This is a genomic window from Streptococcus sp. HMSC34B10, assembly GCF_001839505.1.
GTDB classification, from domain to species: domain Bacteria; phylum Bacillota; class Bacilli; order Lactobacillales; family Streptococcaceae; genus Streptococcus; species Streptococcus peroris.
The window spans coordinates 511,068-625,753 of the sequence record NZ_KV841556.1; the positions used below are offsets into that span (position 1 = coordinate 511,068).

114 protein-coding genes, 1 tRNA gene and 1 other annotated feature are annotated in these 114,686 nt (G+C 36.6%); of the genes, 98 read left to right on the top strand and 17 right to left on the bottom strand.

Annotation, left to right across the window (positions count from 1 at the left end):
- Positions 1 to 31: 31 nt before the first annotated feature.
- The 12 genes from HMPREF3237_RS08095 to HMPREF3237_RS08155 all read left to right on the top strand — a co-directional run bounded on the left by HMPREF3237_RS08095 (position 32) and on the right by HMPREF3237_RS08155 (position 10,834).
- Positions 32 to 766: an ABC transporter ATP-binding protein gene (locus HMPREF3237_RS08095; protein ID WP_070482337.1), complete on the top strand. Its 735-nt coding sequence runs from the start codon at positions 32 to 34 to the stop codon at positions 764 to 766.
- A 10-nt stretch (positions 767 to 776) separates the two neighbouring features.
- Complete coding sequence (locus HMPREF3237_RS08100) at positions 777 to 2,795, top strand: FtsX-like permease family protein (protein WP_070889463.1); 2,019 nt, start codon at positions 777 to 779, stop codon at positions 2,793 to 2,795.
- A gap of 78 nt (positions 2,796 to 2,873) precedes the next feature.
- Positions 2,874 to 4,451 carry a sensor histidine kinase gene (locus tag HMPREF3237_RS08105; protein WP_070889551.1) on the top strand — a complete coding sequence of 526 codons (1,578 nt, stop codon included), beginning with the start codon at positions 2,874 to 2,876 and terminating at the stop codon, positions 4,449 to 4,451.
- A complete protein-coding gene (locus tag HMPREF3237_RS08110) occupies positions 4,432 to 5,028 on the top strand; it encodes a response regulator transcription factor (protein ID WP_070846366.1) in 597 nt (198 codons plus the stop codon). The genes HMPREF3237_RS08105 and HMPREF3237_RS08110 overlap by 20 nt, the downstream gene beginning before the upstream one ends.
- 202 nt (positions 5,029 to 5,230) lie before the next feature.
- Entirely contained in the window at positions 5,231 to 5,653 is a 423-nt protein-coding gene (locus tag HMPREF3237_RS08115) for a GNAT family N-acetyltransferase (RefSeq protein WP_070846364.1), read from the top strand.
- Between the two features lie 724 nt (positions 5,654 to 6,377).
- Positions 6,378 to 6,758 carry a GntR family transcriptional regulator gene (locus tag HMPREF3237_RS08125; RefSeq protein ID WP_070846358.1) on the top strand — a complete coding sequence of 127 codons (381 nt, stop codon included), beginning with the start codon at positions 6,378 to 6,380 and terminating at the stop codon, positions 6,756 to 6,758.
- Positions 6,751 to 7,599, top strand: a complete 849-nt coding sequence (locus HMPREF3237_RS08130; RefSeq protein WP_070846356.1) for an ABC transporter ATP-binding protein — start codon at positions 6,751 to 6,753, stop codon at positions 7,597 to 7,599. Before HMPREF3237_RS08125 ends, HMPREF3237_RS08130 begins: the two co-directional genes overlap by 8 nt.
- Positions 7,599 to 8,228, top strand: a complete 630-nt coding sequence (locus tag HMPREF3237_RS08135; protein WP_070889465.1) for an ABC-2 transporter permease — start codon at positions 7,599 to 7,601, stop codon at positions 8,226 to 8,228. The genes HMPREF3237_RS08130 and HMPREF3237_RS08135 overlap by 1 nt, the downstream gene beginning before the upstream one ends.
- Before the next feature lie 237 nt (positions 8,229 to 8,465).
- A complete protein-coding gene (locus HMPREF3237_RS08140; protein WP_070846352.1) occupies positions 8,466 to 8,978 on the top strand; it encodes a GrpB family protein in 513 nt (170 codons plus the stop codon).
- A 150-nt stretch (positions 8,979 to 9,128) separates the two neighbouring features.
- Complete coding sequence (locus HMPREF3237_RS08145; RefSeq protein WP_070889466.1) at positions 9,129 to 9,371, top strand: DNA methyltransferase; 243 nt, start codon at positions 9,129 to 9,131, stop codon at positions 9,369 to 9,371.
- A 77-nt stretch (positions 9,372 to 9,448) separates the two neighbouring features.
- Positions 9,449 to 10,066 carry an SAP domain-containing protein gene (locus tag HMPREF3237_RS08150; protein WP_070889467.1) on the top strand — a complete coding sequence of 206 codons (618 nt, stop codon included), beginning with the start codon at positions 9,449 to 9,451 and terminating at the stop codon, positions 10,064 to 10,066.
- A gap of 159 nt (positions 10,067 to 10,225) precedes the next feature.
- Entirely contained in the window at positions 10,226 to 10,834 is a 609-nt protein-coding gene (locus HMPREF3237_RS08155; protein WP_070889468.1) for a class I SAM-dependent methyltransferase, read from the top strand.
- 308 nt (positions 10,835 to 11,142) lie between these two features.
- Here the strand turns inward: HMPREF3237_RS08155 and HMPREF3237_RS08160 are convergent, their stop codons facing one another.
- Positions 11,143 to 12,429 (bottom strand): DUF6161 domain-containing protein, encoded by a 1,287-nt coding sequence (locus HMPREF3237_RS08160; protein ID WP_070889469.1) that lies wholly within the window; start codon positions 12,427 to 12,429, stop codon positions 11,143 to 11,145.
- A gap of 368 nt (positions 12,430 to 12,797) precedes the next feature.
- On the opposite strand from HMPREF3237_RS08160, the gene HMPREF3237_RS08165 reads away from it, so the two are divergent.
- The 7 genes from HMPREF3237_RS08165 to HMPREF3237_RS08195 all read left to right on the top strand — a co-directional run bounded on the left by HMPREF3237_RS08165 (position 12,798) and on the right by HMPREF3237_RS08195 (position 18,425).
- Complete coding sequence (locus tag HMPREF3237_RS08165; RefSeq protein ID WP_070846350.1) at positions 12,798 to 13,481, top strand: LexA family transcriptional regulator; 684 nt, start codon at positions 12,798 to 12,800, stop codon at positions 13,479 to 13,481.
- 2 nt (positions 13,482 to 13,483) lie between these two features.
- The gene (locus HMPREF3237_RS08170; protein WP_070889470.1) at positions 13,484 to 14,899 is read left to right on the top strand and encodes a Y-family DNA polymerase; all 1,416 of its coding nucleotides are present in this window, start codon (positions 13,484 to 13,486) and stop codon (positions 14,897 to 14,899) included.
- Positions 14,896 to 15,261 (top strand): hypothetical protein, encoded by a 366-nt coding sequence (locus tag HMPREF3237_RS08175; RefSeq protein WP_070889471.1) that lies wholly within the window; start codon positions 14,896 to 14,898, stop codon positions 15,259 to 15,261. Before HMPREF3237_RS08170 ends, HMPREF3237_RS08175 begins: the two co-directional genes overlap by 4 nt.
- On the top strand, positions 15,251 to 15,541 hold the full coding sequence (locus HMPREF3237_RS08180; RefSeq protein ID WP_001080188.1) for a DUF5960 family protein: 291 nt from the start codon (positions 15,251 to 15,253) through the stop codon (positions 15,539 to 15,541). The genes HMPREF3237_RS08175 and HMPREF3237_RS08180 overlap by 11 nt, the downstream gene beginning before the upstream one ends.
- A 294-nt stretch (positions 15,542 to 15,835) precedes the next feature.
- On the top strand, positions 15,836 to 16,195 hold the full coding sequence (locus HMPREF3237_RS08185) for an SAG1252 family conjugative relaxosome accessory protein (RefSeq protein ID WP_014713360.1): 360 nt from the start codon (positions 15,836 to 15,838) through the stop codon (positions 16,193 to 16,195).
- Positions 16,196 to 16,204: 9 nt separating this feature from the next.
- Positions 16,205 to 16,570, top strand: a complete 366-nt coding sequence (mobC, locus tag HMPREF3237_RS08190) for a plasmid mobilization relaxosome protein MobC (RefSeq protein ID WP_000263039.1) — start codon at positions 16,205 to 16,207, stop codon at positions 16,568 to 16,570.
- Positions 16,557 to 18,425, top strand: coding sequence for an SAG1250 family conjugative relaxase (locus HMPREF3237_RS08195; RefSeq protein WP_070889472.1), 1,869 nt, complete (start codon positions 16,557 to 16,559; stop codon positions 18,423 to 18,425). Before mobC ends, HMPREF3237_RS08195 begins: the two co-directional genes overlap by 14 nt.
- Positions 18,426 to 18,470: 45 nt before the next feature.
- Here HMPREF3237_RS08195 and HMPREF3237_RS08200 read toward each other — a convergent pair whose 3' ends face one another.
- On the bottom strand, positions 18,471 to 19,547 hold the full coding sequence (locus HMPREF3237_RS08200) for a sensor histidine kinase (protein ID WP_070889473.1): 1,077 nt from the start codon (positions 19,545 to 19,547) through the stop codon (positions 18,471 to 18,473).
- Positions 19,532 to 20,203: a response regulator transcription factor gene (locus HMPREF3237_RS08205; RefSeq protein WP_070889474.1), complete on the bottom strand. Its 672-nt coding sequence runs from the start codon at positions 20,201 to 20,203 to the stop codon at positions 19,532 to 19,534. Before HMPREF3237_RS08205 ends, HMPREF3237_RS08200 begins: the two co-directional genes overlap by 16 nt.
- 415 nt (positions 20,204 to 20,618) lie before the next feature.
- Between HMPREF3237_RS08205 and HMPREF3237_RS09115 the strand changes: the two genes are divergently transcribed.
- The 10 genes from HMPREF3237_RS09115 to HMPREF3237_RS08250 all read left to right on the top strand — a co-directional run bounded on the left by HMPREF3237_RS09115 (position 20,619) and on the right by HMPREF3237_RS08250 (position 30,601).
- Positions 20,619 to 20,750: a hypothetical protein gene (locus HMPREF3237_RS09115; protein ID WP_257365329.1), complete on the top strand. Its 132-nt coding sequence runs from the start codon at positions 20,619 to 20,621 to the stop codon at positions 20,748 to 20,750.
- Positions 20,751 to 20,901: 151 nt separating this feature from the next.
- Positions 20,902 to 21,600 (top strand): ABC transporter ATP-binding protein, encoded by a 699-nt coding sequence (locus HMPREF3237_RS08210; protein ID WP_070889475.1) that lies wholly within the window; start codon positions 20,902 to 20,904, stop codon positions 21,598 to 21,600.
- A 16-nt stretch (positions 21,601 to 21,616) separates the two neighbouring features.
- Positions 21,617 to 22,408, top strand: a complete 792-nt coding sequence (locus tag HMPREF3237_RS08215) for a hypothetical protein (RefSeq protein WP_070889476.1) — start codon at positions 21,617 to 21,619, stop codon at positions 22,406 to 22,408.
- A 1-nt stretch (position 22,409) separates the two neighbouring features.
- Positions 22,410 to 23,099 carry a hypothetical protein gene (locus HMPREF3237_RS08220; RefSeq protein ID WP_070889477.1) on the top strand — a complete coding sequence of 230 codons (690 nt, stop codon included), beginning with the start codon at positions 22,410 to 22,412 and terminating at the stop codon, positions 23,097 to 23,099.
- Positions 23,100 to 24,710: 1,611 nt separating this feature from the next.
- Positions 24,711 to 24,941, top strand: a complete 231-nt coding sequence (locus HMPREF3237_RS08225; RefSeq protein WP_014713353.1) for a helix-turn-helix domain-containing protein — start codon at positions 24,711 to 24,713, stop codon at positions 24,939 to 24,941.
- A gap of 297 nt (positions 24,942 to 25,238) precedes the next feature.
- Positions 25,239 to 25,508: a DUF3173 family protein gene (locus tag HMPREF3237_RS08230; RefSeq protein ID WP_000450956.1), complete on the top strand. Its 270-nt coding sequence runs from the start codon at positions 25,239 to 25,241 to the stop codon at positions 25,506 to 25,508.
- Entirely contained in the window at positions 25,480 to 26,667 is a 1,188-nt protein-coding gene (locus tag HMPREF3237_RS08235; protein WP_070889478.1) for a tyrosine-type recombinase/integrase, read from the top strand. The genes HMPREF3237_RS08230 and HMPREF3237_RS08235 overlap by 29 nt, the downstream gene beginning before the upstream one ends.
- A 476-nt stretch (positions 26,668 to 27,143) precedes the next feature.
- Positions 27,144 to 28,061 (top strand): glycine--tRNA ligase subunit alpha, encoded by a 918-nt coding sequence (gene glyQ, locus HMPREF3237_RS08240; protein WP_002886077.1) that lies wholly within the window; start codon positions 27,144 to 27,146, stop codon positions 28,059 to 28,061.
- A gap of 216 nt (positions 28,062 to 28,277) precedes the next feature.
- Positions 28,278 to 30,314, top strand: a complete 2,037-nt coding sequence (gene glyS, locus HMPREF3237_RS08245; RefSeq protein ID WP_070889479.1) for a glycine--tRNA ligase subunit beta — start codon at positions 28,278 to 28,280, stop codon at positions 30,312 to 30,314.
- Positions 30,315 to 30,343: 29 nt separating this feature from the next.
- The gene (locus tag HMPREF3237_RS08250; RefSeq protein WP_070889480.1) at positions 30,344 to 30,601 is read left to right on the top strand and encodes a DUF896 family protein; all 258 of its coding nucleotides are present in this window, start codon (positions 30,344 to 30,346) and stop codon (positions 30,599 to 30,601) included.
- An 81-nt stretch (positions 30,602 to 30,682) separates the two neighbouring features.
- Here the strand turns inward: HMPREF3237_RS08250 and HMPREF3237_RS08255 are convergent, their stop codons facing one another.
- Genes HMPREF3237_RS08255 through HMPREF3237_RS08265 form a run of 3 tightly spaced genes read right to left on the bottom strand, consistent with a single transcriptional unit; the run spans position 30,683 to position 33,502 of the window.
- Positions 30,683 to 31,924, bottom strand: coding sequence for an NAD(P)H-dependent oxidoreductase (locus HMPREF3237_RS08255; protein WP_070889481.1), 1,242 nt, complete (start codon positions 31,922 to 31,924; stop codon positions 30,683 to 30,685).
- Between the two features lie 17 nt (positions 31,925 to 31,941).
- The gene (locus HMPREF3237_RS08260) at positions 31,942 to 32,547 is read right to left on the bottom strand and encodes an NADPH-dependent FMN reductase (protein WP_049495091.1); all 606 of its coding nucleotides are present in this window, start codon (positions 32,545 to 32,547) and stop codon (positions 31,942 to 31,944) included.
- Positions 32,548 to 32,581: 34 nt separating this feature from the next.
- On the bottom strand, positions 32,582 to 33,502 hold the full coding sequence (locus tag HMPREF3237_RS08265; protein ID WP_070889482.1) for an FAD:protein FMN transferase: 921 nt from the start codon (positions 33,500 to 33,502) through the stop codon (positions 32,582 to 32,584).
- A gap of 318 nt (positions 33,503 to 33,820) precedes the next feature.
- Between HMPREF3237_RS08265 and nox the strand changes: the two genes are divergently transcribed.
- Positions 33,821 to 35,200: a H2O-forming NADH oxidase gene (nox, locus tag HMPREF3237_RS08270; protein ID WP_070889483.1), complete on the top strand. Its 1,380-nt coding sequence runs from the start codon at positions 33,821 to 33,823 to the stop codon at positions 35,198 to 35,200.
- Between the two features lie 65 nt (positions 35,201 to 35,265).
- Here the strand turns inward: nox and HMPREF3237_RS08275 are convergent, their stop codons facing one another.
- Both HMPREF3237_RS08275 and HMPREF3237_RS08280 read right to left on the bottom strand, forming a co-directional pair.
- Positions 35,266 to 36,126, bottom strand: a complete 861-nt coding sequence (locus HMPREF3237_RS08275) for a YitT family protein (RefSeq protein WP_070889484.1) — start codon at positions 36,124 to 36,126, stop codon at positions 35,266 to 35,268.
- A 61-nt stretch (positions 36,127 to 36,187) separates the two neighbouring features.
- On the bottom strand, positions 36,188 to 37,840 hold the full coding sequence (locus HMPREF3237_RS08280; RefSeq protein WP_070889485.1) for an Rqc2 family fibronectin-binding protein: 1,653 nt from the start codon (positions 37,838 to 37,840) through the stop codon (positions 36,188 to 36,190).
- Positions 37,841 to 37,944: 104 nt separating this feature from the next.
- On the opposite strand from HMPREF3237_RS08280, the gene ybeY reads away from it, so the two are divergent.
- The 31 genes from ybeY (at position 37,945) to HMPREF3237_RS08435 (ending at position 67,784) form a co-directional block, all read left to right on the top strand.
- On the top strand, positions 37,945 to 38,442 hold the full coding sequence (gene ybeY, locus HMPREF3237_RS08285) for an rRNA maturation RNase YbeY (RefSeq protein WP_070889486.1): 498 nt from the start codon (positions 37,945 to 37,947) through the stop codon (positions 38,440 to 38,442).
- Positions 38,423 to 38,824 (top strand): diacylglycerol kinase family protein, encoded by a 402-nt coding sequence (locus tag HMPREF3237_RS08290; RefSeq protein WP_070889487.1) that lies wholly within the window; start codon positions 38,423 to 38,425, stop codon positions 38,822 to 38,824. Before ybeY ends, HMPREF3237_RS08290 begins: the two co-directional genes overlap by 20 nt.
- A gap of 10 nt (positions 38,825 to 38,834) precedes the next feature.
- Positions 38,835 to 39,734 (top strand): GTPase Era, encoded by a 900-nt coding sequence (gene era, locus HMPREF3237_RS08295; RefSeq protein WP_006145429.1) that lies wholly within the window; start codon positions 38,835 to 38,837, stop codon positions 39,732 to 39,734.
- A 48-nt stretch (positions 39,735 to 39,782) separates the two neighbouring features.
- Positions 39,783 to 40,607 (top strand): DNA-formamidopyrimidine glycosylase, encoded by an 825-nt coding sequence (gene mutM / locus HMPREF3237_RS08300; RefSeq protein WP_070889552.1) that lies wholly within the window; start codon positions 39,783 to 39,785, stop codon positions 40,605 to 40,607.
- The gene (gene coaE / locus HMPREF3237_RS08305; RefSeq protein WP_070889488.1) at positions 40,607 to 41,224 is read left to right on the top strand and encodes a dephospho-CoA kinase; all 618 of its coding nucleotides are present in this window, start codon (positions 40,607 to 40,609) and stop codon (positions 41,222 to 41,224) included. Before mutM ends, coaE begins: the two co-directional genes overlap by 1 nt.
- On the top strand, positions 41,199 to 42,398 hold the full coding sequence (locus HMPREF3237_RS08310; protein ID WP_070889489.1) for a multidrug efflux MFS transporter: 1,200 nt from the start codon (positions 41,199 to 41,201) through the stop codon (positions 42,396 to 42,398). Before coaE ends, HMPREF3237_RS08310 begins: the two co-directional genes overlap by 26 nt.
- The gene (rpmG, locus tag HMPREF3237_RS08315; protein ID WP_070889490.1) at positions 42,398 to 42,547 is read left to right on the top strand and encodes a 50S ribosomal protein L33; all 150 of its coding nucleotides are present in this window, start codon (positions 42,398 to 42,400) and stop codon (positions 42,545 to 42,547) included. The genes HMPREF3237_RS08310 and rpmG overlap by 1 nt, the downstream gene beginning before the upstream one ends.
- Positions 42,548 to 42,586: 39 nt before the next feature.
- Entirely contained in the window at positions 42,587 to 42,820 is a 234-nt protein-coding gene (gene secG, locus HMPREF3237_RS08320; protein ID WP_000282517.1) for a preprotein translocase subunit SecG, read from the top strand.
- Positions 42,821 to 43,034: 214 nt separating this feature from the next.
- Positions 43,035 to 45,377, top strand: a complete 2,343-nt coding sequence (rnr, locus tag HMPREF3237_RS08325) for a ribonuclease R (protein WP_070889491.1) — start codon at positions 43,035 to 43,037, stop codon at positions 45,375 to 45,377.
- Positions 45,340 to 45,807: an SsrA-binding protein SmpB gene (gene smpB / locus HMPREF3237_RS08330; RefSeq protein WP_001051741.1), complete on the top strand. Its 468-nt coding sequence runs from the start codon at positions 45,340 to 45,342 to the stop codon at positions 45,805 to 45,807. Before rnr ends, smpB begins: the two co-directional genes overlap by 38 nt.
- Positions 45,808 to 45,821: 14 nt before the next feature.
- Positions 45,822 to 46,682, top strand: coding sequence for an SAM-dependent methyltransferase TehB (gene tehB / locus HMPREF3237_RS08335; protein WP_070889492.1), 861 nt, complete (start codon positions 45,822 to 45,824; stop codon positions 46,680 to 46,682).
- Positions 46,683 to 46,751: 69 nt separating this feature from the next.
- Positions 46,752 to 47,708 (top strand): competence protein CoiA, encoded by a 957-nt coding sequence (locus HMPREF3237_RS08340; protein ID WP_070889493.1) that lies wholly within the window; start codon positions 46,752 to 46,754, stop codon positions 47,706 to 47,708.
- A gap of 18 nt (positions 47,709 to 47,726) precedes the next feature.
- Positions 47,727 to 49,529 carry an oligoendopeptidase F gene (gene pepF, locus HMPREF3237_RS08345; RefSeq protein ID WP_070889494.1) on the top strand — a complete coding sequence of 601 codons (1,803 nt, stop codon included), beginning with the start codon at positions 47,727 to 47,729 and terminating at the stop codon, positions 49,527 to 49,529.
- 1 nt (position 49,530) lies between these two features.
- A complete protein-coding gene (locus HMPREF3237_RS08350) occupies positions 49,531 to 50,244 on the top strand; it encodes an O-methyltransferase (RefSeq protein ID WP_006145438.1) in 714 nt (237 codons plus the stop codon).
- Positions 50,245 to 50,318: 74 nt separating this feature from the next.
- Positions 50,319 to 51,260: a peptidylprolyl isomerase PrsA gene (gene prsA, locus HMPREF3237_RS08355; RefSeq protein WP_070889495.1), complete on the top strand. Its 942-nt coding sequence runs from the start codon at positions 50,319 to 50,321 to the stop codon at positions 51,258 to 51,260.
- A 230-nt stretch (positions 51,261 to 51,490) separates the two neighbouring features.
- Positions 51,491 to 52,702, top strand: coding sequence for a cell division peptidoglycan polymerase FtsW (gene ftsW / locus HMPREF3237_RS08360; RefSeq protein ID WP_006145440.1), 1,212 nt, complete (start codon positions 51,491 to 51,493; stop codon positions 52,700 to 52,702).
- Between the two features lie 22 nt (positions 52,703 to 52,724).
- Positions 52,725 to 55,550, top strand: a complete 2,826-nt coding sequence (ppc, locus tag HMPREF3237_RS08365) for a phosphoenolpyruvate carboxylase (protein WP_070889496.1) — start codon at positions 52,725 to 52,727, stop codon at positions 55,548 to 55,550.
- A gap of 97 nt (positions 55,551 to 55,647) precedes the next feature.
- Positions 55,648 to 55,864 (top strand) — a binding site (T-box leader).
- Positions 55,865 to 55,987: 123 nt separating this feature from the next.
- The gene (gene trpX, locus HMPREF3237_RS08370; protein WP_070889497.1) at positions 55,988 to 56,989 is read left to right on the top strand and encodes a tryptophan ABC transporter substrate-binding protein; all 1,002 of its coding nucleotides are present in this window, start codon (positions 55,988 to 55,990) and stop codon (positions 56,987 to 56,989) included.
- 61 nt (positions 56,990 to 57,050) lie between these two features.
- Complete coding sequence (locus tag HMPREF3237_RS08375; protein WP_070889498.1) at positions 57,051 to 57,917, top strand: ABC transporter permease; 867 nt, start codon at positions 57,051 to 57,053, stop codon at positions 57,915 to 57,917.
- On the top strand, positions 57,914 to 58,672 hold the full coding sequence (locus tag HMPREF3237_RS08380; protein WP_070889499.1) for an ABC transporter ATP-binding protein: 759 nt from the start codon (positions 57,914 to 57,916) through the stop codon (positions 58,670 to 58,672). Before HMPREF3237_RS08375 ends, HMPREF3237_RS08380 begins: the two co-directional genes overlap by 4 nt.
- Before the next feature lie 253 nt (positions 58,673 to 58,925).
- Complete coding sequence (dnaG, locus tag HMPREF3237_RS08385) at positions 58,926 to 60,686, top strand: DNA primase (protein WP_070889500.1); 1,761 nt, start codon at positions 58,926 to 58,928, stop codon at positions 60,684 to 60,686.
- Positions 60,687 to 60,688: 2 nt separating this feature from the next.
- The gene (gene rpoD / locus HMPREF3237_RS08390; RefSeq protein WP_004252673.1) at positions 60,689 to 61,798 is read left to right on the top strand and encodes an RNA polymerase sigma factor RpoD; all 1,110 of its coding nucleotides are present in this window, start codon (positions 60,689 to 60,691) and stop codon (positions 61,796 to 61,798) included.
- A gap of 17 nt (positions 61,799 to 61,815) precedes the next feature.
- Positions 61,816 to 62,145 carry a metal-sulfur cluster assembly factor gene (locus HMPREF3237_RS08395; protein ID WP_006145447.1) on the top strand — a complete coding sequence of 110 codons (330 nt, stop codon included), beginning with the start codon at positions 61,816 to 61,818 and terminating at the stop codon, positions 62,143 to 62,145.
- Positions 62,146 to 62,245: 100 nt separating this feature from the next.
- Complete coding sequence (locus HMPREF3237_RS08400; RefSeq protein WP_257365428.1) at positions 62,246 to 63,298, top strand: glycosyltransferase family 4 protein; 1,053 nt, start codon at positions 62,246 to 62,248, stop codon at positions 63,296 to 63,298.
- 8 nt (positions 63,299 to 63,306) lie between these two features.
- Positions 63,307 to 64,623: a glycosyltransferase family 4 protein gene (locus HMPREF3237_RS08405; protein ID WP_070889501.1), complete on the top strand. Its 1,317-nt coding sequence runs from the start codon at positions 63,307 to 63,309 to the stop codon at positions 64,621 to 64,623.
- A gap of 26 nt (positions 64,624 to 64,649) precedes the next feature.
- Positions 64,650 to 64,841: a PspC domain-containing protein gene (locus HMPREF3237_RS08410; RefSeq protein WP_006145450.1), complete on the top strand. Its 192-nt coding sequence runs from the start codon at positions 64,650 to 64,652 to the stop codon at positions 64,839 to 64,841.
- A 144-nt stretch (positions 64,842 to 64,985) separates the two neighbouring features.
- Positions 64,986 to 65,435, top strand: coding sequence for a hypothetical protein (locus HMPREF3237_RS08415; protein ID WP_070889502.1), 450 nt, complete (start codon positions 64,986 to 64,988; stop codon positions 65,433 to 65,435).
- Between the two features lie 19 nt (positions 65,436 to 65,454).
- Entirely contained in the window at positions 65,455 to 65,916 is a 462-nt protein-coding gene (locus HMPREF3237_RS08420; RefSeq protein ID WP_006145452.1) for a hypothetical protein, read from the top strand.
- Positions 65,917 to 66,087: 171 nt separating this feature from the next.
- Positions 66,088 to 66,222 carry a DUF4044 domain-containing protein gene (locus HMPREF3237_RS08425; RefSeq protein WP_025168662.1) on the top strand — a complete coding sequence of 45 codons (135 nt, stop codon included), beginning with the start codon at positions 66,088 to 66,090 and terminating at the stop codon, positions 66,220 to 66,222.
- A gap of 74 nt (positions 66,223 to 66,296) precedes the next feature.
- Positions 66,297 to 67,607, top strand: a complete 1,311-nt coding sequence (obgE, locus tag HMPREF3237_RS08430; RefSeq protein ID WP_070889503.1) for a GTPase ObgE — start codon at positions 66,297 to 66,299, stop codon at positions 67,605 to 67,607.
- A gap of 9 nt (positions 67,608 to 67,616) precedes the next feature.
- Positions 67,617 to 67,784, top strand: a complete 168-nt coding sequence (locus tag HMPREF3237_RS08435) for a hypothetical protein (protein WP_006145455.1) — start codon at positions 67,617 to 67,619, stop codon at positions 67,782 to 67,784.
- A gap of 43 nt (positions 67,785 to 67,827) precedes the next feature.
- Here HMPREF3237_RS08435 and HMPREF3237_RS08440 read toward each other — a convergent pair whose 3' ends face one another.
- Entirely contained in the window at positions 67,828 to 70,107 is a 2,280-nt protein-coding gene (locus HMPREF3237_RS08440) for a Xaa-Pro dipeptidyl-peptidase (RefSeq protein ID WP_070889504.1), read from the bottom strand.
- 168 nt (positions 70,108 to 70,275) lie between these two features.
- Here HMPREF3237_RS08440 and mutY point away from each other — a divergent pair, with 168 nt between their 5' ends.
- The 4 genes from mutY to HMPREF3237_RS08460 all read left to right on the top strand — a co-directional run bounded on the left by mutY (position 70,276) and on the right by HMPREF3237_RS08460 (position 74,361).
- Positions 70,276 to 71,436: an A/G-specific adenine glycosylase gene (gene mutY / locus HMPREF3237_RS08445; protein WP_070889505.1), complete on the top strand. Its 1,161-nt coding sequence runs from the start codon at positions 70,276 to 70,278 to the stop codon at positions 71,434 to 71,436.
- 67 nt (positions 71,437 to 71,503) lie between these two features.
- Positions 71,504 to 72,208, top strand: a complete 705-nt coding sequence (gene yycF, locus HMPREF3237_RS08450; RefSeq protein ID WP_006145458.1) for a response regulator YycF — start codon at positions 71,504 to 71,506, stop codon at positions 72,206 to 72,208.
- Positions 72,201 to 73,550 carry a cell wall metabolism sensor histidine kinase VicK gene (gene vicK, locus HMPREF3237_RS08455; RefSeq protein WP_070889506.1) on the top strand — a complete coding sequence of 450 codons (1,350 nt, stop codon included), beginning with the start codon at positions 72,201 to 72,203 and terminating at the stop codon, positions 73,548 to 73,550. The genes yycF and vicK overlap by 8 nt, the downstream gene beginning before the upstream one ends.
- A 1-nt stretch (position 73,551) precedes the next feature.
- A complete protein-coding gene (locus HMPREF3237_RS08460; protein ID WP_006145460.1) occupies positions 73,552 to 74,361 on the top strand; it encodes an MBL fold metallo-hydrolase in 810 nt (269 codons plus the stop codon).
- A gap of 35 nt (positions 74,362 to 74,396) precedes the next feature.
- On the opposite strand, the gene HMPREF3237_RS08465 is transcribed toward HMPREF3237_RS08460, so the two are convergent.
- Together HMPREF3237_RS08465 and HMPREF3237_RS08470 are read right to left on the bottom strand one after the other, a co-directional pair.
- The gene (locus HMPREF3237_RS08465; RefSeq protein WP_006145461.1) at positions 74,397 to 74,744 is read right to left on the bottom strand and encodes a DUF6568 family protein; all 348 of its coding nucleotides are present in this window, start codon (positions 74,742 to 74,744) and stop codon (positions 74,397 to 74,399) included.
- A 109-nt stretch (positions 74,745 to 74,853) separates the two neighbouring features.
- Entirely contained in the window at positions 74,854 to 76,572 is a 1,719-nt protein-coding gene (locus HMPREF3237_RS08470; RefSeq protein ID WP_006145462.1) for a phospho-sugar mutase, read from the bottom strand.
- A gap of 149 nt (positions 76,573 to 76,721) precedes the next feature.
- Between HMPREF3237_RS08470 and HMPREF3237_RS08475 the strand changes: the two genes are divergently transcribed.
- The 4 genes from HMPREF3237_RS08475 to HMPREF3237_RS08490 all read left to right on the top strand — a co-directional run bounded on the left by HMPREF3237_RS08475 (position 76,722) and on the right by HMPREF3237_RS08490 (position 81,000).
- Positions 76,722 to 76,910, top strand: coding sequence for a hypothetical protein (locus HMPREF3237_RS08475; RefSeq protein ID WP_006145463.1), 189 nt, complete (start codon positions 76,722 to 76,724; stop codon positions 76,908 to 76,910).
- 78 nt (positions 76,911 to 76,988) lie between these two features.
- Complete coding sequence (locus HMPREF3237_RS08480; RefSeq protein WP_070889507.1) at positions 76,989 to 78,890, top strand: ABC transporter ATP-binding protein; 1,902 nt, start codon at positions 76,989 to 76,991, stop codon at positions 78,888 to 78,890.
- 1 nt (position 78,891) lies between these two features.
- A complete protein-coding gene (locus HMPREF3237_RS08485; RefSeq protein ID WP_070889508.1) occupies positions 78,892 to 79,755 on the top strand; it encodes an XRE/MutR family transcriptional regulator in 864 nt (287 codons plus the stop codon).
- A gap of 78 nt (positions 79,756 to 79,833) precedes the next feature.
- The gene (locus HMPREF3237_RS08490) at positions 79,834 to 81,000 is read left to right on the top strand and encodes an MFS transporter (protein WP_070889509.1); all 1,167 of its coding nucleotides are present in this window, start codon (positions 79,834 to 79,836) and stop codon (positions 80,998 to 81,000) included.
- Between the two features lie 44 nt (positions 81,001 to 81,044).
- On the opposite strand, the gene HMPREF3237_RS08495 is transcribed toward HMPREF3237_RS08490, so the two are convergent.
- Positions 81,045 to 81,116: transfer RNA gene (locus HMPREF3237_RS08495), tRNA-Arg, on the bottom strand.
- A 105-nt stretch (positions 81,117 to 81,221) separates the two neighbouring features.
- Positions 81,222 to 81,599 (bottom strand): large conductance mechanosensitive channel protein MscL, encoded by a 378-nt coding sequence (gene mscL, locus HMPREF3237_RS08500; protein ID WP_070889510.1) that lies wholly within the window; start codon positions 81,597 to 81,599, stop codon positions 81,222 to 81,224.
- Between the two features lie 239 nt (positions 81,600 to 81,838).
- Between mscL and HMPREF3237_RS08505 the strand changes: the two genes are divergently transcribed.
- From HMPREF3237_RS08505 to HMPREF3237_RS08550, 10 genes are all read left to right on the top strand, one after another.
- Positions 81,839 to 82,255: a hypothetical protein gene (locus tag HMPREF3237_RS08505; RefSeq protein ID WP_070889511.1), complete on the top strand. Its 417-nt coding sequence runs from the start codon at positions 81,839 to 81,841 to the stop codon at positions 82,253 to 82,255.
- Positions 82,256 to 82,280: 25 nt separating this feature from the next.
- Entirely contained in the window at positions 82,281 to 82,940 is a 660-nt protein-coding gene (locus HMPREF3237_RS08510) for a hypothetical protein (RefSeq protein WP_070889512.1), read from the top strand.
- 385 nt (positions 82,941 to 83,325) lie between these two features.
- Positions 83,326 to 84,843 (top strand): ATP-binding cassette domain-containing protein, encoded by a 1,518-nt coding sequence (locus tag HMPREF3237_RS08515; RefSeq protein WP_070889513.1) that lies wholly within the window; start codon positions 83,326 to 83,328, stop codon positions 84,841 to 84,843.
- 300 nt (positions 84,844 to 85,143) lie between these two features.
- Complete coding sequence (locus tag HMPREF3237_RS08520; protein ID WP_070889514.1) at positions 85,144 to 85,941, top strand: formate/nitrite transporter family protein; 798 nt, start codon at positions 85,144 to 85,146, stop codon at positions 85,939 to 85,941.
- A gap of 80 nt (positions 85,942 to 86,021) precedes the next feature.
- On the top strand, positions 86,022 to 87,296 hold the full coding sequence (locus tag HMPREF3237_RS08525) for a DUF2130 domain-containing protein (RefSeq protein ID WP_070889515.1): 1,275 nt from the start codon (positions 86,022 to 86,024) through the stop codon (positions 87,294 to 87,296).
- Between the two features lie 3 nt (positions 87,297 to 87,299).
- Complete coding sequence (locus HMPREF3237_RS08530; protein ID WP_070889516.1) at positions 87,300 to 88,103, top strand: alpha/beta fold hydrolase; 804 nt, start codon at positions 87,300 to 87,302, stop codon at positions 88,101 to 88,103.
- A gap of 3 nt (positions 88,104 to 88,106) precedes the next feature.
- Positions 88,107 to 88,985, top strand: a complete 879-nt coding sequence (truB, locus tag HMPREF3237_RS08535; protein WP_070889517.1) for a tRNA pseudouridine(55) synthase TruB — start codon at positions 88,107 to 88,109, stop codon at positions 88,983 to 88,985.
- Between the two features lie 193 nt (positions 88,986 to 89,178).
- Positions 89,179 to 89,670 carry a DUF536 domain-containing protein gene (locus HMPREF3237_RS08540; protein ID WP_004252719.1) on the top strand — a complete coding sequence of 164 codons (492 nt, stop codon included), beginning with the start codon at positions 89,179 to 89,181 and terminating at the stop codon, positions 89,668 to 89,670.
- A 69-nt stretch (positions 89,671 to 89,739) separates the two neighbouring features.
- Positions 89,740 to 90,330, top strand: coding sequence for a 3'-5' exonuclease (locus tag HMPREF3237_RS08545; RefSeq protein WP_070889518.1), 591 nt, complete (start codon positions 89,740 to 89,742; stop codon positions 90,328 to 90,330).
- A gap of 8 nt (positions 90,331 to 90,338) precedes the next feature.
- Entirely contained in the window at positions 90,339 to 92,102 is a 1,764-nt protein-coding gene (locus tag HMPREF3237_RS08550; RefSeq protein ID WP_070889519.1) for a glycerophosphoryl diester phosphodiesterase membrane domain-containing protein, read from the top strand.
- 40 nt (positions 92,103 to 92,142) lie between these two features.
- Here the strand turns inward: HMPREF3237_RS08550 and HMPREF3237_RS08555 are convergent, their stop codons facing one another.
- Positions 92,143 to 92,442: a YbaB/EbfC family nucleoid-associated protein gene (locus HMPREF3237_RS08555; RefSeq protein ID WP_006145479.1), complete on the bottom strand. Its 300-nt coding sequence runs from the start codon at positions 92,440 to 92,442 to the stop codon at positions 92,143 to 92,145.
- Between the two features lie 307 nt (positions 92,443 to 92,749).
- On the opposite strand from HMPREF3237_RS08555, the gene HMPREF3237_RS08560 reads away from it, so the two are divergent.
- The 10 genes from HMPREF3237_RS08560 (at position 92,750) to HMPREF3237_RS08885 (ending at position 104,255) form a co-directional block, all read left to right on the top strand.
- The gene (locus HMPREF3237_RS08560) at positions 92,750 to 93,457 is read left to right on the top strand and encodes an IspD/TarI family cytidylyltransferase (RefSeq protein ID WP_006145480.1); all 708 of its coding nucleotides are present in this window, start codon (positions 92,750 to 92,752) and stop codon (positions 93,455 to 93,457) included.
- Between the two features lie 4 nt (positions 93,458 to 93,461).
- Positions 93,462 to 94,484, top strand: coding sequence for a ribitol-5-phosphate dehydrogenase (locus tag HMPREF3237_RS08565; RefSeq protein ID WP_070889520.1), 1,023 nt, complete (start codon positions 93,462 to 93,464; stop codon positions 94,482 to 94,484).
- A 12-nt stretch (positions 94,485 to 94,496) separates the two neighbouring features.
- Entirely contained in the window at positions 94,497 to 95,366 is an 870-nt protein-coding gene (locus HMPREF3237_RS08570; protein ID WP_070889521.1) for a phosphotransferase family protein, read from the top strand.
- On the top strand, positions 95,356 to 96,234 hold the full coding sequence (locus HMPREF3237_RS08575; RefSeq protein ID WP_070889522.1) for a DMT family transporter: 879 nt from the start codon (positions 95,356 to 95,358) through the stop codon (positions 96,232 to 96,234). The genes HMPREF3237_RS08570 and HMPREF3237_RS08575 overlap by 11 nt, the downstream gene beginning before the upstream one ends.
- A 12-nt stretch (positions 96,235 to 96,246) precedes the next feature.
- Positions 96,247 to 96,936 carry a sugar phosphate nucleotidyltransferase gene (locus HMPREF3237_RS08580; protein WP_070889523.1) on the top strand — a complete coding sequence of 230 codons (690 nt, stop codon included), beginning with the start codon at positions 96,247 to 96,249 and terminating at the stop codon, positions 96,934 to 96,936.
- 248 nt (positions 96,937 to 97,184) lie between these two features.
- Positions 97,185 to 97,985, top strand: coding sequence for a dihydroorotate dehydrogenase electron transfer subunit (locus HMPREF3237_RS08585; protein WP_070889524.1), 801 nt, complete (start codon positions 97,185 to 97,187; stop codon positions 97,983 to 97,985).
- Positions 97,948 to 98,931: a dihydroorotate dehydrogenase gene (locus tag HMPREF3237_RS08590; protein ID WP_142350571.1), complete on the top strand. Its 984-nt coding sequence runs from the start codon at positions 97,948 to 97,950 to the stop codon at positions 98,929 to 98,931. The genes HMPREF3237_RS08585 and HMPREF3237_RS08590 overlap by 38 nt, the downstream gene beginning before the upstream one ends.
- A 55-nt stretch (positions 98,932 to 98,986) precedes the next feature.
- Entirely contained in the window at positions 98,987 to 99,898 is a 912-nt protein-coding gene (locus HMPREF3237_RS08595; protein ID WP_070889554.1) for a bifunctional riboflavin kinase/FAD synthetase, read from the top strand.
- 159 nt (positions 99,899 to 100,057) lie between these two features.
- Positions 100,058 to 100,984: a metal ABC transporter solute-binding protein, Zn/Mn family gene (locus HMPREF3237_RS08600; RefSeq protein ID WP_070889526.1), complete on the top strand. Its 927-nt coding sequence runs from the start codon at positions 100,058 to 100,060 to the stop codon at positions 100,982 to 100,984.
- A 7-nt stretch (positions 100,985 to 100,991) separates the two neighbouring features.
- Entirely contained in the window at positions 100,992 to 104,255 is a 3,264-nt protein-coding gene (locus HMPREF3237_RS08885; RefSeq protein WP_083327700.1) for a pneumococcal-type histidine triad protein, read from the top strand.
- Positions 104,256 to 104,291: 36 nt separating this feature from the next.
- Here the strand turns inward: HMPREF3237_RS08885 and pepT are convergent, their stop codons facing one another.
- The gene (gene pepT / locus HMPREF3237_RS08620) at positions 104,292 to 105,515 is read right to left on the bottom strand and encodes a peptidase T (RefSeq protein ID WP_070889527.1); all 1,224 of its coding nucleotides are present in this window, start codon (positions 105,513 to 105,515) and stop codon (positions 104,292 to 104,294) included.
- Between the two features lie 154 nt (positions 105,516 to 105,669).
- On the opposite strand from pepT, the gene hemH reads away from it, so the two are divergent.
- Positions 105,670 to 106,764, top strand: a complete 1,095-nt coding sequence (hemH, locus tag HMPREF3237_RS08625) for a ferrochelatase (protein ID WP_070889528.1) — start codon at positions 105,670 to 105,672, stop codon at positions 106,762 to 106,764.
- Positions 106,765 to 107,156: 392 nt separating this feature from the next.
- Here hemH and mnmE read toward each other — a convergent pair whose 3' ends face one another.
- Both mnmE and HMPREF3237_RS08635 read right to left on the bottom strand, forming a co-directional pair.
- On the bottom strand, positions 107,157 to 108,530 hold the full coding sequence (gene mnmE, locus HMPREF3237_RS08630; RefSeq protein ID WP_070889529.1) for a tRNA uridine-5-carboxymethylaminomethyl(34) synthesis GTPase MnmE: 1,374 nt from the start codon (positions 108,528 to 108,530) through the stop codon (positions 107,157 to 107,159).
- 113 nt (positions 108,531 to 108,643) lie between these two features.
- Entirely contained in the window at positions 108,644 to 108,826 is a 183-nt protein-coding gene (locus HMPREF3237_RS08635) for a 4-oxalocrotonate tautomerase (protein WP_001117401.1), read from the bottom strand.
- A gap of 114 nt (positions 108,827 to 108,940) precedes the next feature.
- On the opposite strand from HMPREF3237_RS08635, the gene HMPREF3237_RS08640 reads away from it, so the two are divergent.
- From HMPREF3237_RS08640 to HMPREF3237_RS08675, 8 genes are all read left to right on the top strand, one after another.
- A complete protein-coding gene (locus tag HMPREF3237_RS08640) occupies positions 108,941 to 109,525 on the top strand; it encodes a thymidine kinase (RefSeq protein ID WP_070889530.1) in 585 nt (194 codons plus the stop codon).
- A 21-nt stretch (positions 109,526 to 109,546) separates the two neighbouring features.
- Positions 109,547 to 110,026 (top strand): GNAT family N-acetyltransferase, encoded by a 480-nt coding sequence (locus tag HMPREF3237_RS08645; RefSeq protein ID WP_070889531.1) that lies wholly within the window; start codon positions 109,547 to 109,549, stop codon positions 110,024 to 110,026.
- A gap of 9 nt (positions 110,027 to 110,035) precedes the next feature.
- Positions 110,036 to 111,115: a peptide chain release factor 1 gene (gene prfA, locus HMPREF3237_RS08650; protein WP_070889532.1), complete on the top strand. Its 1,080-nt coding sequence runs from the start codon at positions 110,036 to 110,038 to the stop codon at positions 111,113 to 111,115.
- The gene (gene prmC / locus HMPREF3237_RS08655) at positions 111,115 to 111,945 is read left to right on the top strand and encodes a peptide chain release factor N(5)-glutamine methyltransferase (protein WP_070889533.1); all 831 of its coding nucleotides are present in this window, start codon (positions 111,115 to 111,117) and stop codon (positions 111,943 to 111,945) included. The genes prfA and prmC overlap by 1 nt, the downstream gene beginning before the upstream one ends.
- Positions 111,935 to 112,537 (top strand): L-threonylcarbamoyladenylate synthase, encoded by a 603-nt coding sequence (locus HMPREF3237_RS08660; RefSeq protein ID WP_070889534.1) that lies wholly within the window; start codon positions 111,935 to 111,937, stop codon positions 112,535 to 112,537. The genes prmC and HMPREF3237_RS08660 overlap by 11 nt, the downstream gene beginning before the upstream one ends.
- 1 nt (position 112,538) lies before the next feature.
- Positions 112,539 to 112,970, top strand: a complete 432-nt coding sequence (locus HMPREF3237_RS08665) for a GNAT family N-acetyltransferase (protein ID WP_070889535.1) — start codon at positions 112,539 to 112,541, stop codon at positions 112,968 to 112,970.
- 95 nt (positions 112,971 to 113,065) lie between these two features.
- On the top strand, positions 113,066 to 114,040 hold the full coding sequence (locus tag HMPREF3237_RS08670) for a nucleoid-associated protein (protein ID WP_070889536.1): 975 nt from the start codon (positions 113,066 to 113,068) through the stop codon (positions 114,038 to 114,040).
- Positions 114,040 to 114,642 (top strand): lysozyme family protein, encoded by a 603-nt coding sequence (locus HMPREF3237_RS08675; protein WP_006145499.1) that lies wholly within the window; start codon positions 114,040 to 114,042, stop codon positions 114,640 to 114,642. The genes HMPREF3237_RS08670 and HMPREF3237_RS08675 overlap by 1 nt, the downstream gene beginning before the upstream one ends.
- Positions 114,643 to 114,686: the final 44 nt, after the last annotated feature.

The window sequence follows — 114,686 nt, forward strand, 5'->3', positions numbered from 1 at the left end:
TAATTATATAAAAGAAATGGAGGAAACGATAATGCCACAACTAGTAGTAACAGGATTAAATAAGACATTTGGAGAAGGCGAAAGTTTAGTCCATGCCTTATCTGATATTTACCTTTCAGTAAATAAGGGTGAATTTTTAGCCATTATGGGGGCTAGTGGTAGTGGAAAGACAACTCTATTGAATTGTATATCCACTATTGATAAACCAGATTCGGGCAGTATTGTCTTTGAAGATTTTGATATGATTCAAGCAAAAGAAAGCCAATTAGCCGATTATCGCGCTAAGAATATCTCTTATATTTTTCAATCTTATAATCTGGTAGAGACCTTAACAGTTTATGAAAACGTAATTTTACCACTTCAAATTCAAGGAAAATCCATTAGAAAATATCAAAAGAAAATTAATGATGTTTTGGGTAAATTAGCTATTCAAAATTTAAAAAACAAATTTCCAAATCAATTATCAGGTGGACAACGTCAACGTGTCGCAACAGCTAGAGCGTTAATAGATGATTCCAAACTCTTGATTGCAGATGAACCGACAGGAGCTCTTGACTCTGCTAACTCAGAAAATCTCATGTCCCTCTTACAAGAAATTAATCGAATGTTTGAAATAACTATTCTACTTGTTACTCACGATCCTGCTGCTGCTAAATATTCGTCTCGAATGGTTCTTCTCAGTGATGGACAGATTATCGATGATATTGAGCGGAATGGACTGTCAAACGACTTATACCTAGAAGAAATATACAGACGAACAAGATAGGAGGGGAGCTATGTATCCAAAGTTAATTTTACGCAATGTGTTTAGAAACTTACAAACCTATACGATTTATTTTTTTAGTCTTGCTTTGATTTATAGTCTTTTGTATGCCTTTAATGCTCTTCCAAGTCATCCTGTCATGCAGAGCTTATCAGGTGCGAAAGAAATGCTGACGACAGTTATGACCCAGTATATGGGGCTGTTATCTTATTTGATACTAGGAGCTATTGCCTTTCTCATCGTTTACTCAACGAATTTTGTTTTAGGGAGACGGAAAAAAGAGCTTGGACTCTATGCAACGCTTGGAATGAAAAAGCACCAGATTATTGGAACACTCTTCTTTGAAACCATGTTAGTAAACATCTTTGCTTTACTTCTGGGCTTTACTTTTGGTCTAGTCTTGCTTGTTTTACTTGCTCATATTGCCTCTGAGTTTTTCATGGCAAATTATTTTGGAAATTTGTTCTTTTTGGATTCTAAATCAATTTCTCTCCTTGGATACTCCTATCTAGTAACAAGTTTGATTGTTGGTGTTATGGAGGTTTCAACATTTAGAAAAAAACAAATCATTAGCTTAATTCAAGAAAATGGTGTTAAAAAATCTCGACTCATCAAAGAGAACTCTATTATTCAACTGTTTATTTTCATTATTTCAAGTGTTGTGATTATCTCTGCAAGTCTGTACTTTTCTGATTACCATCATTTATCTATTTTGAAAAATTGGGGCGTATTACTTGTCTCTGTTTTAGTTGTCTTTGTTATTCTTTTTTACAACACCTTGAGTTATTTCTTACTTAGAGTTGTTAAGAGAGTATCTGCTGTCTATTATAATAAATTAAACTCATTTAAAATCCGCCAATTTTCCAAACAAGCGGACAGCAACTCTGTAACGCTAGCAGTACTATCTATGACCTTGACTTTGGCTCTTAGTTTACTAGTGTTTGGTGGTAGTTCATACACAACCATGAACCATGAGTTGAATCGTTATGCCCCTTATGACTTGCAAGTCAGTTTATATAGAGGTAGTGAGTTTCATTATGGAAACGAGAGTGTAAAAGATAGATTAAAAGCGGATGGTTTTGATTTTGATGTTGTAAAAGATGAATATGCTTATTCAACTTATACGAGTGATCTGACTTATAAGGATATAATAGATACTAGTCAGTTATGGGAATATGATAAAGGATTACCTAATACAAAAGTTCATATTTTAGGGATTTCAGCTTATAATCATCTAAGAAAACTACAAGGCAAAAAAGATATTGACTTAGCTGATGATGCCTATCTAGTAAATGCCAATTACAAAGGAACCATTAAACAAATCCAAGAATTTTTACTACAAAAGAAAGAGTTATCGATTGGCGGTTATTCTTTAAAATTAGCATCGCCCCAACCATTAGATACTGTTTATTTTCTTTCTTCAGTAGGATTAAATGATTCGGGGACTCTTATTGTACCAGATAAAGTTATTAAAGAATTGAACGAAGATTTTACAACTTATGTGGTTAAATATAAAGAAAATATTGATAAAAGAAAAATTGAAACATTTTTGAAGGAGTGGGTTGATAAGTATTACTTTACGGTGGATGGTACAGAAGTAAATGACTTCACTTATCAAACTAAGGTGAGATTATCTGAGATTTATATAGGATTTATGGGAGTCATTGTACTAGTATTGCTATTTATTAGTGTTGTATTTATTATTATTTCACTTAGCATTTTATCTCTACAAATCTCAACTAGTGCACTAGACAGCATTAATGATTATCGTATCTTATATCTATTGGGAAATAAGAAAAAACAAAATAAGAAAATACTTATTCAGCAAATTATAAGTTACTTCTTTGTTCCCTTGCTACTTGCTGTTCCATTAGCGGTTTCTCTAAGCAAGTCCTTATTAGGTTACTTTGAAAATTTTGCCAATACAACTATCACAATTGATGTGACCTATCTAGGAGTGGCAGCTCTTCTCTTTCTAATTTATTTAGTTATAACCTATAAAGTAAGTTGGTATATTCTTGATAGAAATTAGCATAAAACTAGGATACTGTTAAATAGTATTCTAGTTTTATGCTATACTATACTTATAAAATAGAGGGATATGATTATGATGAAAAAAATTGTAAAAGTTATTTCAAATCATCCACTGTGGTTGTGGCAATTAACGTTGTTGAATCACTTAGGGTTGATGGTATATATATATTATAAAGTTCCTAATGATTATTCTAGTGCTTACACGCAAAAACTTTCGTTAATATTAGTGGTTTTGTTGGTTATTTTCAGTTATATTTGTAATTTTATCAAATTTCGATATAGTGAACTAAAATTATGGATAATACTTTTATTATCTTTAGTTAGTTGGCAAGCAATTTTTCAACAAGAAACAAATAATACTATCCTTCATTTTTTTGACATATTGAATCCAATTAATTCTTTTTTATTGGTTTATAGTTCTCTTTCGATTATTTTATTAGGTGAGAGGATTGGGGAAGAATTGGTAAATGTTTCACTAGTTTTAACTATCATAACAATTTTTTCTTACTGGATGTATTTTCCACTATTTTTGTTTTTATCAATATTCACTACTTTTTTTCTCACAGCTCTTCCTTTGCTTTTGTTGATTTTGTATAGAAAAGAGTTGAGAAATGTATTAGCTTCTCAAAGGAGAAATATCGTGATTCTTTCGGTAGTGTTACCTGTTTCCTACATTGTAGTATATGGTAATACTGTGGAGTCAGGTGTTTTAAATTTAGTGTGGTATATTGAGGTATTATCTATACTGACTTTTTTACATTTTAAAACAATTTTTACATCACTAAAAATGAAAATTGATGAATTGAAATCATCATACTTAAAAGCTTTTACTCGCTTATTTTTTTTAGTGGGAGGATTGTTACTACTTTCGTTTATCGGGTTTCAACTAGAGTTGAAAGTGAGTTTTTTAATTTTTAATATAGTTCTGCTTATTATAGCAATTGTTGCCGAAGAATGTATTCGATTGTTTCACGTATCGGATATGAGAAATGCGAAAGAGTACCTGGAAATTCTTTTTTTGAAGCGAAATAAAATGGTTAATCAGCTTCTTTCTAATGAAGTTGTAGAACAGCAATTTTCAGAATTTCTCCATAATGAAATTTTACAAAGTGTGATGGCTATTAAGAATTTCAATGCTTATAGTCAAAATGAGATGTTTGGAAATCAAATAAATCTTGTTACTGAAGAACTAGTGCAACGAATTAGAGAACGAATGGATTATTACCAGCCTATGAGTGAGGTAGATGAACCTCTTTCAAAAAAATATCAGGCACTCATTGAAAGGATCGAGAAAAGATATAATAAAGAAAGTTCAGTAGTGGTATATTTTCCACCTAAATTTTCTTTAATGACTCCCTATGATAAAATTGTCTACCGTTTTGTTGAGGAGTTAATTACTAATGCGGTTAAATATTCACAAGAAGGAGAGATTTCTTTAGAAATCGAGATAAAACAGGATGTTATTTTTATAGTTGCTGAAAATAAATCGATTTCTACCCAAGAACATTCTCTGGGATATGGATTGAAAAATATGGCAAATAAATTAAGTGTTCTAGGTGGTAAGATGAATACTTTAGATAAGAATGGTGTTTTTCGTATTGTTATTGAACTACCGATTGATAAGGAGCTATGCTATGAAAATTTTATTGATTGATGATCATAAATTATTTAGTCAGAGTATTAAACTGATTTTGGAATTATCAGAGGATATTGAAAGAGTGGATTTGATAGATGATTTTTCTTCTGTCTTGGATTTCCCTTATGATGACTATGATATTGTGCTGATTGACATAAACTTAACTAGCTTGTATCAGGAGGATGGGCTATCTTTGGCTCAAACGATTATTAAAAATGGATCTTCTGCTAAAATTGTTATCTTAACAGGATATAGCAAAAAAATGTATGAGTATCGTGCTAAGATAATGGGGGCCTGGGGATTTTTGGATAAGAGCATTGCCCCAGGAGAATTGATTCAAAATTTGATAGAAATTTATCAGGGTAGAAAGATTTTTTCAGATGAAGTAGTGGTAGATATCTTAACTTCACGTGAAATAGAAATATTAGAATTAGTTCGAAATGGTCTAAGTATAGATGATATTTGTGAAAAAGTTTATGTAAGCAAGCGAACTGTTTCAAATCATCTTGCAAACATCTTTTCAAAATTAGGAGTATCCAGTAGACAGGAAGCTATTCATGTCGCGGAACAATTAGGTTACTTTTCCCCCGAATAATTGATAAGTTATTGTCCTATTGTTTAGAAATCTTTAATCAAATTTGAGTGAGGATGGTTGCAAAAGCAATTACTCTTACTCTAAAAAAAGAGCATTACGTTCTAATAGTAAACAATCTCTTTGAAAATATGATGTAGAAAAAATGCCTAAAAAATGCTATAATATCAAGCAACATATACGAATAAATTTAGAAAGGTTTGCTATGATTAATATTACGAAAGAAACATCTGTTTCAATCAATGACATTTTGCCCCTCTATCAGGCAGTTGGCTGGACAAACTATACCAATCAACCACAGATGTTGGAGCAATCTTTCGCTCACTCATTGGCTATTTATTTTGCCCGTGATGGCGAGGAAATCGTTGGTTTAGTGCGTCTGGTTGGAGATGGTTTTTCATCGGTCTTTATCCAGGATTTGATTGTTTTGCCTAGCTATCAGCGCCAAGGGATTGGTAGCACCTTGATGAAAGAGTCTTTAGGGGATTACAAAGATGCCTATCAAGTCCAACTAGCGACCGACCAGACAGAAAAAACCTTGGGTTTCTACCGTTCACTGGGGTTTGAAACATTATCTACTTATGACTGCACAGGAATGATTTGGGTGGATCGAAAAAAATTACAATAATTCTTTTATCTTAAGTTAATTTTAAGTCTTCTCTTGTATCATACAGTTATTAAGTAAAGACCTCCTAACTTTATTTAATAGAAGTCCTAAACTTTTCTTTTTCATAATAATCTCCCTTAACTCCACCGGAACTGGTGGAGTTTTTTGGCTCTATTTCAGACTTTTGGGGACTATTCTTAAAATCATTTTTCGATATATCCCGGTATTTTTCGGGTCTTGGTCGGGGAATTGGCGGGGGACTTTTTTAGCGAATATGACTAAGAAATAGGTCTGTTGTCGCTTTATATGCCAGATCGCTCTTCTAATATTTTCTTCTTTTAATTTATTCATGAATACATTGTATAATAAAATATAATCCAATCTCTTTGATTAAACTAATTTGCATGAAATATAAACGATTCGGTTAAGAATAAGATTAAAAGTTTTTTGAAGTAATCTATTCAGCACAAAAAAACACCTATTCGGGAAAATAGGTGTGAATGATGTTACTTATATCCATATTGTTTTAGAGCTTTTTTATACGCTTCACTACCTTTAAGATAGTAGTCATGCTTAACTCCACTAATATCAACAGAAAAGACCCCATCTTAGATGCAGGATTTACTCAATTAGAAGAAGCGAGCAAAGAAAATTTTGTCTGCTTCTTTTTTAGATATTGAAATGTTTTAACTGTTATGCTACAATAATAACAGTTAAAACACAAATAACAGTAGGGGAGTTGAGGATGAATATACAGATAAATAATTCCAGTGATGAACCAATATATCTGCAAATAAAAAATCAAATTAAAGCACAAATCATTTCTGGAGATTTGAAAGTGGGAGAACAACTACCTTCGATAAGATTCTTAGCGAAAGAAATCAGAGTAAGTATGTTAACTGCAAAAAGAGCTTTTGATGAATTAGAGTTAGACGGGTTTATAAATTCGGTACAAGGAAAAGGTAATTTTGTTGCAGCACAAAATAAAGAACTAATTCGAGAAGAATACTTAAAGAAAATTGAATCGAAGCTTCAAGAAGTAGTTGAACTTTCAGAAATTGCAGATGTATCCAGTGATGAATTGATAGAAATGTTAAAGAGTTATGTGGAGGGTGAATATGAGTAAATATGCTATTGAAATTAAAGATTTAGTAAAAACATTTGACAGTTTTAAACTAGGACCGGTAAATCTTACTATTCCGAAAGGAACAATAGTTGGATATATCGGACAGAATGGAGCTGGTAAAAGTACAACTATAAAATTGTTACTTGGGCTTTTAAGAAAAGACTCTGGCGATATAAGACTTTTAGATGAGGAAAATCCTAATAGTGTTGAACTGAAAGATAAACTTGGAGTGGTATTTGATGATTTGTTAGTGCCGGAAGAAATGACATTAATCGATGTTGAGAAGTTTTGTCATAGAGTTTATTCAAAATGGGATAAAAAGCAGTTTTATGGATTCATTGAAAAATTCAATTTACCACATAAAAAGATGATTAAAAATTATTCTCGTGGTATGAAAATGAAACTTTCAATAGCTGTTGCTTTATCTCACAATGCTGAACTTTTGATTTTAGATGAAGCAACAAGTGGGCTTGATCCAATTGTAAGAGAGGAAATCTTGGATTTGTTATTAGATTTTATGCAAGATGAAAATCATACAATTCTTATTTCTTCCCATATTTTATCTGACTTAGAAAAAGTGGCAGATTACATTGCTTTTATTCACAATGGAAAAATCTTATTTATGGAAACAAAAGATGAGTTAAAAGAAAACTACGGTATATGTACTTTATCCAATGAAGAAGTAAATAACATTGATGAAGAAGCCATTGTAGGAAGAAGAATACATTCTTTTGGGCAAGAGTTACTTGTTAAAAAGAGTCTTGTACCTGATGGTATCAAGTTACAAAAACCGTCAATTGAGGATATTATGATTTACTTTGTGAAAGGAGTGAGACAATAATGACAGCATTAATTTTGAAAGATATAGCTACTTTAAAAAAGACATTATTATTAACGGTTACTATCAGTATTGCACTGGCTGTATATGGAATTTATGAAAATGAATTGTTTATGGTTCCGTTAATATGTGTAATGATTCCGCTCATACTTTCTGCAATCGCCTTTGGTTATGATACAAAATCAAATTTCGAACAGTTTGCATTTTCGATGCCAATAAAAAAGAGCAGTTATGTGTTGAGCAAGCTTTTCTTTGCATTTGCCTTTGGTTTGGTCGGTTCAATCTGCATTTTTGTACTGTTGATGACAAAAAATCAAATGTCATTGGATAATATAGTGTTTATTGCTTTAATTACACTAGCTGCTAGTATACTTATGACTGCAATTCAATTACCATTTATTCTTAAATATGGTGCTGAAAAGGGTAGACTCATTATGGTAATCACTTATTTCTTAATATTTGCTTTATCAACATTGCTAAAAGAAAAGTCAGATTTTCTTGCAAAATTAATGGAGATTTTTAGTAAGAATTCTATGTCAATGATTTGCTTAGGAATTTTAGTTGTAAGCGTATTAATCATAGGGGGTGCAGTAAAATTGTCCGTTATGATTATGGAGAAAAAAGAATACTAGTTTATTTCAAATGTAATCTCGGAATTACATTCTTTGACCCAGCTTGTGGGTTTCGTGTCATAATAATGGCAAAGGCAAATAGTCAAGTAAATACAAGGGTTTTAGAGCTTCTACCAAAGTTTAAAATCAAAAAAATGAATCGATGGTGTTTTGTAGAATTTTATGAAAATAAGTATTATAATTACATTATTATAAAGGATTGAATAGAGGAAAAAGGGTTATATAGGTAAATAGATTATGAGGACACAAAATGTTGTAGTTGAAAAATGGAATCCAAAATGGAAAGAAGAATTTGAAAAAATAGTAGAATCACTTGGAAAAGAAATCATTCAGAATGTAATTAAGATTGAACACGTAGGTAGTACATCGGTTGAAGGGATGTCAGCAAAGCCAATAATTGATTTGGATATTGTTATTGAAAATGATAAGTTTCTAATTTTAAAAAAATTGCTTGAAGATAAAGGGTATGTACATGAAGGCGATTTAGGTATTAGAGATAGGGAGGCTTTTTCATATATTAATAAAAATGATTTAATGACACATCATTTATATGTATGTCCTAAAGACTCTGAAGAATTATTTAAACATATTACTTTTAGAAATTATTTAAGGCAACATTCTGAGTTAGTGGATGAATATTCAAAAGTTAAAGAAAAAGCTGCTGTTTTATTTCCGGATAATATAGATAAATATATAGAATATAAATCAGGTGTTATTGAAAAAATTTATAAGCAATGCGGTCTATTGTAAGTTTTTTTACCGTTCTAATTTTTTGGTTTCAATATATCACATAAATATGAAAAAAATTATATCTGTAGTCATTGAAATTACTTCATGATTTCACACCTGGTTCAGGTAACGTCCTTACAGAGACCTATATATCTTTAAGACGTTTAGAAAATGAAGCCATTATGCTATGCAGTCGCATTCGACGTTGGACAAGAACTTGTTAAAGTCCAACTGAGCCAATTCTATGGAATTGAGATTAACGACTTTGCAGTTTCTGTTTCGAGAACTGCCCTTTGGATTGCTAAAAATCAGATGCTAGAAGAAACAAAGGACATTGTGTTTGATATTGAAGACTATATCAAGAGAAAAGGCAAAGTTAAGCTTAATAGAAATACAGTAATTACAAGATTGTAATATTTTCTGTTATAGCTTTATGTGGTATGGGTATTTTTGATATAATAAGATAAATTTGGAGTTGTAGAGGTGAGCATTTGGAAGAAAATAGACCTGATTTTAGAGATATAAAATCATTTGAAGAATTTAACAGCTATTACTGGTATCGAGAAGAACTTTCACAAATTTGTAAGTACCTTGGATTAGAATACAGATGTACAAAAAAAGAATTAAATCATATTATAGAACAATATTTTAAGGGAAATAGAGTAGAAAAATTTTTGAGGAAAAGAAACAAAAATCAAGCCGAAATAATAACCCTAAATACATCATTACTTGAATGTGGGTTTTCCTTTAATCAGAAATTTCGTGATTATTTTTCAGCTGTAACAGGTGTTAATCCGTTTAAATTTAATGCTGATATGGCAACAGCTTGGCGAAAAGTAAAACGGGACAACAACATAAATTTCACAATCCAAGATATGATTAAAATATACTATGGAGAGTCAGACTACGCCAAGTATGATAATTCAGCTTGCCAATGGAATCAATTTCTAAAAGACTTTTGTGCAGATGAATTTAGCAATCATTACTCCAACAAGTTAAAAGTTGCAGCTATCCTTTGGAAAGAAGTTAGAGATTCAAAAAATAAAAAAATTTATTCACGGAGACTTCTAAAAGAATATAGCTACAAAATAGAGGAGTACTGTAAGTAAACAACTTCAAGTTTGTCGAACGGAATATAATGTATTAAAGACGATAGTCATTAGAATAAATCCTAATGACTAATCAAACCATACAAGAAGTACTATCTACATATTTTGAATTTTATCTAATATTCTTTCAAAAATCCCCCTAAACGAGAGGTATCTAAAATGTTCATTCAATATCTTATTAATCAATCTAAAAAACCTAGTGGTATTGTAGGCCAGGTGATTGCGAAAATTTGGACTTCCTATTTTAAAAAGCTTAGCCTTTGGACAATAAAACAAACCACAATTATAGATAATAGTCGAGTTTTAGAAATCGGCTATGGAGGTGGCAGCACCATCAAAAATCTCCTTGCTTTGAATAAGCATCTTGAAATTCATGGCATTGATATTTCTAAGGAATCTTATCAAGTTGCAAAACGAATTAATTCAGATGCTATACAAAATGGTGATGTTCATCTTAGGATTGGAAATGTAGACGCGCTACCTTATCAAAATGACTACTTTGACCTTGTATTTGCCATTCAAACACATATTTTCTGGGATGATTTAAAAAAAGGCTTTCTGGAGACCTATCGGGTCATGTCTAGCCACTCCACTTTAATTATTGCTTGTGAAAAAGAAAAAATAAATTATCATATGCCAGAATATACTGCAACTCATGCGTTGGAAAATATTTTAAAAAATGTTGGCTTTGCAAAAATTGAAGTGAGGCAGAATCAAAATTGGGTTTTATATATTGTGTATAAAGCTATCAGCGTTGATGCTGACTAATTTATAATTATTTAATAGAGCTATTTTCTTCCATTTGTCAAGTCTATCTATGGTAACGTCATTACTCGCAAAGTCTAATTTAATTTACTAATCTAGTAAATTTATTCTTTTAGATAACTAGGTATTTAAATATAGTATTACTAATTTATTTTTTAAAAAATCCAAATCTATTGGTAGCTTTTTGGTTGCTAAACAGACAAATTTTATAATGTTTATCAAAGAGAACATAAAAAGAATGTTGATTTCTCAGCATTCTTTTTTTAATGTATTCCAGTAATAGAGCATTTATAGAATTTAAATTAGTGTTTTTATTTTAGATTCTTTGATAAAAGAGCTAAAATTGCATCACTATCATTTGAGGTATCTGTTTTTACTAGTCCAGTTTCAACTTTACTAAATAATGAGTTAATAATTATTAGTCGTTCTTCTTTTTCAATGTTAGTTCCAGCTTTTGTAAGAGCTTGATAGAATCTTGTCAAAGCAGCTTTTTGTTTATATTCAGTAGCTAAATGATGATTTGACATAACGATTTTTATCAATATTCTAATAATATAGATAAAAAATGAAATAATCGAAATAAGTATAAATGATTTAGATATAAATGGGAGCTCATTTTGGATAGTATTTAAATAAGAATGTATTACGACAACTAACCCTGCTAGAGCAGCTATTAAAGCAAGAGCTGCAAAAATGAGAAAATATGTCCATTTTTTTGCTAGCTTTTGATGCTCTTCGGAGCGTTCTCTCCAAAGAGTTTCTGGTGCTTCTAAAGAAAGTTTGTTTTCGTAGGTATCCTCTAAAGCTTTAATTTTTTCATGTTTTTCTCTCTGCCAGTCGTCGAGAGATTGTTGAAATGCGGCAAACTCAGAAACATTTTTATCATATTGCATCTGAATTTGATTATGCTTATCTTCTAAGAAAGTTGTAATTTGTTTAAACTGTACGTCAGAGTCAGCTGATATATCTTTTAACTTGCTAGTTAAAGGAATTACTATATTTGCTTCAAAATCAGAAATATTTTCTTTAATATTTGAAAATTCTTCTCTAAGTAGATAGAATGCTGGATAACTTTTATATTGGTAATTGCTTGAAAAATGGCTACCGATATAATTATTGTTTTTTGAGAGATAGATAAAATTTTCGATAGCATCATCAAGGCTATTTTGAGTCTGTTGGATATAGAATGAAACAAATTTTCTTATTTTCCAAAACTCTATATCTTCATCAATAGGAGAGTCTAATGATAATAAGTGAACTCTTATGCCTGATTCTTTTGATTCATGACTATTTGTTAGATAATGGTAGATTTGGTTATTTATGCTGTCAATATTCAATTCTTCAAGCTCGGAAATAAAAGTTTTTATTGTGTTGTATCGGTTTTTTAAATTCTCCCATTCTGTCTTAAAATCATTTGGAGCGACATCATAGATTGAATTCCAATAGCCAAAGTTATTTGCTATTATTTTTCCAAGCTCTTCAAATGTAAAAAGCTCTTCGTTTACATTAAATTCAATTATAAAATCGCTAGGAATTACGAATCTAAATAGAATCTTATCATCTAGAAAATTTGATACTTGACTTTTGGTATAATTCATAAATTCCACCTTTTATAGATTAATTATATTATTATCTATTATATCATAGAAATGTAAGATAAAATGAGTCATATATATGTAAAATTATTGACAGTATTAGTTAGTTTATCAGAAACTCAGTAATAAGGTATATTACTAAAGACTTATTAAAAATAATTCCAAATTTATTGGTAGCTTTTTGGTAGCTAAACAGACAAATTTTATAATGTTTATCAAAGTGAATATAAAAAGAATGTTGATTTGTCAGCATTCTTTTTTATTTCAAATAGTTTCTCAGAATTAGAAATTGGGGGTTATTAAACTCTTGATTTTTTCAGCAAGCTATGGTATTCTTTTGTTAGTTAATAAACTAACAAAAAGGAGAACAAATGTTTTCACCTACTAAATTAAAAGAAAAAAGAGAAAGTCAAGGATTGTCTCAATCTCAACTTGCATCCAGGTTGGGAATCAGTAGAGCCTCATATTTTAATTGGGAAGCGGGTAAAACAAAGCCTAATCAACATAATTTGAGTAAATTGAGTCAGATTTTGAATGTTGATACTCGATATTTTGAATCAGAGTATGAAATAGTTGAAACTTATCTCAAGCTAACTGAAAAGAATAAAGAAGCGACACTTCATTATGCTACAGAACTGTTGAACAAACAGAATGTAAAGGTTGTAGACATTCCTCAGCGTTTTGCTTATAAAGTTTACGAAAAATTATCAGCTGGCACGGGAACAGCATACTTTGATGATGGTAATTACGATACAGTTTATTTTAATCATCAATTTGATTATGACTTTGCATCGTGGGTGTTTGGTAATTCAATGGAACCAACATATGAAAATGGTTCTGTAGCCCTAATTAAGCAAACAGGATTTGATTATGATGGAGCTATCTATGCCATAGATTGGGATGGTCAAACTTATATCAAGAAAGTCTATCGTGAAGAAAATGGACTTCGTTTAGTTTCACTCAATCGGAACTATTCAGATAAGTTTGCGCCTTATGATGAGAATCCTCGTATCATAGGGAAAATCGTTGGAAACTTTATGCCTTTAGAGGACTGAGTATGACTTGGTTTGATTATAGTCTCGAACCGAAGAGTGACATTGCCTTTATTGATATGAAATCTTTTTACGCAAGTGTAGAGTGTGTCGATAGAGGCCTGCATCCACTTAAGACTTCACTTTGTGTTATGAGTCGAGCAGATAATTCTGCTGGGTTAATCCTTGCTTCCTCTCCTATGTTTAAGAAGGTATTTGGGAAATCAAATGTTGGACGTTCCTATGATTTACCATTTGATGTAAAGACTAGAAAGTTTTCTTACTATAATGCTGGAAAACAAGGTTTACCGACAACGATAGACTATGTCCGTTATATAGAGGAATGGGCAAAAACAACTGTGATTGTTCCTCCGAGAATGGATACTTATATTGCAGTCAATATGGAGATTCAAAAAATTTTTCAAGATTTTGCAGCATCAGACGATATCTATCCATACTCAATTGACGAAGGATTTATCGATTTAACTAGTTCATTAAATTTTTTTGTGCCTGATAAAAGTATTAGTCGAAAAGATAAGTTAGATATTATCTCAGCTGCTATTCAAAAAAAGATTTGGAGAAAAACAGGAATCTATTCAACGGTAGGTATGTCTAATGCTAATCCCTTATTAGCGAAGTTAGCACTTGATAATGAGGCTAAAAAAACTCCGACAATGAGAGCCAATTGGTCCTATGAGGATGTAGAAAAGAAAGTATGGTCTATCCCTAAAATGACAGATTTCTGGGGAATTGGGAATCGGATGGAGAAGAGATTACATAGTTTAGGCATCTTTTCGATTAAAGAATTGGCACAAGCTAATCCTGACTTGATTAAAAAAGAGCTTGGTATCATGGGCTTAGAGTTATGGTTTCATGCTAATGGGATTGATGAAAGTAATGTTCATAAACCTTATAAGCCAAAGTCAAAAGGGATAGGGAACTCTCAAGTTTTACCTAGAGATTATGTCCAACAAAGAGATATTGAGATCATACTTCGTGAGATGGCAGAACAAGTTGCTGTTAGATTGAGAAGAGTTGGTAAGAAAGCAACTGTAGTTTCTATACACTTAGGGTATTCTAAAGTGGAACAGAAACGATCTATTCATACTCAAATGAAGATTGAACCAACTAATCAAACAGCACTACTGACAAACTATGTTTTAAGGTTATTTCACACTAAATATACTTCAGGAGCTATCAGAAGTGTTGCAGTGAGCTATTCAGGTTTAGTAGATGAATCATTTGGATTGATTTCATTATTTGATGATGTTGAGAAAATAGAAAAAGAAGAAAGGCTCCAGTCCGCAATCGATGCTATTCGAACAGAATTTGGTTTTACTTCACTATTGAAAGGGAATGCCCTGGATCAGGCTTCTAGAACAATTGCAAGAAGTAAACTCATTGGTGGTCATTCAGCTGGAGGATTAGATGGACTAAAATGATGAATCGTTCTTATTTACCTTTTTTGTCTGCAAGAGAGTATCAAGACCGTGGGATGGCTAAGTGGATGGGATTCTTTTTGTCAGAACATTCAAGTTCTCTTTGGGAAGAAAATAATAGAGAAGACATCTCCATTTCTCTATCAATGGAAGAGAAAGTTCGATTTGTTCGTCAACTTTATACGAATGCATTCCCAGCAACTTTTGTTTGTAAGCTCTCAAATAGAAGAAAAGTAGTATCGGGTATTGTTAAAGAGATGGGGAGAGAATCTATATCCATTAAATCAGACTTTGGTTTTTTTCGCTTAAAATGGGAAGATATACTCGATATACAGATAGAAGGGGTAGATTTATATGAATCGTAAAGAATTATATGATGATAAATTGCAGCTAGATTATTTTTCTGATTCTTATTTACGGTTTGAGTCAGATTTTTACAAGTATTCTGCTTTAGACATACCATTAACATTTATCACTGATGATATTTTACGTACAATGGCTATGTCTCAAAAACATTATTTTAAACTTAACAAAAGTAAATCTTTAGATAATCGTGATCATTACTTTGTTTTTTCTATCAAGATGAACAAAGATAGTAGTGGGATTAGGCAGTATGAATATCAGAGACATTGTTTTAGTTTGTAAGAGTCCGATAGGGCTCTTTTTTCTGTGATAATTTTATCAAAAAGTATTTGTTATACTTTTTTTAATTTAGATTTATCTTGGGGGTTTGGGGGCGTGCCACCACATTTTCATATCGTTTGTTTTTTGAACCGTGAAGTTTGAAATGGCAGGCGATATGATTTTTGAGATATTGTGGACACAATATCTGAGCTCGCAAAGACCGAACAAGAAGCAAGTGAGGTCTTTAGGAAGCGTACTGACAATGTGAGGTAGACTTACACTGTCATACAAGTAGAATGTTGAAGGGATATCAGAATGGGACAAGAAATTAAGTCAATCCGAAAGCAATTTAGAATCACGAGACAAGAAGAAAAACAGATAAAAGAAATGATGAGGGAACAAAAAATGGAAAGTTTCTCAGAATTTCTTCGTCAGAATTTATTGAAAAAGAATTATCAGGATAGAATTTTTGAAAGTTGGTTCTCTCTTTGGAACTCTCAGAAGTTAGAACAGATTAGTCGAGATGTGTATGAAGTTCTGGTTGTTGCAAGAGAAAATCATCAAGTGACTCAAGAGCACGTCTCAATCTTATTGACTTGTGTTCAAGAATTAATTGTAGAAATCAATCAAGCTCAGCCACTCAGTCGTGAATTCTGTGAAAAATATATGGGATAGGAGACTGCTATGGTTTATCGCTATCGTACCAATCTCAAAAAAGTATTTCTAACTGATCCAGAATTACACCAATTGAATGAACGGATTGCTAAGAGCAATTGTCAAAATTTCTCAGTCTATGCCAGAAAAGTTTTACTTAATCCCAATATGTCATTTGTCACGATTAACACTGATACTTATGACCAGTTAGTTTTTGAATTGAGACGGATTGGAAATAACATCAATCAAATTGCGCGTGCGATTAATCAAAGCCATCTGATTTCTCAGGACCAATTACAAGAATTGAGTAAAGGAGTTGGAGAGTTAATTAAGGAAGTGGACAAAGAATTTCAAGTTGAGGTGAAAAGACTGAAGGAGTTTCATGGTAGTTACTAAACACTTTGCGACGCACGGGAAAAAATATCGTAGGCGTTTAATCAAGTATATTCTCAACCCTGATAAAACGGACAATTTGAAATTGGTATCTGATTTTGGCATGAGCAATTACTTGGACTTCCCTAGTCATGCAGAAATGGTAGAGATGTACAATGTCAACTTCAGCAATAATGACAAGTTGTACGAATCCAGAAACGACCGACAAGAAAAACACCAACAAACTATTCATGCTCATCACCTCATTCAATCATTTTCTCCTGAAGATAGTCTGACACCTGAAAAAATTAACCGCATTGGTTATGAGACCATGATGGAATTGACAGGAGGTCGTTTTAAGTTTATCGTAGCAACTCACACAGACAAAGATCATGTTCATAATCACATCCTAATCAACGCTATTGACCGCAATTCAGATAAAAAGTTGATATGGAACTATGCCTTGGAACGAAACCTCCGTATGATTTCAGACCGTATTTCTAAAGTGGCTGGTGCAAAAATTATTGAGAAACGTTATTCCTATCGAGATTATAAAAAATATAGGGAATCTAGTCATAAGTTTGAATTGAAACAACGTCTTTATTTTTTGCTGCAGCAATCTAAATCGTTTGATGATTTTTTAGAGAAAGCAAAGCAGTTGCATGTTCAGATTGATTTTAGTCAAAAGCATAGCCGTTTTTTGATGACAGATAGAACGATGATAAAACCAATTCGAGGACGCCAACTCAGCAAACGAGATCTATATGATGAAGAATTTTTTAGAACGCATTTTGCTAAGCAAGAGATTGAAAGTCGTTTAGAATTTTTGTTGAACCGTGTCAATTCTTTAGAAGAGTTAAAAACAAAAGTAAAAGAATTGAATCTAACCATTAACTTAAAACAAAAAAATGTAACTTTTATTCTGGAAGAAGATAATCAAAAGATAAGTTTGGGTCATCAAAAAATAAGTGATAAGAAATTATATGATGTCAAATTTTTTCAAGATTATTTTAAAAATAAGGAAGTCGGTGCTTCAGAAGAATTAGAGAATTTACAGGAACAGTACCATGCTTTCCAAAAAGAGCGAGATAAGGATAAAGTATCCACTGAAGAGATTGAGGAAGTCTTTGAGACATTTAAGGAAAAACGAGATACCGTTCATGAATTTGAAGTGGAACTTGCAGAGAACCAAATAGATGAGCTAGTTGATGAGGGTATTTATATCAAAGTGTCTTTTGGTATTAAGCAGAGTGGTCTCATTTTCATTCCCAATTATCAGCTAGATATTATCGAAGAAGACAATCAGAAAAAATATAAAGTCTATATCCGAGAGTCAACCTCATATTTTGTCTATAACAAAGAACATTCGGATAAGAATCAGTATATTAAAGGGCGAACCTTGATTAGACAGTTAACCAACGATAATCGAGTAATACCATACAGAAGACCGACTGTTGATCGACTTCAAGAAAAGATTTCTGAGATTAACCTCTTGATTGAGTTAACAGAGAGAGACAAAAAATACCAGGACATCAAAGACGAACTGGTTGCAGAAATAGCAGAGCTAGACATCAAACTGACTCAAACAAATGAAAAAATCGCCACCTTAAACAAGATGGCGGAAGTGCTTATCAATTTGAAGAGTGAAGATGTGAGCAGTCGAAAGCTTGCAAGATATGACTTTTCAAAATTAAATTTGCCAGAATCAATTACAGTCGAACAAGTAACCGAAGAAATAAGAGTGTTTCAAGAGGAGCTAGGTCATTATCTTTATGAGTATGAAAGACTGATTAGAATATTGGAAGAATTTGTAAAAATGTTAAATATTACTACTAATAATCCTAATCCAAAATTTCAAGAGAATATTTTGATGGACTAATCTCTCTAATTGACATAGTGGTATAAAATATTTGATAACTAAAGACTAGACTGGTATATAAATAGTGACAAGAGCACCGTTCTCAAAATTACTCAAATTTACTTCTCCGCCATGAATTTTCGCTACCCGATTAACAAATGCTAATCCAATTCCGAAATGACTTCCTTGCTCTGAATTTGTTGCCTGTTTGTCTTGATAGTATAGTAACCCATATTTCTCGAGTATATTCTCAGAAAATGAAGAATCGCTATTCCATATGGAAATATAAAATTTATTATCTATTAACTTATAGTCTACTCTTATTAATGGATAATTACTTTTGGAATGGTCAATTGCATTATTAATAATATTTAGGATTGCTCGTAGGAATAAGTTTAAATTAAGTGTTAAATTAATAGTGATTGGTAGATTATTTGAAAATTGGATTTTAGCCTTTTTATCAGTAATTAACTTAATTTCTTGTTCAAATAATTCAAGTAAGTAATCCGAAGAGAAACTCTCCCAATTAGAACTATCATTATAGAATGTTTTAGAGTAATTAATTAGCTGATTAAAGTATCTATTAAGTTGTTGGCTAGCAATTTCGATATCTCCTAAACATTGACCAATATTTCCAGTAATATCTATAGATTGTAAAAATTGAGTATTTCCTTGAATAATTGTTAAAGGTGTCTTCAAATCATGTGCTGCAGCTGAGACTTGAAACATCAATTCCTTTTTTTGCTGTTTTTCAGATTGAATCATTTTTTTAATCGTTGACTGCATTTCCTGAATTTTTTGTCTTGTTTCAATCAGTTCAATCAAAGTTAATTTAGCTGGGGCTTGTTCATTTATATCAACCAATAGACTTTGATTATAAACAATATTTGTTTCTTGCTTTATCTTTTCTAGAAGGTTGCTAATATTTTTAGCAATAATAGAAAATAAAATTAGACTAATATAAATCCAAGAAATTGTGCTGAAATAGATAGTAAATGCACCTGCATTTTTTTCAGTAATATTAGTAAAAGCAGTAAATAACAATGGTAGCAAATAAAATAGAAAAAGACTAATAAGAAATTGTCTTAAAATCTTAAAATATGTTTGTTTAATCAGTTGGTTAAAAGTCAGAGCGTTATCCACTGATAACCACCTCCCCAGATTGTTTTAATTGGATTAATTTCATAAGGTTTTAATTTTTGCCTGATTTGGTATACATACTCTGTAATAGACCTTCCCAGTGTTTCAGAATCATGAGGGTAAAGATAATCAAAGAGTTCGTCATTTGAAAATATTCTATTTGGATTGCTGGAAAGCAACAAAATTAATTGGAATTCTCTTTTTGTAGTTGGAATATGTATATCCGAAATTCTAAGTTCTTCTTTAGTTTTATCAATTGCCAGAGGTCCAAATTGTAGAATCTCACTAGAATGATTATTGCGCACTTCTCGACGGATATGCATCTGTACTCTAGCTACTAGTTCAGGTATGCTAAATGGTTTTGTAATATAGTCATCTGCACCGGACTGTATACCATACACAATATCCTCTTCTAAATTTTTGGCTGTTAAAAATATGATTGGAACAGAAATAAATTCTCGGATGTACTTACAGATTTCAATTCCACTGTGAGGCATCATGATATCTAAAATAATTAAATCATAGCCAATAAAATGACAGATATCAATTTCTGGAATAGCAGTCAGTGTATCTACTACAAAGTTTTTATTCTCTAGCACATTTTTAATAAGTCTTAAAATGGCAATATCATCATCTATGACTAGGATTTTATATTGCATAGTTGCCTCTCCTTTTAAAATATATTCTAATTATATTATACCATATTTACCCTCAAGTAATGATATAGGGTAATAATAATCTAAATAATTGAGATTTCTTATGGAAATGAGTATATAGTCTGTTACTCTATCACTAGTATATGACAATACGATAATCTGGAATCAAAAAAATTACATAGAAATCAGAAATTCTGATATTTTTCCGATATTCGTTTTGTAGAATATGAAATGTAGATGACAACTTATCATCTGCCCTAATAGTCACTATTATGGATTGGGAATTATTCTATAGCATGTTTTTCTGAGAGTAGTTCAAAACTCCAAATCAGCAATATATGTGGTAAGTTAAATCAATTTGCTCAGAATTTAGCAGGTAAACATAGTTGTTACTCTATTGAAATTGCTGTAGGGTAATATGAATAATAGGAAGGAGAATGTTATGTACCAAAAACTAACTATTACAAAAACGGTAGCTATCGAACTTCGACAAATGGTGCAGGTAATGGGTGCTTACAAAGGGCAGTTGCAGTCATGCTACGAGGAATAATAGATAGCAAACTTCAGTTCGGGTTTCAGCTTTCCATGTAGTACAATTTATAGTTCATGTATGGCTAGAAATTGATGGAATACCAATTGGTGAAGAAATGGATTTATCTAAATTACAAATAATTATATTTGTAAAAGGAGGACAAAGGTAAATGATTAAAATAGAAAATGTTAGTAAAGCTTTTAGCGATAAGGTTGTTCTTTCAAAAATTTCGTTTACAGCAAACGAAGGGGAGGTAACAGCACTAATTGGACCAAATGGATCTGGTAAATCAACTTTAATAAAAATATTGCTTGGCTTGATTTCTAAAGATGAAGGTAAAGCGACTTTTGATGGAAAAAATTATGAAGAATTAGGAAAATACCCCTTCAGATATGTAGGTGCATTTCTAGATAGTTTTCAACCCAATCCAACAAGGACGGCCTATAATCACTTGAGGTGGATTGCTTTAACTAGTGGTATAGATAAGCAGAGATGTTTAGAATGTTTAAAAATAGTTGGCCTTCAGGATGTTGGTAATAAAAGGATAAAAGACTACTCTCTTGGAATGAAACAAAGACTGGGGTTGGCTACGGCTATTTTAGGGAATCCTAAAATACTTATTTTGGATGAACCAATTAATGGACTTGATCCAGATGGAATTAGATGGGTTAGAGAGTTTCTAAGAGAATTTGTGAGAAACGGTAAAATAGTTTTAATCACAAGCCATTATATGAATGAGTTAGAACTTACGGTTGATAAAATTGTAGGATTATCTAATGGTAAGGTAGTCATTGATGGTAGCAGCAAAGATGTTCTTGAAGAATATGGCTCTTTTGAGGAAGCATATTTTAAATCTGTTACAAGTTAGATGGGGGTAATGCTTTATGAAAAATACTCGTAGTGAACTATACAAAATACTATCATTGCCACTTTTTTGGATGGGTGTAGCAATTGTGATTGCAATCAGTGTATTCTTTACCTTTCAAAATATTCAAGTTATTAATGCGATAGCAAATGGTCATACAGAGATTCTTATACTTGAAGATACGACTAGTCAATTAACAGAGTTTCAAACAGTAAGGGATGCGATATTATCTTCCCCTTACCAATCTAGTATTCTATTTTCTCCAATCTTATTTGCACTGATTCTATCTACGGAGTACAAATTTGGTCAGGAATCATTAACTAAATTGTTAACACCAAAATGGCAGACCGTTTTAACAGGTCAGATTTGTTCTGGAATGATTGTAGCCAGTACGTTGACGATAGCTCTATCTCTTATAAATAGTGCAATGCTCTATGTGATGTTAGATGAAACATTACAAAAATATCTTAGCCTAGGTCTTGTTTTAGAAGTAACGTTAAGAATCATTATCTTTGCCATAACATTGACATTGCTTTCAATGTTTTTAGTAAAAATAACAAGAAAGCCTATTCCATCTGTCATTGTTATTGTAAGTATTCTTATTATAACTTTATCAGGTATATTGAGAGTCCTTTCTCCGACACTTGAACATTTACTCCCTCTAATAGGTGCAAAGTCATTTGTATTCGGAAGAGTAGAAAATAACAATCCTTCGGAAATGTATGGTTTGTTATTATTGTTATCTCAAGCATCAATAGTAACTATTTTGATGTATATTAAAGCTTGGTTTGAGAATCAGAAGGACAAGTAATATGGATGAAATAGTATATGCTCTTATTTATAAAAAATATAGTTTGAATGCAGTGAAAATACAAATTCTAAGTCAGTTATTGCTTGTTTTATTTATCTGTATTCTTAGTTTGATAACATTTGAAATCAATGGTAATAATATTGTATTATCAAACAATCAAATTTTGTTAATTGCATCTTATTTATTTATGATTGGCGGACTGATAAATGGCTCTATAGAAGTCGAGAATCCAGAATCTAAAATAGTCTATTTATTAACTGGAAACAAAAATAGTAGTACACAAAAAATTATGATTGTTGAGTTAATAGATTGTGTATTACAAGCTATTCTATCATTCTTAGTCATCATTATTTTCTTCATTTTTAAAGGAAGTATTAAAGAAGTTAGCGTAATACAGTTTTTTTCTTATCTATTTAGTAGCGTTTTGTGTTTCTTCATTGCATATTATTTAACTTTATTTTTTAAGAGTTCGATGACAGCGATAGCTACTTTGCTACTATTTCCAATATTAGTTATACCCTATATCGAACGTGTATTTCCTGAAGCATTACCATATATTTATTATGAAACAATTTCTGAAAGTTTTAAAATATCAGCAATGTCTGCTAGTCATATCATACTATTATTGTGGAATTTGATGTTGCTCCTATTAATCTATTTGAAAGTCAAAAAGAGGTTGAAAAATGATTAGTAAAATCATTCAGAAGTCATGTTCGGGGAATTTTTAATATTACTAAAACAATATAAAAAAGGTATAAGTATTGATTTCAGTAAACCAATTAGGGGTTAAGAAAATCTCAAAAATCAATAGGGTGAATCAATATTTTCGACATGTTTTATATAGGAAAAAAGATAGCAGTACCTAAAATGATATATAAATCAACAATCGGCATTTAAGATAGTAAAAACTATTAAATAGAAAACGAACGGATTAATAATGTACCTTATTAGAAAATTAATCTTGTTCGTTTTTATGTTTTACACTATTAATCATTAACAATAGTTAATAATATATTTATTTAATTTATAAGTGTGTTTTAAATATTTTTATGACAATTTGGCATAAAATACAAGTCTCGTTCAGATCTTAACTATAATTTTATTAGAAGTGAACGAGTGTATATGCGCGTCAGAGATTTGATTTACGCAAGAGTATATTGCACAGTACTTGTTCTGGAGTCAATTTCATACTCTAAGATTGAGGGTGGTCAACGAACGCTAGCTATCTATTGACTATTTAATAATGCTCTCTTCCCTCTATAAAGTATATATTAGGGCTGGCAGATTATCCTTATTACCTGAAAAATAAAAATAGTCCCTCCTGATTTGTTCATTGATAATTGAATAATCTTGGGTGGGGCTTTATTTGTTGAGCAATAGAATGTAATATTCTAGGAAATGAGCGAGAATCATTTATTCAAAAATAGTATGCTAACCTATCTGCCATGACACAAATAATGATACTTCTGACCGTTCAGGCCGCCATCGTAAAAAGATAGTGGGTGAAACTCCCATGAGTGATAATACCAATCATTCCCACTGAGAGCAACTTAGAGTAACATGTTATCAGGAGGGAAAGTTCTGGAATAATCAGTAGTAAAATATAGTATGCAATTTTCATTCCTTAAATTTTTATACTCCCGAAATATGCTAACTAATAGTCACATAATCAAAAGGTTGGAATTTATAAGTGTGGACGAAAGTTTTCATACTATGTCCCCTTGTTTTGTCTTTCATCACTTCTGTGAACTCTGTCAGAAAGTCAGGCTAAATCTTATTTAGTTATAAGTAATAGCTAGCTTCTATAGAATGATAATGAAAATTCTAGATTGGATTTGCATAATACTGTTATCAGTAGATCTTCTATCCATTGATTTGTTTCGCCTGTGTTACAAAATTTCTATTAGTTTTACAAGAAAAAATAGAACGGTTTTTATCCTAATTACGAGCAGTCTAAGCAGCTTTTTCCTTTGTTTAAATAAAACTAAAATTTAGTATTGTTCAGCTTCAGAGAAGTGCTTGAATGACTGATTTGTGAACATTTTCCTATAATTTTGAAATATTTTTGAGACTATAATATATCAGATAAACATGTCTTTTGTGTTTTACTTTATTTTACAATAAGACTAATTTTTGAATGTCAGTAATTTTAAACAGTTGATAAAATCTTTGTTCTCAGACGGTTAATAGAAATGCTTATGAGAAGTGTTTAATAAATTAATTTTAGTTCAAAATGTCCAATTTGGACACTTTGAATGATTTCTTAGTTTTATATATTATACTTTTCTCAGGAGAAAGCTAGATGTACAGACGTTTGAGAGATTTGAGGGAAGATCACGATTTGACTCAAAAACAAATAGCTAAAATACTTTCGTTTACAAACTCAGCTTATGCTAAAATTGAACGGGGTGAGCATGCCTTAACGGCAGATGTATTGGTAACACTCTCAAAATTTTACGATGTCAGTACAGACTATCTATTGGGATTGACAGATTTTCCTGATAAAATTCGCTTTAGAAAAAAAACTCCTTAATTTCATTTAGTTTGAAAATAAGGAAATTTTTTTATTTGTTCTTTGACAATTGAATAGTCCAAAATGGTACTTTCCTCATTTGTGGAGCAGTTTTGAATGGCTCGCCATGATAAGAGCGACATTAAAACCATCAATAAAATAGAGCGATACTTTATATGCCATGATACAAATGATATACAATGATACTTCTGACCGTTCAGGCTGCCACCGTAAAAGAGCAGCAAGTGTAATTCTTATGATGACTTCATCAGTCATGCCATGGAGGTGAACAAATCTAAGAAAGGAAGTAGTAAAATCATGGAAACAGTAAACTATAAAGATTTAGTTGCGATTGGTTTTCCAGAGCACACATCGAGAAATATTATTAGACAAGCAAAAAAGATTGCTGTAAAAAAGTTTGAAGAAGCTAGAAAAAATGATAAGAATGCGGTACAATTAGGATGTTCACCTTTCGATAATAAAAGGTTAGGCATTGCTCCTAAAAATATTGTAGAAAATTTAATTGGTATTTCTTTTTCAGATATAGAAGGTGAGAAAAATGGTTATATCAAAGACAAAGAAATATAAAGGTGTATACAAAGATTCAAAAGGAAAAATTTATTTTCAAATTGAATTAGGAGTTGATCCAATAACTGGGAAAAGAATTCAAAAGAAAGGAAGGAAAAATCAACAGGGACTACCGTTTAATTCTTTTAAGGAAGCATATGAAGAGATACTTCGTTTAAAACATGAATTTGTGAACTCTACTATTAATAATAGTTTTCTAACTTTTAGAGAGTTTATGGAAGAGATTTATTTAAAATATTATCAACAAAAAGTTCAATTTGTAACTTATCAGACCGCTTTACCACATCATCAGTTATTTATTAAGCAATTTGGTAGAAAAAAATTATCAGATATTAGTACTATTGACTGTGAAAGATTTCGCTTAGCTATTATAGACAAGTATTCTAGTAACTATGCTAAAAATATGTGGTCTAGATTTAAAGCATGTCTGGGCTATGCAGAAAGATTGGGTTATATTGATAGAGTTCCTTTTAAAGGATTAGATAATCCTAGAGGAAAGCACCCTGATACAAAATTTTGGACATTTGATGAATTTAAGAAGGTAATAAACTCTTTTGATATTAGTGAGTATGAGGGACTCCATAATTACATGACGATCTGGTTATATTTTATGACTGGTTTAAGAGTTAGTGAGGGTATTGCTCTTAAATGGGAAGATATTGATTTTAAACGTAAATGGATTCATGTTCATTCGACGATTGAGAAAGATAAAAACGGTGTATGGTATGCTAAACAACAAACAAAGACAGTAGCAGGGAATCGTAAAATTGATTTAGATGATTTTACGATTACAATACTTAAAAAATGGCGAGAAGTTCAAATCAAGAATGATGATAAAGATTATGTAATATCACGTTTTGGTGCCCCCTTGTGTAAGTCTACAATTTCTAGGATAATAAAAAGGCATGCTAAGATTACTGGTGTACCAGAAATTACGGGGAAAGGATTAAGACATAGTCATGCATCTTATCTTATAAATGTGTTACATAAGGATACTTTATATGTTTCATATCGATTAGGACACGCTGATAAGTCAACCACGTTGAATACATATAGTCATTGGTATTATTCAGGTGATTCAACAATTTCAGAAGAGATTACAAACAGTTTAGATAATCTTGGATTATCAATTTACCTACCAAATTCCTGCCAGAGTTGAAAATTGAGGAATTAACCCACTAATACTGGGAGAAAATAGGATTTGCAAATTGTTACTCTTAAATAATAGAGCGACTACATTTGTAGCTTAAAAACATGATTAAACCGCTATTCTTAGAACTAGCGGTTTTTCTTTTTGTTTGAGAAGGGGCAAAAAAGGGGCAAAAATAGTAATGCTTTTCAAACTTTGAATCATTTATTTATGATTCCTTATGAAAAAATTTACTTTTTAATCTCATTTTGTTATAATAGAAATCAAGAAAGAATATCTTATCAGTAAATCCTAAGCGAGCCTGTGGGAGTGGAAGTCAGGTGATTGAGAGATAAGTGTGGCGCTTTTGGTTTTTTAATAAAGATAATGAAGTAATAAATTAGGGTGGAACCGCGTTTTTGACGCCCCTAGGTCACTTGACTTAGGAGCAAAAACACGGTTCTTTTTGTATCCAAAGTCGCAAGAATTAAAAAAAGGAGTAAAACATGTCTAAAAAACTAACCTTCCAAGAGATTATTTTGACTTTGCAACAATACTGGAATGACCAGGGTTGTATGCTGATGCAGGCTTATGATAATGAAAAGGGTGCAGGAACCATGAGTCCTTATACTTTCCTTCGTGCCATTGGTCCTGAACCATGGAACGCAGCCTATGTAGAGCCATCACGTCGTCCAGCGGACGGTCGTTACGGAGAAAACCCAAACCGCCTCTACCAACACCACCAATTCCAAGTGGTTATGAAACCATCACCATCAAACATTCAAGAACTCTACCTTGAGTCATTGGAAAAATTGGGTATCAATCCTTTGGAACACGATATTCGTTTTGTTGAAGACAACTGGGAAAACCCATCAACTGGTTCAGCTGGCCTTGGTTGGGAAGTTTGGTTGGACGGTATGGAAATCACTCAGTTCACCTATTTCCAACAAGTCGGTGGTTTGGCAACTGGTCCGGTAACTTCTGAGGTCACTTACGGTTTGGAACGTTTGGCTTCTTACATCCAAGAAGTAGATTCAGTTTATGATATCGAGTGGGCTCCAGGAGTTAAATACGGAGAAATCTTCCTTCAGCCAGAATATGAGCATTCAAAATACAGCTTTGAAGTTTCTGATCAAGATATGCTTCTTGAAAACTTCGAAAAATTTGAAAAAGAAGCTGGACGTGCCTTGGAATTAGGCCTTGTGCACCCAGCCTATGACTACGTTTTGAAATGTTCACACACCTTCAACTTGCTTGATGCTCGTGGAGCGGTATCCGTTACAGAACGTGCCGGTTACATTGCCCGCATCCGTAACTTGGCCCGTGTAGTAGCTAAAACTTTCGTTGCAGAACGCAAGAAACTTGGTTACCCACTTCTCGACGAAGCTACACGCGCTAAACTCCTAGCAGAAGAGGAAGAATAGACAGAATTACGGGAATAAATGACTGAAAGTCGACCGTAGGTCGCTAAATAAAACAAGACCGCTGTAGTGAAAGTCGGATAAGAAGTTTCTTATCCGATTGGGGAACTGACGAGACTTAAGGCTTGGCAGTTAGCAATGAAACCGAAGGTTTGCTTGCGTCCCCCACTACTAAAGGTCTTGTTGAAGAAAATTAATTGATTGTGTAAAGGAAGAAACATGACAAAAAACTTATTAGTAGAATTAGGACTTGAAGAGTTACCAGCCTACGTTGTCACACCAAGTGAAAAACAACTAGGTGAAAAAATGGCAGCCTTTTTGGACGAAAACCGCCTTTCATACGAAGGAATTCAAACTTTCTCAACTCCACGACGTTTGGCTGTTCGTGTACTTGGTTTGGCAGAGCAGCAAACAGATTTGACTGAAGATTTTAAAGGACCTTCTAAAAAAATCGCCTTGGATGTAGAAGGAAACTTTTCTAAAGCAGCTCAAGGATTTGTCCGCGGAAAAGGCTTGACAGTTGATGATATTGAATTCCGTGAAATTAAAGGTGAAGAATATGTCTACGTGACAAAACATGAAGCTGGGAAACCTGCTGAGGAAGTATTGACAGGAATTCCAGAAGTGTTGGCAAGCCTAAGCTTCCCGGTTAGCATGCACTGGGCAAACAATACCTTTGAATACATTCGTCCAGTCCACACTTTAATAGTCCTTTTGGATGATGAAGCTCTTGACCTAGATTTCTTAGATATTCATTCAGGCAGAGTCAGCCGTGGACATCGTTTCCTTGGACATGAAGTTGAGATTCGTCATGCTGATAGTTATGAAGAAGACCTGCGTAAAGTCTATGTAATTGCTGACAGTATTGAACGCGAAAACATGATTCGTGAACAAATCAAGGCTATTGAAGCTAGAGAGGGTGTCCAAGTACAGATTGATGATGGACTTTTGAATGAAGTTCTGAATCTGGTTGAATATCCAACCGCCTTTATTGGCAATTTTGATCCTAAGTACCTAGAAGTTCCAGAAGAAGTTTTGGTTACTTCAATGGAAACTCATCAACGCTATTTTGTAGTCCGTGATCTTGAAGGAAATCTAAAACCAAACTTTATTTCTGTCCGTAATGGAAACGCTGAACACTTGGAAAATGTCATTCGAGGAAATGAGAAAGTTTTGGTTGCTCGTTTGGAAGATGGAGAATTCTTCTGGCGTGAAGACCAAAAACTTAAAATTGAAGATTTAGTTGCTAAACTTTCACACGTTACCTTCCATGAAAAGATTGGTTCACTTCGTGAACACATGATTCGTACAGGACAAATTGCTATCCTGCTAGCTGAAAAAGCTGGTCTATCAGTTGATGAATCTATTGATCTTGCTCGTGCTGCAGCCATTTATAAATTTGACCTCTTAACCGGTATGGTTGGTGAATTTGATGAGCTTCAAGGGATCATGGGTGAGAAGTATGCGCTTCTTGCAGGTGAAAATGCTGCAGTGGCACAAGCAATCCGTGAACACTACCTTCCAGACTCAGCAGACGGAGCTCTTCCTGAATCTAAAGTTGGAGCAATACTTGCACTAGCCGATAAATTAGATACTCTCTTATCTTTCTTCTCTGTTGGTTTGATTCCATCTGGTTCAAACGACCCTTATGCCCTTCGTCGTGCAACACAAGGGATTGTTCGAATCTTAGAAGACTTCGGTTGGAATATTTCAATGGACGAGTTGATTGCGAGTCTTTATGCTTTATCGTTTGATAGTTTAACTTACGATAACCAAGAAGAAGTGCTTAACTTCATCAAAGCTCGTGTTGATAAGATGATGGGTTCTACTGCAAAAGATATTAAAGAAGCAGTTCTCGCAAGTTCAAACTTTGTTGTCTCTGATATGATTGAAGCGGCAGAAGCTCTTTCAGAAGCTGCGAAAACTGAAGATTACAAATCATCAGTTGAGTCATTATCTCGTGCCTTTAACCTAGCAGAAAAGGCAGAAGGTTCAGTCAAAGTTGATGGTAGCCTCTTTGAAAATGAGCAGGAAAAAGAACTAGCTCAAGCGGTAGAAAACCTAGAATTGAAAGGTTCAGCAAGCGATAAATTAACACAACTATTTGCTCTTAGTCCAGTTATTGATGCATTCTTTGACAATACCATGGTTATGGCAGAGGATATTGATGTTAAGAATAATCGTTTGGCTATTCTAGCTGAACTTGTCAATAAAGCAAAAACAGTGGCTGCTTTTAACCTTCTTAATACAAAATAGTAATTGAAAAGTAGATTGGAGCTCCAAATATGAAACCAGAAAAAATCGCTCGTATTAATGAACTTGCTAAAAAGAAAAAAACAGAAGGCTTGACTGCGGAAGAAAAAGTAGAACAAGCTAAACTTCGTGAAGAATATATCGAAGGCTATCGTCGTTCAGTACGTCACCACATTGAAGGAATCAAAATCGTAGATGAAGATGGTAATGATGTGACTCCTGAAAAACTTCGTCAAGTGCAACGAGAAAAAGGTTTACACGGCCGTAGTCTTGATGATCCGAATTCATAAATAAAAAAATTCTCGGTTTGTGTGCGAACCGAGATTTCTATTATTAAAAAGGAACCCAAAATGGTTCCTTTTTGTTAGTTATTAGTTACTAGCACCAGAAGTAGCATCTGCGCCACCACCGTGGCCGCCATCGGCTGAGTCAGAAGCGCCAGAAGTAGCATCGGCATCTCCGTGACCTCCAGCAGCAGGAGCAAAAGGTCCGCTACCGCCTACCAAACGTTGACCAGTTTCTTTCAAGTACCAGTCAAGCCATGGTTGGAAGTTAAAGACAATTTCATTGATACCAGCATATGATCCATCAGGATAGTACATAGCTTGGTAGTTGTGAGTATTGATAACACCTGCAGGTGAACCAGGAACAATTGTACGTACGTATTCTTGGTTTCCGTTACGAAGAGTTCCGATTACCCACTCAACGTTTTTCATACGTGCTGGTGGAAGTGATCCGTGAACTGTTGACATACGGCTACCAGATTGAGATGGGACACGTTTTGCAAACATTGTGTCAGGATCCTGGTGAGCATTGTTGTAGTAAAGGAATTGGTTGTTATCGTCAGCGTATGTTAGTTCAAAAGGCATAGCTTTCAAGAACATATCAATCTGGTTAACTGTCAAGATACCATGGTCAAGTTTAACATATGTATCACCTGAAACAGCACCTGTAATTTCTGCTACTTTTTCAACCCATTCTGGATCATCAGGGTCGACCTCTGTAATAGTTGTGGCAATTGGTTTTCCACAATCCAAATCTTCTGGTTCAATTGGTTTTGGTTTTTTCAATTTAGAAACGACTCCTACGTATTTGACAAAGTTATCTAAGCAAGACTCAAGGAATTTAACAGTTCCTTCGTTAATAATGTTTCCATTTGCGTCAAAAGCTTCTTTAGCTTTTCCAAGAAGGAACTCATTACCTGGCAATGTGTAGGCATTAACACCTGGTGCGTCAAGAATCTTACGAAGGTGAACTTGAGCACGTGAAGTTCCTTGGTCATAGTATGAAGCACCCACAATCATGACTGGTTTGTTTTCAAATGGATGAACTTCGAATGAAAGCCATTCAAGGACTGACTTAAGTGAAGCAGAAATAGTGTGGTTGTGCTCAGGAGTAGCAATAATCACACCATCAGCGCGAGTAATTTTGTTGTAAAGAAGGCGCAACTGGAAACTGTCATCCCATTTTTCGTCTTGGTTAAACATTGGAACTTCATCGATTTCCAAAACTTCTAGTTCAAATTTAAATTTAAACTGACGGCGGATGAACTCCAAGAGTTTGCGGTTATATGATTGATCGTAGTTTGATCCAACAAGTCCAACAAATTTCATTCTTTCGATCTCCTATCTTACAAATTTTCCCAGTCAAAGTCTTCAGCATCTTTGCGAAGAAGCTCTTGTGCGTTACGCAATTTCTCAGTAACTTTAACAAAGACACGGAAGTCATCAAAGATGGCATCCAATTTCTTGATGACATCAAGATCTACCAAGTCACCATTTTGATCAAATGCTTGAAGAGAATGTGAAAGCAAGAATTCATCTGGGAGAACATTTGCTTTGATCTCAGGAGCATTAAGAATTTGACGAAGTTGCAATTGAGCACGTGATGAACCGAGTGTACCATATGAAGCACCTGTAATCATGACAGGTTTGTTCAAAAGCGGGAATACACCATATGAAATCCAAGCAAGAGCGCTCATAAGAACAGCTGGGATTGAGTGGTCGTATTCTGGAGTACCGATAATAACTCCATCAGCGGCTTCAATTTTAGCAGCGATTTCCGTAGCTTCAGCTGGGATTTGTTTGTCAGCTGGTTTGTTAAATACAGGTAGATCTTTAATTTCTACCAATTCGATTTCTGCTTTATCAGCAAAGTGTTTCTGCATATATTGAAGCAGTTGGCGGTTTGTGGAACGTTTTGAGTTAGTTCCTACAATAGCAATAAGTTTAAGCATGGGCTTTCCTTTCTCTTTTTGCATTATTAATGATTTATCGTTGGATACCAGATGAACAAGCTAAGCGTCCATCTTTGTCAATGAGGATGGCTTCGATACCATCAATATTTTCGACTTGCCACATAATAGATGCGCTACGTTCGCCAAATAATCGTGTGGTCCATATCTCGCCGTCAACAGAGCGGTCAGATATTATGGTTAAACTAGCTAAATCCGTTTCAATAGGATAGCCTGTTTCACTATCGAAAATGTGATGATAATCCTTGCCATTGATTTCAAGATGCCGTTCATAAATCCCAGATGTAACCACTGATTTTCCAGTAATGGATAAGGTCATCAGGTGATTACCGCGTGGATTATTTGGATCTTGAATGCCGATTTGCCACGGACGTCCATCTTTTGATTGGTTGTTCCCAATTGTGAGGATGTTTCCTCCAAGATTGATAAGAGCAGAAGTGACGCCGTTTTCTTTTAAGAAAGCTGCAACCTTATCTGCACTGTACCCCTTTGCTAAACACCCTAAGTCAATTTTCATTCCCTTTTTTTCTAGGAAAACTGTAGAATTGACTGAATCAAGTTTAATAAAATGAGGGTCTATTAGTGGTAAGACTGAAGCAATTTCTTCAGGGCTTGCAACCTTTGCATCGGAAAAACCAATACGCCAGGTTTGAACCAAAGGTCCTATACTAATATTGAGATGACTTTTAGGTGCTAGACTGTGTTCTAGACCTAATGAAATCAGTTCAAACAAATCAGGGTGGACTTTAACTGGGGCAATACCTGCCTGATAGTTAATTTCCATTAATTCAGATTCAGTACTGTTAGCATTGAAGCGGAATTCAAGTTCCTTGAGCAAATCAAAAGCTTGACGGAGAAGATTATCCGCTTGTTCATGTACTAAGGAAATAGTAATCGTAGTTCCCATTAATCGCTCAGATGATGAACTAAGAGACAAAGAATCAACTCCCTTCGAATCACTGGGAAATAGCTACAAATCTTGAATTAATAAGAAATTTAAAATTTATAATCTATTTCCATATAAATAGAATATCATAAAGTCAGCGTTTTCACAAATCATTTTTTACAAAAAGTCAAGAAATATGCTTAAAAAAATAAAAACAGCTCCAAATCAATAAGAACTCTTTGAAAACTAGTTAGTATATCTTTCAAGAACTTTCTTAAATAAGATCAAACTGGTCAAAAGTCTTGAAAACGTTCACAGATAATGGTATACTTGAGAGGTAAATAAAAAAATAAAGGTAGGATTTATCTTATGAGTAAAATCGTAGTCGTGGGTGCTAACCACGCTGGAACTGCATGTATCAACACTATGTTGGACAACTTTGGAAACGAAAACGAAATCGTTGTATTTGACCAAAACTCAAACATTTCATTCCTTGGATGTGGAATGGCTCTTTGGATTGGTGAACAAATCGACGGTCCTGAAGGATTGTTCTACTCTGATAAAGAAAAATTGGAAGCAAAAGGTGCTAAAGTTTATATGAACTCACCAGTTCTTTCAATTGACTATGATAATAAAGTTGTTACTGCAGAAGTTGACGGTAAAGAGCACAAAGAATCATATGAAAAATTGATTTTTGCTACTGGTTCAACTCCAATCTTGCCACCAATCGAAGGCGTTGAAATCGTTAAAGGTAACCGTGAGTTCAAAGCAACTCTTGAAAACGTACAATTCGTTAAATTGTACCAAAACGCAGAAGAAGTTATCAACAAACTTGCTGACAAGAGCAAACACCTTGAGCGTATCGCTGTTGTAGGTGGTGGTTACATCGGTGTTGAGCTTGCTGAAGCTTTCGAACGTCTTGGAAAAGAAGTTGTCCTTGTTGATATCGTTGACACTGTATTGAACGGATACTATGACAAAGACCTCACACAAATGATGGCTAAAAACTTGGAAGACCACAACATCCGTTTGGCACTTGGTCAAACTGTTAAAGCTATCGAAGGTGAAGGAAAAGTTGAACGCTTGATCACTGACAAAGAAACATTTGATGTGGATATGGTTATTCTTGCAGTTGGTTTCCGTCCAAACACTGCACTTGCTGATGGTAAGATCGAACTCTTCCGTAACGGTGCTTTCCTTGTTGACAAGAAACAAGAAACATCTATCCCAGGTGTATATGCTGTTGGTGACTGTGCGACTGTTTATGACAATGCTCGTAAAGACACTAGCTACATTGCTCTTGCATCAAACGCGGTACGTACTGGTATCGTAGGTGCTTATAACGCTTGCGGACATGAGCTTGAAGGAATCGGTGTTCAAGGATCAAACGGTATCTCAATCTATGGTCTTCACATGGTTTCAACTGGTTTGACACTTGAAAAAGCAAAAGCTGCTGGTTACAACGCAACTGAAACTGGATTTAACGACCTTCAAAAACCAGAATTTATGAAGCATGATAACTATGAAGTAGCTATCAAGATCGTCTTTGATAAAGACAGCCGTGAAATCCTTGGTGCTCAAATGGTATCTCGTGATTCAGCAATTAGCATGGGAATTCACATGTTCTCACTTGCAATTCAAGAACACGTTACAATTGACAAATTAGCATTGACTGACCTATTCTTCTTGCCACACTTCAATAAACCATACAACTACATCACAATGGCAGCTCTTACAGCTGAAAAATAATTTGACAATTAGTCAAAAAAAAGTAACTTCGAAGATGAAGTTACTTTTTTTATATTTTTAAAGGTTTAAGAAGTCTCATCTCTTACTGGGAATGTGAAACCTTCTCCAAGTATTTCATGGGCTTCTGTAATAGTGATAAAGGCCATTGGATCGATTTTGTGAATCATATCCTTCATTTTGACCATTTCGTTTCGGGCTACAATACAGTAGATAATCTTTAGGTCATTTTTACTGTAGTATCCTTGACCAGAAATAAAAGTAACACCTCGCCCAAGTTCTTCATTGATTTTATCAGCTAATTCTAAGGGCTTTTGGGTTATAATCATAAATCCTTTACCCGCATAACCGCCTTCACCAATTAAGTCAATGACTCTTGATATGATAAAGTCAAATAAGAGAGTGTAGGTTACGAGTCTTAAGTCTTGGAAAATGATTAGAATCAACATCAAAATGAAGAAGTCGAGTCCAAAAAGCAATTTTCCAATAGAGATATGGGTGTATTTGTTAAGGATACGAGCGACAATATCCGTTCCACCTGTTGTTCCACCAGCATTGAAAATGATACCGAGACCAATTCCCAAAAGGACGCCAGCGACTAAAGCTACGACAACCAAATCGCCTTGTAGGTTGAACTGGAGAGGAATCTTTTCAAAGATGGCTAGCCAAATAGATAATGAAATAGTTCCAAGGAGACTAGAATAGAGTGATTTTAGCCCGAATATTTTCCAAGCGAGTAGGAAGAGTGGGATATTAATCAAGATATTCATCACTGAAATAGGGATATTGAAGAGATAGTAGGTAATCAAAGTTATCCCGGTTGCTCCACCCTCAAACAAGTGATGTGGAACAACAAAATACGTGAGTCCAAAGGCGAAGATAGCAGCTCCGAATATAATAGTTAAAGTGGATTGAATATGCCGTAGCATTGAGTTCCCCCTTTAATTTTTTTAAAAGTAAAGTAGTAATTGTTTGAAAGCAGTAGTTATATTACAGTTTCATAGATTGGATTTTCTTAGAATCAGGTGTGACACGAAGAGTTTTTTGACCTGTATAAGTCACAAATCCAGGTTTTCCGCCCGTTGGTTTGTTGAGCTTTTTAATCTGAATCATATCTACTTGAACGAGGTTTGAGAGGCGACCTTTTGAAAAGTAGGCAGCAAGCTCTGCAGCATCTGTTTTGACTTCATCTGAAGGGTTAAGATTTCCCGTGATGACGACATGGCTTCCAGGGATATCTTTAGCGTGAAACCAAAGTTCGTCTTTGCGTGCAATTTTAAAGGTTAGCTCTTCGTTTTGAAGATTGTTTCGCCCAACAAGGATGATGGTTTTTCCATCGCTTGCTAAATATTTCTCAGGTTTTTTGCGTTTCTGAATTTTCTCGCGTTGACGTCTTCTGATGAATCCAGTTTGAATCAATTCTTCACGAATTTCAGCAATTTCATCTAGCCCAGCCTGGTTGAGGACTGTTTCGACACTTTCCAGATAGAGAATAGTAGATTTTGTTTCTTCGATTAATTCAGTTAGATATTTAACAGCCTCTTTTAACTTCTGATAACGTTTGAAGTATTTTTGAGCATTTTGATTTGGTGTTAAAGCCTTATCAAGTGCGATTGTAATTGGCTGATTGGTGTAGTAGTTATCTAATACGACTCGGTCTTGGTCATTTGGAACTTGATGAAGGAAAGTCGTTAGTAATTCACCTTTTTGTCGGAACTCCTCTGCATTTTCGGTAGCTTGCAACTCTTTTTCTTGTTTCTTCAATTTTTGGCGATTCTTTTGTAGTTCATTTTCAACTCGGCGAATGAGTTCGCTGGCCTGTTGTTTGACGCGGTCACGTTCTGCCTTATCTTTGTAAAAAACATCAAGAAGTTGAGACAAGCTTAAAAAATGTGCTTCAATTTTAGTTGAAAAAGGGACACAAGCAAAAGACTTATCTGTTAAGCAAGGTTTAGTTTCTTGACTAAAAAAGTTACGAAAACTAGCTAGTTTCTCACTAACCAATAATCTTTCCAATTCATTTGCTGTATCACGACCTAAACCTTGAAAGAGAGTCTGAATATTTTTGGCTGTTAATTCCTGTGTTTGTAGGATTTCAAACAATTTTTCATCCTTAATAGTAAAAGGATTCAGAGCTTCTGTACTAGGTGGAGCTATGTAGGTAGCACCAGGTAGAAGAGTACGGTAACTATTTTGAGAGAAACCAATATGCTTGATAACTTCAAGAATCTTATGACTACTTTTATCGACAAGGAATATATTGCTATGTTTTCCCATAATTTCGATGATCAGAGTAGCTTGAATATCGTCTCCAATCTCATTTTTGTTAGAAACAGTGATTTCCACGATTCGATCGTTTTCAATCTGCTCGATAGACTCGATAACAGCGCCCTGTAGATATTTTCTTAAAACCATGATAAAGGTAGATGGTTGAGCAGGGTTTTCAAAGGTTGTTTCTGTCAATTGGATGCGTCCGAAGACAGGATGTGCAGAAAGGAGCAGACGATGACTTTGACGATTGCTACGGATTTGTAGGACCAATTCTTGGTCAAAGGGTTGATTAATTTTTTGAATGCGTCCATTTAGTAATTCTGCCCGCAATTCCTCAACCATGTGGTGTAAAAAAAATCCATCAAATGACATGGTGCTCTCCTTATGAATGTATTCCATAGTATTATATCAAAAAGGTAGAATAAAATCATAGAAATATGGTATAATAAAGCCAAGTAAAGAGAATCGAGAAACACATGTATATTGAAATGGTTGATGAAACAGGAACGGTTTCACAGAAAATATTGCAACAAACTCAGGATTTGTTGGAGTTTGCTGCTAAAAAAATAGGAAAAGAAGACAAGGAGATGGCTGTCACTTTTGTAACCAATGAACGCAGCCATGAACTGAATCTTGAGTATCGCGATACAGATCGTCCAACCGATGTTATCAGCTTGGAATATAAGCCAGAACTTGATATTACTTTTGAGGATGAAGAGTTAGCTGAAAATCCTGAATTGGCTGAGATGATATCGGAATTCGATGCTTACATAGGTGAGTTGTTCATCTCCATCGATAAAGCACATGAGCAAGCTAAGGAGTACGGTCATAGTTTTGAACGTGAGATGGGCTTCCTAGCGGTTCATGGTTTTTTACACATTAACGGTTATGATCACTACACTCCGGAAGAAGAAGCGGAGATGTTCGGTTTACAAGAAGAAATTTTGACAGCCTATGGACTCACAAGACAATAAACGAAAATGGAAAAATCGTGATCTTATAGCGAGTTTAGAATTCGCTATGACTGGTATTTTCACCGCTATCTTAGAAGAGCGAAATATGAGAAAGCATGTAGTTACAGCTATTGCTGTTATTCTTGCAGGCCTTCTATTTCAAGTATCAAGAATAGAATGGCTCTTCTTACTTTTAAGCATCTTTTTAGTGATAGCATTTGAATTGTTAAATTCTGCTGTTGAGAATGTGGTAGATTTAGCCTGTAATTATCACTTCTCCATGCTCGCAAAGAAAGCCAAGGATATGGCGGCAGGCGCGGTCCTCCTTGTATCCATTTTTGCTGCGGTGACAGGAGCACTGATTTTTATCCCTCGAATTTGGGAATTGTTATTTAAACATTAAAGAGGAAATTATGACTTTTAAATCTGGCTTTGTAGCCATTTTAGGACGCCCCAATGTTGGGAAGTCAACATTTTTAAATCACGTTATGGGGCAAAAAATTGCGATTATGAGTGACAAGGCGCAGACAACGCGCAACAAAATTATGGGAATCTACACGACCGATAAGGAACAAATTGTCTTTATCGATACACCGGGGATTCACAAACCTAAAACTGCCTTGGGTGATTTCATGGTGGAATCCGCTTATAGCACGCTTCGTGAAGTGGATACGGTTCTTTTCATGGTGCCGGCTGATGAAGCGCGTGGTAAGGGCGACGACATGATTATGGAACGCCTTAAAGCTGCTAAGGTTCCAGTGATTTTGGTGGTGAATAAGATTGACAAGGTCCATCCAGATCAACTCTTGGCTCAGATTGATGATTTCAGAAATCAGATGGATTTCAAGGAGATTGTTCCTATTTCAGCCCTTCAAGGAAACAACGTATCCCATCTTGTGGATATCTTGAGTGATAATTTAGAGGAAGGGTTCCAGTATTTTCCGGCAGATCAAATCACTGACCATCCAGAGCGCTTCTTAGTTTCAGAGATGATCCGTGAGAAGGTGCTCCTCTTGACGCGTGAAGAAGTGCCACACTCCGTTGCAGTAGTGGTTGACTCCATGAAGCGAGATGAAGAGACAGATAAAGTTCATATTCGAGCAACCATCATGGTTGAGCGTGATAGTCAAAAAGGGATTGTCATCGGTAAGCAAGGTGCCATGCTCAAGAAAATTGGAACCATGGCCCGTCGTGATATCGAACTCATGCTGGGAGACAAGGTATTTCTAGAAACCTGGGTCAAGGTCAAGAAAAACTGGCGTGATAAAAAGCTAGATTTGGCTGACTTTGGCTATAACGAAAAAGAATATTAAGAAGAGGTAGGCATGGGCCTGCTTCTTGTTTTTAGAGAAGGAGGGGCTATGCCTGAATTACCTGAAGTTGAGACGGTACGTCGTGGTCTAGAAAAATTGATTCTGGGCAAGAAGATTTCAAACATTGATATTCGTTATTCAAAGATGATTAAGACTGATTTGGATGAATTTAAAAGAGTATTGCCTGGTCAAGTTGTTAAATCAATGGGACGTCGTGGCAAGTACCTGCTTTTCTATTTATCTGATAAAGTTTTGATTTCTCATCTTCGAATGGAAGGCAAGTATTTTTATTATCCCGACCAAGTACCTGAACGTAAGCACGCGCATCTGTTTATCCAATTTGCGGATGGTGCTACTCTCGTATATGAGGATGTGCGTAAATTTGGGACTATGGAATTGCTGGTTCCAGAGCTTTTAGAAGCTTATTTCTTGTCTAAAAAGCTTGGACCAGAGCCGACTGAACAGGATTTTGATTTGCCAACCTTTCAAAAAGCTTTACAGAGATCTAAAAAACCCATCAAATCTCATCTTTTAGATCAAACTTTAGTTGCAGGGTTGGGAAATATCTATGTGGATGAAGTACTTTGGAAAGCCAAGATTCATCCTACTAGACTTTCTAACAGTTTAACTGCAAAAGAGGCCAGAAAAGTCCATGATGAAACGATTAAGGTTTTAGGGCAGGCTGTGGAAAAGGGTGGTTCAACGATTCGTACCTATACTAATGCTTTTGGTGAAGATGGAACGATGCAAGAGTTCCATCAGGTCTATGACAAAGCTGGTCAAGAATGTTCACGTTGTGGAGCTATGATTGAGAAAATTCAACTCGGTGGACGTGGAACTCACTTTTGTCCAAAATGTCAAAGGAGGAAGTGATGGGGAAAATAATCGGAATCACTGGTGGCATAGCCTCTGGAAAGTCAACTGTCACTAAATTTTTAAGACAGGAAGGCTACAAAGTAGTTGATGCAGATGCTCTAGTACATAAATTACAAAATCCGGGAGAGCGTCTTTACCGTATTTTAGTAGAACACTTTGGACAGGAAATCATTTTAGAAAATGGTGAGTTCAATCGGCCTCTCCTAGCTAGTCTCATCTTCTCAAATCCTTCTAAACTAGAGTGGTCCAAGGAAACACAAGGGGAAGTGATTCGTGAAGAATTAGCTACTTTACGAGATCAGTTAGCTCAGACGGAAGATATCTTTTTCATGGATATTCCTTTACTCTTTGAACAAGGATATGAATCTTGGTTTGATGAGATTTGGTTGGTTTATGTGGATAAAAAGACACAGATAGAACGTTTAATGAATCGAGATCATATGAATGTCGAAGAAGCTCAAGCTCGATTAGAATCTCAGTGGTCTTTGTCGAAGAAGAAAAAATTGGCTAGTCACATTATTGATAACTCTGGAACTCAAAAAGAGTTAGTAGAGCAGGTTGCTAGTTTATTAGAAGGAGGGGTGTCTTATTCAACCGATTTCTTGGAAGGATAATCTTCGTATTGCCTGGTTTGGAAATTTTTTAACGGGAGTTAGTTTTTCTTTAGTCATTCCTTTTATGCCTTTATTTGTCGAGCAATTAGGTGTTCCTACAGACAAGGTAGCTTTTTATGCCGGTTTAGGGATTTCAATATCCGCCATATCTGCAGCAATTTTATCACCTATTTGGGGGATTTTAGCAGATAAGTTTGGCCGAAAACCAATGATGATTCGTGCAGGATTTGCAATGACTCTGACTATGGGAGGCTTAGCATTTGTTCCTAATGTTTACTGGCTTTTATTTTTACGATTTTTAAATGGCGTCTTTGCTGGTTTTGTACCCAATGCAACAGCCTTAATTGCTAGCCAGGTACCTAAAAATAAGTCTGGCTATGCACTGGGAACCTTGTCTACAGGAGTAATTGCAGGTAATTTGATTGGCCCTTTTATCGGTGGGTTAATAGCTGAGATTTTTGGAATTCGAAATGTTTTCTTATTAGTTGGTGCTTTGCTGTTTTTAGCTGCTCTACTCACCATTTTATTTATCAAAGAAGATTTTCAACCAGTAGCAAAAGAAAAAGCTATTCCAACAAAAGAGTTGATTCATTCTCTTAAGTATCCTTATCTTTTTATCAATTTATTTGCGACTAGCTTTGTGATCCAGTTCGCAGCCCAATCGATTGCTCCAATCCTTGCCCTCTACGTTCGAGATCTCGGACAAAAGGAAAATCTCTTATTTGTATCGGGGCTTATCGTGTCTAGCATGGGATTATCCAGTATGATGAGTGCTGGTGTTATGGGACGTTTAGGAGATAAGGTGGGGAATCATCGCTTGCTCATCGGAGCTCAAGTTTATTCAGTCGTTATTTATCTCTTGTGCGCCAATGCATCAACGCCATTCCAGTTAGGTTTCTATCGCTTCCTATTTGGTTTGGGAACAGGTGCCCTAGTTCCGGGAATTAACGCCTTGATTAATAAAATGACACCTAAAGCTGCCATATCAAGGGTATTTGCCTTTAATCAAGTATTTTTTTATCTAGGTGGAGTGATTGGACCTATGGCAGGTTCAGCAGTAGCAAGTCCATTTGGCTATCACTCAGTTTTCTATGCAACAGCAGCTTGTGTAGCCCTTAGTTGTACATTTAACCTTATCCAATTTAGATCATTATTAAAAGTGAAGGAAATCTAGTGCGCGTAAAAATTCATTTAAAGTGCTCCTCTTGTGGCAGCATGAATTATCTAACCAGTAAGAACTCCAAAACACATCCAGATAAGATTGAAGTCTTAAAGTATTGTCCCAAAGAAAGAAAAGTGACTCTACATCTTGAATCTAAGTAGAAATTATGGTAGAATAATAGGGATTTTAAGGAGTTTGATATGTATAACCTATTATTAACCATTTTATTAGTATTATCTGTTGTGATTGTGATTGCAATTTTTATGCAACCAACTAAAAATCAATCTAGCAATGTATTTGATGCCAGCTCAGGTGATTTGTTTGAACGTAGCAAAGCGCGTGGTTTTGAAGCCGTAATGCAACGTTTGACAGGAATCTTAGTCTTTTTCTGGCTAGCCATTGCCTTAGCATTGACGGTATTATCAAGTAGATAAGAAAATAATGGGCGGGACTAGGTCTTTGCCTATTTTTATTTTTATACTCTTCAAAAATCTCTTCAAACCACGTCAGCTTCCATCTGCAACCTCAAAACGGTGTTTTGAGCAACCTGCGCCTAGCTTTCTAGTTTGCTCTTTGATTTTTATTGAGTATTAAATGATGTTTGAGAAGGTTTTACACCAAAAAAATTTAACAATCTAGAAAGAAAACATGAAAGATAGAATAAAAGAATATTTAAAAGAAAAGGGACGAGTCACTGTAAATGACTTGGCCCAAGCTCTTGGAAAGGATGGTTCCAAGGATTTTCGAGAGCTCATTAAAACCTTGTCCCTGATGGAGAGAAAGCACCAAATTCGCTTTGAAGAAGATGGTAGTCTTACCTTGGACCAAAAGAAGAAACACGAGATTACTCTTAAAGGAACTTTTCATGCCCATAAAAATGGCTTCGGCTTTGTTAGTCTCGAAGGCGAGGAAGACGATCTTTTTGTAGGAAAAAATGATGTTAACTATGCCATTGATGGCGATACAGTTGAAATTGTAATCAAGAAGGTTGCAGATCGCCAAAAGGGAACTGCAGCTGAAGCAAGGATTATCGATATTTTAGAACACAGTTTGACGACGGTTGTTGGTCAAATCGTTCTTGATGAGGAAAAACCCAAGTATGCAGGTTATATCCGTTCAAAAAATCAAAAGATTAGTCAACCAATCTACGTTAAGAAGCCAGCTATTCAATTAGACGGTACAGAAGTTCTCAAGGTCTTTATCGATAAGTACCCAAGTAAGAAACACGATTTCTTTGTCGCTAGTGTCCTAGATGTGGTTGGACATTCTACAGATGCAGGGATTGATGTCCTCGAGGTCTTGGAGTCAATGGACATTGTATCTGAGTTTCCAGAGGCTGTTCTTAAAGAAGCGGAGAGTGTTCCGGATGCACCATCAGAGAAGGATATGGAAGGTCGTCTGGACTTAAGAGATGAAATTACCTTCACCATTGATGGAGCTGATGCAAAAGACTTGGATGATGCTGTTCATATCAAACCATTGAAAAATGGAAATATCGAACTAGGTGTTCACATTGCCGATGTCTCCTACTATGTGACAGAGGGATCTGCTCTAGATAAGGAAGCCCTTAATCGTGCGACCTCTGTCTATGTGACAGACCGTGTAGTTCCAATGCTGCCAGAGCGCCTCTCAAACGGAATCTGTTCTCTTAACCCTCAAGTGGACCGCTTGACTCAATCCGCTATTATGGAGATTGATAAAAATGGTCGTGTTCGTAAATATACGATTACACAGACCGTTATCAAAACAAGTTTCCGTATGACTTATAGTGATGTCAATGACATCCTAGCAGGTGATGAGGAGAAGAGACGAGACTATAAGAAAATTGTTCCTAGTATCGAACTTATGGCCAAGCTCCATGAGACTTTGGAAAGTATGCGAATTAAGCGTGGTGCTTTAAATTTTGATACCAATGAAGCTAAGATTTTGGTAGATAAAAAAGGCAAGCCAGTTGATATTGTTCTTCGTCATCGTGGCGTTGCTGAACGTATGATTGAGTCCTTTATGTTGATAGCCAACGAAACGGTTGCCGAGCACTTCAGCAAGCTGGACCTACCTTTTATCTATCGTATTCATGAGGAACCTAAAGCTGAAAAAGTTCAGAAATTTATTGATTACGCTTCAAGTTTTGGATTACGAATCTATGGAACTGCCAGTGAGATTAGTCAGGAAGCCCTCCAAGACATCATGAGTGCTGTTGAGGGAGAGCCATATGCGGATGTATTGTCCATGATGCTTCTGCGTTCGATGCAGCAGGCTCGTTATTCTGAGCATAATCACGGTCACTATGGATTAGCTGCAGACTACTACACTCACTTTACCAGCCCCATTCGTCGTTATCCTGACCTTCTTGTTCATCGGATGATTCGTGACTATGGACGTTCTAAGGATGTAGCAGATCATTTTGAACAAGTCATTCCAGAGATCGCGACTCAATCTTCAAACCGTGAGCGCCGTGCTATCGAGGCAGAGCGTGAAGTCGAAGCTATGAAAAAAGCTGAATACATGGAAGAGTACGTTGGTGAAGAGTATGATGCAGTTGTTTCAAGTATTGTTAAATTTGGTCTCTTTGTTGAATTGCCAAATACAGTCGAAGGCTTAATTCACATTACCAATTTGCCTGAATTCTATCATTTTAACGAACGTGATTTAACCCTTCGTGGGGAGAAATCAGGAATTACTTTCCGAGTGGGTCAGCAGATACGTATTCGTGTTGAAAGAGCTGATAAGATGACTGGTGAGATTGATTTCTCCTTTATTCCAAGTGAATTTGATGTGATTGAGAAAGGTTTGAAACAGTCTGGTCCTAAGGATAGAGGTCGTCGTTCGGATAAGAAAGAAGACAAGAGAAAAGCCGGTCACTCAAGTGATAAGCGCAAGCATTCATCAAAAGACAAGAAGAAAAAGAGCAAGAAACCTTTTTATAAGGAAGTAGCAAAGAAAGGAGCCAAGCATGGCAAAGGGCGAGGGAAAGGTCGTCGCGCAAAATAAAAAGGCGCACCACGACTATACAATCGTAGATACGCTAGAAGCAGGAATGGTTTTGACAGGAACTGAAATCAAGAGCGTTCGAGCAGCTCGTATCAATTTGAAAGATGGGTTTGCCCAAGTGAAAAACGGCGAAGTTTGGTTGAGCAATGTTCATATCGCTCCTTATGAGGAGGGCAATATCTGGAACCAAGAACCAGAACGTCGTCGAAAACTTCTCCTTCATAAAAAACAAATCCAGAAACTAGAGCAAGAAACAAAAGGAACAGGAATGACTCTGGTTCCACTTAAAGTCTATATCAAAGACGGCTATGCCAAACTCCTCTTAGGGCTTGCTAAAGGGAAACACGATTACGATAAACGGGAGTCTATCAAACGTCGTGAGCAAGATCGTGATATTGCGCGTGTTATGAAGGCTGTTAATCACCGATAGAAAGAGTAAAGAAAATGGAAAAACTAGTTGCCTACAAACGCATGCCTGTCTGGAATAAAGACACCATGCCAGAGGCTGTTCAAAGAAAACACAATACTAAGGTCGGAACCTGGGGGAAGATTACCGTATTAAAAGGAGCTCTTAAGTTTATTGAATTGACTGAAGAGGGAGAAGTTATAGCTGAGCACCTCTTTGAAGCAGGTGCTGATAATCCTATGGCACAACCTCAAGCTTGGCACAGAGTGGAAGCTGCCACAGATGATGTGGAGTGGTACTTGGAATTTTATTGTAAACCAGAGGATTATTTCCCAAAGAAATACAATAGCAATCCAGTTCATTCGGAAGTCTTAGAAGCTATGCAGACCGTGAAATCGTGTAAAGCACTAGACCTGGGCTGTGGTCAAGGAAGAAATGCACTTTTTTTAGCTCGGCAAGGATTTGATGTTACAGCAGTGGATCAAAATGAGCTATCCCTTGAAATCTTGCAAAGCATCGTAGAGCAAGAAGATTTAGAAATGCCTGTCGGTCTCTATGATATTAATTCAGCAAGCATAGGCCAAACTTACGATTTTATCGTATCGACAGTTGTTCTCATGTTTTTACAAGCAGATCGTATTTCGTCTATCATTCAAAATATGCAAGAACAAACCTCTATCGGTGGCTATAATTTGATTGTTTGTGCTATGGATACAGAGGATTACCCATGTTCTGTTCATTTCCCATTTACCTTTAAAGAGGGGGAGTTGGCTAATTACTACAAGGACTGGGAATTGGTTAAATACAATGAAAATCCTGGCCATCTCCACCGTCGTGATGAAAACGGGAATCGTATCCAACTACGCTTTGCAACAATGTTGGCTAAAAAAGTAAAATAAACATGAACAAAGGTTAGGAATTTTCCTAACCTTTTCTTTTTTGCGAATAATAGAGTAAAGGAGAAAATCATGTTTGTTGCGAGAGATACTAGGGGACAGTTAGTGAATGTGCTAGAAGATAAGGTTGAAAAGCAAGATTATACCTGCCCAGCTTGTGGGGGAACGCTTCGTTTACGTCAAGGACCAAGTGTACGGCCTCATTTTGCCCATAAATCTTTAAAAGATTGTGATTTTTCATTTGAAAATGAAGGCCCAGAACATTTAACGAATAAGGAATCCCTCTATCATTGGTTAAAGAAAGATTCAGAAGTCCAATTAGAATACCCGATTCCAGAGATTAAACAGATTGCGGATGTATTCGTAAACGGGAAAATAGCTTTAGAGATTCAATGCAGTTCCTTGCCCCAAAAAGTATTGAGAGATAGGAGTAGTGGTTATCGAAGTCAAGGATATCAAGTTATTTGGCTTTTGGGAGAAAGACTATGGATTAAGAAGCGTTTGACAAGACTTCAAAAAGATTTTCTCTATTTTAGCCAAAATATGGGCTTTTACGCCTGGGAATTAGATCAGAAAAGGAATTGTTTACGACTGAAATACTTAATTCACCAGGACTTACGGGGCCATGTTCATTGCTTAATCAAAGAGTTCTCATTTGGGGATGGAAATTTGTTAGAAATCTTGCGTTACCCTTATCAACGTCAGCACTTGAGCAGTTTTTCTGTTAAAATAGACAAAAATATTTGTCAATACATCCGACAACAGCTTTATTATCAAAATCCATTTTGGATGACAAGACAAGAAGAAGCCTATAGAAAAGGAGAAAATTTACTAAATTATGGTGTAGCACATTGGTTCCCCCAAGTAAGGCCGATAGAAAATGGTCATTTTTGTCAAATAAGACAGGATATCAATGATTATTATTCAAATTTTCAGGCTTATTATGAGCAGAATCCTCAAAATAAGCAACAAAAGGTCTATCCACCTGCCTTTTATCAGCAATATTTTTCAAAAAATATGGTAGAATAGAAAGGATGGAGGAATCTTATGGCATTACAACGACATGAAATAAATGAAAAAGATACATGGGATCTTTCAACAATCTACCCAACAGACCAGGCTTGGGAAGAATCCTTGAAAGATTTAACTGAAAAAGTACAAACAGCCTCTCAGTATGAAGGGCATCTTTTGGATAGTGCAAAGAGTTTGCTTGAAATTACTGAATTTTCTCTTGATATGGAACGTCAAGTCGAAAAACTCTATGTTTATGCACATATGAAAAATGACCAAGATACTCGTGAAGCTAAGTATCAAGAATATTATGCAAAAGCAATGACTTTGTACAGTCAACTTGAACAGGCCTTCTCTTTTTATGAGCCAGAATTTATGGCAATCACAGAAGACCAGTATCAAAACTTCTTAGCAGAAGAACCAAAACTCCAACCGTATAAACACTTCTTTGATAAACTCTTGCAAAATAAGAAGCACGTTCTTTCACAACGTGAAGAAGAGCTATTAGCAGGAGCTGGCGAAATCTTTGGAGCTGCTAGTGAAACTTTCGCTATCTTAGATAATGCAGATATCGTCTTTCCATATGTTAAAGATGAAGATGGTAACGAAGTTCAATTGTCACATGGCGTTTATATGCGTTTGGTAGAATCTAAGAATCGTGAAGTTCGTAGAGGTGCCTATGAAGCCCTTTACGCTACTTACAAACAATACCAACATACTTACGCTAAAACACTGCAGACCAATGTCAAAGTGCAAAACTATCGTGCTAAGGTTCGTAACTATAAGAGTGCGCGTGAAGCAGCTCTTGCAGCAAACTTTGTGCCAGAAAGTGTTTATGATAACTTAGTATCTGCTGTTCGTAAGCATTTGCCGTTATTACATCGTTATCTTGCTCTTCGCTCAAAAATCTTGGGTATTCCAGACCTCAAAATGTATGATGTCTATACACCATTGTCTTCAGTGGAATACAGCTTCACTTACGAAGAAGCACTAAAGAAAGCAGAGGAGGCTTTAGCTGTTCTTGGCGATGATTACTTGAGTCGTGTTAAACGCGCCTTTAGCGAACGCTGGATTGATGTGTATGAAAATCAAGGCAAGCGTTCAGGAGCTTATTCAGGTGGTTCTTATGATACCAACGCCTTCATGCTCCTTAACTGGCAAGATAATCTAGATAATCTCTTTACTCTTGTTCATGAAACTGGGCACAGCATGCACTCAAGCTATACACGCGAAACCCAACCTTATGTGTATGGGGATTACTCAATTTTCTTGGCGGAAATTGCTTCAACAACCAATGAAAATATTTTGACAGAGAAATTATTACAAGAAGTCCAAGATGATGCAACACGTTTTGCAATTCTCAATAACTTCCTAGATGGTTTCAGAGGGACAGTATTCCGTCAAACTCAATTTGCTGAATTTGAACATGCTATCCATCAAGCTGATCAAAATGGTGAAGTCTTGACAAGCGAGTTCTTAAATAATCTCTATGCTGACTTGAACCAAGAATATTATGGTTTAAGCAAGGAAGACAATCCTCAAATCCAGTATGAGTGGGCTCGAATTCCTCATTTCTACTATAACTACTATGTGTATCAATATTCAACAGGATTTGCAGCAGCTTCAGCCTTGGCTGAAAAGATTGTTCATGGTAGTCAAGTAGATCGTAATCGTTATATTGATTACCTCAAGGCAGGGAAGTCAGACTATCCACTTAATATCATGCGAAAAGCTGGTGTTGATATGGAAAAAGAAGACTATCTCAACGATGCCTTTGCAGTCTTTGAACGCCGTTTGGATGAGTTTGAAGCCCTTGTTGAAAAATTAGGATTGGCATAAGATGGTTGAGTCATACAGTAAAAATGCCAACCATAACATGCGACGTCCTGTCGTAAAAGAAGAAATCGTCGAATTTTTACGCCAACGTCAAAAGCAGGTGACTGGTTCTTTAAAAGAACTAGAAAACTTTGCTCGCAAGGAGAATATTCCAATCATTCCTCATGAGACTGTCGCTTATTTTCGTTTCCTAATGGAAACAATACAACCAAAAAACATTTTAGAGATTGGTACGGCGATTGGGTTTTCTGCACTTTTGATGGCCCAGCATGCCCCAAATGCAAAAATTAAAACCATTGACCGAAATCCCGAAATGATTAGTTTTGCCAAAGAAAATTTTGCAAAATTTGATAGTCGCAAACAAATCACTCTCTTAGAAGGGGATGCGGTAGATATTTTGTCAACATTGACAGGGACCTATGATTTTGTTTTTATGGATTCTGCAAAGTCTAAATACATTGTATTTTTGCCAGAAATCCTTAAACACCTTGAAGTTGGAGGAGTGGTCGTATTGGATGATGTTTTTCAAGGTGGAGACATCGCTAAGGATATCATGGAAGTTCGACGTGGGCAACGAACTATTTATCGTGGTTTGCAAAGGCTCTTTGAGGCGACTCTTGATAATCCAGGATTAACAGCCAGTCTAATTCCTCTTGGAGATGGGATATTGATGTTGCGAAAGAATCAAGCAGAAGTAGAACTGCCTGATATTGACTAATTTTAGATATTTTTAAGACAATTTAGTAAAATAGATAAGGTAAACAATTATCTAGTGAATAAAAAGGAGTAAACATGAAGAAAAAATTATTGGCAGGTGCCATAACTTTGTTATCAGTAGCTACTTTGGCTGCTTGTTCAAATAGCTCTCAAGGAGCTGACTTAATCAGTATGAAAGGTGATGTCATCACTGAGCACCAATTCTTTGAAGAAGTTAAAAACAATGCGACTGCTCAACAAGTCTTGCTGAATATGACCATTCAAAAAGTTTTTGAAAAACAATATGGATCTGAAGTTAGTGATAAAGAAGTAGAAGATGCTGTAGCAGAAGAACAAAAGAAATATGGTGATAGTTACCAAATCGTTCTTTCTCGTGCAGGTATGACAGCTGAAAGTCGTAAAGCTCAAATTCGTACAAGTAAATTAGTTGAATATGCTGTTAAAAAAGCCGCAGAATCAGAATTGACTGATGAAAACTATAAAAAAGCTTACGACGAATACACACCTGAAGTAACAGCTCAAATTATCAAACTTGACAGTGAAGATAAAGCTAAAGAAGTACTTGCAAAGGCAAAAGAATCTGGAGCTGACTTTGCACAATTGGCTAAAGATAATTCAACTGACGAAAAGACAAAAGCAAATGGTGGTGAAATCACTTTTGACTCTGCATCAACAGAATTGCCAGACGTTGTTAAAAAAGCAGCCTTTGCCCTTAATGTTGATGGAATCTCTGATGTGATCACAGCTCCAGGTACACAAGCTTATTCAAACAGTTTCTATATTGTGAAATTGACCAAGAAAACAGAAAAATCTTCTAATATTGAAGACTATAAAGAAAAATTGAAGACAGTTATTCTTACTCAAAAACAAAATGATGCTACCTTTGTTCAAGGTGTCATTAGTAAAGAATTGCAAGCAGCAAATATCAAGGTTAAAGATCAAGCCTTCCAAAATATCTTTACTCAATATATCCAAAGCGATTCAGCTAACGCAACTACAACCACATCTTCTAACTAATGATAGAAACTCTATCTTTCTAACAAGAAAGATAGAGTTTTTTTCGTGAACATTTAAAGTCTCAATTTTAAATTGAAAAAAATATTAGAGAAGCACAATAATCAGAAATTTAGTTCATTAATCAGAAATTTAGTTCATTAATGGGTAAGAGTTTTTTTCTAATTTAAAAAATGGTATAATAACAAGAAAACTAGAATTAATAAAATTATAATTTTGATAGATGGTGACGTATGAAAATTAGTAAAAGGCACCTGTTGAATTATTCCATTTTAGTGCCCTATCTTCTCTTGTCTGTCTTGGGCTTAATTGTGGTATATTCGACAACTAGTGCATCCTTAATCCAAGAAGGTCAGAGCGCATTTCAATTAGTTCGAAACCAAGGTATATTTTGGGTCGTAAGTTTATTACTTATTTCGATCATTTATAAGTTAAAATTAGGATTTTTGAGAAATGAACGCTTGTTATTTATTGTGATGTTCGTTGAGTTAGTATTGCTAGCTCTAGCTCGTTTAGTTGGTATTCCTATCAATGGAGCTTATGGTTGGATCAAAGTAGGCCCTATTACCATTCAACCTGCAGAGTACTTGAAGATTATTATTATCTGGTATTTAGCACAAAGATTTGCCAAGCAGCAAGATGAAATAGCTGTTTATGACTTTCAAGTTTTGACTCAAAACCAATGGCTTCCAAGAGCGTTTAATGATTGGCGCTTTGTTTTGTTAGTGATGATTGGTAGTTTGGCTATTTTCCCTGACCTCGGGAATGCTTCTATTCTCATTTTAGTAGCATTGTTAATGTATTCAATCAGTGGAATTGCTCATCGTTGGTTTGCAACTATACTCGGAATATTGACTAGCGTATCCTTTGTGTCATTGACAGCCATTAAAATGATTGGTGTTGATAAGGTTTCGAAGATTCCTGTCTTTGGATATGTAGCTAAACGCTTTAGTGCCTTCTTCAATCCATTTGATGACCTTGCTGGTGCAGGACACCAATTAGCGAATTCTTACTACGCTATGGTTAATGGCGGATGGTTTGGATTAGGCTTAGGAAACTCTATTGAAAAGAGAGGCTATCTGCCTGAGGCACACACGGATTTTGTCTTCTCAATTGTCATTGAAGAGTTTGGTTTTGTCGGTGCCAGTCTAATCTTGGCACTCTTATTCTTCTTAATACTTCGTATTATCTTGGTTGGTGTTCGAGCAAAAGATCCATTCAACTCGATGGTAGCAATCGGTATCGGTGGAATGATTTTGATTCAAGTATTTGTCAATATTGGTGGAATCTCAGGCTTAATTCCTTCTACAGGTGTAACTTTTCCTTTTCTTTCTCAGGGAGGAAATAGTCTCTTGGTTCTGTCTGTAGCCATCGCCTTTGTTTTAAATATTGATGCTAGTGAAAAACGTGCACAACTCTATAGCGAGTATGAAGCGCAGCTTTAAGAAAAAGTAACAAGGAGAAAAAATGTCTCTTCAAAAGTTAGAAAATTTTAGTAACAAAACTGTCGTGCAAGAAGAAGTTCAAATCTTGACAGATTTACTTGAAGATATCACAAAAAATATGCTTCCTGCTGAAACCTTTGACAAGATTATACAGTTGAAGGAACTTTCATCAAAACTAGATTATCAAGGACTTGATAAAGTGGTAACGAGTCTATCAAATGATGAGATGGTATACATTTCTAGATATTTCTCTATTTTGCCACTTTTGATTAATATCTCAGAAGACGTTGACTTGGCATTTGAGATTAACCATCTTAACAATGTTGATCAGGATTATCTTGGTAAGTTATCAACAACTATCGAAATGGTAGCTGAGAAAGAGAATGCAGCTGAAATTCTTGAACATTTAAATGTTGTACCCGTATTGACAGCTCACCCAACACAAGTTCAACGTAAAAGTATGCTGGATTTGACCAATCATATTCATACCCTCTTGCGGAAATATCGTGATGTGAAGATGGGTCTGATTAACAAAGAAAAATGGCACAATGATCTCCGTCGCTATATTGAAATTATCTTGCAGACGGATATGATTCGTGATAAGAAACTAAAGGTAACCAATGAAATCACTAATGTGATGGAATACTACAATAGTTCTTTTCTTCAGGCTGTTCCAAATCTGATGTTAGAGTATAAGCGCTTAGCAAAAGAACAAGGAATTGATCTAAAACAAGCAAAACCCATCACTATGGGAATGTGGATTGGTGGAGACCGTGATGGAAATCCATTTGTAACAGCTAAGACACTCATGCGTTCAGCTACCATTCAAAGTGAAGTAGTTTTGAACTATTATATTAGTAAGATCTCTAGTCTCTATCGTACCTTCTCGCTTTCAACTAATTTATCAAAAACAAGCAAGGCTGTTGAAGAAATGGCGGCTCAATCTCGTGATACATCTGTCTTCCGTGAGAAAGAACTTTATCGTCGTGCTTTTCACTTGATTCAATCAAAATTGATTCAAACACTGTTGAATCTAAAAGAATGGGCAGTGGTTGGTTCTTCAGAAGATGAACGACATCATGTTGAGCGTCTTCTCGGTGCTCAAGGGCATCAACAAGGAGTGGTAACTGATTATATCAGCAATCGACTCTCAGGTGCCATTCAAGAATTGGCAGACGAACGTCCACCGTACTATGAAACAATTGAAGAGTTCAAGCATGATTTATATGTTATTAAGGATTCATTGCTTGAAAATAAAGCAGAAGCTCTATTGACAGGTGAGTTTGCAGAACTGCTAGAAGCAGTTGAGGTTTTCGGTTTCTTCTTGGCATCAATTGACATGCGTCAAGACTCAAGTGTTCACGAAGCCTGTGTAGCAGAGTTATTGGCATCTGCTGGTATTAATGACCATTATAGCGATTTGTCAGAAGATGAAAAGTGCGAGTTGCTTTTACACGAATTGTTAGAAGATCCTCGAATCTTGTCAGCAACTCATGCTGAGAAGTCTGAACTTCTTGAAAAAGAATTGGCTATTTTCCAAACAGCTCGTCAATTAAAAGACCGCTTAGGTGAAGACGTCATTCGTCAAACGATTATCTCTCACGCAACCAGTGTGTCTGACATGTTAGAATTGGCTATTATGCTGAAAGAAGTAGGACTCGTAGATTCTGAAAAATCTCGTGTTCAAATCGTACCTCTCTTTGAGACGATTGAGGACTTGGATCATTCTGAAGAAACAATGAGAAAGTATTTCTCTTTACCACTTGCTAAGAAGTGGATTGCTTCTAAAAATAACTACCAAGAAATTATGCTTGGGTACTCTGATAGTAACAAGGATGGAGGCTACCTCTCATCTTGCTGGACCCTTTATAAAGCTCAGCAGCAATTGACAGCTATCGGTGATGAATTTGGTGTAAAAGTAACATTCTTCCACGGTCGTGGTGGTACAGTAGGTCGTGGTGGTGGTCCTACCTATGATGCCATCGCATCTCAACCACTTAAGTCTATCAAAGATCGTATTCGCTTGACTGAACAAGGTGAAGTGATCGGCAATAAATACGGGAATAAGGATGCAGCTTATTACAACCTTGAAATGTTAGTTTCGGCGGCCATCAACCGTATGATTACTAAGAAGAAGAGTGACACCAATACATCGAACCGTTATGAAGCCATCATGGATCAAGTGGTAGAACGCAGTTACGATATCTACCGTGAGCTCGTATTTGGAAATGAACATTTTTATGATTATTTCTTTGAATCTAGTCCAATCAAGGCGATTTCAAGTTTCAATATTGGTTCTCGTCCAGCAGCTCGTAAAACAATTACCGAAATCGGTGGTCTACGTGCTATTCCTTGGGTATTCTCATGGTCACAAAGTCGTGTTATGTTCCCAGGCTGGTATGGAGTAGGTTCAAGTTTCAAGGAATTTATCGACCAAGATCCTAAAAATATCGAAACGCTTAGAGAAATGTATCAAAACTGGCCATTCTTCCAGTCACTCCTTTCTAACGTCGATATGGTCTTATCAAAATCAAATATGAACATTGCTTTTGAGTATGCTAACCTTTGTGAAAGTGAAGAAGTTCAAGCAATCTACTATACTATTCTTGATGAATGGCAATTGACTAAGGATGTTATCTTAGCTATTGAAGGACATGAAGAACTTTTGGCGGAAAATACTTATTTGAAAGCCAGTCTAAACTACCGTATGCCTTATTTCAATATTCTTAACTATATTCAGTTGGAATTGATTAAGCGCCAACGTCGTGGTGAGCTATCTTCAGACGAAGAAAGATTAATCCATACAACTATTAACGGAATTGCTACAGGATTGCGTAATTCTGGCTGATATTTATCTAAATTTTTTGAGAATCCGAAAGAAATTTACATTTTTATAAAAATAATTCTTAAAAAAGTGTTGACAAACTTTTAAAAAGTGTTATAATTTAACCATTCAGAAAGTAATCATTGAAGTTTTATAGAGAGTCTGTGGTTGGTGGAAACAGATAGATGGAAGTGATGAAAATTGGGCTGAATGTTATTTAGAATTTGAAATCATAAGAATTCGGTGAGCACACCTTACAGTGCAACTCGTTTTTGCGAGAAAGAGCGATAGGGATATTCCCTATAATTGAGGTGGCACCGCGCATCGACGTCCTCACACAAGTATTTTGTGTGAGGACTTTTTCTATGGGGAGGCAATTTTATGGAAGTCAAACGATGGCGTCGCTTGATTAAGTGATTTAAAAATATTAAGAATAAGTTAAACAGAATAAGGAGAAAATTATGAAAAACAAACGTTTACTCGGTATTATCGTAGCGCTAGCAGTTGTAGTTGGAGGAAGCTTAGTATACTCTAACTTAACGAAACAAGAAACTAAAACCGAGACAGCTAACAAAACTGCTAAGGTAGGTGTTCTACAGTTCGTCAGTCACCCATCGCTTGACTTGATTTACCAAGGTATCCAAGATGGACTTGCTGAAGAAGGCTATAAAGGTGACCAAGTTAAAATCGACTTTATGAACTCAGAAGGTGACCAAAGTAAGGTTGCGACAATGAGTAAGCAATTGGTTTCAAATGGAAATGATGTTGTTGTTGGGATTGCGACACCAGCAGCCCAAGGTCTAGCAAGTGCAACAAAAGATCTTCCGGTTATCATGGCAGCTGTTACAGACCCAGTTGGCGCTAACTTGGTGAAAGATTTAGAAAAACCAGGTGGTAACATCACAGGTGTTTCTGACCATAACCCTGCTGAACAACAAGTGGAATTGATTAAAACTTTGACACCTGATGTCAAAACAATTGGTGCCCTTTACTCAAGTAGCGAAGATAACTCTAAGTCACAAGTTGAAGAGTTCAAGAAATACGCAGAAAAAGCTGGTTTGAAAGTAGAAACATTCGCAGTTCCATCAACTAACGAAATTGCTTCAACAGTTAACGTTATGACTGGAAAAGTAGATGCAATCTGGGTTCCAATCGATAACACCATTGCCTCAGCATTCTCAACTGTAGTATCAAGTAACCAAACGGCTAAAAAACCAATCTACCCAAGTGCGACTGCCATGGTAGAAGCTGGAGGTTTGGCATCAGTAGTTGTTGACCAACACGATCTTGGTGTTGCTACTGGTAAGATGATTGCCAAAGTCTTGAAGGGTGAAAAGCCTGCAGATACTCCAGTAAATGTCTTCTCAACTGGTAAATCAGTTATCAACAAAAAACTAGCTCAAGAACTTGGAATCACTATTCCTGAATCGGTTCTCAAAGAAGCTGGAAAAGTCATCGAATAAGAATGTAGGAGGAGTTGGAGACATCTCCTCCAATTTTTAAAATAAAGGAAACGAAACAAACATGCTAATATCTATTATTTCACAGGGATTGGTCTGGGCTATCCTGGGTTTGGGAATCTTTATGACCTTTCGAATCCTGAACTTTCCAGATATGACAACTGAAGGTTCCTTCCCGCTTGGAGGAGCAGTAGCAGTGACTCTGATTACACAAGGAGTCAATCCTTTTCTTGCTACTTTAGCAGCCATAGGAGCTGGTTGTTTGGCTGGATTAGCGACAGGACTCCTTTATACTAAGGGGAAAATCCCAACTCTCTTGGCAGGAATTTTAGTGATGACTTCTTGTCATTCTATCATGCTCATGATTATGGGACGAGCCAACCTTGGCCTTTTGGGAACAAAGCAAATCCAAGATGTACTTCCATTTTCATCAGAGATTAATCAATTACTGACAGGTTTAATCTTTGTGACTTTGGTTATCCTTCTCATGCTTTTCTTCCTAGATACCAAACTTGGACAGGCCTATATCGCTACAGGGGATAATCCAGATATGGCGCGTAGTTTTGGTATCAATACAGGCCGTATGGAGCTTATGGGCTTGGTTTTGTCAAATGGTGTTATCGCACTTGCTGGTGCCTTAATTGCCCAACAAGAAGGTTACGCGGATGTTTCTCGTGGTATCGGGGTTATCGTAGTTGGTCTTGCAAGTTTGATTATCGGTGAAGTCCTCTTTAAGAGTCTTACCCTAGCAGAACGTTTAGTTACCATTGTAGTTGGTTCTATTAGTTATCAATTTTTGGTATGGGGAGTCATTGCTCTTGGATTTAATACTAGTTATCTGCGTTTGTACAGTGCGGTTATTTTGGCGACCTGCCTCATGATTCCAACCTTTAAGAATAAATACATGAAAGGAGTCAAGTTAAGCAAATGACAGCTATTGTAGAACTTAAAAATGCGACAAAAATTGTGACAAACGGCTTTGATGAAGAAAAGATTATCCTAAACGATGTGTCACTTGATATCTATGAACATGACTTCATTACAATCCTGGGTGGAAATGGAGCTGGGAAATCTACCCTCTTTAATAGCATTGCAGGAACTCTACCCCTAACAAGTGGGAGTATTCGTATCATGGGAGAAGACGTAACGAATGTTTCTCCTGAAAAACGCGCTAAATATCTTTCGCGTGTGTTTCAAGATCCAAAAATGGGTACGTCACCACGTATGACTGTTGCTGAAAATCTCTTAATCGCTAAATTCCGTGGTGAAAGAAGAGGATTGGTACCTAGAAGATTATCTAGTTATCGAGAAGAATTTCAAAACACTATCAATAAAATTGGAAACGGTCTAGAAAAACATTTAGATACACCCATTGAATTTTTGTCAGGTGGACAAAGGCAGGCCTTGAGTCTCTTGATGGCAACCTTGAAACGTCCAGAGCTTCTTTTATTGGATGAACATACAGCTGCTCTTGACCCTAAAACAAGTGTAGCCTTGATGGAATTGACTGATGACTTTGTCAGTAAGGACCATCTGACTGCTCTGATGATTACCCACCATATGGAAGATGCTCTCAAGTATGGAAATCGCCTCATTGTTATGAAAGAAGGACGAATCATCCAAGATTTGAATAAGGATGAAAAAGCCAAGATGAAGATTTCAGATTACTATCAACTATTTGAGTAAAAGATTTAAGTATTTATTGATTACGAAGAGCTTAGAGGTAGAATGCTACCTCTAAGTTTTTTAATAAGAAGAGAGATTTTTAACAATGTTATATTCAATATTCTAGGGTATTTGTTTTTGCCTAAAATTTTATTTTCGAAAATGCCTATTTTCTATGAAATAGTAGCATGTAAAAGGTATGAAATGGTTTACTTTTTTTCAGAAATAAAGTATACTATATAAAGTAAACTGTGATAAAATGGAGGTATTGTCTATGGTTGACAAGCGAGTCATCGAAGAAATCAAAAACAATACCAATATTGTCGAAATCATAGGAGAAGTGATTTCCTTACAAAAATCTGGACGGAACTATTTAGGGCTCTGTCCTTTTCATGGTGAAAAGACCCCTTCTTTTAACGTAGTTGAAGATAAGCAGTTTTACCACTGTTTTGGTTGTGGTCGTTCTGGAGATGTCTTTAAATTCATTGAGGAATATCAACAAGTAACTTTTGCCGATGCTGTGAGGATTCTAGGCGAACGTCTTGGGATGCACCTTGAAACTCCTGTACACAATACTGCTCAACATACGTCCCCTCACCAAGATCTTTATGAGATGCATGACAAGGCAGCACGTTTTTACCATGCTATTCTCATGACGACTAAGATGGGTGAAGAGGCAAGAAACTATCTTTATAAACGTGGTTTGACTGATGATGTCATTAAACATTTTATGATTGGCCTGGCTCCTGTTGAACGTTCTTACCTCTACCAACGTTTAGCGGAGGACTATAGTGAAAAGGACTTGCTAGATTCAGGTCTATTTTATCTTTCTGAGACCAACCAGTTCTTTGATACTTTCCATAACCGTATTATGTTTCCACTTTGTAACGACCAAGGAAAGGTGATTGCTTTTTCTGGACGGATTTGGCAAGAGACGGATTCTCAAACTGCTAAGTACAAAAATAGCCGTGCGACAGCAATTTTTAACAAAAGTTACGAATTGTATCATATGGAGAGGGTAAAAAAAGGTTCGGGCAAGGCTCCTGAAATTTACCTAATGGAAGGCTTTATGGATGTTATTGCAGCTTACCGTGCTGGTGTTGAAAATGCAGTAGCTTCTATGGGGACTGCTTTAACTGCTGAACATGTTGAACATCTAAAACGCTTTACAAAAAAAGTGATTATCACTTATGATGGTGATAAAGCAGGGCAAGCAGCAACTGCTAAAGCACTAGAGGAATTGGGAGATTTACCTGTTCAGATTGTTCAAATTCCCGATGCAATGGATCCGGATGAGTATTTACAGAAAAATTCTCCAGAGGAATTGGCCTACCTTTTATCCAATACTCGAATCAGTCCGATTGAGTTTTACATTCATCATTATAAACCTAGTAATAGTGAGAATCTTCAAGCGCAGATTGAGTTCATTGAGAAAATTGCACCTCTTATCGTCAAAGAACCCTCTATCACAGCCCAGAATACCTATATTCACTTACTGACTGATCATTTACCTTCTTTTGATTATCAACAAGTTGAGCAAATTATCAACGAAAGTCGAGTTAGACAGAGACAAGAAAAGGTTAAACAGGTCGCTAATCCAACGCCAATCACCATGTCAGTTTCAAAGCAACTGACAGCAGTCATGCGGGCTGAAGCACACATTCTTTACCGTATGATAGAAAATCCTTTGGTGCTCAATGATTATCGTTTGAGAAATGATTTTGTATTTGAAACTCCAGAGTTTCAGACCTTGTATGGACTCTTGATTGATAATGGTTCGATTTCTTCTGAAGACTTGGCAAATCAGACTAGAGAAGTGGAAAATGCTTGGTACCAGGTGTTAGCCTTGGATCTACCTTCTGAAATGTCTCCAGAAGAACTAAAGGAAGTGGAAGAGTCTCGTAATCGTGCTCTTCTAAATCAACAAAACTTGCAAATTAAAAAGAAAGTTCAGGAAGCTAGTCATGTAGGCGACACAGATGCTGCTTTAGAAGAGCTTGAACGCTTAATTGCCCAAAAAAGAAGAATGGAGTAAGAATGGCAAAAAAACAAAAAGAAGTAACAACTTTTGATGTCCAAGTTGCAGAGTTTATCCGTAACCATAAGAAGACTGGTACTGCGACAGATGACGAAATCAACAATGTCCTTGTAATTCCTTTTGCTCTTGATGTCGAGGGGATTGAAAACCTGTTGCAACGTATTCAGGATGCAGGTATTGCAATCACTGATAACGAAGGAAACCCAAGTGAACGTGTTCTAAGTACGGAAGAAGAACCAGAACTTAGTGACGAGGACTTAATTGGTTCAACATCTGCCAAGGTCAATGATCCTGTTCGTATGTATCTAAAAGAAATTGGGGTTGTGCCTCTTCTTACTAACGAAGAAGAAAAAGAGTTGGCCCTTGCTGTTGAGGCTGGCGATGTTGAAGCAAAACAACGTCTAGCAGAAGCTAACCTTCGCTTGGTAGTCTCTATCGCGAAACGCTATGTTGGACGTGGTATGCAGTTCCTTGATTTGATCCAAGAAGGAAATATGGGATTGATGAAGGCTGTTGATAAGTTTGACTATTCAAAAGGATTCAAATTTTCAACTTATGCAACTTGGTGGATTCGTCAGGCTATCACGCGTGCCATTGCTGACCAAGCTCGTACTATCCGTATCCCAGTTCACATGGTGGAAACTATCAACAAGCTTGTTCGTGAACAACGTAATCTTCTTCAAGAGTTGGGACAAGATCCAACTCCTGAGCAAATTGCAGAACGTATGGATATGACACCTGATAAGGTTCGTGAAATCTTGAAAATTGCTCAAGAACCGGTTTCTCTAGAAACGCCTATTGGTGAAGAAGATGATAGCCATCTTGGTGACTTTATCGAAGATGAAGTGATTGAAAATCCAGTTGACTACACAACTCGTATCGTTTTGCGTGAACAGTTGGATGAAGTTTTGGATACTCTTACAGATCGTGAAGAAAATGTTCTTCGTCTTCGTTTTGGACTTGATGATGGGAAAATGCGTACTTTGGAAGATGTTGGTAAAGTCTTCAATGTGACTCGTGAACGTATCCGTCAGATTGAGGCAAAAGCATTGAGAAAACTTCGCCAACCAAGTCGAAGCAAACCGCTTCGTGACTTTATCGAAGATTAGGTTATAGGAGACTGAATATGGCTTATACAGAAGAGCAAATTGAAAACATCAAAACACGTATTTTGACCGCACTAGAAGAAGTGATTGACCCCGAATTAGGTATAGATATCGTTAACCTAGGTCTGATTTATGAGATTCGATTTGATGGTGATACAGGTGATACTGAGATCGACATGACCTTGACAACCATGGGTTGTCCTTTGGCAGACCTCTTGACTGATCAAATCTATGATGCTATGACAGATGTGCCGGAGGTTACTAACGTTGAAGTCAAATTAGTTTGGTATCCGGCTTGGACGGTTGAAAAAATGAGTCGTTATGCACGGATTGCTTTAGGAATTAAGTAGAATCGTATAAAAAGAGAAATAGTATTAGTGTTCGGAAATTCCCTACCTTTTATGCTATCTCTCTTTAAATTTGCTGATTTTCTTTCAAGAAAATGATATAATGGATAGTATGGAAAAAGAGAAATTACGCATCAATATGCTAAGTTCAAGTGAAAAAGTAGCCGGACAAGGTGTTTCTGGTGCTTACCGTGAACTTGTGCAACTTTTGAAACGTGATGCGAAAGACCAACTAATTGTAACGGAGAATCTTCCTGTAGAAGCTGATGTTACTCATTTTCATACTATCGACCTTCCTTATTATTTATCTACATTTCAAAAGAAGCGTTCAGGTCGTAGAATTGGTTATGTCCATTTTTTACCGGATACCTTAGAAGGGAGTTTAAAAATTCCATTTTTCTTAAAAGGGATTGTTAAGAAGTATGTGTTTTCTTTTTATGATCGTATGGAACATTTGGTTGTGGTCAATCCTTCTTTTATCGAAGATTTAGTTGCAGCGGGTATTCCTCGAGAAAAGGTGACCTATATTCCTAACTTTGTTAACAAAGAAAAATGGCATCCACTTCCTGAAGAACAGGTAAGCCAACTTCGTAAAGATATGGGATTGAGTGAACATCAATTTGTAGTTGTCGGTGCAGGTCAGGTTCAAAAACGTAAGGGAATCGATGATTTCATCACTCTTGCTGAGGAACTACCGGATATCACCTTTATTTGGGCCGGAGGCTTCTCTTTTGGTGGCATTACAGATGGTTATGAACGCTATAAAAAAATCATGGATCATCCTCCAGAAAATCTGATTTTTCCAGGGATTGTTGAGCCAGAACGGATGAGAGAACTTTATGCTTTAGCAGATCTTTTCTTGCTTCCAAGTTTTAATGAACTCTTTCCAATGACTATTTTAGAAGCTGCGAGTTGTGAAGCACCAATTATGCTTCGGGATTTAGACCTTTATAAGGTGATTCTAGAAGGAAATTATAAACCAACCACAGATGTGGAAGATATGAAAGAAGCTATCTTGGAATATCGCGAACATCCAGAAGCTCTTAAGGAATTGAAAGAAAAGGCTAAGGCTATTTCAAGAGAATATTCCGAAGAGCATCTTCTTGAAATCTGGCTAAAATTCTATCGGGAGCAGGCGGCTTTAGGAAAAAAATGAGGTAGTATATGCGGATTGGATTATTTACAGATACTTATTTTCCACAGGTGTCGGGTGTTGCAACCAGTATTCGCACCTTAAAAACAGAGCTTGAAAAGCAGGGGCATGCAGTCTTTATCTTTACGACAACTGATAAGGACGTAAACCGCTATGAAGACTGGCAGATTATCCGTATTCCGAGCGTTCCTTTCTTTGCCTTTAAAGATCGTCGTTTTGCCTATCGTGGATTTACGAAAGCTCTTGAGATTGCAAAGCAATATCAACTCGACATTATTCATACCCAGACAGAATTTTCTCTTGGTTTATTGGGTATTTGGATTGCACGTGAGTTGAAAATTCCAGTGATTCATACCTACCATACTCAGTATGAAGATTATGTTCACTATATTGCTAAAGGGATGTTGATTCGTCCAAGTATGGTTAAATACCTTGTCCGAGGTTTTCTCCATGATGTCGATGGAGTTATTTGTCCGAGCGAGATAGTACGTGATCTCTTATCTGATTATAAGGTAAAAGTTGAAAAGCGTGTCATTCCTACAGGTATAGAACTAGCTAAGTTTGAACGACCTGAAATCGGTCCAGAAAATATCAGTGACTTACGAGATAAATTAGGTATTAAGAAAGACGAAAAGATGCTTCTTAGCCTTTCGCGTGTTTCTTACGAGAAGAATATTCAAGCAGTTCTTAAAGCTTTACCAGATGTCCTAAAAGAAGAACCAAATGTTAAACTGGTTGTAGCTGGAGATGGACCTTATTTAGACAATCTTAAGGAGCAAGCAGAGGATTTGCGAATTCAAGATTCTGTTATCTTTACAGGTATGATACCTCCGAGCGAAACAGCACTTTATTATAAGGCGGCTAATTTCTTTATCTCTGCTTCTACAAGTGAGACTCAGGGCTTGACCTATTTAGAAAGTTTAGCTAGTAAGACACCTGTCATTGCCCACGGCAATCCTTATCTGGATAATCTTATCAACGATAAAATGTTTGGAACTCTTTATTACGAGGAAAATGACTTGGCTGGAGCAATACTGGAGGCATTGCTTGCAACTCCACCGATGGATGAAAAACACTTGGCTGAAAAATTATATGAAATTTCTGCTGAGAATTTTGGTAAAAGAGTTCATGAATTCTACCTGGATGTCATTATTTCCAATAATTTTGTAAAAGAAATGACGTCTGAAGAGCCTGTTACAAAACGTATTTTAAAAACAGTCTTCTATATTCCGCAACAGGCGGTTACAATGCCAGTTAAGGGTTCGAAACGTATGCTAAAGGCATCTAGAAAACAATTGAGAAACTTGAGAAAATACTTGAATGATTAAGTGATTCCGAAGAGAGGAAATAAAATATGAATAAGAGATTGATGAGAAGTGGTCGAGATCAAAAGATTGGTGGAGTCTGTGCTGGAGTAGCAAATTATTTTAACATTGATCCTACAATTGTTCGAGTTATTTGGGGCGTTTTAGCCTTCTGTTATGGAGCAGGCATTGTTGCTTACTTAATTTTGTGGGCAATCGCTCCTGTATCAAATGAATTTTAAGAAAAAGATTAGAGTAAAAGCGAGACTAATAATATTCAATGATTTGAAACCTCAAATCGGTGAAATGGGATTCTTTGGGGTTGATTTCTGGTGCGGAATATTAAATTCCATTAAATAGATTTGACCGTTAAAGGAGTTGAGATAATGAAAAAGAAAAGATGGGCCAAAATCAGTGCGTTTGTAGGGATTCTAGGTGGGCCTTTAGCGCTCTTTTTCATATGTGCGTTTTTGGCAGCTGGGATTGGCGCCAGTCGTTCGGGGGTAGAGGAATCTCTCAGTTTATTAGTGCCGACATTTGGAATTATTTTTTTGGTAGCGTTGAAAAGCGCGTGCTATTATAAAAAGGATGAACGTGTGAATTCAGTGATGGCCAAGTTGTTTGCAGCCTCAAGCGCAGTAGGGTTCGTTGTCGCTTTGCTGATAGCTTTAGCAAATATTCCGACGACCAGTGGATTCGGTGATTGGATTATGCTCGTGCTATTCGACGGAAGTGATGGCTTTGAACGTGCGCTCGGTTTCATGTTTCTATCCGCTATTTTATCCGTTGCCTGGGGCATTTATTATGCGATTTGTCTAAGGAAATTTGAGAACTAACACATAAGGAGACGAGAACATGCAAAGTAAAAAATGGGCAATCTGTAGTGCATTTGTGGGCATTGCCGGAGGAGCATTTTTAATGGTATCTCCCTTGGGATTAATCGCAGCAGGAATCGGAGCAAATGCCCAGATGTTTGGTTCTATATTTATTCTAATGCTGTGTACGTATGTGGCGATTTTCTGTGTAGCTTTGAAGAGTAAGCTTTACTATAAAGGCGATGACAGAGTCTCTAAGTTAGTGACCAATACGTTTTTAATAGCAGGGACGATTGGATGTGCCCCAATCTTTTTCTCAATCTTTTTTTGGATTCTACGCCATATTCCCTTCTTAAATGACTTGTTAAATTGGTTGTTTAGTGCGGTTTTTTCTGGACAGGATGACTTCTCTCTATTTTTTATAGTGGTAGTGTTCGTCGACATCCTATCGATTGTCAGTGGCATTGGATATGCGGTCTGCTTGAAAAACTTCAGAAAATAATGTAAAGCGGATTTTTTCGAGGCTCTTATTGATAAGGGATTCGGAAATTACAAATAGAGAGGAAATGCGAATGTGACAGATTTAAAATGGGAAATCTGATGTGTTTTTGTTGGTGATACATCTGTATCAAATGAATTTTAAAATGTGAGTATTAATAGTAAAGGAGAAAATATGGCATTCGGTGATAATGGTAAACGCAAAAAAACTTTCTTTGAAAAACTAACAATGTTTGTCGTACTAGTCATGTTGTTTGTTACTCTAGCAGGTATTTTTGCGACTGCAATTGGTGTATTGAGCAGATTTTAAATGCTAGTTGTATATTCAATTTATATTAGTTGGTGACTGGGTTTTCCCAGCCCTTTTTTAAGTGAGAAGAGATTATGAGTATGTTTTTAGATACAGCCAAGATCAAAGTAAAGGCTGGTAATGGTGGCGATGGGATGGTAGCCTTTCGTCGTGAAAAATACGTCCCTAATGGTGGACCATGGGGAGGTGATGGAGGTCGTGGAGGGAACGTTGTTTTCGTAGTAGACGAAGGATTGCGTACCCTGATGGATTTCCGTTATAATCGTCATTTTAAAGCCCAGTCTGGTGAAAAAGGAATGACAAAAGGAATGCACGGCCGTGGTGCAGAAGACTTGGTTGTTCATGTACCTCAGGGAACTACTGTTCGTGATGCTGAAACGGGAAAAATTTTGACTGACTTGGTACATCATGGTCAGGAATTTATCGTAGCTCACGGTGGTCGTGGCGGTCGTGGGAATATTCGCTTTGCGACACCTAAAAATCCTGCACCAGAAATCTCTGAAAATGGAGAACCTGGTCAGGAACGTGAATTACAGCTTGAACTTAAAATTCTTGCGGATGTTGGATTAGTTGGCTTCCCTTCTGTTGGGAAATCAACCTTACTAAGTGTCATCACATCTGCAAAACCAAAAATTGGTGCTTATCACTTTACGACAATTGTACCAAATCTTGGGGTGGTGCGTACTCAGTCGGGCGATTCATTTGCAGTGGCAGACCTTCCTGGATTGATTGAAGGTGCTAGCCAAGGTGTTGGCCTGGGGACCCAGTTCCTCCGTCATATTGAGAGAACTAGAGTAATCCTACACGTTATTGACATGTCAGCAAGTGAAGGACGTGATCCTTATGAGGATTACCTAGCTATCAATAAGGAACTTGAATCCTACAATCTTCGTCTAATGGAGCGTCCACAAATCATTGTTGCCAACAAGATGGATATTCCAGACAGTCAAGAAAACCTTGAAGATTTCAAGAAAAAATTGGCTGCAAATTATGATGAGTTTGAAGAATTACCAACAATTTTCCCAATTTCAGGTTTGACTAAGCAAGGTCTTGCACCTTTATTAGATGCTACGGCTGAACTTCTAGATAAGACACCAGAATTTCTTCTCTATGATGAGTCAGAAATGGAAGAAGAAGCTTACTATGGCTTTGATGAAGAAGAAAAACCATTTGAAATCAGTCGTGATGATGATGCTACTTGGGTCCTTTCAGGTGAAAAACTCATGAAACTCTTTAACATGACCAACTTTGACCGTGATGAGTCTGTTATGAAGTTTGCTCGTCAGTTGCGTGGTATGGGAGTTGATGAAGCTCTTCGTGCTCGTGGTGCTAAAGACGGTGATCTTGTCCGTATTGGTAAATTTGAGTTTGAATTTGTAGACTAGGAGACAGCTATGGGTGATAAACCAATATCTTTCCGAGATGCGAATGGAAATTTTGTTTCAGCAGCTGATGTGTGGAATGAAAAGAAGTTAGAAGAACTCTTTAACCGCCTCAATCCAAATAGAGCTTTGAGACTAGCTAAAGCAAAGAAACAAGCAGAAGGAAAAAAATCAGAATAAAAGAACCCGTGATGTATTCATCACGGGTTTTCTGGTTTACTGACTATTTTTGGAATGGAATTTCAAGACTAGATTGTGCAAGGTCTATAGTCAAGTGATAGTCTGTATTGTCGCGTACAGTAATTTCAAAGTCAGTAGTATAAAGAACGAGACGGACAGTGTCGCCTTCTTTTAATTTATAAATAGTTGGTTGAAGTTCAAATTGGAATTCAATCCATTCTTCAGGTTTAATTTCTTCGACTGTAAGTAAGTCATGACAGTTTTGTAGATTCATATAACCTTTAGTGATAACTCTTTGTGCATTTTCCCGGAAAGGAAGTTCACAGAGATGGTCAAGCATATGGTAGCGACCGTTATCTAAGGTACGAGCAGATATGACTCCAGGATAAGGTTGCAAGTATTTCTTTTGTCCTAATTCCAAAAGTTGGGCAGAAAGTAAGCCTTTATTTGTACTTGATTTGACACGTAAGTTGAGTTTGACGCGTCCGTTAAGTTGTATTTCTTCTGAAATAGGAAGATCAATAGTAATCTGATTGACTTTGTCTTGATATAGTTCATTATTAAAGGTTTGGTAGGTTTTACCATAGCGTTCAAAGTCTGAGTCTTCATAGTGATTCTCAATCACTTTTTCTTCAGATCCAAGAGAGAAGGTTTTGTGTTCCTCTTGATTTCCAAAATCTTCAAGTGACAGCCAGGTTTGTGGAGTAGTATTGTCTTGCCAAACGACTCTTGGAAGTTGGTAGGCTGTTTCTTGCCCCAATAATTTCTGCGTCAAAAGAGCATTCATGGATTCACGGAAATCAATAGACTGCCAGTTATTCATATAAACATGGGCGCCGTTATGGTAAAAGAGATGTTTTTTAATATGACTTGGAAGAGCATTGAACATTTGATAGACATGAAGTGGTTTTACATTCCAGTCTTGCGAACCGTGTGTAAAGACGACTTCAGCCTTGACTTTTTCAGCATTAAGAAGGTAGTTTCTGTCATGCCAAAATTGGTTATAATCCCCAGTTTTACGGTCTAGATTTTTCTTAACTTTCTCTAAGTCAGCTTTGTGAGCTGCATTTCCACGAATGTAATCACCAGCCAAGAGATTACGAGAATAAGTCAATTCAGCAAGAGAGTCAAAATCTTCACCTGGATATCCTCCAGGGCTAGTTACAAGACCATTTTCACGATAGTAGTTGTACCATGAAGAAATACCGGCCTCGGCGATGATGACTTCTAAGCCATCGACACCTGTTGTAGCAAGGCCATTTGACATAGTTCCTAGGTATGAGATACCTGTTGTTGCAACTTTTCCATTTGACCAGTCAGCCTTGACTTGATGAGCTCGGGTATGGTCTGTAAAAGCACGGCAGCGTCCATTGAGCCAATCAATGACATTCTTATAACCTTCGATTTGTTGGTAGCTACCGTTCGGCATAAGTCCCTGAGAATCCTTGGTACCAAGACCGGACACATAGAGATTAGCAAATCCTCTTGGAAGGAAATAATCGTTTAGTGTATAGCTGCTATTGATATGAGTCAGTTTCTCTTCAGCTTCAGAGACTATTTTAGCATCTCCTACAGATTCAACTAAATCCAGCGTTGGTTGATTTAATTGAATCTTGTGAGGAGGTTTCACCTCAAGCTCAGCTTCCATTTTGTAGAGAGAGGCATCGCTAGCTTTAACGTTGGTTCCTTGATGATAGGGACTAGCAGTCATTACTGATGGAATTTTTCCTTGATATTTTGGACGAATGATGCTTACCTTCACAAGGTCAGGAAGTCCGTCTTTATCTGTATCTACACGGCTTTCTACGTAGACCACTTCCCGAATAACATCGTTACTAGAGAAGGTTGCAAGACTTTTTCCGTTAAAATAGTGATAGTGATTATCTTCAGGGATTAAACCATCACTGACCAACTGATCGATAAGGGTATTTCCTTTTTTGGTGCGAGTATTGAGAAGTTGGTAAAGATTGGTTACAAATTCTCCAAATTCAATTGGAAATCCCGTTTCTTCGCGAAAGGTTTGAACATCGTCAAAATCTACAAGGTAGCTAAATCCTAAGAGTTGGAAGGCAACGGTATAAAAAATATCCGCAGTCAATTCTTGATCAGAATTAAAGAAGTTGAGAAGATCAGTCTTTTCGTCCACAGCTAATGTAGAGAGTGGATAGTCAGTGTTTTGATAATTAAAAAAGCAAGTTCTAATGAAGGACTCAAACTGTTGTTTGGGTGAATCTGCTGGATTAAGCTTAAATCCTAGTTGTGCGAGTTCATCTAATGATTCTTGAGTTGATACAGGGTAATAACTAAATTGATTGAAACGCATAATATTCTCCTTTATAAAATATCACTGAGGTTATTATATCAAAAAAAACATCAAATTAACAGAATCTCTATTCTAGAACAAGACATTAGAGAGTGTGCTTTAAATGCTCTATTTTCCTTACTATTTTGATTTTTTGAGTATCTTAAAAGGATATGCTATACTAGTTATATGTTAGATTTGGAGAAATATGGTGTGACCATGTGGGAAGAAGATAAAGTTTGCTCTTTCCGCCAAAAATTATTAGCCTGGTACGATGCAAACAAGCGGGATTTACCATGGAGACGAAGTAAGAATCCTTATCACATCTGGGTTTCAGAAATCATGTTGCAACAGACTAGAGTCGATACCGTCATTCCTTATTATGAACGTTTTTTAGAATGGTTTCCAACTGTAGAGAGTTTAGCAATTGCACCTGAAGAACGTCTATTAAAAGCTTGGGAAGGTCTTGGTTATTATTCTCGTGTTCGCAATATGCAAACAGCGGCTCAGCAGATTATGAATGAATTTGATGGAGAGTTTCCTTCAACTTACGAAGGTATTTCAAGCTTGAAAGGGATAGGTCCCTATACAGCCGGAGCTATTTCAAGTATTGCCTTTAATCTACCACAACCAGCAGTTGATGGGAATGTCATGCGTGTTTTGGCTCGTCTATTCGAAGTCAATCATGATATTGGAAATCCTAGCAATCGTAAAATATTTCAAGCTATGATGGAAATCTTGATAGATCCAGAAAGACCAGGAGATTTTAACCAGGCTCTCATGGATTTAGGATCAGATATTGAAGCACCTGTCAATCCAAGGCCGGAAGATAGTCCAGTTAAGGAATTTAGTGCTGCCTATCAACATGGAACTATGGATATTTATCCCATTAAAGCACCAAAGAAAAAGCCAGTTCCCATTTATCTAAATGCTTTAGTTGTGCAAAACGACCAAGGACAGTTTTTACTAGAAAAGAATGAAAGTGAAAAGTTACTTGCTGGATTTTGGCATTTCCCCTTGATTGAGGTTGATGAATTTTCAAAAGATGAAGAAGAACTAAATCTTTTTAATCAGGTTGCTGAAACATCCCTACAACTTGGACCCTCACCTCAAGAAAGTTTTGAGCAAGATTATGATTTAGAGGTTGACTGGCAGGATAGCCATTTCGAAGAAGTGAAACATGTCTTTAGCCATCGAAAGTGGCATGTCCGAATTTTAGCCGGGCAGGTAGTTGATGCCAAAGAATATAGTGATAAAGAAGTCGTTTGGTTAACTCCAGAAGAGTTTGACCTCTACCCACTAGCAAAACCTCAACAGAAAATTTGGCAAGAGTATTCAAAAAGATACTGATAGTACAGTCTTTCGTGTCTTCTCTCCATTTTTTTGGTATAATTGATATAAGGAAAAAGGTGACTAAATGAAAAAAATATTGATTGTTGACGATGAAAAACCAATCTCAGATATTATAAAGTTTAACATGACCAAAGAAGGTTATGAGGTTGTCACAGCATTTAATGGACGTGAAGCTATTGAACTGTTTGAAGCTGAAAAACCAGATATTATAATTTTGGACTTGATGCTTCCAGAGATTGATGGTCTTGAAGTTGCTAAAACGATTCGTAAGACAAGTAGTGTACCAATTATCATGCTTTCAGCCAAAGATAGCGAGTTTGATAAGGTTATTGGTCTTGAACTTGGAGCGGATGATTATGTGACAAAACCATTTTCAAACCGTGAACTTCAAGCGCGTGTTAAGGCGCTTCTTCGTCGTACGGAGTTAATCGCAGTGGACAACCAAGAAGAAGATTCAAAATTACAAAGTCTTCAAATTGGGGATTTGGAAATTCTTCCTGATGCTTATGTAGCAAAAAAATATGGCGAAGAATTGGACTTAACTCACAGAGAATTTGAGTTATTGCATCACCTAGCTTCTCATATTGGTCAAGTTATTACCCGTGAACATCTCCTTGAAACTGTTTGGGGTTATGATTATTTTGGTGATGTTCGAACAGTCGATGTTACCATTAGACGTCTACGTGAGAAAATTGAAGACACACCAAGTAGACCTGAATATATCTTGACTCGTCGTGGTGTGGGTTATTACATGAGAAATAATGATTGAAATAATTAAACAAACGATTCTGACAAGAGATTTTATCTTTGTTCTAATCTTAATCGGTTTTATCATGCTGGTGACCTTTCTTTTACTTGAAGGTCGTAGAGATAACATCCGACTAAAACAGTTAAATCAAAAGATAAAAGATTTAATTGCTAGTGATTATTCTCAGGTATTGGATATGCAGGGGAATACTGAAATCACGAATATAACGAATAACTTAAATGATCTTTCTGAAGTAATTCGCCTAACACAAGAAAACCTAGAACAAGAAAGTAAAAGACTTCACAGTATTCTTTCTTATATGACAGATGGAGTTCTAGCTACCAACCGTCGTGGTCAAATCACTATGATTAATGACATGGCTAAAAGACAACTTGGCGTTGAAAGTGACGAAGCGCTGAATCAAAACATTCTTGAATTACTCAAGATAGAGGATGAGTACGAGCTTAGGGACTTGATTACTCAAAGTCCTGAATTGATGATTTATTCTCAAAATGTCAACGGCGAGTATATCAGTTTACGTGTTCGTTTCGCCCTCATACGCAGGGAATCAGGCTTTATTTCAGGGCTTGTAGCTGTTCTTCATGATACGACTGAGCAAGAAAAAGAAGAACGTGAGAGAAGACTCTTCGTTTCAAACGTAAGTCATGAATTGCGAACTCCTTTGACCAGTGTCAAATCTTACCTGGAAGCTTTGGATGAAGGTGCACTTTCAGAACCAGTTGCACCAGACTTTATTAAGGTTTCGCTCGATGAAACCAATCGTATGATGCGCATGGTGACGGATCTCCTGCATCTATCTCGTATCGATAATGCAACCAGTCATTTAGATGTTGAATTGATTAACTTTACAGCTTTCATTACTTTTATCCTGAATCGTTTTGATAAAATACGAGCCCAAGATGAGGAGAAGAAATACGAAATCGTTAGGGACTATCCGATAAATTCTGTATGGGTTGAAATAGACACGGATAAGATGACTCAGGTCATTGATAACATTCTCAATAATGCAATCAAGTATTCACCTGATGGTGGTAAAATTACTGTCAGCATGAAAACAACTGATGACCAGATGATTTTATCTATTTCAGACCAAGGACTTGGAATTCCTAAAGAAGATTTACCTAAGATTTTTGACCGTTTCTATCGTGTTGATAAGGCTAGAAGTCGTGCTCAAGGTGGTACCGGTTTAGGACTTGCTATTGCAAAAGAAATCGTCAAACAGCATAATGGCTTTATCTGGGCTAAGAGCGAATATGGTAAGGGGTCTACCTTTACTATTGTGCTCCCTTATGATAAAGAAGCTGTGAAAGAAGAAATATGGGAGGATGACGTAGAAGACTAAAATGAGTGATAATGGATTTAAATACAGCATTTTAGCATCAGGTTCTAGTGGAAATTCCTTCTATTTGGAAACTCCTAAAAAGAAGATTTTAGTAGATGCTGGCTTATCTGGAAAGAAAATCACTAGTCTGCTAAGTGAAATTAACCGCAAGCCAGAAGATTTGGATGCCATTTTGATTACACATGAACATACGGACCATATTCACGGAGTTGGTGTTTTAGCACGCAAGTACGGTATGGATCTCTATGCAAATGAGAAGACTTGGCAGGCAATGGAAAATAGCAAGTATCTTGGTAAGGTCGACCCGTCTCAAAAGCATATCTTTGAAATGGGTAAGACCAAGACTTTTGGAGATATTGATATCGAAAGCTTTGGAGTGAGTCATGACGCTGTTGCTCCCCAATTTTACCGCTTTATGAAGGACGATAAGAGCTTTGTATTATTGACAGATACGGGATATGTTAGTGATCGTATGGCTGGTATTGTTGAGAATGCTGACGGTTATCTGATTGAGGCCAATCATGATGTGGAAATTTTGCGAGCAGGATCGTATGCTTGGCGACTCAAACAGAGAATTTTGTCCGATCGAGGGCATCTATCCAATGAAGACGGTGCGGAAGCGATGGTGCGAACACTTGGCAATCGAACCAAAAAAATCTATCTAGGTCATCTATCCAAGGAGAATAATATCAAGGAGTTGGCTCACATGACTATGGTTAATCAACTAGCTCAAGCTGATTTGGGGGTTGGAGTTGATTTTCAAGTTCATGATACTTCACCAGACACAGCAACACCATTAACAGAAATATAAAAAAGAAGGCATATGCCTTCTTTTTTTAGACTATTTTACAATCCGGCGAATTCTTTGATTTCTTGAGCTGACATAGAAGAGTCACAACGGACTTTGATTTCCCCATTAGCAACATGTACGAATCCTGGTACAGTAGGGATTCCATAGCGTGAGCGGAAGTCTTGCAAAGCGTCAAGTTGACTTGGTTCTTCGCTGTTGATGAAGTAAACGTGTGCTTTCGTTTCAGCCACTACACCAGCCAATGTACCAGCGAATTTACGGCAGTAAGGGCAAGTTTTGCGTCCGATAAAGAAAGTTGCTGTTTCTTTTTTATCAAGTGCTTCTTGAGCACGCGCAACTGTAGTCACTTCAAGATCTTTAATATTTTCTAAAAACTGTTCCATGAGATTACCTCGCTTTTTTTGATAAGTCTAGTATGCCATAAAGTGCTTAAAATTGCTTGGATTTGATACGAAAAAAAGATGAGATTATTTTATCTCATCTTTAAATTATTTATTTTACGAAGGCATTGATTTCAGCTTCGATATTTGCAATTTTAGCTTGTGAGTCCTCTTTTGAATTTCCAACTACAGCGATGTAGAATTTGATTTTTGGTTCTGTACCAGAAGGACGAACAGCAATCCATGAACCGTCTGTTAATGTGTATTTCAATACATCGCTTGGAGGTGTTGTCAATTTAGTAACAGTACCATCGGCAGCAGTAGAAGTTTGTGCTTTGAAGTCTTCTAAGACAGAGATAGGAGTAGCGTTAAATTCTTTTGGTCCATTATCACGGAATTTAGACATAATTGCTTTGATTTGTTCAGCACCGTCAACACCTGAAAGAGTCACTGAGATTGTCTTTTCTGCAAAGTAGCCGTATTCTTTGTAAATTTCATCGATACCATCAGCAAGTGTCAATCCACGAGAGCGATAGTAGGCGGCAAGTTCAGCAACGACAAGTACTGCTTGGATTGCATCTTTATCACGTACGAATGGTTTAATCAAGTAACCAAAGCTTTCTTCAAATCCCATCATGTAAGTATGATTGTGTTTTTCTTCAAATTCTTGGATTTTTTCAGCGATAAACTTGAATCCAGTCAAGACGTTAAACATCGTTACGCCATAGCTTTCAGCGATTTTTGTAACTAGGTTTGTAGATACGATAGACTTACAGATTGCTGCATCTGCAGGAAGAGTTCCTGCATTTTTGTGAGCTTCTAAGATATACTTAGCCATGATAGCACCGATTTGGTTTCCTGAAAGGTTTAGGTAGCTACCATCCTTTTGAAGCACTTCAACACCAACACGGTCAGCGTCAGGGTCAGTTGCGACAAGAACATCTGCACCTACTTTACGTCCAAGTTCTTCAGCAAGTGCAAAGGCTGATTGGTTTTCAGGGTTTGGTGATTTTACAGTTGAGAAGTCTGGATCAGGAACAGCTTGAGCTTCTACGACTTGAACAGAATCAAATCCAGCTTGAGCAAGAGCGCGGCGTGCCAACATTTCTCCAGTACCATGAAGAGGAGTGTAGACGATTTTCATATCTTTACCATATTCTTCAATGAGAGCAGGGTTGATGTTAACGTCTTTAACTTCTCTGAGGTATTCAACATCAACTTCTTCTCCAATCACTTGGATGAGACCAGATGCTTTTTCTGTTTCAATATCTGCAATTTCAATCGCAAAAGGATTTTCAATTGCACGAATATAAGTAGTCAAGGCATCTGCATCGTGTGGAGGCATTTGTCCACCATCTTCGCCATAAACTTTATAGCCGTTAAATGGTGCAGGGTTATGACTGGCTGTGACCATGATACCTGCGAAGCAGTTGAGATGACGAACAGCGAATGAAAGTTCTGGAGTAGGACGAAGACTTTCAAAAACGTAAGACTTAATACCGTGTTTTGCAAGCACAGCTGCTGATTCAAAGGCAAATTCAGGAGAGAAGTGACGGCTATCGTAGGCAATGGCTACACCACGTTCTTTTTCATTTCCACCTTTTGACTCGATTAAACGAGCCAAACCTTCCGTCGCTTGACGAACAACATAGATGTTAATACGATTGGTACCTGCGCCAATCAATCCGCGCATACCAGCTGTACCGAATTCAAGATTTGTGTAGAAAGCATCTTCTTTGGTTTTTTCATCCATGTTTTCCAAATCTTTACGAAGGTAATCTGGAAGTTGAGCAAAATCCAACCATTTTTGGTAGTTTTCTTGGTAAGCCATAAGAATTCTCCTTTTTTAATATAAATTTTAACCGTTTTCATTATAGCATTTTTTAATATTTTAGTAAAATGTTAGCATGGATTTAACAAGTGAAATCAGCTTTTAAAAATATATGAATTGCTATAATTATTTTGTGTTTTCTGTTATAGATGATAGATTCAAAACGATTTCCTTATTTTAGTTTTGCTGCTTTAGTATTGGTAGCTTGTGGAAATAGTAAAAAAGCAAGTGATACACAGTTTAGCTTTATTAGCCAAGGTATTGCACTTTATAAAGAAAAAGTTGAACTAATTCAAATTTATGAGTTAGACACGAAACAATTAATTTGGATAACTTAAATAAAGAGTTCGAGTTTTAAATATCGAGCTTTTTTTATTAAAATTGTTAAAAATAGAAAAAGATAGTAAAATAGGAATATGATTATTTTACAAGCTAACAAAATTGAGCGCTCTTTTGCTGGAGACGTTCTATTCGAAAATATCAATCTACAAGTTGATGAGAGAGATCGAATCGCCCTCGTTGGTAGAAATGGTGCTGGGAAGTCAACCTTATTGAAAATATTGGTAGGAGAAGAAGAACCAACTTCTGGTGAAATCAATAAGAAAAAAGATATTTCTCTATCTTATCTAGCACAGGATAGTCGCTTTGAGTCAGAAAATACTATTTATGACGAGATGTTGCATGTTTTTGACGACTTACGTTCTACAGAGAAACAGCTTCGCAAGATGGAGTTAGAGATGGGTGAGAAAACTGGTGCAGAACTCGATAAGCTCATGTCAGACTACGATCGTCTATCAGAAGAATTCCGTCAGGCTGGTGGTTTTACCTTTGAGGCGGATATTCGTGTCATTTTAAATGGATTTAAGTTTGATGAATCTATGTGGCAGATGAAAATCGCTGAACTTTCTGGTGGGCAAAATACACGTTTGGCACTGGCCAAAATGCTCCTTGAAAAGCCTAATCTCTTGATTTTAGACGAACCGACCAACCACTTGGATATTGAAACCATTGCCTGGCTTGAGAATTATCTTGTGAACTATAGCGGTGCCCTCATTATCGTCAGTCACGACCGTTATTTTCTCGATAAAGTAGCAACCATAACGCTCGACTTAACCAAACACTCTTTGGACAGATATGTAGGGAACTACTCCAGTTTTGTTGAGCAAAAAGAGCAGAAGCTAGTGACTGAAGCCAAAAACTATGAAAAGCAGCAGAAGGAAATAGCTGCTCTTGAAGATTTTGTCAATCGCAATCTTGTTCGAGCTTCGACAACAAAGCGGGCCCAATCACGGCGCAAACAACTAGAAAAGATGGAACGTTTGGACAAGCCTGAAGCTGGAACTAAATCTGCCAATATGACTTTTCACTCTGATAAAACATCTGGCAATATTGTGCTAACGGTTGAAAATGCTGCGATTGGCTATGATGGAGAAATATTGTCAGAGCCTATCAATCTTGACCTTCGTAAGATGAATGCAGTAGCGATTGTCGGTCCTAATGGTATTGGTAAGACTACCTTTATCAAGTCTATTGTGGACCAGATTCCCTTCATTAAGGGTGAGAAGCGTTTCGGTGCCAATGTTGAAGTTGGTTACTATGATCAAACTCAAAGTAAGTTAACACCAAGCAATACTGTTTTGGATGAACTTTGGAATGACTTTAGATTGACTCCAGAAGTAGAAATCCGTAATCGCCTAGGTGCATTTCTTTTCTCAGGCGATGATGTTAAGAAATCAGTTGGGATGCTTTCAGGTGGCGAAAAAGCTCGTCTGCTTTTGGCTAAATTGTCTATGGAAAACAACAACTTCCTGATTCTTGATGAGCCGACAAACCATTTGGATATTGATAGCAAGGAAGTTTTGGAAAATGCTCTGATTGACTTTGACGGAACTCTCCTCTTTGTCAGCCACGACCGTTATTTTATCAATCGTGTAGCAACTCAGGTATTAGAATTATCCGAAAATGGCTCAACCCTTTATCTGGGTGGTTATGACTATTATGTTGAAAAGAAGACGGAACTAGAAGCGACTCAGATGCAGGAAGTTTTGCTTACGAATCAAGAGAAGGAAACTTCTCCAGTTAATGATTACCAAGCCCAAAAAGAAAGTCAAAAAGAACTTCGGAAATTGATGCGTCAAATCGAAAACTTGGAAACCGAAATTGAAGAATTAGAAACTCAAAGCCAAGCCATCTCTGAACAAATGTTGGAGACAAACGATGCCGAAAAACTGATGGAATTACAGGTAGAACTGGACAAAATCAGTCACCGTCAGGAAGAAGCTATGCTTGAGTGGGAAGAATTATCGGAGCAGGTGTAAGATGGAAAATCTTGGAAAAGTTTTTCGTGAATTTCGAATCAGTAAAAATTACTCTCTAAAAGAAGCTGCAGGAGAGGCCTGCTCTACTTCCCAATTGTCTCGCTTTGAATTGGGGGAGTCGGATCTAGCTGCGTCACGCTTCTTTGAAATTTTGGATAATATCCACGTGACGGTTGAGAATTTTATAGATAAGGCTAGAAATTTTCACAATCATGAACATATTGCTATGATGGGGAAGATTATTCCTCTTTACTACTCAAACGATATTGCAGGTTTTCAAAAGATTCAAGAAGAACAGCTTGAAAAAGCTAAGTGTTCGACCAATCCTCTCTATTTTGAGCTAAACTGGATCTTGTTACAAGGTCTGATTTGTCAAAGAGATGCTAGTTACACTATGAAACAAAGCGATCTTAATAAGGTAGCGGATTATCATTTTAAAACAGAAGAGTGGACTATGTATGAGTTAATTCTCTTTGGAAATCTATATAGCTTTTATGATGTCGATTATGTCACTCGGCTAGGTAGAGAAGTGATGGAGCGTGAAGATTTCTACAAGGAGATTGGTCGCCACCGAAAGCTGGTCTTGATTCTGGCGCTGAATTGTTACCAGCATTGTTTAGAACATCGTTCTTTTGAAAATGCTAGCTATTTTGAGTCTTGTACAGAGAAAATTATTGGTAAAAATATTAATCTGTATGAGCGAAATATTTTACATTACCTCAAAGGTTTTGATTTGTACCAAAAAGGACAGTGTAAAGAAGGCTGTAGCCAGATGCAGGAAGCCATGCATATTTTTGACTTACTAGGTCTTCCGGAGCAAGTAGCTTACTATCAAGAACACTATGATAAGTTTGTAAAAGATTAATTTCCCAAATAAGGGAAAAATAAAGAAGCTCCTTTCAGTTTTGATACAATAGTTTCAAAATTTGAGAGGAGTTTTTGTATGAATCGATATGCAACACAATTGATTAGTCGTGGAGCCATTAACAAGATAGGAAATATGCTCTATGATTATGGGAATAGCGTCTGGTTGGCCTCAATGGGAACTATAGGACAGACAGTTCTAGGGATTTATCAGATTTCTGAACTCGTTACATCCATTCTAGTCAATCCCTTTGGTGGGGTAATTTCGGACCGTTTTTCTCGTCGTAAGATTTTAATGGCGACTGATTTAGTTTGTGGGATTCTCTGTATGGGAATTTCTTTTATCAGAAATGATAGCTGGATGATTGGAGCTTTAATTTTTGCTAACATTGTGCAAGCGATTGCTTTTGCCTTTTCTAGACCTGCAAATAAGGCCATTATCACAGAAGTGGTAGAAAAGGATGAACTAGTCCTCTACAATTCTCGTTTGGAGTTGGTCTTGCAGGTTGTCAGTGTGAGTTCTCCTGTGCTCTCTTTCATCGTTTTACAATTCGCCAGTCTCCATGTGACTCTCTTGCTAGACGCTTTGACTTTTTTCATAGCTTTTGCTCTAGTGGCTTTACTTCCAAAAGAAGAATCAAAGGTTCAAGAGCAGAAGAGTTTTACAGGGAAAGATATTTTTGTGGATATCAAAGATGGTCTACACTATATCTGGCATCAAAAAGAAATTTTCTTTCTCCTGTTAGTAGCTTCTAGTGTGAATTTCTTTTTTGCAGCTTTTGAATTTTTGCTCCCTTTTTCAAATAAACTTTATGGTGTAGACGGAGCCTATGCGACTATCTTAACCATGGGTGCAATTGGCTCAATCATCGGAGCACTCATAGCAAATAAATTTAAATCGAGTATGAATACACTTTTATTCTTACTGATTTTAACAGGAGTAGGAGTTTTCGTGATGGGCTTGCCACTGCCTAATTTTCTAACTTTTTCAGGAAACCTAGTCTGTGAACTCTTTATGACGATTTTTAATATTCACTTCTTCACGCAAGTACAGACTAAGGTTGACGGAGAATATCTAGGTAGGGTTCTCAGTACGATATATACATTAGCTATTGTATTTATGCCGGTTGCAAAAGGATTAATGACTTTTCTTCCAAGCGTTCAATTAGCTTCCTTCTTAATTATCGGACTTGGAGTAGTTCTACTTTCATTGATATCCATGTTCTATATTCAAAGACAAGATTAATACAGAAAAAAACAGCGAAGTCGCTGTTTTTTTGTTTAAAATTATCCACCCTGAGGGAATCGAACCCCCATCTCAAGAACCGGAATCTTACGTGATATCCATTACACTAAGGGTGGAAACTCTCATCATTATACCAAAAATAGGAGTTTTGCTCAAGACTAATATAGGACTAAATAAAAGTAAAAAAAGGATTTAGATATTTTCTAAATCCTTTTACATTTTTAGTTTTTTTCAAGAAGTGCTTTGATTTCTTGAAGAACTTCCAATTCAGTTGGACCAGCTGGAGCTTCTTCAGCTTCTTCTTTCTTACGAAGGTTTTGAGCTTTTTCAATACCTTTAAGCATGAAGAAAAGAACAGAACCAACAACTACAAAGTTGATGACAGCGCTCAAGAATTTACCATATGTAACACCATTCCATGCAAGTTCAGCGATGTTTTTAACTTTAGCAGCTTCTAGGGCTGGGTTCAATAAAAGTGGAGTGATGATATCATTAACAAATGAAGTAATGATAGCACCAAAAGCAGTGGCGATGATCACACCGACAGCAAGGTCTACGACGTTACCGCGGAGTAAGAAATTTTTAAGATCCTTTAACATAATCTTTTCCTTTCAAAATTTTACGAAATATATTATATCGTAAATTTTTAGGTAAAGCAAGAGAATTGTTTAATGATTAAAACAAATTTTTACGGTAGTTAGCATATTCATTTTTTTTGAATGTATCAGCTACGGTGCTTATCAATTCTGTATTTTTGAAATGATGAACCGCCTTGACAAATACGTTTATAATAGTGGTATAATAATTAAAGAAGCTGGTTTTATAAGGTTATTTAATTATGATAGATTATTTTTTGATTGGGATAAAATCGATGATGAAAAGCTCGGTTTTGGTTTTTGCTATTTACTTTATTTCCTTCCTTCTTTTACTGATTCTATGGCGTCGTTATGTCATTGTGAGTCAAAGTGGTGGAAACTTTTTTGCCCCGTTTCATATTGCTAAGGGAAGATTCTATATCCATAATGCTTATGTTTTTAGAAAGCGTATTATACCTCTCAATGATATTAAAAGGATTGAGGTCAAATTTATTCCGAGTGTTAAATTGAATGGAGCTAGATATTTTTTGTGTATCGAACAAAAGAGAGGAAAGTCTCTAGCATTTTTCTTTGGCAAATCTAAACAAAATGATTTACTTGTTAAGAGTTTAAAAAAGGAGACGAAAAAGTATCATATTAAAGTTATCATCAATTGGTAGGACTTTAGTCTAAGGATAGATTAAAATGGAAAAACTAGAAGCAATCAGAAACAATAATCATTTAAGAAACTTGCTATTGGCAGAGTGTGATATTTATTTTTATGATGAAATAAGAGAAGTGCAATTTTCTTATAACAATGAGGAATATTCTTTAGCTTGTCATTCATTTGCCCAGGATGGTAGCGGGGGAGAATATGTAATTCTTGAAGATGATAGTATCGGCTTTATAGGGAGTGAAGGCCAAGTTGGGAGAGTGGCAGAAAGCCTTGATGACCTGCTTACCTTCTTACTACATGCTGGTTCTATCTCTGATTTTTCCTGTCGTTTGCTCTACCAAAACAAGGATTTGTTGGCAAAATTTTGTCAAGGCTTTATCAAAAAAGTTCGTGATAACTATCGGTCAAAAGGAGAAGACTGGGATAAAGTAAGAGCGGGCATTGCTAAAAAGTTGAGGATTTATTTTAACCCTGATAAACTAGAGGAACTGGCAATGAATTTTTACAAAACAGCAACCAGAACTCCTTTATTTACTTGCACCTATTATCATGGAGACGAGGAATATAGTTGCGATTCAGTTTTGTCAGATATCATTGGTTTGTGGGTTTTAGAACTTGTGGGAATGACTCGAGAAGAAATTATGAACTATACTCGTACCGGAAACATTGATGAAAGAGTTTCTATTTAATTAAAGGATTGTGTCTATTTTAAGTATTTTGATTAGAAATTTACTACTGATTATAATTTTAAAGATATTTTTAATCAAAAATTTTCTCAAGTAATGATGAAAAAATAGGTAAAGATTTGGAGCCGATAGTAGTCAACCAAATTATCAATGAAAAAGAAATCCTAATAACAGATAATGCTTGTCTGAAGGGGAAAGAACAACGATTACCTCTCGAAAGATTTGATCTTGAATATGACCTTGTGTTTTAGCAAATTAATATTTCTTATATCAATAGATTTTAAAAAAGTTTTATGCTAAACTAAAATAGTAACAAGGATTTGTATGTTCTATGATGATTGCTTTCGACTTTCTATTAGAAAAAGTGACACTAGTAAGGAGTCTATTCATGATACGATATCTTAAACCGCTTCGTTGGTATCTTTTTTTTAATTTCCTTTTTGCTGGAATATCCAATGTTTGTACCGCCTTACTTCCATATTTTACGCAGGAATTAATTAGAGGAAATTATCAATTGGCTCTCTCTGGTTACTGCTTATCGGTTATGGGTTACCTTATTTGTAACTATATCCAGATGCAATTAGACTGGAAACAGGCAATCCTTTTTTCTACAAACCTGAAAAATGACTGGTTTCAGTCGCTATTAGGGCTGGCGCATCATGATTTCAAAAAGAAAACGGTGGCGGAGTATATTTCCTATCAGTCCAATGACTTAGATTCTCTAGAAAAGGATTACCTCCCACCATTGATGAGTTTTTTTAAGCAAATTCTGCGAATTTTGATTTACACTTTTATTATTAGTAAGACTATCAATCTTGTTGTTGCGCTTATTTTACTTATTTCTACAGTTATCAGTATTCAAATTCCTAAAATAGTTGGACAGATGACTGCAAGACGTCGGACAGTCTATTTAGAAAAGCAAGGTGATTACTATCGAACATTGGAAGATTTGTTTAGAGGTCACCATTTGGTTAACAAGCTGACGCTTCCTCATTTTATTGAGCAACAAAGAAGTTCTCTTAAGAATTTACAAGACAAGTATCTTAGCTATGGTTTAACTAAAATCAAGGGTATCTTGCTGACGGGAGTTTCCTTTGAGTTTATCAGTGCTGTTCTCTTTACTTATCTAGCTTATTCTTTATATCACCAGCAGATTGGTATTCCTGAGGTAGTGGCAAGCTTTGGCTATATTAACGCTTTTTCAGAACCAATTCAAGAAATTCTTTACGATTTGCAAATGCTAGAATCTGTAAAACCAGTTGTCAAAAGTTTTCGATTGATGATTGAACGTCCCTCCTCTCTTCAGGATCCCCAGCATTCTTTTGGTACGCTTACTTTGAAACAGATCTCTAAGCAACTGGGAGAATCAAACTTGACTGTTTCCTCTGCCACAATTCATAAGGGAGATAAGATTGCACTTATTGGTGATAATGGTTCTGGGAAAAGTAGTCTTCTGAATATTTTAAATGGAACAGACGAAGATTTTCAGGGAGAAATTTTACTTGACTCTCTTTCCTTAAATCAGCTTTGGGGGAAATTTGGTATGATTTTACAGCAGGAGCATACCTTTATTTCAAGCTATGAAAATAATGTGACCCTATTTAATACTTTTGAGGCGGAGTTTCAAGATGAGGAGTTGGAAAAAATAGCTCCCCAGTCTCTCTCAGGAGGTCAGCAACAACTCATGTACCTAAATCGTGAGAAAAATCGTAAGAGCCCATTGCTGATTATGGATGAACCCTTTTCTGCCTTAGATGCTAGTCAATTTGAGTTGGAATTAAAAAAAGTCCTAGACTTGCCGTGTGCAGTTATTGTGACTTTACACCGACAGCATGAAGCTCTAAAAGACTTTGACCAAGTATGGGAAATCAAAAATGGTGAACTCCTTGTTTTGAAAGACAAATAATACTTTTACTGAATTTTTTAAGAAGAGAATCAAAGTGATTCTCTTTTTTGATTTAAAAGATTACAATGCATTTATGTGAATGAGGTAAGTGAAAAAAACTAGAAAATAGGTTAAATATTTTAGATAGAAATTTGAAAGTTCTAGGTGATGATAATATCAAAAACTTGGAATTCCCTGATATGAAGGTGTTGCTAGGATTATTAGAAATAAATAAATAGTGCTTACCGATTCAAGAAAACGCTTCCCATAAATGTAGTTTTATGTTATAATATTCACAAATAAAAAGTTTTAGGAGTTTATATGGTTTCATCAGAATTTATTTCAAAAATTGAATTTGCTTGTAAAAAGAAAGAAAACCTTTATTCAAATAGTAAATTCAAGTATGCTATCCGTTCAATGTTTGCAGGTGCTTTCTTAACTTTTAGTACAGCAGCAGGAGCCGTTGGTGCAGATTTGATCAATAAGATTGCACCAGGTAGTGGACGCTTCCTTTTCCCCTTTGTTTTTGCTTGGGGACTAGCTTATATTGTCTTTTTAAATGCTGAATTGGTAACATCTAATATGATGTTCTTGACGGCTGGTAGCTTTTTGAAAAAAATTAGCTGGAGAAAGACCGTTGAAATTCTTTTGTATTGTACACTTTTTAACTTAATTGGTGCGCTTATCGCTGGTTGGGGATTTGCTCATTCAGCAGCTTACGCTAATCTAACACACGATAGCTTTATTTCTGGAGTAGTAGAAATGAAGTTGGCGCGTTCAAATGAACTGGTATTATTAGAGGGGATTATAGCCAATATCTTTGTAAATATCGCGATTCTTTCATTTGTTTTAGTGAAAGACGGTGGAGCTAAACTTTGGTTGGTTCTTTCAGCCATTTACATGTTTGTATTCTTAACAAACGAACACATTGCCGCAAACTTTGCTTCATTTGCGATTGTGAAGTTCAGTGTTGCTGCTGATTCAATCGCAAACTTCGGTATTGGAAATATTCTTCGTCACTGGGGTGTAACCTTTATTGGTAACTTTATCGGTGGTGGTCTACTGATGGGATTGCCTTATGCCTTCTTAAACAAGAACGAAGATACATACGTAGATTAAAAGTTGGATTGATTCCAACTTTTTCTTTTTGTTTTTCCATGCTATAATGAATGTAGTAATGTTAAATACAGAGGAAAATCATGAACGAAATTAAATGTCCAAATTGTGGGGAAGTTTTTACAGTTAATGAAAGCCAATATGCAGAGCTGATTTCTCAAGTTCGAACTGTAGAGTTTGATAAGGAATTGCATGAACGCATGAAGCAAGAGCTGGCCTTGGCTGAGCAAAAAGCCATGAATGAACAGCAGACAAAACTCGCTCAAAAAGACCAAGAAATTGCCCAGCTTCAAAGTCAAATCCAGAACTTTGATACCGAAAAAGAATTGGCCAAAAAGGAAGTAGAGCAAACCGCTAGCCAAAGTCTGATAGAGAAGGAAAAAGAAGTCCAAGCACTTGAGAATCAGCTGGCTACCTTACGTTTAGAACATGAGAATCAACTGCAAAAGACACTGTCTAATCTAGAGAAAGAAAGAGACCAGGTTAAAAACCAGCTTCTTTTACAAGAAAAAGAAAACGAGCTTTCGCTGACTTCAGTTAAACAAAACTATGAAGCCCAACTTAAGGCAGCAAATGAGCAAGTTGAGTTTTACAAGAATTTCAAGGCCCAACAATCAACCAAGGCAATTGGAGAAAGTTTGGAGCAGTATGCGGAAAGTGAGTTCAACAAGGTTCGTAGCTTTGCCTTCCCTAATGCCTATTTCGAAAAGGACAACAAGGTTTCTGCTCGTGGATCTAAAGGTGATTTTATCTTCCGTGACTTTGATGAAAATGGGCTAGAATTCATTTCCATCATGTTTGAGATGAAAAATGAAGCTGATGGGACAGAGAAAAAGCATAAGAATGCAGACTTCTACAAAGAGTTGGACAAGGATCGTCTTGAGAAGAACTGTGAGTATGCCGTATTAGTGACTATGCTTGAGGCTGATAATGACTACTTCAATACTGGAATTGTTGATGTCAGCCACGAGTATGAGAAGATGTATGTGGTCCGTCCTCAGTTCTTTATTCAGTTGATTGGTCTTTTGCGCAATGCAGCTCTTAACTCTCTTAAATACAAGCAGGAGTTAGCACTTATCCGAGAACAAAATATTGATATTACTCACTTTGAAGAAGACCTAGACGCCTTCAAGGTTGCCTTTGCTAAAAACTACAATTCAGCATCTGTCAATTTCGGCAAGGCTATTGACGAAATCGACAAGGCCATCAAACGCATGGAAGAAGTCAAGAAATTCTTGACCACATCAGAAAACCAACTCCGCCTCGCAAACAATAAGTTGGATGATGTATCAGTCAAAAAATTGACTCGGAAGAATCCGACCATGAAGGCTAAGTTTGATGCTTTGAAAGGAGAATAATCTTTGTATTCAGCTAAGAACGCTACCTTGTCTATAAATGGAAAGACTGTGGACTATGTAACATTTGGAACAGGAAATCAACCTCTCGTTATCATACCAGGCTTGGGGGATGGGTTGCAGACAGTTAAAGGTATGGCTATGCCTTTTTCAATCACATACCGTATACTTGCTGATCGTTACAAAATTTATGTTTTTTCTCGAATTAATGAGTTGAGGCAGGGTTATACGACACGGGATATGGCAGCAGATGTTGCAGAAGCAATGGAGGTATTGACTATTACCAGTGCCTATGTTATGGGGATTTCGCAAGGTGGAATGATTGCTCAATGGCTAGCTGCAGATTTTCCAGAAAGGGTTCAAAAGCTCATCCTAGCTGTTACAACAGCGAAGCCTAGTCAACTTGCTAGAGAAAGAATTGAGCATTGGCAAAAACTCAGTCAATCTGGAAATTTTAAGCATCTCATGCTGGATATTGCACAGCACTCCTACACGCAAAAGAGCTATCAAAAGTGGCGCTTGCTTTATAATGTTATGGGAATCTTTGGTCGTATTAAAGATAAACAACGTATTGATATTCAGTCTGTATCTTGTTTGAAACATGATAGTCTAGATTTTTTGGAAAAAATCAACTGTCCTACGTTAATCATTGGAGCAGAAAAAGATGATGTTCTTGGCGTAGATGGTTCGCTTGAATTGCATCAGCATATCAAAGATAGCCAGCTCACTATTTTGCCAGAGTGTGGGCATGCACTCTATGAACAGAATAAGGATTTCCAAAAAAGAGTTTTAGTATTTTTAGAAAGTTAATAAATGAACGGTATTATCAACTTAAAGAAAGAAGCAGGGATGACCTCGCATGATGCGGTTTTTAAATTGCGTAAGATTTTAGGGACTAAGAAGATTGGCCATGGTGGGACCTTGGATCCTGATGTGGTTGGCGTTTTACCTATTGCAGTTGGTAAAGCTACACGCATGGTAGAGTTTATGCAGGATGAGGGCAAGGTCTACGAGGGGGAAATCACTCTGGGATATTCTACAACGACCGAGGATGCTAGTGGAGAAGTTGCCGCAGAGACTCCTGTTTTGTCTCCACTGGATGACAAGCTTGTCGATGAAGCCATTGCTAGTCTGACTGGACCTATCATTCAGATACCACCTATGTATTCGGCTGTCAAGGTCAATGGTCGCAAGCTCTATGAGTATGCGCGTACTGGTCAGGAAGTCGAACGTCCAGAACGTCAGGTGACCATTTATAGTTTTGAAAGAACCAGTCCCATTTCCTACGAGGATAAACTTGCGCGTTTTACCTTCCGAGTAAAATGTAGCAAGGGAACCTATATCCGTACCTTATCGGTTGACTTGGGCGAGAAGCTTGGTTATGAAGCTCACATGTCCCATCTTACACGGACTAGTGCAGCTGGTTTACGGTTAGAAGATTCCTTGACTTTAGAAGAAATTTCCCAAAAAGTAGAGGCTGGAAAACTGGACTTTCTCCATCCACTCGAGATTGGGACAGGGGATTTAGTTAAGGTTTATCTTACTCCGGAACAGGCAGAGGAAGTCCGCTTTGGACGCTTTATTGAGTTAGAGTGTAGCGAGAAGGAAGTTGCCGCTTTCGAAGGTGAGAAGTTACTTGCTATTGTGGAGAAACGTGATCATCTCTACAAACCAAGAAAGGTTTTCTCTTAAAATTATACTGAATAAACGATTTTTATCTACTAGTTTAAAGATGAGATTGCTCATCTTTTTAAAATATTAGCCGATAAATAGTTTTAAAATTTTATATCTCAAAAAAACATTGAAAATACAGTGTTATTTGACAGTTTTGCTTACTTATGATAAGATTTAATTTAAGAAAAGCTAGAGAAAAATAGAGGATATTATGAGTATTGAAATGACTGTCAGTGAGATTGCTGAGGTCTTGGGGCTATCCCGACAAGCAATCAATAATCGTGTCAAGGAATTACCTGAAGAAGATATTACAAAAAACGACAAGGGTGTTACTGTTGTTACTCGCAGTGGATTGATCAAACTTGAAGAAATCTACAAAAAGACTATCTTTGAAGATGAACCGGTTAGTGATGAAGTTAAGCAACGAGAGCTCATGGAGATTCTTGTTGATGAAAAGAACGCTGAAATCATTCGTCTTTATGAGCAATTGAAAGCTAAAGATAAGCAACTGGCAGAAAAAGATGAACAGATGCGTGTAAAAGACCGCCAAATCGCTGAAAAAGATAAGCAATTGGATCAACAACAACAGTTAACTCTTCAAGCTATGAAGGATCAAGAAACACTTCAGTTGGAGTTGGATCAAGCTAAGCAAGAAGTTCAAGCATCGAAGAAAGGCTTCTTTGCTCGCTTATTTGGCAAATAAGAAAAAACTGCTTGGTTTCTGTGATTAGACCAGGTGGTTTCTTTTTACAAATCAATAAGGATTGATAAGATGGAAACAGTAAGAGATTATATCTCCTTTGACTTAGAATTCAACAAACACCAGGAAAAGACTCATTTGATTCAAGTATCAGCCGTTCATTTTAAAGACGGTGAAGAAGTAGGAGCGTTTGACTCTTATGTATACACTGATGTACCTTTGAAGAGTTTTATCAATGGTTTGACCGGTATTACTTCAGAGACTCTCAAGGATTCACCAAAGGTAGAAGAAGTACTTCAAAAATTTCAAGAGTTTATTGGAAATTTGCCACTTGTTGGCTACAATGCAGCAAAGAGTGATTTGCCGATTTTACAAGAATATGGATTGGACTATCGAGAACAATATTTAGTCGATCTCTATAATGAAGCACTGGAGAGACGTAGTTCTGATCTACATGGAATTGCTAATCTTAAATTACAAACTGTAGCTAGTTTTCTGGGATTTAAAGGGCAGTCTCATAATAGTTTAGAAGATGCCCGTATGACCGCCCAAGTTTATGAAGCTTTCTTAGAATCAGATGAGAGTAGACTATTACTCAATTCTCAGAGTAGTCTCAATTCTAACCCATTTGGTGCTTTAGATCTATCACAGCTTTTTGATTAGGAGATTTTATGAAACCTGAAAAACCAAAAAAATTGGGAATAAAGAAGATTTACCTAAATCTTGATAAGATCCTTTTTCTATTCTTTCTAATCTTTATGCTGGTTGATTATATTTGGCTGCCATTAAACTCAGTGATAGCTGGATTTTTACTAAGTCAGACTGGATATTTGTTTATTTCCTACAACAATATTTTTGCGATTATAAAACATGCGCCAATAGTCAGTCTTGGTTTCGTAATTTTAATTGCTATTAATCTGCTGGTCGCCTATTTTCAACTCAGTATTCTCTTTATAGGAGCTCGTCACCTTCTTTATCATGAAAAAAGAACCCTTCTAGAATATAGTCGAAAAGTCTTTCGTGAAAGTCTTGCTTTTATGAAAAAGTTGACTATTTCTAAGGCCTTGTTTATCTTTCTTTTTGTAGCTATGCTATTTCCATTTATTAGAAAGATATTTAAGATTTATTATTTCAATAAGATAGTAATTCCAGAGTTTATTCAACTATACTTAGAAGGTAAGTACTGGATGTGGTGGGTAGCAATTATTACTTTATCACTCTTATTCTTCTATATTTCTGTTCGATTGGTATTTACTTTACCAAAAATCTTTTATGATAAGATGACCGTGAAGGAAGCGGTTATCTATAGTTTGGATAAAACCAAAAATTTCTTTTGGTTTTATGCCTGGCATTTATTCTTAATTATTGTAAAAACCAATTTATTCTTCTATTTACCACTCATACCATTACTATTAACTCAATATTTAGTAGACGGTCTTACCCAGAGGGAGTCTCTAATTCTTGCGGTTTTAAACTTCGTTTTCATCAAGAACCTTAACTATATGGCGCTGACCTATTTTCTTGTGAAATTTACCTCTTTTTTAACAGGAGAAGAACTGGATATTATGCCAAGACGGGAGAAAGATCATATCATGAGATGGGGTGTGATGGTCTGTGCAAGTACCTTCTTTGCGATTGAAGGATATAATTATTTAGAAGCTCCTGTAATCAATCCTCCACTTGTGATTTCCCATCGTGGTGTATCCAATGGTAATGGTGTGCAAAATACCATCCAATCCCTAGAAAAGACTGCTCAGTTAAAACCAGATTTAGTCGAGATGGATATACAGGAAACAAAGGATGGTCAATTTGTCATGATGCATGATGCTAATCTTAAAGGGTTAGCAGGCATCAATAAAACACCACACGATTTAACATTAGAAGAATTAAAGCAGATCGACATTCATGAGCATGGTTATGAAACGAAGATCTCAAGTTTTGATGATTATCTGAATCGTGCAAATGAACTGCATCAGAAACTACTCATTGAAATTAAGACCAGCCACAAAGACAGCCCACAAATGATGGATCATTTTCTAGAAAAATATGGTGCAAAGATTAAAATCTATGGTCATCAGATGCAATCTTTGGATTACCATGTTATTGAAAAAGTAACCCAGTATGATAAGGAGATCCCAGTTTATTTCATTCTACCTTACAATTCGGTTTTTCCAAGAACAAATGCAACGGGTTATACTATGGAGTACTCTACATTGGATGAATATTTTGTAACCAAACTTTGGAATACCGATCAAAAACTCTATGTATGGACGATTAATGGTTCGGAGTCTTTCGATAAGTCTTTTCGTTTGGGTGTAAATGGGATGATAACTGATAATTTGGAAAAAATTAAAGGTGAACTCGAAAAAGCTCAGGAGGATCCTGAGTATACAGACTTGCTGTTAAAGAAAGCAACTGAATTCTTCACTTTCTAATCAAAAAAGAGGCTGTGAATCAGCCTCTTTTTATACGAGTTTAAAAAGGTAATTTTCCTGCAAAAGCGCCAAGTTTTTTCTTGGTTGTTTCATCAATTTGCTCAAGAGCAGCATTGAGGGCTTGAACCGTCATATCAGATAGGGTCTCGATATCTTCAGGATCTACGACTGCAGGATCAAAATCAATTTTTACGACTTTCTTGTCCCCTGTCAAAGTTGCAGTTACAAGATTTTGAGCAGAAGTTCCAACAAATTCAGTAGCAGCAAGTTCAGCTTGGCTTTGCTCCATTTGTTTTTGAAGTTTTTGAGCTTGACGCATCATGTTTTGCATATTCATCATGGCGGTAGTTAGCTTCCTTTTCTTTTATTTTCCCTATTATTTTAACAATTTTAACTAGAAAAGTCTATGTTAATTTTCTTTAGCAAATTTCTATTTAAGATTTATTTAAGGTTTCTATACTATCCTGAAGAACTCAATATTTACAGAAACATAGATAAGTAAGACTTCTGAGTCAAGTTCTCTAATCACAGATGTTTCGCGACGCCAGATTCTAGCGGGATGGAACTAGTATTTATTTCAAGATAGTACCAGATTATGATATAATAAAAAAGAATGAGTTTTTAGTACAAACCAAAGGAGAATCATTATGATTTACGCTGGAATTTTAGCAGGTGGAACCGGCACACGCATGGGAATTAGTAACTTACCCAAACAATTTCTTGAGTTGGGAGATCGCCCAATCTTAATCCATACAATTGAAAAGTTTGTCTTGGAACCAAGTTTTGAAAAAATAGTTGTAGGAGTTCATGGAGACTGGGTGACACATGCAGAAGATTTAGTCGAAAAATTTCTTCCACTTCATAAAGATCGTATCATCATCACAAAAGGTGGTGCAGACCGTAATTCTAGTATTGAAAAAATTATTGAAGCTATAGATGCATACCGTCCACTGACAGAAGAAGATATCGTAGTCACACATGATTCTGTTCGTCCTTTTATCACACTTCGCATGATACAAGATAATATTGCTCTAGCACAAAGTCACGATGCTGTTGATACAGTTGTTGAAGCGGTGGATACAATTGTTGAAAGCACAAATGGTCAGTTTATTACAGATATTCCAAATCGTGCTCATCTTTACCAAGGACAGACTCCACAAACATTCCGTTGTAAAGACTTTATTGATTTGTATGGTTCATTATCAGCAGAAGAAAAAGAAATTTTAACAGATGCATGTAAAATCTTTGTCATTAAGGGTAAAGATGTGGCCTTGGCTAAAGGTGAATACTCAAACCTTAAAATTACAACAGTTACAGACTTGAAGATTGCTAAAAGCATGATTGAGAAAGACTAGAGACATGATTAATCAAATTTATCAACTGACAAAACCAAAATTTATCAATATTAAATATCAGGAAGAAGAGATTGACCAAGAGAATCATATCCTCATTCGACCAAATTATATGGCGGTTTGTCATGCGGATCAACGCTATTACCAAGGAAAGCGTGATCCCAAAATATTATCTAAAAAGCTTCCAATGGCTATGATTCATGAGTCTTGTGGAACTGTTATTTCTGATCCAACAGGTACCTATAAGGTTGGTCAGAAGGTTGTTATGATTCCCAATCAACCACCTATGCAAAGTGACGAGGAGTTCTATGAAAACTACATGACAGGTACCTACTTCTTGTCAAGTGGTTATGATGGATTCATGCGTGAGTTTGTTTCTCTTCCAAAAGATCGTGTAGTAGCTTATAATGACATCGAAGATACGGTAGCTGCTATCACTGAATTTGTCAGTGTTGGTATGCATGCCATGAATCGTTTTTTGACAGTTTCTCATAGCAGAAGACAGAGAATAGCTGTCATTGGTGATGGTAGTCTAGCCTTTGTCATGGCGAATATTATAAATTATACCTTGCCTGAAGCTGAGATTATCGTCATTGGTCGTCACTGGGAAAAGTTGGAACTCTTCTCATTTGCTAAAGAGCTTTACATTACTGATAGCATCCCAGAGGATCTTAGTTTTGACCATGGATTTGAATGCTGTGGTGGTGATGGATGTGGACCTGCTATAAATGACTTAATTCGTTACATCAAACCCCAGGGAACTCTATTAATGATGGGTGTTAGTGAGTATAAGGTAAATATAAATACCCGTGATGCCCTCGAAAAAGGTTTGTTACTTGTAGGTTCTTCTCGTTCTGGGCGAATTGACTTTGAAAAGGCAATTCAAATGATGGAAGTCAAGAAATTTGCAAATCGTTTGAAGAATATCATTTATCTAGAGGAACCTGTAAGAGAAATTAAAGATATTCACCGAGTATTTGCAACTGACTTAAATACTGCTTTTAAAACAGTCTTTAAATGGGAAGTCTAATGGAGGATGATTATGAAGGAAATCGTTAAAGAAAAGATTGCATCTTTACTATCAACTGATGAGGATATTCTAAGTGTTGAGCAATTAGGTGGGATGACCAATCAAAACTATTTGGTTAAGACAACCTCAAACCAGTACATCGTTAAGTTTTTCGGTAAAGGTACAGATAAATTAATCGACCGTCAGAATGAAAAGTTCAATCTTGAATTGTTGAAGGATTTGAAATTAGATGTAGAAAATTATCTTTTTGATATCGAAGCAGGTATCAAGGTCAATCAATACATCGAAAATGCAGAGACACTTGATTCAACTACCATTAAAACTAAATTTGAGAAGATAGCTCCAATTTTACAAACGATTCATGCTTCGGGTAAAGAATTAAAAGGAGAGTTTGCTCCTTTTGAGGAAATTAAAAAATATGAATCATTGATTCAAGGGGAGATTTCTTATCCTAATTATGAAGCTGTCAGAAAGGCTGTATTTTCTCTGAAAGAAGAGCTTGAAGAAATTGGAATTGACAAGAAATCATGTCATATTGATTTGGTTCCAGAAAACTTTATTGAAGGTCCAGACGGACATCTTTATCTCATTGATTGGGAATATTCTTCTATGAATGATCCTATGTGGGATTTGGCAGCCCTGTTCCTCGAATCTGAATTTACAAGTGCAGAAGAAGAAGACTTTTTAAGTCATTACGAGAGTGACAAGACTTCAGTTTCAAGGGAGAAAATTCGTATTTACAAAATCTTGCAAGATATCATTTGGAGTCTTTGGACTATTTACAAAGAAGAAAATGGTGCAGATTTCGGAGATTACGGAATCTCTCGTTACAATAGAGCAGTAAAAGAATTAGAGTCTGAAGGAGATTTAAATGAAAACTAAAAATGGAGTTTCTTTTGGGCTACTATCAGGTGTGTTCTGGGGATTAGGATTAACTATTAGTGCTTATATCTTTTCAATATTCACGGATTTATCGCCCTTTGTAGTAGCAGCAGCGCACGATTTTCTGAGTATTTTTATCTTGCTAGGATATCTTCTATTTAAAGAAGGTAAAGTACGTTTTTCAATCTTTTTGAACATTCGAAATGTCAGTGTTATTGTCGGAGCACTTTTAGCGGGTCCTATTGGTATGCAGGCCAATCTCTACGCGGTCAAATATATAGGTAGTTCCTTAGCTTCGTCTGTTTCAGCTATTTATCCTGCAGTATCTGTCATTCTTGCTTTCTTTTTCTTAAAGCATAAGGTTTCTAAGAATACAGTATTTGGAATCTTATTAATCATTGCAGGGATTATTGCTCAGACTTACAAGGTTGAACAAGTCAATTCCTTCTATATCGGAATTCTTTGCGCCTTGATTTGTGCTTTTGCTTGGGGAAGTGAAAGTGTTCTGAGCTCCTTTGCTATGGAAAGTGACCTCAGCGAAATTGAAGCTCTCTTGATTCGTCAAGTTACATCCTTCTTGTCTTATCTTGTTATTGTGCTTTTCACGCATCACTCATTTGCAGAAGTGGCAAATGGCCAATTGTTTGGTCTATTAATTGTCTTTGCAGCATTTAATATGATTTCTTATCTTGCCTACTATATGGCTATCAATCGATTGCAACCAGCAAAAGCAACTGGTTTAAATGTCAGTTATGTAGTTTGGACTGTCCTGTTTGCAGCGATGTTCTTGGGGACACCTCTGACTGTCTTGACCATTATAACTTCATTTGTTGTAATGGCTGGTGTTTATATTATCATTAAAGAATAAAGGAGAAAACGCGTGAAAGCGATCATCTTAGCAGCGGGATTGGGAACTCGTTTACGTCCTATGACAGAAAATACTCCCAAAGCCTTGGTTAAAGTCAATCAAAAACCTTTGGTTGAATATCAAATTGAATATTTAAAAGAACGAGGAATTGATGACATTATCATTGTCGTAGGTTATTTGAAAGAACAGTTCGACTATCTCAAAGAGAAATACGGTGTGCGTTTAGTTTTCAACGATAAGTATGCGGATTACAATAACTTTTACTCTCTTTACTTGGTAAAAGAAGAGTTGGCTAACAGCTACGTTATTGATGCTGATAATTATCTCTTCAAAAATATGTTTCGCAATGATATCAAGCGTTCTACTTACTTCAGCGTATATCGTGAGGACTGTGACAATGAGTGGTTCCTAGTTTATGGTGATGACTTCAAAGTTCAAGATATCATCGTTGATAGCAAGAATGGACGTATCTTGAGTGGTGTGTCATTCTGGGATGCACCAACAGCTGAGAAAATTGTTGGGTTTATCGACAAAGCCTATGCAAGCGGCGAGTTTGTAGACCTCTACTGGGACAACATGGTCAAAGATAATATCAAAGAACTAGATGTTTATGTAGAAGAGTTGGAAGAAAACTCTATCTACGAAATTGACAGTGTTAAAGATTATCAAAAATTAGAGCAAATTCTCTCTTCACAAAAATAAACAACATTTATTAACTGATACCTGACCTATTTTTACTTGACTTTTTAGGGTTGATACAGTATACTAGTGAAAATTTAACCTTTAAGGGAAGTCCAGAGAGACTTACAAGGTGTCAGAGAAAAGAAGCTACAATGGAAACAAGTAAGCAAGTGCTTATTTGCTACTTTTGTGTAAATATCTTAACTGAAACCTTGCAATTGCAAGGTTTTTCTTTATCTGATCCCCTTAAAATTTAAGGAGGAAAAATTATGAATCCAAATTGTAAGAAGCGCATGGGAGCTATTCGCTTGGAAAACATGAAGATAGTGGCCCAAAAGGAAATCGCACCAGCAATCTTTGAGCTAGTTCTCGAAGGTGAAATGGTTGAAGCTATGAAAGCTGGCCAATTTCTTCATTTACGTGTACCTGATGACGCTCATCTTTTGCGTCGCCCAATTTCAATCTCATCTATTGATAAGGTTAAGAAACAATGCCACCTCATTTATCGCATCGAGGGTTCTGGTACAGCAATCTTTTCAAGCTTGAAAACAGGTGATAGCATTGATGTTATGGGCCCTCAAGGAAATGGCTTTGATTTGTCTGATTTAGACAAGCAGAACCGTGTTCTTATCGTTGGTGGAGGAATCGGTGTACCTCCTTTACTTGAAGTTGCTAAAGAACTGCATGAGCGTGGTGTAAAAATTACAACTGTTCTAGGCTTTGCTTCAAAAAATGCTGTTATTTTGGAAGATGAATTAGCTCAATATAGTCAAGTCTTTGTGACGACCGATGATGGCTCTTATGGAATCAGGGGAAATGTCTCAGTTGTGATTAACGAATTAGATAGTGAATTTGACGCTATTTACTCTTGTGGAGCACCTGGTATGATGAAATACATCAATCAAACCTTTTACGAACATCCCAGAGCTTATCTATCTTTAGAATCGCGTATGGCTTGTGGTATGGGAGCTTGTTATGCTTGTGTGCTTAAAGTGCCAGATAGTGAAACAGTTAGTCAACGTGTCTGTGAAGATGGGCCTGTATTTAAAACAGGAACAGTTGTTTTATAAGGAGAGTATCATGACTACAAATCGATTACAAGTTTCTCTACCAGGCCTAGAATTAAAGAACCCTATCATTCCTGCTTCAGGCTGTTTTGGTTTTGGTCAAGAGTATGCTAAATACTATGATTTAGACCTCTTAGGTTCCATCATGATAAAGGCTACTACGCTTGAGCCACGTTTTGGGAATCCTACTCCAAGAGTGGCAGAAACCCCTGCAGGTATGCTCAACGCTATTGGTCTACAAAATCCTGGTTTAGAGGTCGTTCTTTCTGAAAAGTTACCTTGGCTTGAAAGAGAGTATCCAAATCTTCCTATAATTGCAAATGTTGCTGGATTTTCAAAACAAGAATACGCAGCCGTTTCTCATGGAATTTCTAAGGCACCTAATGTAAAAGCTATTGAGCTCAACATTTCCTGTCCTAACGTAGATCATGGAAATCATGGACTTCTAATTGGACAGGACCCTGAGTTAGCTTATGATGTGGTAAAAGCTGCCGTAGGAGCATCCTCAGTTCCTGTCTATGTAAAATTAACGCCTAGTGTAACTGATATTGTGACCATCGCAAAAGCAGTAGAGGATGCAGGTGCTAGTGGTCTCACCATGATCAATACTCTTGTCGGAATGCGTTTTGACCTCAAAACTAGAAAGCCGATTATCGCAAATGGGACAGGAGGCATGTCTGGACCAGCAGTCTTTCCAGTAGCTCTCAAATTGATTCGTCAAGTAGCTCAATCAACCAATCTTCCTATTATCGGTATGGGAGGAGTTGATTCAGCAGAAGCTGCCTTGGAAATGTACTTAGCTGGAGCATCCGCAATTGGAGTCGGAACTGCAAACTTTACCAATCCTTACGCTTGCCCCGATATTATTGAAAATTTACCAAAAGTCATGGACAAATATAATATGGAAACTCTGGAACAATTGAGAAAAGAGGTTAAAAGTAGTTTATAATCTTTTTAAATCCGTATTATTTTGAATGCCTTCTTATTTTTGATATAATATGACTATGATTGTAACAATACCTATTAAAACAGAAAAAGACATTGCAACTCCAGAACCAACTGTCCTTGTTTTGGGATATTTTGACGGTATTCATTTAGGTCATCAAAAATTATTTAGTATTGCAGGAAAAATTGCTGAAGAGAAGAGACTAAGCGTTGCTTTAATCACTTTTCATGAATCTCCAAAGTTGACATTAAAACCCTATTCTCCAGAAAATTTACTACATATTCTAAATCCAGATGAACGGGAACGTAAGTTTAAAAGAGCTGGAGTTGAAAATCTCTACTTGATAGATTTCTCAAGTCGTGTAGCAAATATGACAGCACATGAGTTTGTAAATACTTTTGTTAAAGAAGTCAAAGCAGATACCATTGTGGTGGGATTTGACTATAGCTTAGGTTCTGATCGAAAATCGGCTGAAGATCTAAAAGAAATTTTTGATGGAGAAGTGGTTGTAGTACCACCTGTAGAAGATGAAAAAGGAAAGATTAGCTCTACTCGTATTCGTCAGGCAATCCTAGAAGGTGATGTCAAAGAAGCAGGTCGATTGCTTGGAAGCCCACTTCCAACAAGAGGAATTGTCGTGCATGGAAATGCTCGCGGTCGAACAATTGGATATCCAACTGCCAATCTAGTACTTTTGGATAGGACCTATATGCCAGCAGATGGTGTCTATACTGTTGATATCGAAATTAAGAGAAAATTCTATCGCGGGATGGCCAGTGTCGGTAAGAACGTAACCTTTGATGGAGAAGAAGAACGTTTTGAAGTGAATATTTTTGATTTTGATGAAGACATTTATGGAGAATGTGTTACTGTCTATTGGTTAGATCGTATCCGAGATATGGTGAAATTTGACAGTGTTGAAAAACTGGTAAAACAGCTTGAAGAAGATAAAAAAGTTGCACAAAAATAATCAAAAGTTCGGATGTGAATTCGAACTTTTTGTTTTATTTAGGTAGATAATAAGTAAAAAATTTAAGGGAAAATACATTTTTAACTTGACATCCTAAATTTTAAACGATAGAATGTTTACTAGTTAATTAAATGGTTAAGTACCGGTTAAGGAGTTGTGATGAAAAATAGAAACATCCTTTGGTTTATGATTGGTTTGTTTGTTCTAGTATTAGGTGCTTGCGGACAAAAGACCAGTCAAGATAGTAAGGAAGCTAAGGGAATGAAAATAGTAACCAGCTTTTATCCTATTTATGCTATGGTCAAAGAAATTTCTGGTGACCTAAATGATGTTCGGATGATTCAGTCTAGTTCTGGTATCCATTCCTTTGAACCTTCTGCAAATGATATTGCAGCCATCTATGATGCCGATGTTTTTGTCTATCATTCTCATACACTAGAGTCATGGGCAGGAAGTTTAGATCCAAGTCTACAAAAGTCCAAGGTTAAGGTTCTAGAAGCATCTGAGGGTATGACCTTGGATAGAGTATCTGGCTTAGAAGATATAGAAGTAGGAAAAGGTGTGGATGAGAAAAGTCTTTATGATCCCCATACTTGGTTAGACCCTGAAAAGGTAGCTGAAGAAGCACAAATTATTGCTGATAAATTATCGGAATTAGATAGTGAGAATAAAGAAATATATCAGTCGAATGCGAAGAAGTTTATTGATCAAGCTCATGAGTTAACAAATAAATATAAACCTATCTTCGATAAAGTGGAGCAAAGAACGTTTGTGACACAACACACTGCTTTTTCTTATTTAGCAAAGAGATTTGACTTGAATCAACTTGGTATTGCTGGTATTTCTCCTGATCAAGAACCAAGCCCAAAACAACTGACTGAAATCCAAGAATTTGTTAAGACCTATAAAGTTAAAACTATTTTTACAGAGAGCAATGCTTCGTCTAAAGTAGCTGAAACGCTTATCAAGTCAACAGGTGTGAGTCTTAAAACTCTCAATCCTTTAGAGGCAGACCCACAAAATGATAAGTCTTATTTAGATAATTTAGAAGAGGATATTGCAATACTAGCAGAAGAATTGAAATGAGGAAATTATGAATAAAACAAAGAAATACTTAGCTGGATCAGCAGTAGTTATTGCGCTTAGTGTTTGTGCTTATGTTTTAAATCAGCACCAAGAAGCAGAGAAGAAGGAAGATAATCGTGTATCTTATGTTGATGGGAAAAAGAATGAGTCTAAAAAGAACGAAAATTTGACTCCTGATCAAGTTAGCAAAAAGGAAGGCATTGAGGCCGAACAAATTGTTGTGAAAATTACTGATCAGGGATATGTGACTTCACACGGCGACCATTTCCATTACTATAATGGTAAGGTGCCTTATGATGCTATCTTTAGTGAAGAACTGGTTATGAAAGATCCAAACTATCAGCTGAAGGATGAAGATATTGTCAATGAGATTAAAGATGGCTACATTATCAAGGTGAATGGAAAATACTATATCTACTTGAAGGATGCAAATCATGCTGATAATGTCCGTACGAAAGAGCAAATCGAGCAGCAAAAACAAGAACACACATCAGATAGTAGCAGTGCTAGTAAAGAGGTGCTTGCTGCTAGAGAACAAGGCCGATATACAACGGATGATGGTTATGTCTTTAATCCTGCGGATATTCTAGAGGATACTGGTGATGCTTATATCGTTCCCCACGGTGGCCACTATCATTACATTCCAAAGAGTGCTCTATCTTCAAGTGAATTAGCAGCAGCTCAAGCCTATCTGGCTGGTAGAGGAAGTCAACCAAGTTTGACAGACTACAAACCAAATCCTAGTGTTACACCAAGTTCTCAACCAGAGAGTCCAACTGCAACTAATCCAGTAGAAAAAGAAGATGATCTTCAAAGTCTTCTTGATAAGTTATACGCTTTGCCAGTTAGTCAACGCTATAAAGAATCTGATGGTTTGGTATTTGATCCAGCTAAAATTAGCAGTCGTACACCATCAGGAGTTGCTATACCTCACGGTAATCACTATCATTTTATTCCTTATAGCAGTTTATCTCCTTTGGAGCAGAAAATTGCACGGATGTTACCACTGGGAGGAACGATAGGGTCTTTAAATCATTTAGAAAAAGAAAATAAACCTGAAAATCATAATTCTCATGTTTCTAACAATAATAAGGAACATGAAGACCATGACCATGGATTTGCAGTAGACCGTGTGATAAGTGAAGATGGTGTAGGATTTGTTGTTACCCATGGAGATCACAATCATTACTTCTTTAAAAAAGATTTATCCCCTGATCAAATCAAGGCCGCACAAGATCACTTGTACGGAAATAAACATTCAGAAACTAGTGCAGATAACCACAGTAGTCATAAACCAGAAGAACACCATCATGATAACCATGGAAACCATCACGAGGAAGAGCACGATCATGGCTTTGCAGTTGATCGAGTGATAAGTGAAGATGAAAAAGGATTTGTCGTTTCTCATGGAGATCACAATCATTACTTCTTTAAAAAAGATTTATCTCCTGATCAAATTAAGGCTGCTCAAGAGCATTTGCATGGGCACCATCAGGCAGAATCTGTTAAACCTATTGCCAAGACTGTAGAAAGTTTCTCTCGAGATGCTAGTGATGAAGAAAAGATAGCTTATATCTCTAAAACCTATGGTGTTCCACTTGAAACAATTCGTATTTCAAATGGATTCTTTGTATTTGGTAATCCAGACCAAGCTTATGACCCAACTCACATTCACCCTTATGCAGTTCGAAAGGAACACGTTCGTATTCCTCTCCAAACAGGCGAAGCAGAACTTGATTTTCTAAATGAACTCTATACAACTGCTTTACGTGACGGTGTTTCTCCGTATAGTTTGCAGGTGGAAAATGGTAGTTTTGTTATCCCTCACGGTGACCACAACCATTATATCAAGGTACAAACCAAAGGTTATGAAGTAGCTTTAAAACATAAGCTTCCTGCCTTACAATCCAACTACCAACCAGGAGCCTTTGATGAAGCTACTGTTCAAAATAAGGTTGATCAACTTCTAGCAGAAAGTCGTGAAATTTACAAGGATAAACCAATTGTACAAAGACAAATTGAGCTTGCCTTGGGTCAATTCTCTGAAAATATGAAGAAGCTCTCAACCAACTCAACAGCTGGTTATCTGGCTGCTTTAGATCTCTTTGACAAGCAGTATATCCAAGTTGACTCTAGTGTCAAACCAACTGAAATCAGTCCTTTAGACAAGAAATATCAAGCTTTAGTAGATAAGATTAATACCTTGGATACGGATGCTTATGGACTTCCTAAAAAGGATTTATTGACTCAGCTTCAAGAAAATAAACTTGCCCAAGATGAAGCAGGTTTAGATGCAGTTGAAGCTAAGTTACAAGCTTTGCAAGATTTTAATGACCGTACTGGAGTTACAACAGTCGAGTACATTAAGTATTTCTATCAACATTTATCTGATAATCACTTAAATGACACTCTTAGAAATAAAGTTGCGAACTTAACTTGGACACTTTATCAATCACAATCCTTCCTTAAGGCGACTGACTTGAACAAACTCTTCCCGGAAATCTACCAAACAAAACTGGAAGTAGAAGAAGCACTGAAAAATGAGCCGGTTGCAAGCAAGGCTTCTGAAACAATCTTAGATACAGAAAAAGTGGATGGCCATAGTGCTAAAACTGCAGTCTATGAGTTCTTGAAAGGTTTGTATGATGATATTAAACCTGAGGAACAAAGTAATCATGTCTTAAAAGGGCAAGTAGAAGAGTTACTAACAAAAGCTGAAGAATTAGTGAATCAAGTCAATGAGGAAGGGGTTAAAGCTTCACTCTCTGACGAAGTGAAAAATCTGAAGGCTGCTTTGGAGAAAGAAGACGCAGACCTTGATGAATTAAATACACAGGTCCAAGATCTTTTGAAACGTATTTCACTAACAATCCAAAATGAACGTGATAATTCGAAACAAGACCCAGAGGTTTTAGTTCTTTACCAAAAACTCTATAACGGAGTCATTGCTCTCCATAGCTATTTGGAGATGAATAATGGTTCAGATGCTGACTTTGAAAAAGTAGATGCTCTGTTTGATAAACTAGCAGCAGCAAGTAAGGATAAGCAGGCTCTTCTAGCAGTTGCCCAAGAAATAGTCTTGTTAAATCAAGAGCTTAGATCTAAAGTAACGCCAAGTCAAGAAACACCTGTTGAAGCAAAACAAGAAACACCAGGTCAAGCAAGTACTGATGAGCAAGTAGAAGCTAGCTCAGTACAGACAACAACAGAAAATACTTCTGAAACAACAACTGAACTGAATCCTGAATCAACAGAAAAAGTCGCAGAATAAAAAAAGACGAGGTAGCTAAGCTACTTCGTCTTTTTTTTAGTCTTTATAAGCTACAATTCCAATAATTGTATCAACTGCACGCTCCATGGTTTGAAGGCTAACGTATTCAAAACGGCCATGCATGTTTTCACCACCAGCGAAGATATTCGGAGTTGGAATTCCCATAAACGAAATCTTAGAACCATCTGTACCACCACGAATTGGTTCGATAATTGGTGTAATATCAAGACTTTCCATAACCGCTTTGGCAATGGTTACTGGAGTCATATCCTTTTCGATGACTTCTTTCATGTTGTAGTACTGGTCAGTCAATGTTAAAGTGACACGATCACTACCAAGTTCTTGGTTCATCTTATCAGCGATAGCTTGCATAGCAGCTTTACGCGCTTCAAAGTTTTCTTTTTCGAAATCACGAATGATATAGCTAGCACGCGCTTCCTCAACACTACCAGATACATCCATGAGGTGGTAGAAACCTTGATAGCCCTCAGTCAATTCTGGGCGGTCACCAGCTGGGAGTTGATTGTGGAAGTCAATCGCTAATTGAAGGGCGTTAACCATTTGTCCTTTAGCTGTTCCTGGGTGAACATTACGACCTTGGAAGTGAAGCTCGGCACCTGCCGCAGAGAAGGTTTCGTATTGCAATTCTCCAAGAGGTCCACCGTCAACTGTATAAGCAAAGTCGACATCGAAATCTTCTGCATCAAATTTATTGGCGCCAACACCGATTTCTTCATCAGGTCCAAAGCCGACACGAATTTCGCAGTGTTTAAGCTCAGGATGAGCAGTTAAGTATTCAATAGCTGTCATAATCTCAGCGATACCAGATTTGTCATCAGCACCGAGAAGGGTAGTTCCATCTGTAGTAATTAAAGTTTGGCCATGATATTTCTCTAAGCTCTTAAAATCCGCTGGATCTAGCTTGAAACCAGAATTACCTAGTTCGATAAGGCCACCGTCGTAGTTTTCAACTACTTGTGGATTGACACCTTCAGCATTAAAATCAGCCGTATCCATGTGGGAGATAAAACCAATCTTGCGAGTTAAACTTGGATCGTTAGCTGGAAGTGTACCGATAGCAAAACCGTTTGGCAAATAATAGACATTTTGCAAACCGACACGTTTCATTTCTGGGATGAGGATATTAGTGGCAAAGTCTACTTGACTTTGAGTGCTTGGTGTAGTAGTTGAGTGTTCGTCAGAACGTGTATTGACTTTGACATAAGTCAAAAAACGCTCCAACAATGTTGGATATTTCATCGTAACTCCTTTTTTCCTTCTTTTAAAACCATTGTATCATAGAAAGAAGAGAAAAACAAAAGTCAAAAGGGAGATAAAATCCTTATGTTAGCGTTTACTTATGATTTCTTTAGTGATACAATAAAAAAGATAAAAATATCACAAGGATGCAGAGATGAAAAAAGCAATTTTAATGATGACATTTGGTTCACCAGAAGAGATTACCTTTGAAGGAGTAGCCGACTTTTTTACCAACATTCGTCGAGGAGTTCGACCTCAAGACCACGAGATTCAAACCCTTTATGATAATTATGTTCGAATTGGAGGAACTCCACTTCAAAAAATTACTCGTGAAGAAGTTGCCTTGGTAGAAGCTAGGTTAGGAAATGAATATAGTGTCTATTTTGCCAATAAATTTTCAACCCCTTTTATTCCAGATGTAATTCGGCAAATGGAAGCAGATGGAATTGAAAAGTGTATTTGCTTGATTTTGGAGCCACACTATTCCTTTTACTCTGTCATGGGGTATGAAAAGTTTCTGGAAAGCAAACAAATTCAGTTTTTAGTTATTAAGGACTGGTATAAAGAAGAAGCACTATTAAACTATTGGACAGCTGAAATTGATAAAATTTTAAAAGAAAAGGTGAAACAGGATAGCTTTAAAGTCATCTTTTCTGCCCACAGTGTACCTATTTTTGCCTTGGATTTTGGTGATCCCTATATCGACCAGATTTTCGAAAATAGCAAGTTAATTGCTGAGAAATTAGGCTTGAAACCAGAGCAATATACCAACACTTGGCAGAGCGAAAGTGATATTGGTATTCCTTGGATTAAACCAGATGTATTGGAGTATCTTAGAGAACAGGAAGAACATCCAGAGCATTATATTTTTGTGCCTATTAGTTTTATCAGTGAGCATATTGAAGTCTTGTTTGACAACGATGTGGAATGTCATGACTTGTGTCAGGAATTGGAGGTGAACTATCATCGTCCACCAATGCCAAATACAGATTCTCGTTTGATTGATGCCTTGGTCAATATTATCCGAGCTAATGAACATAAAGAATTTAGAGAATTCCTCCCAGAAGAAGAAACCTTTGATGAATTAGTCCCTTCGGAGGAAACTAAGAATATTTTAGATGAATCACAAGACTTACAAATGCCAGAATTTGTTAAAAAATTAATTGAGAAAAAAGGTCGTGAAAATGTCAAGATGCCTTATTTAATCAAAAAAATGCTTGAAAAAGCTGGCAAATTACCTAAAGACTAAGTGAAAATAGAAAAGAACTGGTAATACTCTTCGAAAATCTCTTCAAACTGCGTCAACGTCGCCTTGGCGTACTCAAGTACAGCCTGCGGCTAGTTTCCTAGTTTGCTCTTTGATTTTCATTGAGTATAAGGTTTGTTTCAGATTTCTGCTAAGGCAGGATATAACTTAGAAGGTGAAAGAAAAGGCGGTGGGACAGAAATCGATAGACAAAGTCTTGATTTCGTAGTCTCAGCCCCGCGAGGATGATTAGGAGCTTTTTGGAGTCTAAAAGACGAACAAAAAGTTCAATCAGCTACCGCGTCAAATTATGATTGATAATAAAAAGTGAGGTCGGGATCTTTTTGTCCCAACCTCTTTTTAGGTGACTAGCATTTTTTGACCTAGTTTTTATGTTATTTACCTAAACAGAATTGACTAAACAATTGAGTAATAAGCTCATCTGGCGCTGCATCACCAGTAATTTCCCCAAGAATTTCCCAAGTGCGGGTCAAATCAACTTGAAGCAGATCAACTGGCATACCTAATTCAAGACCTTCGTTAACTGCTTGTAAGCTTTCGACTGCTTTCTCAATCAAAGAAATGTGGCGAGCATTGGACAAGTAAGTAGCATCTTGTTCGACCAATCCAGCATTTTCAAAGAAGAGATTGTTGATGCGCTCTTCAATCTTATCAATGTTTTGATTTTTGAGGACTGAAATACGGATGACATCATCTGGAAGCTCAGCAGTTTCAATCGCTTCGGGGAGATCAGTTTTGTTTAGTAGGATGATACGGTTGGTATCTTGACTGATTTCAAGAAGTTGTCGGTCTTGAGTGGTTAGTGGTTCGCTAGCGTTTAGGACTAGTAGAACTAAGTCAGCTTCCTTGAGGGCTTTTTTGGAGCGTTCAACCCCGATTTGTTCCACGACATCATCTGTTTCACGAATACCAGCAGTATCAATCAATTTAAGTGGCACACCGTTGATATTGACGTATTCTTCAATGACATCTCGGGTAGTTCCCGCAATATCAGTGACAATGGCTTTATCTTCGCGCAGGAGGCTGTTGAGTAGACTCGATTTTCCAACGTTGGGACGACCAATGATAGCCGTTGAAATTCCCTCGCGGAGGATTTTCCCACGACGGGCTGTTTTTAAGAGATTGGTTAGTAATTGTTCAAATTCCAAAGTTTTTTCACGGACAACGGCAGTAGTAGCTTCCTCAACATCATCGTATTCAGGGTAGTCGATATTAACCTCAACCTGAGCCAGCGTATTGAGTATCTCCTGGCGCGTATTGTTAATGAGGTCTGATAGAGAGCCATCCAACTGTTTAACCGCGATATTCATGGCCTTATCAGTCTTGGCCCGAATAATATCCATAACAGCCTCGGCCTGAGTCAAGTCTACACGACCATTGAGGAAGGCACGCTTGGTAAACTCACCAGGTTCTGCCAATCGTGCTCCTTCACGGATAGCTAATTGCAAGATTTCATTTGTTACGGCAATCCCACCGTGAGTATTAATCTCGATAATATCCTCACGAGTGAAGGTCTTTGGAGACTTCATAGCCCCAACCATGACCTCGTCCATGACCTTGCCTGTCTGAGGGTCAATGATGTGGCCGTAGTTAAGAGTATGGCTAGCAACCTTACTCAAATCCTTACCTTTAAAAATTTTCTGAGCAATCGCAAAGCTATCCGTTCCGCTTAGGCGAACAATCCCAATCGCCCCTTCACCAAGCGGAGTTGAGATTGCTGCGATGGTATCAAATTCACGTGTAATCATTTCATTTCCTTTTACAATTTATATACAAATATCACTTAAAATTGTAACAAAATATGGCGTTTTATTCAACGAATGCCACTTATAAAGAAAAGCCTAAGCAGATTGCTTAAGCTTTACTTAGTGCGCATTTCACCTTGTGGGAAATAAGTTCCTTCAGGCATATCGTTAATAATAACGTGAACAGCTGACTGAGGAGCACCAGTGTTGCGAACAACAGCTTCTGTTACTTCTTTAGCAAGGGCTTTCTTTTGTTCCAAAGTGCGTCCTTCAAATAGGTCAATTCGTACAAATGGCATAGGGCCACCTCCTAAATATGTTATAGAACTATTTTATCACATTTTGGAATACAAAGGTCAGCAAAATTATGGTAAAATGATAATGAAACACATTTTAGAGAGAACAGAAGGAAAATGGCACAATTATATTATAAATATGGGACCATGAACTCAGGGAAAACCATTGAGATCTTGAAGGTGGCCCATAATTATGAAGAGCAAGGCAAGCGTGTGGTGATTATGACCTCGGCAATTGATACTAGAGATGGAGTAGGAGTAGTTTCTAGCCGAATCGGTATGAAGCGAGAAGCCGTTGCAATTGAAGAAGAAACAGATATCTTTGGTTTTATTCAGAACCAACCCATCAAACCTTACTGTGTCTTAATCGATGAAGCTCAGTTTTTGAAACGCCATCATGTCTATGATCTGGCAAGAGTCGTTGATGAACTGGATGTGCCGGTGATGGCTTTTGGCCTTAAAAATGATTTTCGAAATGAACTCTTTGAGGGGTCTAAACACCTCCTCTTGTTGGCAGACAAGATTGAGGAGATTAAGACCATCTGCCAATACTGTTCCCGCAAGGCGACCATGGTCTTGCGTACCCAAGCGGGCAAACCTGTCTACGATGGAGAACAGATCCAGATCGGTGGACATGAGACCTATATCTCGGTTTGCCGCAAGCATTATTTTAATCCGGACATACCAACTGAAAGCGTCTAGAACGTTTTAGAGAGAATAGAAATGTCTATTTGTTTAAAAGATATTACAATAGAGAATTATTTTGACGTTTTAAATCTAGAAGTTCATCCAAACCAAAGGAATTTTATTGCATCCAATTCCGTTAGTTTAGCTGAAGCCTATGTATATGATAAAAATGGTGATTTTATAGCTCCCTTAGCAGTTTATGATAAGGAAGTATTAGTTGGTTTTGTTATGATTGCCTATGACCAGAAAATTGGAATCAGCAAGGGAAATTACTTGTTATTTCGTTTTATGATCGATCAACGATTTCAAGGTTTAGGCTATTTTAAACCGACTATGGATGCAGTCATTGACTTTGTTCGAACAGAGCCAGCTGGAAAAGCAACAAGTCTTTGGTTATCTTATGAACCGGAAAATAATCAAGCGAGATCTTGCTATCTCCATTATGGATTTAAAGAAACTGGCCAAGTCATAGAAGACGAAATTGTAGCAATCTATGATCTAACAACCAAGAATTAAGGAGCAAATATGAATATCTATGATCAACTACAAGCTGTAGAAGACCGATACGAAGAGTTAGGGGAATTACTGAGTGACCCGGATGTGGTCTCTGATACCAAACGCTTTATGGAGCTTTCAAAAGAAGAGGCTTCCACTCGCGACACGGTGACAGCCTACCGAGAGTACAAGCAAGTCCTTCAAAATATCGTCGATGCTGAAGAAATGATCAAGGAAGCAGGCGGCGATGCGGATTTGGAAGAAATGGCCAAGCAAGAGTTAAAAGATGCCAAGGCTGAAAAAGAAGAGTACGAAGAAAAATTGAAGATCTTACTTCTTCCAAAAGATCCAAACGATGACAAGAACATTATCTTGGAAATCCGTGGGGCAGCAGGAGGAGACGAAGCCCAATTGTTTGCTGGTGACCTCTTGCAGATGTACCAAAAATACGCGGAAAGCCAAGGTTGGCGCTTTGAGGTCATGGAAGCCTCTTACAATGGCGTTGGCGGGATCAAAGAAGTAGTGGCCATGGTTTCTGGTCAATCGGTCTACTCGAAACTCAAGTATGAATCTGGTGCCCACCGGGTACAACGCGTTCCTGTGACGGAAAGCCAAGGTCGTGTCCATACCTCTACAGCAACCGTTCTGGTCATGCCAGAAATTGAAGAAGTTGAGTATGACATTGATCCAAAAGACCTTCGGATTGATATCTACCACGCATCTGGTGCGGGTGGACAAAACGTCAACAAGGTTGCAACAGCCGTTCGTATCGTCCACTTGCCTACCAACATCAAGGTAGAGATGCAGGAAGAACGGACGCAACAAAAGAACCGTGATAAGGCCATGAAGATTATCCGTGCGCGTGTGGCTGACCACTTTGCTCAAATTGCTCAAGACGAGCAAGATGCGGAGCGTAAGTCTACAATCGGTACGGGTGACCGTTCAGAGCGTATTCGTACCTATAACTTCCCACAAAACCGTGTGACAGACCACAGGATTGGCTTGACTCTTCAAAAACTTGATACGATTTTGTCTGGTAAATTGGACGAAGTAGTGGATGCCTTGGTTCTCTATGACCAAACACAAAAATTAGAAGAATTAAACAAGTAATGAAATTAGCTCAAATTTTTAAAGATTTTGAGGAACAATTAATCACACAAGGAGAGGAAGCTGAAAGCCTCTCTTTTGTCTATCGGAGCCTCAAAAATCTCTCTTTTACCGACTTTATTTTTGCTGTTCAGAAGGAAATCACTCCAGAGGAGAAAGAGTTTGTAGAAAGTATCTACAAACAACTGGTAGCACATGTACCTGCCCAGTACATCATCGGCCTCGCTGAATTCTATGGGATGGAGCTAAAGGTGGATGAGCGAGTCTTGATTCCACGTCCTGAAACAGAGGAGCTGGTAGAACTTATCCTCACTGAAAATCTTAAGCCCAATCTGTCAGTTTTGGATATTGGGACAGGAAGCGGGGCTATAGCCCTTGCTTTAGCGAAAAACCGTCTAGATTGGTGTGTTACAGCAAGCGATATTTCTCCAGATGCACTGAACTTAGCAAGCGAAAATGCGTCTTTGCAAAACCTAAAAATCTCCTTTAAAAAATCTGATTGTTTTGCAGAAATTGCTGGAAATTATGATATAATTGTATCCAATCCCCCCTATATCTCTCGGGCAGATGAGTCTGAGGTCGGCTTGAATGTCCTACATTCGGAGCCCCATCTAGCGCTCTTTGCTGAGGAAGATGGTCTTGCTATCTATCGCAAGATTGCGGAAGATACTAAGAATCATCTCCGTGAGGGAGGTAAGATTTACCTTGAAATTGGATACAAACAAGGCCATAGTGTTCCTGCATTGTTTAGGAAATATCTTCCTGAAAAACGTGTGAGAACACTCAAGGACCGGTTTGGTCAAGATAGGATGGTTGTCGTGGATGATGGATAGAATAAAGCAAGAGTTGGAAAATGGTGGAGCAGTCGTCTTGCCCACAGAAACAGTTTACGGTCTTTTTGCTAAGGCTCTAGATGAACAAGCTGTCGAACATGTTTACCAGCTCAAGCGTCGCCCAAAAGACAAGGCGCTTAACCTAAACGTCGCTTCCCTCGAAGCTATCGAATTCTTTTCTAAGAATCAACCGACCTATCTCAAACGATTGGTAGAAGCCTTTTTACCAGGTCCCTTGACCATTATTCTAGAGGCCAACGACAGAGTTCCCTACTGGGTTAACTCTGGTCTAAAAACAGTCGGTTTTCGTATGCCCAGTCACCCTATCACGCTCGATCTGATTAGGGAGACAGGTCCCTTGATTGGCCCCTCTGCCAATATTTCCGGTCATACCAGCGGAATTGTCTTTACAGACATTTTGAAGGATTTTGATCAAGAAGTTTTAGGACTAGAGGATGATGCTTTTCTGACAGGTCAAGATTCGACCATTTTGGATTTGTCTGGTGATAAGGTCAAGATTCTACGACAAGGTGCAATTACGCGAGAAGACATTCTTGCAAAGCTACCTGATATTCCTTTTGAGGAGGCGTGACATGCTACGAGATTTGAAGCCTAGAGATGCTGAAGCTATTTATGAGATTAACAAAGAAGCTTTAGGCTATGATTTTAGTCCTGAAAAAACAGCGAATCAGCTGGCCAAGTTATCTCAGGACGTGCATCATTTCTTACTTGGGTATGAAGATTCAAGCAATCATAAACTACTTGGTTATGTGCATGCTGAGGTTTACGAATCGCTGTATTCACAGCCAGGTTTCAATATCTTGGCTTTAGCGGTTCAGCCAGATCATCAAGGTCAAGGTATTGGTAAAAGCTTGCTAGAGGGGTTGGAAAAAGAAGCAAAAAGACGGGGTTACGGGTTTATTCGTTTAAACTCTGCCGATCATCGTCTGGCTGCTCATGCATTTTATGAAAAAGTTGGCTATACTTGTGATAAGGTGCAAAAGCGGTTCATACGTATCTTTTAGTCAGGAATTCTAAGCAAATTAACTATTTAAAAAATTTATAAGCGAAATCTATACATAGATTGTTGGCTTACTTTTATATGAGGACGAATCATTTTATGGATATCTATATTCAGAAAGCAATCATTCATCAGTTCCGTCCAGATGATACAGACTTGGTTTTAGCGGATAAGTTTCTCAATATCACTCCAAAAATTGAAGAATATCTACGAAGAAAAGTGGAGCGTGTCTATTCTGATGAAGCTAAGACTGGGATTTTCGAAGAAGGAAATCCCTTCTTCCATTACATCACGGATGATCTATTAGAAACATCTGTTACCCTAGCCAATCTTTGGAAAGAAGAGTTCAGTATTTCTGAAAATCAAAAGACAAATGATTTGGTCTTTGTCCAGTTTTCGAAAGAAGGAGTGGCACATTTTGCCTTCCTACGAATTGCATTGCGCGAAACCTTGACTCACTTAGGTGGTGAGGTGGACAATCCAATCAAACTCACTCAGAACAATCTCCCAGGTTTTGGGACTGGAGCAGATGAAGCTTTAGTAGTCAATCTTCAAAGCCGTAAGTATCATTTGATTGAGAAACGCATCAAGTACAATGGCACCTTTTTGAATTATTTTTCTGAGAATCTCTTGCAGGTTCAGCCAAAGATTTCACCTAAGAAATCTATCAAGGAATTAGAGAAGACAGCTCAGCGCATTGCTGAGAACTTCAACACTGATGATTTTCAGTTCCAATCCAAGATGAAGTCAGCCATTTTTAATCACATCGAAGAAGACAATCAATTGTTACCTGAAAAATTGGCTGATGATCTCTTTGACAATAACCTGACGGCCCGACTGAGCTTTATCGATCAGGTCAAGGAAACTGTTCCAGAGCCTGTCCGTTTTGAAGAGATTGATGCTAGTCGCCAGCTCAAGAGATTTGAAAATCAGAAACTTTCCTTGTCAAATGGAATTGAGCTCATTGTTCCAAATAATGTCTATCAGGATGCGGAATCCGTGGAATTCATTCAAAATGAAAATGGAACCTATTCCATTCTGATCAAAAATATTGAGGATATACAAAGTAAATAATGTTTAAATTTATACGAAGAGTGTTGGTAGTAGCAGTCTTCCTTTTCGTCGGCTATAAATTGTATCATATTCACCAAGATGTAAAACATGTGATGAGCTACCAACCGTTAGTTAGAGAAATCTTGAATGAGAAGGATACACCTGCAAACGAAGAGCTAATACTGGCCATGATTTATACCGAAACCAAAGGAAAAGAAGGCGATATCATGCAGTCTAGCGAATCTGCTACTGGAGCGACAAACACTATTTCTGATAATACGAGTAGTATCCGCCAAGGAGTTCAAACTTTGACAAATAATCTCTATCTGGCTCAAGAAAAGGGAGTGGATGTCTGGACTGCTATTCAAGCTTATAATTTTGGGCCTGCTTATATTGATTTTATTGCGCAAAATGGGAAAGTAAATACTCTTACACTAGCTAAGAAATATTCGAGAGATACAGTTGCGCCGACCTTAGGGAATACAAGTGGGAAAACCTATCGCTACATCAATCCCATTTCTATCTTTCAGGGTGGAGAACTCTATGTGGATGGTGGAAACTATTATTACTCTAGACAGGTTCAACTAAATCTCTATGTCATGAAAATTTTTAATCTATTTTAAGCATCTAGAACTGATATGATACCTCTTAAGTAGACATGGTAAAT

Bases quoted from the DNA above. Each gene is read 5' to 3' on its own strand.
- HMPREF3237_RS08095 (WP_070482337.1), top strand. From the start codon at position 32: ATGCCACAACTAGTAGTAACAGGATTAAATAAGACATTTGGAGAAGGC.
- HMPREF3237_RS08100 (WP_070889463.1), top strand. From the start codon at position 777: ATGTATCCAAAGTTAATTTTACGCAATGTGTTTAGAAACTTACAAACC.
- HMPREF3237_RS08105 (WP_070889551.1), top strand. From the start codon at position 2,874: ATGAAAAAAATTGTAAAAGTTATTTCAAATCATCCACTGTGGTTGTGG.
- HMPREF3237_RS08110 (WP_070846366.1), top strand. From the start codon at position 4,432: ATGAAAATTTTATTGATTGATGATCATAAATTATTTAGTCAGAGTATT.
- HMPREF3237_RS08115 (WP_070846364.1), top strand. From the start codon at position 5,231: ATGATTAATATTACGAAAGAAACATCTGTTTCAATCAATGACATTTTG.
- HMPREF3237_RS08125 (WP_070846358.1), top strand. From the start codon at position 6,378: ATGAATATACAGATAAATAATTCCAGTGATGAACCAATATATCTGCAA.
- HMPREF3237_RS08130 (WP_070846356.1), top strand. From the start codon at position 6,751: ATGAGTAAATATGCTATTGAAATTAAAGATTTAGTAAAAACATTTGAC.
- HMPREF3237_RS08135 (WP_070889465.1), top strand. From the start codon at position 7,599: ATGACAGCATTAATTTTGAAAGATATAGCTACTTTAAAAAAGACATTA.
- HMPREF3237_RS08140 (WP_070846352.1), top strand. From the start codon at position 8,466: ATGAGGACACAAAATGTTGTAGTTGAAAAATGGAATCCAAAATGGAAA.
- HMPREF3237_RS08145 (WP_070889466.1), top strand. From the start codon at position 9,129: ATGAAGCCATTATGCTATGCAGTCGCATTCGACGTTGGACAAGAACTT.
- HMPREF3237_RS08155 (WP_070889468.1), top strand. From the start codon at position 10,226: ATGTTCATTCAATATCTTATTAATCAATCTAAAAAACCTAGTGGTATT.
- HMPREF3237_RS08160 (WP_070889469.1), bottom strand. From the start codon at position 12,429: ATGAATTATACCAAAAGTCAAGTATCAAATTTTCTAGATGATAAGATT.
- HMPREF3237_RS08165 (WP_070846350.1), top strand. From the start codon at position 12,798: ATGTTTTCACCTACTAAATTAAAAGAAAAAAGAGAAAGTCAAGGATTG.
- HMPREF3237_RS08170 (WP_070889470.1), top strand. From the start codon at position 13,484: ATGACTTGGTTTGATTATAGTCTCGAACCGAAGAGTGACATTGCCTTT.
- HMPREF3237_RS08175 (WP_070889471.1), top strand. From the start codon at position 14,896: ATGATGAATCGTTCTTATTTACCTTTTTTGTCTGCAAGAGAGTATCAA.
- HMPREF3237_RS08180 (WP_001080188.1), top strand. From the start codon at position 15,251: ATGAATCGTAAAGAATTATATGATGATAAATTGCAGCTAGATTATTTT.
- HMPREF3237_RS08185 (WP_014713360.1), top strand. From the start codon at position 15,836: ATGGGACAAGAAATTAAGTCAATCCGAAAGCAATTTAGAATCACGAGA.
- mobC (WP_000263039.1), top strand. From the start codon at position 16,205: ATGGTTTATCGCTATCGTACCAATCTCAAAAAAGTATTTCTAACTGAT.
- HMPREF3237_RS08195 (WP_070889472.1), top strand. From the start codon at position 16,557: ATGGTAGTTACTAAACACTTTGCGACGCACGGGAAAAAATATCGTAGG.
- HMPREF3237_RS08205 (WP_070889474.1), bottom strand. From the start codon at position 20,203: ATGCAATATAAAATCCTAGTCATAGATGATGATATTGCCATTTTAAGA.
- HMPREF3237_RS09115 (WP_257365329.1), top strand. From the start codon at position 20,619: ATGAATAATAGGAAGGAGAATGTTATGTACCAAAAACTAACTATTACA.
- HMPREF3237_RS08210 (WP_070889475.1), top strand. From the start codon at position 20,902: ATGATTAAAATAGAAAATGTTAGTAAAGCTTTTAGCGATAAGGTTGTT.
- HMPREF3237_RS08215 (WP_070889476.1), top strand. From the start codon at position 21,617: ATGAAAAATACTCGTAGTGAACTATACAAAATACTATCATTGCCACTT.
- HMPREF3237_RS08220 (WP_070889477.1), top strand. From the start codon at position 22,410: ATGGATGAAATAGTATATGCTCTTATTTATAAAAAATATAGTTTGAAT.
- HMPREF3237_RS08225 (WP_014713353.1), top strand. From the start codon at position 24,711: ATGTACAGACGTTTGAGAGATTTGAGGGAAGATCACGATTTGACTCAA.
- HMPREF3237_RS08230 (WP_000450956.1), top strand. From the start codon at position 25,239: ATGGAAACAGTAAACTATAAAGATTTAGTTGCGATTGGTTTTCCAGAG.
- HMPREF3237_RS08235 (WP_070889478.1), top strand. From the start codon at position 25,480: ATGGTTATATCAAAGACAAAGAAATATAAAGGTGTATACAAAGATTCA.
- glyQ (WP_002886077.1), top strand. From the start codon at position 27,144: ATGTCTAAAAAACTAACCTTCCAAGAGATTATTTTGACTTTGCAACAA.
- glyS (WP_070889479.1), top strand. From the start codon at position 28,278: ATGACAAAAAACTTATTAGTAGAATTAGGACTTGAAGAGTTACCAGCC.
- HMPREF3237_RS08250 (WP_070889480.1), top strand. From the start codon at position 30,344: ATGAAACCAGAAAAAATCGCTCGTATTAATGAACTTGCTAAAAAGAAA.
- HMPREF3237_RS08255 (WP_070889481.1), bottom strand. From the start codon at position 31,924: ATGAAATTTGTTGGACTTGTTGGATCAAACTACGATCAATCATATAAC.
- HMPREF3237_RS08260 (WP_049495091.1), bottom strand. From the start codon at position 32,547: ATGCTTAAACTTATTGCTATTGTAGGAACTAACTCAAAACGTTCCACA.
- nox (WP_070889483.1), top strand. From the start codon at position 33,821: ATGAGTAAAATCGTAGTCGTGGGTGCTAACCACGCTGGAACTGCATGT.
- HMPREF3237_RS08275 (WP_070889484.1), bottom strand. From the start codon at position 36,126: ATGCTACGGCATATTCAATCCACTTTAACTATTATATTCGGAGCTGCT.
- HMPREF3237_RS08280 (WP_070889485.1), bottom strand. From the start codon at position 37,840: ATGTCATTTGATGGATTTTTTTTACACCACATGGTTGAGGAATTGCGG.
- ybeY (WP_070889486.1), top strand. From the start codon at position 37,945: ATGTATATTGAAATGGTTGATGAAACAGGAACGGTTTCACAGAAAATA.
- HMPREF3237_RS08290 (WP_070889487.1), top strand. From the start codon at position 38,423: ATGGACTCACAAGACAATAAACGAAAATGGAAAAATCGTGATCTTATA.
- era (WP_006145429.1), top strand. From the start codon at position 38,835: ATGACTTTTAAATCTGGCTTTGTAGCCATTTTAGGACGCCCCAATGTT.
- mutM (WP_070889552.1), top strand. From the start codon at position 39,783: ATGCCTGAATTACCTGAAGTTGAGACGGTACGTCGTGGTCTAGAAAAA.
- coaE (WP_070889488.1), top strand. From the start codon at position 40,607: ATGGGGAAAATAATCGGAATCACTGGTGGCATAGCCTCTGGAAAGTCA.
- secG (WP_000282517.1), top strand. From the start codon at position 42,587: ATGTATAACCTATTATTAACCATTTTATTAGTATTATCTGTTGTGATT.
- rnr (WP_070889491.1), top strand. From the start codon at position 43,035: ATGAAAGATAGAATAAAAGAATATTTAAAAGAAAAGGGACGAGTCACT.
- smpB (WP_001051741.1), top strand. From the start codon at position 45,340: ATGGCAAAGGGCGAGGGAAAGGTCGTCGCGCAAAATAAAAAGGCGCAC.
- tehB (WP_070889492.1), top strand. From the start codon at position 45,822: ATGGAAAAACTAGTTGCCTACAAACGCATGCCTGTCTGGAATAAAGAC.
- HMPREF3237_RS08340 (WP_070889493.1), top strand. From the start codon at position 46,752: ATGTTTGTTGCGAGAGATACTAGGGGACAGTTAGTGAATGTGCTAGAA.
- pepF (WP_070889494.1), top strand. From the start codon at position 47,727: ATGGCATTACAACGACATGAAATAAATGAAAAAGATACATGGGATCTT.
- HMPREF3237_RS08350 (WP_006145438.1), top strand. From the start codon at position 49,531: ATGGTTGAGTCATACAGTAAAAATGCCAACCATAACATGCGACGTCCT.
- prsA (WP_070889495.1), top strand. From the start codon at position 50,319: ATGAAGAAAAAATTATTGGCAGGTGCCATAACTTTGTTATCAGTAGCT.
- ftsW (WP_006145440.1), top strand. From the start codon at position 51,491: ATGAAAATTAGTAAAAGGCACCTGTTGAATTATTCCATTTTAGTGCCC.
- ppc (WP_070889496.1), top strand. From the start codon at position 52,725: ATGTCTCTTCAAAAGTTAGAAAATTTTAGTAACAAAACTGTCGTGCAA.
- trpX (WP_070889497.1), top strand. From the start codon at position 55,988: ATGAAAAACAAACGTTTACTCGGTATTATCGTAGCGCTAGCAGTTGTA.
- HMPREF3237_RS08375 (WP_070889498.1), top strand. From the start codon at position 57,051: ATGCTAATATCTATTATTTCACAGGGATTGGTCTGGGCTATCCTGGGT.
- HMPREF3237_RS08380 (WP_070889499.1), top strand. From the start codon at position 57,914: ATGACAGCTATTGTAGAACTTAAAAATGCGACAAAAATTGTGACAAAC.
- dnaG (WP_070889500.1), top strand. From the start codon at position 58,926: ATGGTTGACAAGCGAGTCATCGAAGAAATCAAAAACAATACCAATATT.
- rpoD (WP_004252673.1), top strand. From the start codon at position 60,689: ATGGCAAAAAAACAAAAAGAAGTAACAACTTTTGATGTCCAAGTTGCA.
- HMPREF3237_RS08395 (WP_006145447.1), top strand. From the start codon at position 61,816: ATGGCTTATACAGAAGAGCAAATTGAAAACATCAAAACACGTATTTTG.
- HMPREF3237_RS08400 (WP_257365428.1), top strand. From the start codon at position 62,246: ATGGATAGTATGGAAAAAGAGAAATTACGCATCAATATGCTAAGTTCA.
- HMPREF3237_RS08405 (WP_070889501.1), top strand. From the start codon at position 63,307: ATGCGGATTGGATTATTTACAGATACTTATTTTCCACAGGTGTCGGGT.
- HMPREF3237_RS08410 (WP_006145450.1), top strand. From the start codon at position 64,650: ATGAATAAGAGATTGATGAGAAGTGGTCGAGATCAAAAGATTGGTGGA.
- HMPREF3237_RS08415 (WP_070889502.1), top strand. From the start codon at position 64,986: ATGAAAAAGAAAAGATGGGCCAAAATCAGTGCGTTTGTAGGGATTCTA.
- HMPREF3237_RS08420 (WP_006145452.1), top strand. From the start codon at position 65,455: ATGCAAAGTAAAAAATGGGCAATCTGTAGTGCATTTGTGGGCATTGCC.
- HMPREF3237_RS08425 (WP_025168662.1), top strand. From the start codon at position 66,088: ATGGCATTCGGTGATAATGGTAAACGCAAAAAAACTTTCTTTGAAAAA.
- obgE (WP_070889503.1), top strand. From the start codon at position 66,297: ATGAGTATGTTTTTAGATACAGCCAAGATCAAAGTAAAGGCTGGTAAT.
- HMPREF3237_RS08435 (WP_006145455.1), top strand. From the start codon at position 67,617: ATGGGTGATAAACCAATATCTTTCCGAGATGCGAATGGAAATTTTGTT.
- HMPREF3237_RS08440 (WP_070889504.1), bottom strand. From the start codon at position 70,107: ATGCGTTTCAATCAATTTAGTTATTACCCTGTATCAACTCAAGAATCA.
- mutY (WP_070889505.1), top strand. From the start codon at position 70,276: ATGTTAGATTTGGAGAAATATGGTGTGACCATGTGGGAAGAAGATAAA.
- yycF (WP_006145458.1), top strand. From the start codon at position 71,504: ATGAAAAAAATATTGATTGTTGACGATGAAAAACCAATCTCAGATATT.
- vicK (WP_070889506.1), top strand. From the start codon at position 72,201: ATGATTGAAATAATTAAACAAACGATTCTGACAAGAGATTTTATCTTT.
- HMPREF3237_RS08460 (WP_006145460.1), top strand. From the start codon at position 73,552: ATGAGTGATAATGGATTTAAATACAGCATTTTAGCATCAGGTTCTAGT.
- HMPREF3237_RS08465 (WP_006145461.1), bottom strand. From the start codon at position 74,744: ATGGAACAGTTTTTAGAAAATATTAAAGATCTTGAAGTGACTACAGTT.
- HMPREF3237_RS08470 (WP_006145462.1), bottom strand. From the start codon at position 76,572: ATGGCTTACCAAGAAAACTACCAAAAATGGTTGGATTTTGCTCAACTT.
- HMPREF3237_RS08475 (WP_006145463.1), top strand. From the start codon at position 76,722: ATGATAGATTCAAAACGATTTCCTTATTTTAGTTTTGCTGCTTTAGTA.
- HMPREF3237_RS08480 (WP_070889507.1), top strand. From the start codon at position 76,989: ATGATTATTTTACAAGCTAACAAAATTGAGCGCTCTTTTGCTGGAGAC.
- HMPREF3237_RS08485 (WP_070889508.1), top strand. From the start codon at position 78,892: ATGGAAAATCTTGGAAAAGTTTTTCGTGAATTTCGAATCAGTAAAAAT.
- HMPREF3237_RS08490 (WP_070889509.1), top strand. From the start codon at position 79,834: ATGAATCGATATGCAACACAATTGATTAGTCGTGGAGCCATTAACAAG.
- mscL (WP_070889510.1), bottom strand. From the start codon at position 81,599: ATGTTAAAGGATCTTAAAAATTTCTTACTCCGCGGTAACGTCGTAGAC.
- HMPREF3237_RS08505 (WP_070889511.1), top strand. From the start codon at position 81,839: ATGATAGATTATTTTTTGATTGGGATAAAATCGATGATGAAAAGCTCG.
- HMPREF3237_RS08510 (WP_070889512.1), top strand. From the start codon at position 82,281: ATGGAAAAACTAGAAGCAATCAGAAACAATAATCATTTAAGAAACTTG.
- HMPREF3237_RS08515 (WP_070889513.1), top strand. From the start codon at position 83,326: ATGATACGATATCTTAAACCGCTTCGTTGGTATCTTTTTTTTAATTTC.
- HMPREF3237_RS08520 (WP_070889514.1), top strand. From the start codon at position 85,144: ATGGTTTCATCAGAATTTATTTCAAAAATTGAATTTGCTTGTAAAAAG.
- HMPREF3237_RS08525 (WP_070889515.1), top strand. From the start codon at position 86,022: ATGAACGAAATTAAATGTCCAAATTGTGGGGAAGTTTTTACAGTTAAT.
- truB (WP_070889517.1), top strand. From the start codon at position 88,107: ATGAACGGTATTATCAACTTAAAGAAAGAAGCAGGGATGACCTCGCAT.
- HMPREF3237_RS08540 (WP_004252719.1), top strand. From the start codon at position 89,179: ATGAGTATTGAAATGACTGTCAGTGAGATTGCTGAGGTCTTGGGGCTA.
- HMPREF3237_RS08545 (WP_070889518.1), top strand. From the start codon at position 89,740: ATGGAAACAGTAAGAGATTATATCTCCTTTGACTTAGAATTCAACAAA.
- HMPREF3237_RS08550 (WP_070889519.1), top strand. From the start codon at position 90,339: ATGAAACCTGAAAAACCAAAAAAATTGGGAATAAAGAAGATTTACCTA.
- HMPREF3237_RS08555 (WP_006145479.1), bottom strand. From the start codon at position 92,442: ATGATGAATATGCAAAACATGATGCGTCAAGCTCAAAAACTTCAAAAA.
- HMPREF3237_RS08560 (WP_006145480.1), top strand. From the start codon at position 92,750: ATGATTTACGCTGGAATTTTAGCAGGTGGAACCGGCACACGCATGGGA.
- HMPREF3237_RS08565 (WP_070889520.1), top strand. From the start codon at position 93,462: ATGATTAATCAAATTTATCAACTGACAAAACCAAAATTTATCAATATT.
- HMPREF3237_RS08570 (WP_070889521.1), top strand. From the start codon at position 94,497: ATGAAGGAAATCGTTAAAGAAAAGATTGCATCTTTACTATCAACTGAT.
- HMPREF3237_RS08575 (WP_070889522.1), top strand. From the start codon at position 95,356: ATGAAAACTAAAAATGGAGTTTCTTTTGGGCTACTATCAGGTGTGTTC.
- HMPREF3237_RS08585 (WP_070889524.1), top strand. From the start codon at position 97,185: ATGAATCCAAATTGTAAGAAGCGCATGGGAGCTATTCGCTTGGAAAAC.
- HMPREF3237_RS08590 (WP_142350571.1), top strand. From the start codon at position 97,948: ATGGGCCTGTATTTAAAACAGGAACAGTTGTTTTATAAGGAGAGTATC.
- HMPREF3237_RS08595 (WP_070889554.1), top strand. From the start codon at position 98,987: ATGATTGTAACAATACCTATTAAAACAGAAAAAGACATTGCAACTCCA.
- HMPREF3237_RS08600 (WP_070889526.1), top strand. From the start codon at position 100,058: ATGAAAAATAGAAACATCCTTTGGTTTATGATTGGTTTGTTTGTTCTA.
- HMPREF3237_RS08885 (WP_083327700.1), top strand. From the start codon at position 100,992: ATGAATAAAACAAAGAAATACTTAGCTGGATCAGCAGTAGTTATTGCG.
- pepT (WP_070889527.1), bottom strand. From the start codon at position 105,515: ATGAAATATCCAACATTGTTGGAGCGTTTTTTGACTTATGTCAAAGTC.
- hemH (WP_070889528.1), top strand. From the start codon at position 105,670: ATGAAAAAAGCAATTTTAATGATGACATTTGGTTCACCAGAAGAGATT.
- mnmE (WP_070889529.1), bottom strand. From the start codon at position 108,530: ATGATTACACGTGAATTTGATACCATCGCAGCAATCTCAACTCCGCTT.
- HMPREF3237_RS08635 (WP_001117401.1), bottom strand. From the start codon at position 108,826: ATGCCATTTGTACGAATTGACCTATTTGAAGGACGCACTTTGGAACAA.
- HMPREF3237_RS08640 (WP_070889530.1), top strand. From the start codon at position 108,941: ATGGCACAATTATATTATAAATATGGGACCATGAACTCAGGGAAAACC.
- HMPREF3237_RS08645 (WP_070889531.1), top strand. From the start codon at position 109,547: ATGTCTATTTGTTTAAAAGATATTACAATAGAGAATTATTTTGACGTT.
- prfA (WP_070889532.1), top strand. From the start codon at position 110,036: ATGAATATCTATGATCAACTACAAGCTGTAGAAGACCGATACGAAGAG.
- prmC (WP_070889533.1), top strand. From the start codon at position 111,115: ATGAAATTAGCTCAAATTTTTAAAGATTTTGAGGAACAATTAATCACA.
- HMPREF3237_RS08660 (WP_070889534.1), top strand. From the start codon at position 111,935: ATGATGGATAGAATAAAGCAAGAGTTGGAAAATGGTGGAGCAGTCGTC.
- HMPREF3237_RS08665 (WP_070889535.1), top strand. From the start codon at position 112,539: ATGCTACGAGATTTGAAGCCTAGAGATGCTGAAGCTATTTATGAGATT.
- HMPREF3237_RS08670 (WP_070889536.1), top strand. From the start codon at position 113,066: ATGGATATCTATATTCAGAAAGCAATCATTCATCAGTTCCGTCCAGAT.
- HMPREF3237_RS08675 (WP_006145499.1), top strand. From the start codon at position 114,040: ATGTTTAAATTTATACGAAGAGTGTTGGTAGTAGCAGTCTTCCTTTTC.